This window comes from Streptomyces sp. NPDC015130, assembly GCF_043080005.1.
Lineage (GTDB): Bacteria > Actinomycetota > Actinomycetes > Streptomycetales > Streptomycetaceae > Streptomyces.
In genome coordinates this window covers 55855-170598 of sequence record NZ_JBIBVC010000011.1, presented here as the reverse complement: position 1 = coordinate 170598, position 114744 = coordinate 55855, and the positions used below count along the sequence as shown (strand labels likewise).

Genomic DNA, 114744 nt, shown 5'->3' with positions numbered 1-114744 from the left:
GGTCACAGGGGGAACTCCGATGCGGGGCGGGGGAAGACCATCCTCGCCGAGGGGGCGGTGCGCATGTCCGCGTGCTCGCGGAGGACGGCGTGGGCGGTGTCGGTGAAGAGCCGTACGGCGGGGCTGTCCTTGCCCTCGGGCCAGGCCGTCGAGGTGCGCCAGGTGACGGTGGTGCCGTGGAGGGGGCGCCAGACGGTTCCGGCCTCGTCGGGTGTGCGGGGGACGAGGGCGACGGCGCCGCCGGAGAGGACGAGGCCGCGGGTGAAGTCGGGGCCGGTGGCGGCGAGGACGGTGGCGGGGGTGCAGCCGTGGCGGGCGCAGGCGGTGAGGGTCTCGTCGTGGAGGGCGGGGGCCTCGGCGCGGGGGAAGAGGACGAGGTCGCGGCCGGTGAGGGCGGCGGCGGGGAGTTCGGGCCGGCCGGCGAGCGGGTCGTCGGCGGCGAGGAGGGCGCCGAGGGGCTGGTGGAGGGTGGGGCCGAAGGCGAGTCCGGGGGCGGGGCAGGGGTGGCGGACGATGCCGGCGTCGAGGGTGCCGGCGGCGAGTTCGGCGGTCTGCTCGGTGGTGGGGAGTTCGCGGAGGTCGAGGGTGGCGCCGGCTGAACGGTCGCGGAAGGCGGTGAGGAGGGCGGCGACGGCGGTGGCGCCGAGGCCGGGCGGGACGGCGGCGCGGAGGGTGCCGGCGGCGCCGCTGTGGACGCGGGCGACGGTGGCGGCGAGCCGGTCGGCGGCGGCGAGGAGCTCGTCGGTCTCGGCGAGGACGAGGCGGCCGGCGGGGGTGAGGGTGGCGCCGCGGGCGCCGCGGTCGAGGAGGCGGACGCCGAGTTCGCGTTCGAGGCGCTGGATGCGCTGGGAGAGGGAGGGCTGGGCCATGCGCAGGAGGGCCGCGGCGCGGCCGAAGTGCTGTTCCTCGGCGACGGTCCTGAAGTACCGCAGGTGCAGGAGCAGGTCCATGAGCAGGAAGGATAGTCATTCGGCTATTGCTTTCATCGTGATATGCGTCTTGGACCGGTCGTACGTGTGTCTGTTTCGCTGCCGGTATGACGACTCATCGGGCAAGGGCGGGACGGGGGCGGGTGCGGCGGCGGCGCCGGTGGCCCGCGGCGGTGGTGGCGGGTGCGCTGGTGGCGGGTGCCGCGGGGTGGGCGGTCGTGTACGGGCCGCTGAAGGGGGGCGGGGACGGGGCGCCGGAGGCGGCCGATCCGGAGGCGGTGCGGACGGCGCGGGCGTTCCTGAGCAGTTGGGCGGCGGGGGATCTACCGGCCGCGGCGCGGCTGACGGACTCGCCGGCGAAGGCGGAGGAGACCCTGCGGAACTTCACGGCGGGGCTGGAGATCTCGAAGCCGGTGCTGACGGCGGGCGCGGCCCGGGTGGACGGGGCGGCGGGCGCGGGTGCCCGTGTCGCGTACCGGGCGAAGATGCCGGTGGCGGAGCTGGGGACGTGGGTGTACGGCTCGGAGCTGGCGGTGGCGCGTACGGAGGCGGGGTGGCGGGTGCGGTGGGAGCTGCCGCTGATCCATCCGCAGCTCAGCGCCGCGCAGCGGTTCAAGCTGGTGGAGGAGGAGTCGGCGGAGCTCGCGGCGGTGGACCGGGACGGGAGGGCGATCTCGGCGGTGGAGCATCCGTCGCTGGTGTCGGTGCTGGGTCTCGGTGGCGGGAAGCCGCGGGGCGAGGTGCAGGTCGTGGACCGGATCACGGGTGAGCGGAAGGCGACGGCGGTGCGGTTCGGGCCGGATCCCGGGGAGGGTGGCGGTCCGCTGCGGACGACGATCGACGCGCGGACGCAGCGGGCGGCGGAGAAGGCGCTGGCCCGGCACGCGGAGGGGCGGAACGCGGGCCTGGTGGCGGTGCGGATCGACAGCGGCGAGGTGGTCGCGGTGGCGAACGGGCCGGCCGGCGGCTTCAACCGGGCCTTTCAGGGCACGTACGCGCCGGGGTCGACGTGGAAGGTGGTGACGAGTGCGGCGCTGCTGGCGAAGGGGGCGGTGACGCCGGAGTCGCGGGTGGACTGCCCGAAGTACCTGACGGTCGGGAAGCAGTTCCACAACGTGGAGACCTCGGAGATCCGGGGGGCGTCGTTCCGTGAGGACTTCATCCATTCGTGCAACACGGCGTTCGTGGCGCTGCGGGGGCGTCTCGCGAACGACGAGATGACCGTGTTCGCGAAGGAGTACTTCGGGATCGGGCCCGAGTGGAGGACCGGGGTCGGTTCGGTGGACGCGGAGGTGCCGGTGCCCGGGGGTGAGACGGAGAAGGCGGCGGCGCTGTTCGGGCAGGGCAGGCTGCGGACGAATCCGCTGGCGATGGCGTCGGTGACGGCGACGGCGGTGTCGGGGACGTTTCGCCAGCCGTTGCTGGTGCGGGGGACGGAGCAGCCGGCGGTGGAGACGAGGCCGCTGCCCGGTGCGGTGGTGAAGCAGCTGCGGTCGCTGATGCGGGACACGGTGACGGACGGTTCCGCGAGGGTGCTCGCGGGGGTTCCGGGTGAGGTGGGGGCGAAGACGGGGACGGCGGAGGTGACGGAGGACGGGAACAACAACGGCTGGCTCGTCGCGTACGACGGGGAGATCGCGGTGGCGTGTGTGGTGGAGGAGGCGGAGAGCGGTTCGGGGTCGGCGGGCCCGGTCCTGCGTGATCTGCTGGCGGAGCTGGCGGGGGGTCCGGCCGGGGCGGGGGGTTGATCCATTTGGGCGGTCCGGTGGCGGCGGGTAGACTGCCGTAGTTGCTCGGCGAGGGAGGCCGTACCCGTACGGATGTACAGGGTCACGACTGTCCGTTATCGACGCGCTCTTCGTAGCAGGCCATCGCCAGTCGTGGCCGGGTGACCACTTTGTTCGTCACCTTCTACGAGGAGTGCAACATGTCCGAGGTCAAGCTCGCCGCTTCCGTCCGTACCGAGTTCGGCAAGGGTGCTTCCCGCCAGCTCCGTCGTGACTCCCTGGTCCCCACGGTCCTCTACGGCCACGGCTCGGACCCGGTCCACATCTCCCTCCCGGCCCACGAGCTCGGCATGGCGCTGCGTACGCCGAACGTCCTGCTCTCCCTGGACATCGAGGGCAAGAACGAGCTGGCGATCCCGAAGGCCGTCCAGCGTGAGGCCATCAAGGGCTCGCTGGTCCACGTCGACCTGCTCCTCGTGAAGCGCGGCGAGAAGGTCACCGTCGAGGTCCCGGTCCAGGCCGAGGGTGAGCTCGCCGCCGGTGGCAACCTGCTGGAGCACGTGCTCAACACGCTCTCCGTCGAGGCCGAGGCCACCCACCTCCCCGAGGCCGTCTCGGTCTCCGTCGAGGGCCTGGAGGCCGGTGCCTCCGTCCTCGCCGGCGCCATCACCCTGCCGGCCGGCGTGACCCTGGTCACCGACGCCGACGCCGTCGTCCTGCAGGTCCTGGCCGCGCAGGCCGAGGAGCCGGCCGCCGAGGCCGAGGCCACCGAGGGTGCGGAGGCCTGAGCCGTAGGCTCTGCCTGACGTGACGGGGTGACGGGCCGTACGGCCCGTCACCCCGTTTCTCTTGCACGGATCTCTTGTACGGATCTCTTGTACGGAAGAACGAGGAGACCTGACGCGATGACGGACGACGCCAACGCCCCCTGGCTGATCGTCGGCCTCGGCAACCCGGGGCCGGAGTACGCGGCCAACCGCCACAACATCGGCTTCATGGTCGTGGACCTGCTGGCCGAGCGGATCCGCGGCTCGTTCAAGCGGGCGCAGAAGGCCCAGGCGCAGGTCGTGGAGGGCCGGATGGGGCCTCCGGGGCCTTCGAGCCGCCGGGTGATCCTCGCGAAGCCGATGTCGTACATGAACCTGTCGGGCGGTCCGGTGACGGCGCTGCGTGACTTCTACAAGGTGCCGACGGCGCACGTGGTGGCGATCCACGACGAGCTGGACATCGACTACGCGGTGCTGCGGCTGAAGATCGGCGGCGGCGACAACGGGCACAACGGTCTGAAGTCGATGACGAAGGCCATGGGTCCCGAGTACCACCGGGTGCGGTGCGGCATCGGGCGTCCGCCGGGCCGGATGCAGGTCGCGGACTTCGTCCTGAAGGACTTCTCCTCGACGGAGCGCAAGGACCTGGACTGGTTCGTGGACCGGGCGGCGGACTCGGTGGAGTGCCTGCTCGCGGAGGGCCTGGAGCGGGCCCAGTCCGCGTACAACTCCTAGGACTGGTCATCCGGACGTACGACTGTACGATCGCGGGTCATGACGCACGTCCGTAACGCCGCCATGGCCCTGGTCGCCCTGCTCCTCGTCGTCGGGGGTGCGTGGGCGTCGTGGGATTCCGCCCAGCACGTCCTGCTCGCCAAGGGCCGCGAGCACGGGACGCTGACGGTGACCGGCTGCACGGAGGAGAGGTGCAGCGGTACGTACGCCTCCGAGGATCCGTCGTCGCCCCGGCGGACGCTGACGATCGCGGCCTCGGTCGCGGCGGAGAAGGGCGTGACGATCCCGGTGGTGGTGAAGCCGGGCACGGACGAGGGCGTGCGGACGGGCTGGGGCGGCGGGCTGCACGCGTGGCTGCCGCTGGGCGGGGCGCTGCTGCTCGCGGCGCCGGTGATCGGCGGCGGCCTGCGGATGACGCGGACGGCGTGGTCGGTCGCGGGCGCGGGTGGAGTGCTGTTGGTGGCAGCGTTCCTGACGCTCTGACAGGCTCCGGCGGTTCCCGGCGCGATCGTTACGGACCTCTGGGTTAAGGGTGACCTAAAGCGGCGGATAGGCTGCCCCCGCCACCTCCCACGGGCAACCCTTTTCCCACAGATGGACGACTGCACATGCGACGTTCCCTGATTTCCGCCGGCGCGCTGGTCGCGGCCCTTGCCGGCTCCCTCGTACTCGCCCCGGTCGCTTCCGCGTCCGAGCAGCCGCCGCTGCCGCTGCACCAGGTCGAGGACCTCCCGATCACCGCCGGGGAGTTCGAGTCGAAGGGCGAGTGCCCGCCGGTTCCGTCCGACAAGGACGGCTGGCACTTCGTGCTCCCGGGCAGCGGCAAGGGCGACTCCGCCGTGTTCACCAAGCTGACCGTGAAGTTCGAGCCGGGCGGCGAGCAGGTCATCACGGTCTTCGGCCCGCCGAGCGACAAGCACGCCTACGCCGTGTCCGAGCCGGGCGCCAAGCTGGTCGCCGCCTCGGCCGAGGTCAGCGCCCCGGTCAAGCAGGGCTGGTTCAACCTGTCCCACACCTGCCCGGCCACCCCGGTCGAGACGACTCCGCCGGTGGAGACCACTCCCCCGGTCGAGACCACGCCTCCGGTCACGGAGACCCCCGGTACCGAGACCCCCGGCACGGAGACGCCCGGTACCGAGACCCCCGGTACCGAGACGCCCGGCACGGAGACCCCCGGCACCGAGACGCCGGCTCCGACCGAGTCGACGCCCGCCGGCTCCGAGTCCCCGGCGCCGTCCGGCAGCCCGTCCGTGACCGCCCCGGCCGGTGAGACCTCCGGTGCCGGTTCCACGGGCTCCACCGGTTCCACGGGTGAGGGCGACCTCGCCGAGACCGGCTCCAGTGCCCCGGTCGGCATCCTCGCCGCCGTCGCCGTGGCCCTCGCGGGCGCCGGCGCGTTCCTGGTGACCCGCCGTCGCAAGGCGCAGCAGCACTGACGTACCCCGTCATGACGGTGCCCCCGCCGGAGTCCGAGGATTCCGGCGGGGGCACCGTCGTGTGTGCGGTCCGGGTCAGCCGGTGTTGCGCAGGCCCGCCGCGACACCGTTCACGGTGAGGAGCAGGGCGCGGGCGAGCAGCGGGTCCGGGTCCTCGCCGCGCTCGGCGGCACCGCGCTGGCGGGCCAGGAGGGCGACCTGGAGGTAGGAGATCGGGTCCAGGTAGGCGTCGCGGATGGCGAAGGTCTGCTGGAGCACCGGGTTGGAGTCCAGGAGCTTCTCGCCGCCGGTGACCTTGAGGACCTCGGCGACGGTCAGCGCGTGCTCGGCCTCGATGGTGGCGAAGACGTGCTTGAGGTCGTCGGGGACCAGGGTGTCGACGTAGTGGCGGGCGATCCGCAGGTCGGTCTTCGCGAGCGTCATCTCGACGTTGGAGAGGAAGTTGCGGAAGAAGTGCCAGCGCTCGTACATCTCGCCGAGGACCGGGTCGAGACCGGCCTCGCGCAGGGCCTTGAGGCCGGAGCCGACGCCGAACCAGCCGGGGACGATCTGGCGGGACTGGGTCCAGCCGAACACCCAGGGGATGGCGCGGAGTCCGTCGAGGGAGACGCCCGAGCCGGGGCGGCGGGCGGGCCGTGAGCCCAGGTGCAGGTCGGCGAGCTGGTCGACGGGGGTGGAGGCGAGGAAGTACGCCGGCAGGCCGGGGTCCTCGACGAGCTCGCGGTACGCGGTGTGCGCGGCGTCCGAGACGGTGTCCATGGCCGCGTCCCAGCGGGCGAGGGCCTCGTCGGACTGGCGCGGGGAGGTGTGCAGGGCGGAGGCCTGCAGCGTGGCCGCGACGGTCAGTTCGAGGTTCTCGCGGGCGAGGGACGGGATCAGGTACTTGTCGGAGATGACCTCGCCCTGCTCGGTCACCTTGATCTCGCCCTCCAGGGTGCCCCAGGGCTGCGCGAGGATCGCGGTGTGCGAGGGGCCGCCGCCGCGGCCGACGGTGCCGCCGCGGCCGTGGAAGAGGCGCAGCCGCACGCCGTAGCGGTGGGCGACGTCGCGGAGCCTGCGCTGGGCGCGGTGGATCTCCCACTGGCTCGTGGTGATGCCGCCGAACTTGGAGGAGTCCGAGTAGCCGAGCATGACCTCCTGGACGTCGCCGCGGAGCGAGACCAGACGGCGGTAGGAGGGGTCGGCCAGCATGTCGTTGAGGATGACGTCGGCGGCCTTGAGCTCGTCGGTGGTCTCCAGGAGCGGCACGATGCCGATCTTGGCCCAGCCGGCGTGCAGGTCGATCAGGCCGGCCTCGCGGGCGAGGACGGCGGCGGCGAAGACGTCGTCGGCGCCCTGGCACATCGAGATGATGTACGACTCGATGACCTCGGGACCGAAGCGCTCGAAGGCCTGCTTGACGGTGTGGAAGACACCGAGGGTCTTCTCGCCGGCGGCGTCCAGCGGGGCCGGGGTCGGGGCGAGCGGGCGGCGCGAGCGCAGCTCCTTGGCGAGCAGCTTCTGCCGGTAGTCGCGGGGCATGTCCGCGTACCGCCAGGACTCCTCGCCGAGGCGGTCGAAGAGCTGGCCGAGGGCGTGGTGGTGGGCGTCGGCGTGCTCGCGGACGTCCATGGTGGCGAGCTGGAGGCCGAAGGCCGACAGGGTGCGGATGGTGCGGTCCATCCGGCCGTCGGCGAAGAGGCCGCCGCGGTGCTCGCGCAGCGAGGTCTGGATCAGGGTGAGGTCGTGGATCAGCTCGGCGGTGCCGAGGTAGTCGCGGCCGTCCTGGTGGGGGGTGCCGGAGGCGAGGCGCGCGCGGGTGTTGACGAGCTTCTGCCGGATGCAGGTGGCCTTGAGCCGGTACGGCTCCTCGGCGTTGAGGCGCTTGTAGCGGGGGCTGATCTCCGGGAGGAGCTCCAGGTCGCGCTGGAGGGAGTCCAGGAGTTCCTGGGTGGCTCCGGCGTAGCGGATGGAGTTGGAGAGGAGTCCGCGCAGGTGGTCGACGAGTTCGAGGGCGTCGGTGATGCCGTGCTCGTGCTGGAGGATCAGGACGTCCCAGGTCACCTGCGGGGTGACGTTCGGGTTGCCGTCGCGGTCGCCGCCGATCCAGGTGCCGAAGGTCAGCGGGCGCGTGCCGGCGGGCAGTTCGACGCCGACGCGGTCCAGCTCGGCGGCGAGGTCCTCCAGGACGTCACCGACGGCGCCGGCGTGCAGCTCGTCGAGGTAGTAGATGGCGTTGCGGGCCTCGTCGGCGGGCTCGGGGCGGACGACCCGGAGTTCGTCGGTCTGCCAGATGAGGTCGATGTTCTCGGCGAGCCGCAGGTCGAGGCGGCGCCGGTCGACCTCGACGACCGGGGTCTCCAGGAGGGCGGCGATCCGGCGCAGCTTGTTGAGGACGGAGCGGCGGGCGGCCTCGGTGGGGTGCGCGGTGAAGACCGGGCGCACGTTGAGGTTCTTGACCGTCTCGCGTACGTGCTCGGGGTCGCCGTCCTTGAGCATGTCGGCGGTGCGGGCGAGGAGGCCGCCCTCGGCGGCGCGCTTCTCGCGCATCTCGCGGCCCCGGTGGACCTGCTCGGTGACGTTGGCCAGGTGGAAGTAGGTGGAGAAGGCGCGCACCAGCTTGGCTGCGGTCTCCAGCTCGACGCCCCGGAGCAGCTCGGCGGCGGCTTCGCCGTCCTCGCGGGTGAGGCCGCGGACCTGCTCGACGAGGTCGAGGAGTTCGTGGCCTTCCTGGCGGACGAGGGTCTCGCCGAGGAGGTCGCCCAGTCGGCGGATGTCGGCGCGCAGCTCGGCGCTGGCGGTGGGGGTCTGGTCGGCACTGCTCACAGGTGCGGCTCCTTGCAGTGTTTGAGCACGTCTGGAGGGGTACTGGAGGCTTGCGGACCGCGCTGTCCGACGCACCCAGGATAGGTGTCCGCCGTGGCGGCGTGGCCAACGCCCCTCTCGTGCCCCCTTGCCGCGCGTCACGGCACTGCCATACTTACGACGCCGTAGGTTACGGAGGCGTAGCCACGGCTCAGGTTTCCGCTCTTTCACCCTCACCCTCACCCCCAGGGGACACCCATGACCATCAGCCCCGAGGTGACCTCGACGCCCGAGGCGCCCGAGGCGCCCGCCGGCGCCGCGGCCCTTCCTTTCGCCACGCTGGGCGGTGACCGCAAGGGCTCGACCGAGCAGGTCGCGCTCGCGCTGTTCATCACGGTGCCGTTCGTGGCGCTGCTCGCCGCGGTGCCGCTGGCCTGGGGCTGGGGGGTGAGCTGGCTGGATCTCGGTCTGATGGTGGCGATGTACTTCATCGGCTGCCACGGGATCACGGTCGGTTTCCACCGCTACTTCACGCACGGTTCCTTCAAGGCGAAGCGGCCGCTGCGGATCGCGCTCGCGGTCATGGGTTCGCTGGCCGTGGAGGGGCCGCTGGTGCGCTGGGTGGCGGACCACCGCAAGCACCACAAGTTCTCGGACGCCGAGGGCGACCCGCACTCGCCGTGGCGCTTCGGCGAGACGGTCCCGGCCCTGATGAAGGGCCTGTGGTGGGCGCACATCGGGTGGATGTTCGACGAGGAGCGGACCCCGCAGCACAAGTACGCCCCGGACCTGATCAAGGACCCCGCGCTCCGGGGGATCTCGCGGCACTTCCTCTCCTTCACGATCCTGTCGCTCGCGATCCCGCCGCTGGTGGGCGGTCTGGTGACGATGTCCTGGTGGGGCGCGTTCACGGCGTTCTTCTGGGGCTCCCTGGTCCGGGTGGCGCTGCTGCACCACGTGACCTGGTCGATCAACTCGATCTGCCACGCGGTGGGCAAGCGTCCCTTCAAGTCGCGTGACCGCTCGGGCAACGTGTGGTGGCTCGCGGTGCTGTCCTGCGGCGAGTCCTGGCACAACCTGCACCACGCGGACCCGACCTCGGCCCGGCACGGGGTGCTGCGCGGCCAGATCGACTCCTCCGCGCGGCTGATCCGCTGGTTCGAGCTGGCGGGCTGGGCCTCGGACGTGCGCTGGCCGGCGAAGGAGCGCATCGAAGCCCGGCGCCGGAGCACGTCGGCAGAAGCGGCATGATGGAAGGCGTGGCGATCGACGGCAGTTCCAGTGGTACCGGCAGCACGGACAGTGACGGCGCGGAGCGGAAGCCCCGGCGTGGCCGCCGGGTGAGGATGACGGGCGCGGAGCGCCGCGAGCAGCTCCTCGACATCGGGCGCACGCTGTTCGCCGAGAAGGGCTTCGAGGGCACGTCGGTGGAGGAGATCGCGGCCAAGGCCGGGGTCTCCAAGCCGGTGGTGTACGAGCACTTCGGCGGCAAGGAGGGGCTGTACGCGGTCGTCGTCGACCGGGAGATGCGGCAGCTCCTGGACGGGGTGACGGGTGCGCTGACCGCGGGCCACCCGCGCGAGCTCCTGGAGCAGGCGGCGTTCGCGCTGCTCGACTACATCGAGAACTACACGGACGGTTTCCGGATCCTGGTGCGGGATTCGCCGGTGGCGCAGTCGACGGGCACGTTCGCCTCGCTCATCAGCGACATCGCCACGCAGGTGGAGGACATCCTCGGGATGGAGTTCAAGAACCGCGGCTTCGACCCGAAGCTGGCCCCGCTGTACGCGCAGGCGCTGGTCGGCAGTGTGGCGCTGACGGGCCAGTGGTGGCTGGACGTCCGCAAGCCGGACAAGGCGGAGGTCGCGGCGCATCTGGTGAACCTGGCGTGGCACGGGCTGGACGGTCTGGAGCAGAAGCCGCGGTTGATAGGGCACCGCAAGAACTGAACCGGACCGGACGGTCGGGTTCGGTTGGTTTCCCTGAGTAAAGCTCTGGCGTAAGACGGCCCCCTGGGTAGACTCGTGTTCAACATCCGGGGGGATGCTCCGACCCTCGAACGAAGTCGTCTCCGCATGTCCTGCGACCTGCGCTGACGCCGTTCGACGCCGTACGGACCCCCCTGGCTGGTTCCCTCGAACCTCTGATTCCCTGGGGGGGATCTCCTTGTTCAACCTGCGCTCCCGGCGTGCCCGCCGCCTCACCGCCTGCACCGCGCTCGCCCTCTCCGCCGGCATGCTCCTCACGGGCACGGCCTCCGCCGAGACCCCGGCGCCGCGCCCGTCGGTCGAGAAGGCCGAGAAGGAGGGGCCCTCCTTCACGCCTCCGAAGCTGACGCTCCCGAAGCAGGACGGCGCCCGCGCGGGCGTCGCCGCGGCCGATGCCGTGCCGCTGTCCCTCTCCGACCTGGACGGGGACGGCGTCGACGACCTGATCTTCCGCGCCGTGGACGGCGAGCTGTACTCCAGCGCGTCGGCGGACCCCTTCGAGCTCTTCCGCCTCGACGACGTCGCGAAGGACATCGTCCCGATCGGCGACCAGGGCGGTGACACCACCGAGCCCGAGGTGCTGGTCCTCTCCGAGAACGGCACCCTGACGCTGTACCAGGACGCCGGTCCGACGGGCACCCCGTACGAGTTCGTCGTGGGCGGCGGCTGGCAGATCTACAACAAGGTCGTGTCGCCCGGCGACGTGGACGGGGACGGCCTCGCCGACGTGGTCGCCCGCACCCTGGACGGCCAGCTGTACCTGTACCTGGCCACCGGCGACCTGACGAAGCCGCTCGGCGCCCGGAAGCTGATCGGCGGAGGCTGGGGCGTCTACGACCAGCTCGTGGGCGGCAACGACGTCAACGGCGACGGCAGGGCCGACCTGTACGCCCGCGACACCGCCGGCAACCTGTACTTCTACACCGGCACGGGCAGCCTGACCTCTCCGTTCGCCGGCCGGAAGCTGATCGGCGGCGGCTGGGGGGCCTACAACCAGATCCTGCCCGGCGGCGACGGCGACCTGCTGGCCCAGGACAACAAGGGCACGCTCTTCTTCTACCTCGGCAACGGCGACGGCACCCTGGCCGCGCGCCAGCAGGTCAGCGAGGTCGGCGACATGGAGGGCATCGCGCAGTTCGCCGGCGCCGGCAACAACCCGTACACCGGCAAGGAGGGCGTCTACGCGGGCACCTCCGGCGGATCGCTCTACTGGTACTCCAACACCACCACGGGCAAGCTGGACGCGCGCGTGATGATCGACGAGGCGGGCGGCTGGACCGGGCTGAAGCACACGAACCTGTCCTCGATGAACGCGGACGGCGCCTCCGACCTCGGTCTCGTCTTCCCCGACGGCGAGCTCTGGATCGACTCCGCCCCCATCGGCTACGGCTGGAACGCGTACAACACCCTCGTCGCCCCCGGTGACCTCAGCGGCGACGGCAAGGGCGACCTGCTCGCCCGCGACGGCTCCGGCGTCCTGTGGATCTACCGCGGCAACGGCAAGGGCGACGCCCTCTCCGGCCGCGTCAAGGTCGGCAGCGGCTGGGGCGTGTACAACAAGATCCTCGGCGCGGGCGACTACACCGGTGACGGGCGGACCGACCTGCTGGCCCGTACCACCACCGGCGACCTGTACCTGTACCCGGGATCCGGCAACGCCACCACGCCGTTCAAGACGCGCGTGAAGATCGGCAGCGGCTGGGGCACGTACAAGCAGCTCGTCGCCCCCGGTGACCTCAACGCCGACGGCAAGGCCGACCTGCTCGGTGTGACCGCGGCCGGCGACCTGTACCGCTACCTCACCACCGGCCCGTCGAAGTTCTCGGCCCGCCTCGCGATCGGCCACGGCTTCCAGGCCTACAACACCATGTCGTAGACGGCACCGCCGTCAGTGACCGGCCCGCACCGGAATCCCGGTGCGGGCCTCCTCATCCCAGGGGGATTCTTGCGTTCTGCATTCTTCGGGCGTGCTCACCGTGTCACCACGTGCACCGCTCTCGCCCTGTCCGCCGGCATGATCCTCGCGTCGCCCGCCGTCGCCGAGTCCGGCCCCCGTCCCGTCGTGAAGCAGCACACCGGTGACACGACGACGCCGAAGCTCGACATGACGCAGCCGGCCGTGGAGTCGGGCACCGCCCGGGCCGCCGCCGCTGCGGCCGTCGTGACGCCCCGGTTCGACGTGACCGGCGACGGCAAGACCGATCTGATCCACCGCAAGTGGAACGGCTGGACGTACGTCGCGCCCTCCAACGGGGCGGAGGCCACCGTCTTCGAGACGGCCGAGATCCGGGTGAACTTCGACCTCGTCCCGCTCGGCGACCAGAACGGCACGGGCAAGCCCGAGGTGCTCTCGCTCGCCGAGGACGGCGTGCTCCGGCTGTACGCGGAGTCGACCGCGACCAAGGGCACGCTGACCTGGTCGGGCAAGGGCTGGACCATCTACAACAAGGTCTTCTCGCCCGGCGACATCAGCGGCGACGGCAAGGCCGACCTGCTCGCCCGCGCGTACAACGGCGACCTCTACTACTACCGGGCCACCGGCGTGACGACCGCGCCCTTCGCCGGCCGCGTGAAGCTCGGGCCCGGCTGGGGCGTCTACGACCAGCTCGTCGGCATCGGTGACAACAGCGGCGACGGCCGCGGCGACGTCGTGGCCCGGACCACGGACGGCAAGCTGTACTTCTACGGCAGCACCGGCAACCCGACGGCGCCGTTCAAGCCCCGCCGGGAGCTCGGCCAGGGCTGGAACACGTACAACCAGATCGTGGCCCCCGACGACCGCAACGGCGACGGCAAGGCCGACCTTCTGGCCCGGGACAAGGACGGCGTGCTCTGGGCCTACAGCGGCCTCGGCAACGGCTCGTACTCGACGCGGGTGAAGCTCACGGGCACCTGGAACAACGTCGACCAGTTCGCCCAGGGCGGCAGCCTTCCCACGGCCGGCAAGAACGGGTTCCTCGCCCGCGACAAGGCCGGGACGCTCTTCGAGTACCGCAACCAGAACAACGGCAAGCCCACCGCGCGCCAGCAGTTCGGCACCACCGGCGGCTGGGCCGGCGCGAACATCTCGTACGTCTCCGCGCTGGACTGGGGCACCCTCGCCGACGTCCTGGAGGTCTACCAGGGCCGCCTGTACAACAACGGCAACACCGACCTCGGCGGCGGCTGGCAGATCTACAACCTGCTCGCCGGCCCCGGCGACCTGACCGGCGACGGCAAGGGCGACCTGCTCGCCCGCGACCGCACCGGCGTCCTGTACCTGTACCCCGGCAACGGCCAGGGCACGAAGCTCGGCTCCCGCATCCGGGTCGGCGACGGCTGGAGCGCGTACAACCGCGTCCTCGGCGCGGGCGACTTCTCGGGCGACGGCCGGGCGGACCTGCTCGCCCGCGACGGCTCCGGCACCCTGTGGCTGTACAAGGGCACGGGCTCCGCGACCGCTCCGTTCGCCGGCCGCCAGAGCCTCGGCGGCGGCTGGAACACCTACAACAAGCTGGTGGCGCCGGGCGATCTCAGCGGCGACGGCAAGGCCGACCTGCTCGCGGTCAACGCGGCGGGCGACCTGTACCGGTACCTGGGCACGGGCACCCGCGCCACCCTCACCCCCCGGGTGAACATCGGCCACGGCTACCAGACGTACAGCGACCTGTACTAGGCCCGTACCGGCCTGTCGCGGCGGTGAGCCACGGGAGCCCCGCACCGGAACTCCGGTGCGGGGCTCCCGCACGCTAAGGCACTCACGCCGGCTTGCGTGCGACGGCGAACACCCGGCGGAACGGGAAGACCGTCCCGTGCGGGCCCGGCGGGTAGGCCTGGCGGAGCAGGGTGCGGTACTGCGCGAGGAAGGCGTCCACCGCCGCCTGGTCGTCTCCCAGGGCCGTGAGCACGGGCCGCAGCGCCGTGCCCATCACCCAGTCGAGGACGGGGTCCTCGCCCTGGAGGAGACGGCAGTAGGTGGTCTCCCAGACCTCGGTCTCGCAGCCGAGGTCGGTGAGTCGGGTGAGGTAGTCCGCCGCGTCGAGGATGTGGACGAAGCGGCGGCCCTGGTCGCCGAGGCGGGAGCGCCACTCGGGGGTGTCGCAGAGTTCGCCGATGAGGGCGTGGCTGGGCGAGACGAAGTTGCCGGGCACCTGGAAGGCGAGGGTGCCGCCGGGGCGGAGCCCGTCGATCCAGGCGGCGAAGGACTCGGGGTGGTTGGGGACCCACTGGAGGGCCGCGTTGGAGACGATCAGGTCGTAGGGTTCGGCCGGTGTCCAGTGCGCGGCGTCGGCGGGACGGAAATCGAGCCAGCCGCCGCCCCGGGTGGTGCCGGACCAGTCCTTCTCGGCCCGTTCCAGCATGTCGGGCGACAGGTCGAAGCCGGTGATGTGTGCGTCGGACCAGTGTTCGGCGAGGAGTGCGGTGACGTTCCCCGGGCCGCACCCGAGGTCGGCGATGCGGGCCGGCCGATCCTTGGCCGGAAGGCGTGGTATTCGGGCGAGCAGGTCCAGGAAAGGCCTGGTCCGGTGGCCGGAGTGACGGAGGTACTGCTGCGGATCCCAGATCGGTGCAGCAGATTCCACGGAATGCATGTTCGAAGCCCCCTTGCTGGAACGAGTTACCGAAACGGAACGGTGTTCCGGCCGGGTCTCTTCCCCACAGTTGGCTGAAATATATCTCGCAATCGAGATTCTTGATATTGAGAAACTCGAACCCAAGAGACTTTATGTCAACAGACCCTCTACACTGATCGTCATGGAGGACGAGGTCGACCGACTGGTCGCAGCATGGCGCCGCGAGCGCCCCGACCTCGACGTGGAACCGCTCGAGGTGCTCAGCCGCGTCTCGCGGCTCGCCCGGCACCTCGACCGCGCTCGTCGGCTCGCCTTCTCCGAGCACCAGCTGGAGCCCTGGGAGTTCGACGTCCTCACCTCGCTCCGCCGGGCCGGCGCGCCCTACCAGCTCTCCCCCGGTCAGCTCCTGACACAGACTCTGGTCACCTCGGGCACCATGACCAACCGCATCGACCGGCTCACCAAGAAGGGCCTGGTCGAGCGGCTCCCCGACCCCAGCGACCGGCGCGGGGTCCTCGTCCGGCTCACCCCCGAGGGCCGCGACCGCGCCGACGAGGCGCTCGCCGGGCTCCTCGCCCAGGAGCGCGCCATCCTGGCCCAGCTCTCCCGCGCCCAGCGCGGCGAACTGGCCGCGCTGCTACGCCGGCTGACCGCCCCGTTCGACAACATCCCCGGGTAGGGGCCCGTCCAGCGGTGCCGGGCCGACGCCCGCGCGGCGCGCCAGTGCCACCGCCGCCAGGGTCGAGTGGACGCCCAGCTTCCCCAGCACGTTCTGCATGTGCGTACGGACGGTGTGCGGGGAGAGGAAGAGCCGCTCGGCGACCGCCTTGCGGCCCAGGCCCGCGACCATGCAGCGCAGCACCTCCTGCTCGCGCGGGGTCAGCGCCTCCACGAGCCGCTCGCTGTCCGTGCGGTGCTTGCGGGCCGCCGTCAGCTCCCGCAGGACGCCCGTGAGCAGCGCGGGCGGCAGATGCGTCTCGTCCCGCAGCACCCCCCGGACCACGGCGAGCAGGCGCTGCAGCGAGCAATCCTTCGCGACCCAGCCGGAGGCCCCGGCCTGGAGGGCGAGCGCCGCCCGACGGGGGTCGTCCTTCTCGGCGAGGACGACGGTACGGACGGCGGGCTGGGCCCTGCGCACCCCCGCGACCAGCGCGATCCCGTCGACCACGGGCTCCGCCTGGTCCGGCGCCGTGCGTGCCGCGGCGGCCGCCGCGGTCGCGGGACCCGCGCCCAGCTCGGCGTCGACGAGCAGCACGTCGAACCTGCGCCCCTCGGCGACCCCGCGGTCCAGACAGCGCAGGGCGGCCGGGCCGCTGCCGGCGGCGGAGACGTCGACGTCGGGTTCCGCCGCGAGAGCGGCGGCCAGCGACTCGGCGAAGATGCGGTGGTCGTCCACCACCAGGACGCGGATACGTGCCACGGACACCCCCAAGTGTCGAGGAACGGACCGGCGCGGGCACGGCGCCGGAGGCGGGTTCCGTCGGTCGCGCGGCCGCCGCCGTGCGTTGACTGTTACCCCGCTCACGGCGCCGTACCCGGCTGGGCTCGACCCCTGAACAGCACCGGCCCCCACCGGCGCCGTCCCACACAGTAGGGGCAGGGCGTCACCGCGGGGGCCGTTTGGCGGAACTGTGCGAAGTCGTCTGTTTGTACGACGGGTTCAGAGGCGGCGCGCGCCCTCCGCGGGTACGGCCGGGAAGATCCCCGGGGCCGCGTACCCCGCCTCGGCGAAGGCCTTCCCGACGGCCGCGGCGACCGCCTCCGCCCGGTCGGTCCCGACGAGGACGACGGCCGAGCCGCCGAAGCCGCCGCCGGTCATCCGGGCGCCGAGCGCCCCGGCCGCGTTGGCCGCCTCGACCACGAGGTCCAGCTCGGGGCAGGAGACGCGGAGGTCGTCCCGGAGGGAGGCGTGCCCCTCGGTGAGGACCGGGCCGACGGCGCGGGTGTCCCCGGCGTCGAGGAGCGCGATCACCCGCTCCACCCGGGCGTTGTCGGTGACGACGTGCCGGACGTAGCGCAGAACCGTATCGTCGCTCAGGCGTGCGAGCGATTCGGGCAGATGCGCGGTGCTCACGTCACGCAGGGCGCGCACGCCGAGCGCCCGCGCACCCGCTTCGCAGCCGGCGCGCCGCTCCGCGTACGCGCCGTCCCCGAGCGCGTGTTTCACCCGGGTGTCGACGACGAGCAGCCGGAGCCCCTCGCGGGCCAGGTCGAAGGGGACCTGACGGTACGAGAGGTCGCGGGTGTCCAGGTGGAGGGCGTGCCCCTCCTCCGCGCAGGCGGAGGCCATCTGGTCCATGACGCCGCAGGGGACGCCGACGAAGGCGTTCTCCGCGCGCTGGGCGAGCCGCGCGAGCTCGGGCCGGGAGAGCCCGAGGCCGAAGAGGTCGTTCAGGGCGAGGGCCGTGACGACCTCCAGGGCCGCCGAGGAGGAGAGCCCGGCGCCCGTCGGCACGGTCGAGGCGAGGTGGACGTCCGCGCCCGTCACCGGGTGCCCGGCCTCCCGCAGCGCCCAGACGACGCCGGCCGGGTAGGCGGCCCAGCCGCCGCCGGAGAGCGGTTCGAGCTCCTCGACGTCCAGGTGGACGATCCCGCCGTCGACGTCGGCGGAGTGCAGGCGGAGGACTCCGTCGTCCCGGCGGGAGACGGCGGCGACGGCGGTGTGCGGCAGGGCGAGCGGCAGCACGAAGCCGTCGTTGAAGTCGGTGTACTCCCCGATGAGGTTGACCCGCCCGGGGGCGGCCCACACCCCGTCGGGGGCGGCGCCGTACAGCGCCTCGAAGTCGGCGGCGACGCTCACGCGCCCTCCCCGGGGGATCGGCGGGCGAAGGCCCAGGCGTCGGCGACGACGTCCGCCAGGTCCGGGCGGGACGGCGTCCAGCCGAGCCGTTCGCGGGCGGCGTCGGCGGAGGCGACCAGGGCGGCCGGGTCGCCGGGGCGGCGCTCGGCGGCGGTCTCCGGGATCGGGTGCCCGGTGACCTTCCGTACGGTCTCGACGACCTCGCGGACGGAGAAGCCGTTGCCGTTGCCGAGGTTGCAGATCAGGTGCTCGCCGGAGGGAACGGACTCCGCGGTCATGGCGTCGAGGGCCAGGAGGTGGGCCTCGGCGAGGTCGGCGACGTGGATGTAGTCGCGGACGCAGGTGCCGTCCGGGGTCGGGTAGTCGTCGCCGTACACGGAGATGGCCGCGCGCTCGCCGAGGGCGACCTGGAGGACGAGCGGGATCAGGTGGGACTCGGGGGCGTGGCGCTCGCCGAGCGGGCCGTACGCCCCGGCCACGTTGAAGTAGCGCAGCGAGACGGCGGCCAGGCCGTGCGCGGCGCACTCCCCGCCGATCATGTGGTCGACGGCCAGCTTGCTCGCGCCGTACGGACTGGTCGGGGCGGTCGGCGCGGTCTCGGTGATCGGTACCGACTCGGGCTCGCCGTAGGTCGCGGCGGTGGAGGAGAAGGCGAGGCGGCGCACCCCGGCCGTGCGCATGGCGGCGAGCAGGGCCATGGTGCCGCCGACGTTGTTGTCCCAGTACTTCTCGGGCCGGGCGACGGACTCGCCGACCTGGGAGAAGGCGGCGAAGTGCAGGACGCCTTCGTAGGACCCGTCCAGCCACTTCGCGGCGTCCTGGACGCGGCCCTCGATGAACTCGGCGCCCTCCGGGACGCCTTCGGCGAAGCCGGTGGAGAGGTCGTCGAGGACGGTGACCCGGTGGCCCCGCTCCAGGAGGTGGGCGGCGACCACGCTGCCCACGTACCCGGCCCCACCGGTCACCAGGTACTTCTTCGCTGTCGTGGTCACGCGCTCGCCACCTCTCGGATGCTTCGGGCCGCGTCCTCCGGCCGTACGTCGTTCATGAACGCGCCCATGCCGGACTCGGTGCCCGCGAGGAACTTCAGCTTGCCGGAGGCCCGTCGGACGGTGAAAAGCTCCAGGTGCAGTCCGAAGTCCTCGCGCCGGGCGTCCGTGAGCGGCGCCTGGTGCCAGGCGGCGATGTAGGGCGTCGGCGGCTCGTCCGGGCCGAAGAGCCGGTCGAAGCGCCTCAAGAGTTCCAGGTAGACCTGTGCGAACTCTGTGCGGGCGGCCTCGTCGAGGGCGAGCAGGTCGGGCACCCGGCGCCTGGGGTGCAGGTGGACCTCGTACGGCCAGTGGGCCGCGTACGGCACGAAGGCGGTCCAGTGCTCGGTCTCCAGGACGATCCGCTCGCCGTCGGCCCGCTCCCGGGCGACGACGTCGTCGAAGAGGTTCCGGCCGGTCGCCGCGCGGTGCTCGTCGAGGCGGCGGCGCATCTGGGCGGTGCGGGGCGTCACGTACGGGAAGGCGTAGATCTGGCCGTGCGAGTGGGGCAGGGTGACGCCGATCTCCTGGCCGCGGTTCTCGAAGCAGTAGACCTGTTCGACGCCGGGCAGCGCGGAGAGTTCGGCGGTCCGGTCGGTCCAGGCGTCGAGGACGAGGCGGGCCCGCTCCTCGGTGAGGTCGGCGAAGGAGGCGGTGTGGTCGTCGGTGAAGCAGACGACCTCGCAGCGGCCGACGCCGCCGGAGAGGGAGGGGAAGCGGTTCTCGAAGACCACCACTTCGTAGTCCGCGGCGGGGATCTCGCTCTCGCGTCCGTCCCGGCCGGGGCAGAGCGGGCAGGCGTCGGCCGGCGGCCGGTAGGTGCGGGCCTGCCGGTGCGAGGCGACGGCGACGGGGTCGCCGGTGAGCTCGTCGTGCCGGATCTCGGAGCGGGAGACGACGGGGGTGAGGGGGCGCGGGTCGACGGCGTCGCGGACGGCGTCGTCGCGCGAGTCGTAGTAGATCAGCTCGCGCCCGTCGGCGAGCGCGGTGACGGTCTTCTTCACGAGGGTGCCCTCCGGGCAGGATCAAACAGAACCACGCACAAAGAACCACATCCAAACATCGCCGTCAATGCCGAAGCCCGCCCGGACACCCGGACGACCACCTGTCGGACATCTGACCGAAGGGTTAAAGGCGGGCCCCCCGCTGGACCGGCATCTGATCGAAGGGTTACGGAAGGGTGCCCCGCTGGACCGGCACCGCCCGGTCGAGCAGCCCCGTGCGGGCCGCGAGCGCCGCCGCCTCCAGCCGCGAACCGACGCCCAGCTTCATCAGGACCCGCTGGACGTGCGTCCGCGCCGTGCTCGGCGCGATCCGCATCCCCGCCGCGATCAGCCGGGTGTCCTCGCCCTCCGCGACCCGGACGAGGACCTCCACCTCCCGCTGCGTCAGCAGCCGCAGCAGCCGCTGCCCCTCGTCGTCCGGCCGCACCGCCGGGTTGAGCAGCTCCGCGAACGCCGACTGGAGCAGCTGCGGCGCCACCGCCGTCTCCCCCGCCCGGGCCTTCACGAGCGCCCGCTCGACGCCCTCGATGCGCTCGTCGTGCCGGACGTACCCCGAGGCCCCGGCCGCGAACGCCGCCGCGATCCCGCGCGGCGAGGGCACGGGACCCAGCACCACCACGGCCACCTGCGGCCGCTCCCGCTTGATCCGGGCGACCACGTCGAAGGCGCCGGGCTCGGCCGGGGCCGCCGTCCCCAGCAGGCACACCTCCGGCGCCCGGGCCACCACGAGCTCCGCCGCCCCCGCCACCGGCGCCGCCGCCGCGAGCACCCGGTGCCCGCGCAGCTTCAGCGCCGAGGCCAGCGCCTCGGCGAGCAGTCGGTGGTCGTCGACCACCACGAGGCGTACGCCCATCCCGGTCATCCCCCATCCTCCGGGCCCGCCGACACCCGGCACGGCCCGCTCGACCTCGAATTCCTCACCAGCCCACGAGCCACGCAAACGGCCCGGCGCATCGGTGTGAACCGATGCGCCGGGCCGCGCGGCGAGTGCTCCGAGGTGTCAGCGGGTGCTGTACGACACCGCCAGAGGCTCCTTGTCTGCCGGTGATGCCGACGCCCGCGGCTTGGAGAGAATCATGGCGGACATGAACAGCCTTCCGTCGCGGTACAGGATCTCCGAGTAGTCCGGGGAGAAGGTGTTCTCGATGTCGTTGACCGTGGCGTCCGCCGGGTTCTCCAGGAGGAGGGTCTCCTTCATGGTGACGCCGTCGATCGAGACGATCCGACCGCCCTCGTTGTACGGCGGGGCCTTGTAGGCGATGAGGCTGCCGCCGTCCATGCGGAGCGGGACCAGCGTGTACTTGTCCCCCGCGTCCGCCTTCTCCGGCGCCGTCCGCCCCGTGGCCAGGTCGAAGGCGATGACCTCGTTGGTCTCGTCGCCGTACTCGCCGCTGGCGCCCTCGTGCTCCTCGGTCGGCACGTACAGGCGGTTGTTGCCGACGAGGACCTTCGTGCAGGACTCGACCTTCGTCGAGCGGCAGCGGCCCGCGTACTGGTCGGCGTCCGCCGTGATCTTCGCCTTCAGCTTGCCGGTCTTCTCGTCCAGGGAGAAGAAGTCCGAGATGCCGCTGCCGTCACCGGCGCTGTCGCCGACGTCGGCCGCGACGACCAGCGGCTTGGTGGAGACGACCGACGCGTACTTCACGCCCTCGGGCATCTTGTACTGCGAGAGCGGCGCGCCCGTCATCGGGTTGAGGTTCTGGATCAGCACGTACTGGGTGTCGTACGGACCGCACTTGCGGACCGCGACGAGACCCGCGCCGCCGCCGTACCCCAGGTCGAAGCAGTCCTGGTCGTTGGCCTGCGGCTTCCAGCGCGGGTTTCCGTTGGCGATGTCGAAGGCCGCGCCCCCGTCGTTGCCGCCGGCCGCGACCGTCTTCCCGCTGATCGTGACCTCGCCGAACCGGGCCTTCTGGTCGCCGGCGGACCCACCGGTGACCGAGGTCGACCAGAGCAGCTTGCCCGTGCCGAGGTCGACCACGCCGACCTCGGTGCACTGCTGGTAGTAGCGCGGCGCGACCCGCTTGGCGGCCTCGAAGAGGATCGCCAGCTTGTTGTCGGCCGTCAGATGGCGCGAGGTGCCGCAGATCTGACCGGTCAGCGGCAGGGTCCAGACCGGGGTGCCCTTGGCGAGGTCGTACGCGACGAGCGAGTTCACGCCCGTCTTCACGTACGCCTTGTCGGTGACCCAGGAGCCGGAGACGTCGGTGACGTCCGGGACCCCGGGCTTGGGCAGCTGGAAGGTCATCTTCGCCTGCGTCTGCGCCGGCGCCTTCTCGCTGCCGCCCCCACCCGTGCCCTGCGAGCCACCGCCGGAACCGCCCTGCGACGAGCCCTGCGAGGTGCCCGCGGAGGTCGACGGCTGGGCGTTCTTGCCCTCGTCGCCCTCGGAACCGGCGTACCAGATGCCGGCACCGACGATCAGGACGACGGCGACGGCCGCCGCGATCACGATCTGCATCTGTGCCGACAGCTTCTTGCCGCCGCCGGGCGCCACGGCCGGGACCGGGGCGGTCTGGAAACCGCCGTAGGGCTGTCCCCCTGGGCCCTGCGGCCCGGGAGGTGCCCCCAGCGGCGGGGCCGAATATCCGTACGGCGGCTGGACGGGCTGTTGTTGCGGAGCCGTCGGGTAGCCGTACGGGGACTGCTGGGGCTGCTGGGGCTGCTGCGGGTACCCGTAACCGGGGTCGGGCTGCTGCGGGTACCCGTAACCCGGCTCGGGCTGCTGCGGGTAGCCGTAACCCGGCTGCTGCGGCGGGGGCGTGGGCGCGCCGAAGCCGCCCTGGGGATCCGGGGGCTGGTTCGGCGGGGGCGGGGGTGGCTGCGTCATCGGTCCGAATCCCTACTTGCTGAACGCCATCATCGTCTTGACCTGCTTCTCTTCCTTGTCGTTCGACGCGGAGACACGTCCGCTCGCGACGACGAAGGTGCCGGCGCCGTAGGCGTAGCCGCCGTCGTAGAAGTTGTCCTCGATCTCGGCCGTCGACGCCGGGTGCTGGAGCAGGATCTTCGGCGCGCCGCCGCCGGGGGCGATCGTCGCGACCGCGCCGCCCTTGTCGTACGAGGGCTCGACGTACACCAGGACCTGGCCGGCGTCCATGCGGAGCGGGGTCATGGTCTGCTCGTTCGGCGCCTTGGAACGCCACTTGGGCTTGCCGGTCTTCAGGTCGAAGGCGACGACCTCGTTGGCCTTGCCGTACGAGGTCTCGGTGGCCATGTAGAAGTGGTTGGCGTCGGCGGCGACCCCGGTGCAGCCCTGGAGGTTCTTGCCGAAGATGACGAAGCTGCCGCCGCAGGACGGGGCGAACTTGTCCTTGCCGCCCTGGATCTGCGAGCGGAGCTTGCCCTTGGCGTCGAGCGCGAAGATGGTCCACTTCTTCTGCTCGCGCTGGGTGGCGGAGACGACCAGCGGGTCGACCGAGTAGACCTTGTCGACCTCCCAGTCCGCCTCCAGCTGGAAGGTGTACTTGGGCTTGCCGGTGGCCGGGTTGACCTCGGAGACCGCCTGGACCTTCTTCGTGGTGCTGCCCGAGGGGCAGTTCGACGCCGCGATCAGCTTGCTTCCGCCCGCGTACGCGAAGGGCTTGCAGCCGGAGTCCGGACCCTTGAAGAGCTGCTTGCCGTCGGTGAGGGAGAAGCCGTAGGCGGTGCTGGAGCCGGCCGCGGTGACCGTGTTGCCGCTGATGGCGAGGGTGTTGTCGGAGAAGGCGAAGAGACCGGTCGGCTTGGGGATCGACTTCTTCCAGCCCACCTTGCCGGTCTTCATGTTCACCTGCTGGAGCCCGAGGCACTTGGCGCCGTCCTTGGCGCTGTCGTTGTGCCCGAAGACCATGAAACCGCCGGAGGAGGGGGCAGACGGGGCCGCGCACAGCTCGAACGGCACGTCGACGTGCCACTTGAGGGAGCCGTCCTTCAGGCTGTAGCCGTCGATGCTCTTGTACATCGCCTTGACGACGACGTCGCCGACGATCCACGGACCGAGGACGTCGGCGCCGTTGCGGGGCAGGTCGACGTTGTTCTTCAGCAGCCAGTTGACCTTCGCCTCGCCGGGCTTGCGGCCGGCGTTGAGGTCGTCGTCGCCGCCGCGCCCGTCGCCCGAGCCGTCACCGGCGTCCACCGACTCGCTCGGGGTGGGTGCCGCGGAACCCGACGCGGAGGCCGAGGCGCTCGCGGTCGGCTGGGCGACCGGGTCCTTCTCGTCGTCCCCGCCGCCGACGACCGCCCAGGTCGTGACGGCGGCGACCAGGACGGCACCGGCGGCCACGGCCGCGACGACACCGGTCCGGCCCTTCAGGCCACCGCCGCCGGAGGACGGCGGGGTGGGGGCACCCGGGTAGCCGGGCTGCGCGGGGTAACCGCCGCCGTACGGGCCGGGCTGCTGGCCGTACGGACCCGGCTGCTGGCCGTACGCACCGGGCTGGCCGGGCTGCGGGTAGCCGTACGGGCCGGGCTGCTGCGGCTGCTGCCCGTACGGACCGGGCTGGGCCGGATACCCGTAACCGGGCTGCTGCGGCGGCTGGCCGTACGGACCGGGCGCGCCGGCCTGCGGGGCCTGCGGCGGCACCGGCGGAGCCTGCGGCGGGACGGGCGGGACGGGCGGCATGCCCTGGCCGGGGACCTGGTTCGGGTCCTGAGGGGCTCCGAAGCCCCCCGGCGGCTGGTTGCTGGGCGGCTGGGTCATCAGCGGTTCCCCCTTGACGTGAGCGACTTTTCTTTCTACCACTCACGCGACGGCGCAAAAGCGACCGGTCCGCCCCTTGTACCCAAGGGAGGACCGGCCTGTGATGCCCTTGTTATGCGGCTCGTTTGCGTTTGGTTATGCGTCCTCGGCCAGTTCGAGCCAGCGCATCTCCAACTCCTCGCGCTCCCCGACCAGTTCCCTGAGCTCCGCGTCGAGCTTCGCCACCAGCTCGAAATCGGTCGCGTTGTCGGCGATCTTCGCGTGCAGCTTCGCCTCCTTGTCGGAGACCTTGTCGAGCTGCCGCTCGACCTTCTGGAGCTCCTTCTTCGCGGCGCGCGCATCGGCAGCGGAGACGCCCGGCTTCTGCGGCGCGGACGCGGCGGCGGGCGTCGGGACGGCCGCCTCGATCATCTTCCGGCGGCGCTCCAGGTACTCGTCGATACCGCGCGGCAGCATCCGCAGGGTCTTGTCGCCGAGCAGCGCGAGCGTCTTGTCGGTGGTGCGCTCGATGAAGAAGCGGTCGTGGGAGATGACGACCATGGAGCCCGGCCAGCCGTCGAGGAGGTCCTCCAGCTGGGTCAGGGTCTCGATGTCGAGGTCGTTGGTGGGCTCGTCGAGGAAGAGGACGTTCGGCTCGTCCATCAGCAGGCGCAGCAGCTGGAGGCGGCGGCGCTCGCCACCGGAGAGGTCGCCGACCGGCGTCCACTGCTTCTCCTTGGAGAAGCCGAACTGCTCGCAGAGCTGGCCGGCCGTCATCTCGCGGCCCTTGCCGAGGTCGACGCGGTCGCGGACCTGCTGGACGGCCTCCAGGACCCGCAGGGTGCCGGGGAGCTCGGTGACGTCCTGCGAGAGGTAGGCGAGGCGGACGGTCTTGCCGACGGTGATGCTGCCCGCGGCGGGCTGGGTCTCGCCCTGGGTGACGGCCGCGTCGGCGAGCGCGCGCAGGAGGGAGGTCTTGCCCGCGCCGTTGACGCCGACGAGACCGATGCGGTCGCCGGGACCCAGCTGCCAGGTGAGGTGCTGCAGGAGCGTCTTGGGGCCGGCGGTGACGGTCACGTCCTCCAGGTCGAAGACCGTCTTGCCGAGGCGGGCGTTGGCGAACTTCATCAGCTCGCTGGTGTCGCGCGGCGGCGGCACGTCGGCGATCAGCTCGTTGGCCGCCTCGATGCGGTAGCGCGGCTTGGAGGTACGGGCGGGGGCACCGCGCCGCAGCCAGGCCAGCTCCTTGCGCATCAGGTTCTGCCGCTTCGTCTCCTCCGTGGCCGCGATGCGGTCCCGCTCGGCGCGGGCGAAGACGTAGTCGGAGTAGCCGCCCTCGTACTCGTGCACGTCACCGCGCTGCACGTCCCACATGCGGGTGCAGACCTGGTCGAGGAACCAGCGGTCGTGGGTGACGCAGACGAGCGCCGAACGGCGCTCCTGGAGGTGCTTGGCGAGCCACGAGATGCCCTCGACGTCGAGGTGGTTGGTGGGCTCGTCCAGGACGATCAGGTCCTGGTCCTCGATGAGGAGCCTGGCGAGCGCGATCCGCCGCCGCTCGCCGCCGGAGAGCGGGCCGATGACGGTGTCGAGGCCCTGCTCGAAGCCGGGCAGGTCGAGCCCGCCGAAGAGCCCGGTGAGCACGTCGCGGATCTTGGCGCTGCCGGCCCACTCGTGGTCGGCCATGACCCCGATGACCTCGTGCCGGATGGTGGCCTTCGGGTCGAGCGAGTCGTGCTGGGTGAGCACCCCGAGGCGCAGCCCGCCGCTGTGCGTGACGCGCCCGGTGTCGGCCTCCTCCAGCTTCGCGAGCATCCGGATGAGGGTGGTCTTCCCGTCGCCGTTGCGGCCGACGACCCCGATCCGGTCCCCTTCGGAGACACCGAGCGAGACCCCGTCGAGCAGGGCACGGGTGCCGTACACCTTGCTGACGTTCTCGACATTGACCAGGTTGACGGCCACGTTGACTCCTGTACGGGGTGATCGATCGACGTCCAGAGTAGACCGTGGTGCGACCGGTCACTCTTTGTGATGACGTGATCGGTCCGGCGACGCGGGCGGGCCCTACCGTCGCCGGCCCGTGGGCCGGTCCACGAGGAGCCATCCCGCCAGGGTCAGGGCGACCGCCGCCGGGGCTGTGACCGGGACGGCGATCAGGGTGGCGGAGTGGCCGGTGAGGAGGCCGGCGAAGCCGGTCGTCGAGAGGCCGAGGATCCCGAACAGGGCGAGGGTGACGCCCAGGGCCGCGAGCGGCCCGGCGCCGCCCTCGCGGCGGACGGGGCCGGGCGCCTCGAAGCGGCGGAAGACCGCCACCAGCAGGGCGGTGACGGCGGCCGCCGCCGCGATGCGGAGCGGGACCTGCGCCCACCAGGCGCCGGACGCCGGAGCGGGCAGGCCGACGCCCGACCCGAGCAGCGCCCCGTAGACACCGAGCATCGCCGTCAGGTGCCAGAGGAACGCGGTCATCGCGATCCCGTTGGCGGCGACCACCGTCCGCCACACCCCGGCCCGGGCGACGAGCCGCGCCCCCGGGCCCCGGAGCAGCTCGGCCGCGCCGACCAGCCACAGGCCGTGGCAGAGCAGGGCGAGCGTCGGCGGGGCCATGTTCGAGATTTTCTCGCCGGGCATGCCCACCATCGAGAGCGGATACGGGCCGAGGGCGACGAGCACGCCGGCGCCGACGAGGCCCGCGCCGGCGAGCAGGGCGGGGCGGCGGATCATGCCGTCGGCCCGGAGGAAGCCGAGCTGGTGGACGGCAAGCCAGACGAACGCGAAGTTCAGGAACTCGACGAAGGGCACGTCCGCCGCGAACCGCAGCACGTCCACGGCGACCGCCCCGCCCGCGAGCGCGGCGAACGCGCCCCAGCCCCAGCGCTCGTGCAGCCGCAGCAGCGGCGGGGTGAAGGCGACCATCGCGAGGTAGATCCCGATGAACCAGAGCGGCTGCGTGACCAGCCGCAGCGCGACGCCGGCGAGCCCGCCGTCCGCGCCGGCCAGCTGGAGGACGAGCGCGGCGGCGCCCCACACGCCGACGAAGACCATCGTCGGCCGCAGCAGGCGCTGGAGCCGGGCCCGCAGGAAGGAGGCGTACGCGGGGCGGGAGCGGTGGGCGAGGGCGTGCGAGAAGCCGCCGACGAAGAAGAACACCGGCATGACCTGGAAGACCCAGGTCACGAGCTGGAGCTCGGGCACGACGGCGAGCAGGTTCCCGACCTGCCCGTCGGCCCCGACCGCCGCCATCAGCCAGTGGCCGAGCACGACGACCGCGAGCGAGGCGACCCGGAGCAGGTCGATGTACCGGTCGCGGCTCGCGGGTGTCGCGGCGGCGAGGTCACGTGCGCTGAGGCGGCTGCTGCTTCCCATGCCCGTACGGTCCCGCGCGGGGGCGGGTGACCGACAGGGCGCGGATACTCAACCGCCGGGTGAGTACCCGGGCTTGCGGTCAGTCCGACAGGACCGTCGCGCCCCGCGCCGGGGACGTCGCCACCCGGGCCGTGCGGCAGGTGCCCGAGGCGGTCAGGGCGGCGGCGACCGTCTCGGCCGTCTCCGCGTCCTTCACCAGGAAGGCCGTCGTCGGGCCCGAGCCGGACACCAGGGCGGCGAGCGCTCCCGCGTCCGTGCCGGTGGTCAGGGTCTCCGCGAGCGAGGGGCGCAGGGAGAGCGCCGGCGCCTGGAGGTCGTTCGCGAGGGCGCCCGCGAGGGCGGTGGTGTCGCCGGTGCGCAGGGCTTCCAGGAGGACCGGGGAGGCCGTCGGCTCCGGGACGTCGACGCCCTCGGTGAGACGGTCGAACTCCCCGTACACCGCCGGGGTCGAGAGCCCGCCGTCGGCGACGGCGAACACCCAGTGGAAGGTCCCGCCGACCGGCAGCGCGGTGAGCCGCTCGCCGCGCCCGGTGCCGAGCGCCGCCTCGCCGACCAGGCTGAAGGGCACGTCGGAGCCGAGTTCGGCGCAGATCTCCAGGAGCGTCTCGCGCGGGGTGTCCAGGCCCCAGAGCGCGTCGCACGCGAGCAGGGCGCCCGCGCCGTCCGCGCTGCCTCCGGCCATGCCGCCGGCGACCGGGATGTCCTTGACGATGTGCAGGTGCACGTCCGGGGAGATGCCGTGCCGGGCCGCGAGCAGCTCGGCGGCGCGCGCGGCGAGGTTGGTGCGGTCCAGCGGGACCTTGTCGGCGTCCGGGCCCTCGCAGGTGATCGTCAGCCCGTCGGCGGGGGTGGCGGTCACCTCGTCGTACAGGGAGACGGCGAGGAAGACGTTGGCCAGGTCGTGGAAGCCGTCGGGGCGGGCGGCGCCGACGGCCAGCTGCACGTTGACCTTGGCGGGGACCCGTACGGTCACGGCGTCGCTCATACCTTCGCCTCCGCGATCCTCGCGAACTCCTCGACCGTCAGGGACTCGCCGCGGGCCTGCGGCGAGATCCCGGCCTTGACCAGGGCCTCCTCGGCCGCGGCGGGCGAGCCCGCCCAGGTCGCGAGGGCGGCGCGCAGGGTCTTGCGGCGCTGCGCGAAGGCGGCGTCGACGACCGCGAAGACCTCCTGGCGGGAGGCGCTGGTCGCGAGCGGCTCGGTGCGGCGGACCAGCGAGACGAGGCCGGAGTCGACGTTCGGCGCGGGCCAGAAGACGTTCCGGCCGATGGAGCCGGCGCGCTTCACCTCCGCGTACCAGTTCGCCTTGACCGACGGGACGCCGTAGACCTTGTTCCCGGGCTTGGCGGCGAGCCGGTCGGCGACCTCGGCCTGGACCATGACGAGGGTCCGCTCGATGGTCGGGAACCGCTCCAGCATGTGGAGCAGGACCGGCACGGCGACGTTGTACGGCAGGTTGGCGACGAGCGCGGTCGGCGCCGGGCCCGGCAGCTCCTGCACGTGCATCGCGTCGGAGTGGACGAGCGCGAAGCGGTCGGCGCGGGCCGGCATCCGGGCCTGGATGGTGGAGGGCAGCGCGGCGGCGAGCACGTCGTCGATCTCGACGGCCGTCACGCGGTCCGCGGCCTCCAGGAGGGCCAGGGTGAGGGAGCCGAGTCCGGGCCCCACCTCCACGACGACGTCGTCGGGCCGCACCTCGGCCGTGCGGACGATCCGCCGGACGGTGTTGGCGTCGATGACGAAGTTCTGGCCCTTCTGCTTCGTGGGGCGCACGCCGAGGGCGGCGGCCAGCTCACGGATGTCGGCGGGGCCGAGGAGGGCGTCGGGGCTTTCGGGGCCGGTGGTGGTGCTCACCGGTACAGCCTACGGGGCACGGGTGGGGCCGACCTACGCTCACCGGCGAGGGCCGCCCCGGTCCGCAGCCGAGGCCCGGTCCCGGCCGGCCCCGTCCACCGCCGAGGCCCGGTCCCGGCCGGCCGGTCGGTCACCCGTGCAGCCGCCTGCCGCAGTGGGGCCACGGGCTCGCGCCCCGCTGCACGTACAGCTTCTTCGCGCGGAAGGTCTGCTCGGCCGCGGGCGCGTTCTGGGCGACCCCGCTGCCGCCGAGGGAGCGCCAGGTGCCGGGGTCGAACTGGTAGAGCCCGCCGTACGTCCCCGAGGGGTCGACGGCGTTCGGGCGACCGCCGGACTCGCACGCGGCGAGGGCGCCCCAGTCGAGGCCGTCGGCCCCGGCGACGGAGGTCGGCAGGGCCTTGGTGCCGACGCGGACCTTGCGGCCGACGGGTTCGCGGACGATCTCCTCGGCGGTCCTGCGGGGCTTCTGCCGGACGCCGTTGACCGTGCGCAGGGTGTACGTGACGCGGCGGACGCCGGTGACGCCCTGCCGTTCGACAACCTCGTTGCCCACGAAGAGCTCCGGGTCGCGGATCCTCTCGACGGCGTACGGGATGGTCTCCTCCCGCACCTGGCGGGAGCCGGTGATGCGGAGCACGGTGACGGTCTGGCCGTCGCGGGGGTAGGCGTCGGCGGAGACCGAGGTGGTGTCCTGCCCGGAGAGGGTGATACCGGCCTCGGCGAGTGCCTCGCCGATGGTGGCGGAGTTGGTCCGGACGACCTGCTCGCGGCCGTCGGCCAGGAAGGTGACGGTCCGCTCGGTGCGGACGTCGAGGGCGAGGCCCTGGCGGGTGATCGGGGCGGCGCGGGAGACCGAGAGGTACGCGCCCTCGGCGCGGACCCCGAGCTGGCGCAGGGCCCCCTCGACGGTCCTGGCGGTGGTCCAGATCCGGTGGGTCCGCCCGTCGAGTGTGAGGGAGATCGGCCGCCCGTACCGGACGACGACCTCGTCGCCGTTGGCGAAGGCCTCGCCGGGGGCGGGGGCGACGATGTCGTGGGAGCCGACGGTCAGGCCCTCGTGGGCGAGGAGCTCGTCGACGTCGTCGGCGAAGGTGTGGAGGGTGCGCGGGACGCCGTCGACGGAGAGCCGGACGGCCTTGTCGTTGGCGACGAAGGCGCTGGTGCCGCCGGCGAGGAAGGCGACGACGAGGGCCTGCGGGACGAGCCGGCGCAGCCCGTCGCGGGAGGAGCCGGGGGTCTTGCGGCGGCGGGCGGCGCGCCGGGATCCGGCGCGGGGTCCCCCCTGGCCGGGGAGGCCGCCCGGGAGGGCGCCGGGACCGGCGGCCCCGGGGCCGGGGACGACGAGCGGCGCGGCTTGGGTCGGCTGCTCGTGGACGGGCAGGGTCGCCGCTCGCCGTCCGGCCCTGTGACTGCCCTGGGAAGTACTCACGAGGCCGGGACATTAGCCCCGGCCGTGGTCACTCTCCCGAACCTTCCGACTACGACACGTAACCGTTATGGATCAGTAATCGAAGGCGCGGGCCGTGTTGACGGCGATCGCCTCGGCGAGGTCGTTCTCCCCGATGCCCCGCACGGCCGCCATCGCCCGGAGGGTGACGGGGATGAGGTACGGGGCGTTGGGGCGGCCCCGGTAGGGCGCGGGGGTGAGGTAGGGCGCGTCGGTCTCGACGAGGACGAGCTCCAGCGGGGCGACGGCGAGCGCGTCCCGCAGCGGCTGGGCGTTCTTGAAGGTGACGTTGCCGGCGAAGGACATGTAGTAGCCCTTGGCGGCGCAGATCTCGGCCATGGCGGCGTCGCCGGAGTAGCAGTGGAAGACGGTCCGCTCGGGGGCGCCCTCCTCGTCGAGGACGCGGAGGACGTCGGCGTGGGCCTCGCGGTCGTGGATGACGAGCGCCTTGCCGTGCCGCTTGGCGATCTCGATGTGGGCGCGGAAGGAACGCTCCTGCGCGGCGATGCCCTCGGGACCCGTACGGAAGAAGTCGAGGCCGGTCTCGCCGACGCCGCGGACGTGCGGGAGGGCGGCGAGACGGTCGATCTCGGCGAGCGCCTCGTCGAGGGCGGCTTCCCCGCCGCCCGGGCGGGCGCCCTGCCGGGACCAGCCGTCGGGATCCCCCAGGACGATCCGGGGAGCCTCGTTCGGGTGCAGGGCGACGGCCGCGTGCACGTTCGCGTGGGCCGCGGCGGTCTCGGCGGCCCACTGCGAGCCCTTCACGTCGCAGCCGACCTGGACGACCGTGGTCACGCCGACGGCGGCGGCCTTGACCAGGGCCTCCTCGACGGTCCCGGACTGCATGTCCAGGTGGGTGTGCGAGTCCGCCACCTCCACGAGGAGCGGCTCGGGCAGCGGCGGCGGGGCGTCCTTGGCACTCATGGCCCCGATCGTACGAGGGCCACGAGTGCCGGCGCGGCGCGCGGGTCACCGGCGGGGGCCGCCCGCCGGTCGTCCGCCGGTCGTCCGCCCGGTCACTCCCGGGGCGGCTGCTTGCCGTGGCGGAAGGGGTGCAGGAGGTCGGAGAGGTGCCAGTGGTGGGGCACCGGCGGCTTCTCGGTGGTGTCCTCTGTCGCCTCGGTCAGTTCCTGCCCGATCGGCCCGGCCATCGAGACGGGCTTGGTGGCCTTCGCCCCGTGCTGGTGCCTCTCGGTCGCGGCGATCAGGTCGAGCACCGACGACACCTGCCCCGCGCGCATGATCCGGACGACGTGACCGCCGCAGTTCATGCAGGTGGGACTGGACAGCGGGGACGGAACCCGCTCCCCGTCGGCCTTGTAGACGATGAATTCCTGGCCGGCGGCGTCGACGTGGTGCTCGATGTCGTACGCCTGCTCCCAGCCGTATCCGCAGCGCATGCAGGCGAAGGCGTACGCCTCATGGGCGACGGATATGCCGGTGCCGGTGATCTCGCTCATGCCAGCTCCTCTCCACTGATCAGTGGACGCCTTTTCGGGCCGGAGCGCATCAGCAGGGGACGAACCATGGAAGGCTTTTGGCTCTTCCCTTGCCAAGCGCCCAAGGAAATGTCCCGGCGCCGGGTTCGGCTTTACCTTTCAGCGTAAATCCGCAAGGGACGCCATGACCGTCGGACCGGAGAGACGAGTTTCCCCATCCGACGGCAAAGTCACACCCGGTAGCGATACGGTCACTCGCGTGAAGATCGTGGTGCGGGTGAAGCTCCTGCCGGACGCCTGTCAGGCGTCGGCGTCGGGAGCTCGGCCGGTTCATCGCCTACAAGGCGCTGCGGGCCGGAGTGCCGCTGGTGCCCGTCGATCCGGCGTACACCAGCCGGCAATGCTACCTCCAAGCCCGGCCCTCGGGGCCGGGTCGAGTCGACATCAGTCCTTTACCGGCGGCCGGCCGGCCGCGGCGTTCTTTGCCGCCACGACCGCATCGAACACCTCGCGCTTGGGCAGCCCGGCCTCGGCCGCGACCGCCGCGATCGCCTCCTTGCGGCGCTCCCCCGCCTCCTCGCGCACCTGCACCCTGCGCACCAGCTCCTCGGCGTCGAGTTCCGCGGGTCCGGTCTCGGGGGCGCCCTCGACGACGACGGTGATCTCGCCCCGTACGCCCTCGGCGGCCCAGGCCGCCAGCTCGGCGAGCGGGCCGCGCTTGACCTCCTCGTACGTCTTGGTCAGCTCGCGGCAGACGGCAGCGCGGCGCTCGGCGCCGAAGACCTCGGCCATCGCGGCGAGCGTGTCGTCGAGCCGGTGGGGGGCCTCGAAGTAGACGAGGGTCCGCCGCTCGTCCGCGACCTCGCGCAGCCGCCCGAGGCGCTCGCCCGCCTTGCGCGGCAGGAAGCCCTCGAAGCAGAACCGGTCCACGGGCAGCCCGGAGAGGGCGAGCGCGGTGAGCACGGCGGACGGGCCGGGGACGGCCGTGACCTTGATGTCCTGCTCGACGGCGGCGGCGACGAGCCGGTAGCCGGGGTCCGAGACGGACGGCATGCCGGCGTCCGTCACGAGGAGCACGCGGGCGCCGCCGACGAGCGCCTCGACCAGCTCCGGCGTACGGGCGGACTCGTTGCCCTCGAAGTACGAGACGACACGCCCCGAGGTGTGGATGCCGAGGGCCCGGGTCAGGCCGCGCAGCCTCCGGGTGTCCTCGGCGGCCACGATGTCCGCGTTCTCCAGTTCGGTGGCGAGTCGGGGCGGAGCGTCCGCGATGTCACCGATGGGGGTCCCTGCGAGTACCAGCGTTCCTGTCACACGGGACATCCTCCCAGCCCGGACAGGCGACGCGCACAGGCGCGTTCCCTACGATGGCGCGGTGACCAGTACCGCACCCGAGGCCCTGGAGGGCCCGCACCCCATGGCGGCGCCCGTGGCAGAGCCCTCTTCGTGGCAGCAGAGGCTGCGGCGCTTCGGCTACGCGCCCCGCGCCGAGAAAGCCGCACCCATCGGGCTGCGGGAGCGGCTCGACCCGCCGTACGCCCGTCCCTCGGCGCGCCTCTGGTCGCTCTTCGGCATGGGCCCCGACCGGGCCGACCGGCTGTGGCGGCTCATGGCCTGGGGCGGTCCGCTGCTGGTCACGGCGGTCGCGGGGCTGCTGAGGTTCTGGAACCTGGGCAAGCCGCACGCGGTGATATTCGACGAGACGTACTACGCCAAGGACTCCTGGGCCCTGATCAACCAGGGGTACGAGGGTGCCTGGCCGAAGGACATCGACAAGACCATCCTGACGGACCCGGGCGCGGTGCTCGTGCCGACGGACCCCGGCTATGTCGTCCACCCTCCGATGGGCAAGTACGTCATCGGCCTCGGCGAGAAGCTCTTCGGCTTCGAGCCCTTCGGCTGGCGCTTCATGGTGGCGCTGCTGGGCACGCTGTCGGTCCTGATGCTGTGCCGGATCGGCCGCCGGCTCTTCCGCTCCACCTTCCTGGGCTGTCTGGCGGGCCTGCTGCTCGCCGTCGACGGCCTGCACTTCGTGATGAGCCGGACGGCGCTCCTCGACCAGGTGCTGATGTTCTTCGTGCTCGCCTCCTTCGGCTGCCTGGTCGTCGACCGCGACCGCAACAGGAAACGGCTCGCGGCGGCGCTCCCCGAGGACGAGGAGGGGGTGCTGCGGCCGGACGCGGAGATCGCGGAGACGCTCCGCATGGGGTGGCGGCCGTGGCGGATCGCGGCCGGTGTGATGCTGGGCCTCGCGGCGGCGACCAAGTGGAACGGCCTGTACGTCATGGTGGCGTTCGGCCTGATGACGGTCCTGTGGGACGTGGCGGGGCGCCGCACGGGCGGCGCGGTCCGTCCGTACCTCTCGGTGATCCGGAAGGACCTGGTGCCGGCGTTCGTTTCGGTGGTGCCGGTGGCGATCGCCACGTACCTGGTGACGTGGACGGGCTGGATCGCCTCCGACAAGGGCTACTTCCGCGGCTGGGCGGCCCAGCAGGACAAGCTCGACGGCGGCGGGGCCTGGGGGTGGATGCCGCAGTGGTGGCGCAGCCTCTGGCACTACGAGTCCGAGGTCTACAACTTCCACGTCGGCCTGACCTCGCCGCACACGTACGAGTCGAACCCCTGGTCCTGGATCGTCCTCGGCCGCCCCGTCTCGTACTTCTACGAGTCCCCGGCCCCCGGCACCAACGGCTGCCCGGTCACCGCCAAGGAGAAGTGCGCCCAGGAGGTCCTGGCCCTCGGCACGCCGCTCCTGTGGTGGGCGGCCTGCTTCGCCGTCCTGTACGTCCTGTGGCGCTGGGCCTTCCGCCGCGACTGGCGCGCGGGCGCGATCGCCTGCGCGATCGCGGCGGGCTGGGCCCCGTGGTTCCTCTACCAGGAACGCACGATCTTCCTTTTCTACGCGGTCGTCTTCGTGCCTTTCCTGTGTCTGGCGGTGGCCATGATGCTGGGCGCGATCATCGGCCCACGCGGCTCCACGGAAAGGCGCCGGACGTTCGGCGCGGTGACGGCGGGATGTCTGGTCCTGCTGATCGTCTGGAACTTCATCTATTTCTGGCCCATCTACACCGGCACCCCCATTCCGATAGACCAGTGGCGGGGCCGTATGTGGCTCGACACGTGGATCTAGGGCGTGTTGCGAAAGTAGCGCCGGCCGCCCGAAGGGCGGGCCCGACGGGCAGGCGGGACTTTCGCAACACGCCCTAGCGGCGTAGGAGCCGCAATTCACGGCGCAACGCGGAAGGGGCGCGGCCGGACCGGTCGCGCCCCTTGCGCGTTTCGGGTGCGCAGCGGCCCCCGGACTGCCCGATCGGCCGTTCGCCTCTGCCCCCGCCTCTGCCCCGCACGCCTCGAACGGCCGGCCCGCTCCCGGGTATCCAGGAAGCCCAGGCCGCGACCAGGAGTGAGGTAGCCGTGCGAGGTCCGACCGACGGCAGGACGAACAGCGACGGAAAGCCGGACCGGGCACCCGACGGCAGGACGGCCGCGCGGCGGGGGCAGGAGTCCTCCACACCGGGCCCGGACCGCCGGCCGCCGCTCGGCGCGGGCAACGCGGCCACCGTCCAGATGCTCCGGCAGGCCGGGCATCCCTGGGCCCAGGAGGAGCACCGGCACGGCGCCGGCTGCGGGCACGGGCAGCCGGCGGAGCCCCCGGTGCAGCGCTCCGCCGTCCACGACGTCCTGCGCGCCCCCGGGCGCGCCCTGGACGAGGCGACCCGCACCGACATGGAGGCCCGGCTGGGCGCGGACTTCTCGGACGTCCGCGTCCACGACGACTCCGCCGCCAGGGCCTCCGCCGCCGAGGTCGGCGCCCGCGCCTACACCTCCGGCAGCCATGTCGTCATCGGCGCCGGCGGAGCCGACCGGCACACCCTCGCCCACGAGCTGACCCACGTCATCCAGCAGCGCCAGGGCCCGGTGGCGGGGACGGACAACGGCTCGGGGCTCCGTGTGAGCGACCCGTCCGACCGCTTCGAGCGGGAGGCCGAGGCCAACGCGACGCGGGTGCTGGCGGGCCCCGCCACCGCGGCGCGGCAGCCGGCGACGGAGGCGCCCGCGGTGGCGGGTCCGTCCCCGGCGGTGCAGCGCGCGATCGGTCTTGAGGTGGAGGTCGACCGCCCGGTCGTCAAACCGGGCGGGGAGGACGTCAAGTACGGCGACAGCACGGGCATCGAGATGATGAGCCACCCCGGCCAGGGCATCAAACTGGTCTCGGACAGCCGCGGTGACTACACGAACGCCGAGTTCGTGGCTCTCCCCAGCGCGGTCCTCCCCGGCGAGGAGCAGAAGTTCCCGCGCACGACGGAAGACACGATCCGCCATCTTGAGGACGCCCACGGTCGTCTCTACACCCCCACCGCGGCCTCACCTCCGGCCCAGAAGCAGATGAACCGGATCTACCCCCAGAACCAGGGGTACGTGCTGACCGATGGTCTCAAGACGGCGAGGGTGGCGCCGGAGAAACCCCACACCGAACGGAAGGACCAGCCGGGGAAGGGGCAGGGGCTCTTCATCCACCAGACCGTGGGCCTGCCCCTGAACGGCATGACGGAGACCTTCGCGGCGGCCGTGCAGACCCCGGAGCCGAGGAGCGGCAGCGGCAGCAAGATCCGGGCCCTGAAGAAGAGCAAGGCCCACGAACACCTGGTGAGGTCCGTCCAGGTCGGGAACGAGCTCGGCGCGCGGTTCCTGGAGGCGGCGGCCGGCTCCGGCGGCCAGGAGACCGCGGTGGGCGCGCAGGAGGTCCGGGGCTTCGGTTCGCTGTGCTACACCCAGTTCGCCGCGCTGGCGGACAAGCTCCGCGCGGACGATCTGGCGACGCCGGGCCAGACGGCACCCGGCCAGGTGAAGAACAAGACCGCCGTCCTGTCCCGGGTCAGCCTCGGCACGGTCCAGCAGTCCATGCCGGGCTCCGCGAAGGCCTTCCTGGCCGGGGACGTGGCCGCGATCCGGCAAGGCATGTGGAGTCACTACTTCGCGGTGGCGCCGAGGACCAGCCCGGACCTCGCCCCTATGAGCGACCAGCACGTCGCCGAGCTGAACACGTACCTGCACGAGTCCCTGTCGGGCATCGCCGAGTTCCGGGACACGGATGACGGGCGCTCGGTGGGCCCGCAGGAGCGGGCCTTCGGCGGCATGACCGAGCTCACCTCGCTGGACTCCCCCGGCGGTGTGCCGATCGTCCCCCTGGAGTTCCGCAGCTTCGGGCCCGGCATGGCGGGCTTCGCCGACATGCGCCAGGACGTCGGCCTTCTGGCGGACTGGTCGAGGGAGGCGCACGCGACCTCGGCGAGGGAGCGCGGCGGAGAGCAGCCGCGTCCCTTCGCCCCCATCGCGGTGACGGCTCCCTGGACGGTCGCCGCTCCTCAGGCCGCCGCGCCGCAGGCGGCGCCGCAGCTGTCGCACGAGCAGCAGTTCGCGGCGTCCCTGGAGCGGTGCCGTCAGATCTACGACCAGCAGTCGGGGAATCCGGCCATCAAGACGCTCGCCCCCTTCCTGCAGGTCACGACCGTTCTGCAGCAAAGAACTACCGGCGACCAGGGTCCCGCCGCCGCCGCGAGTCTCGCCGCACTGTTCACGACCATGACCCACGCCGTGAACAACCAGCGGGCCACGGCCGAAGTGCAGCAGACCGGAGCCCTCTTCACTCAATGGGCGACGGCGGTCGGCATGCCACAGATGAGCCGGGCGATCACGGGCGCCGTCACGGCATTCGGAAAAGCCATGGGCGCGTAGCCACCCGACGGGCCGGAGGCGGCTCGGCGCCTCGTTGTGACGGATTGCCCGATAGTCGCTCGACACCCTGGAGAGACGCTGATTGACTGGACGGCCTTTCGGGGAGGGGACTTCAGTCATGCGCAGTGGAGCGAAGACCGCGATAGTCGGGGGCGTGTTCCTCGTGGTGGCGGGCGGGGTCGGGTACGGGGGGCTCAACCTCTACAACGGGATCACGGGCGGCAACACGACCCCGGAGGTCCGCGCCGGTGACGCGCCGCGGACCGGGCCCGTCACCCCCGACGAGGTGACGGCCACCGCGCGGGACTTCCTCGCGGCCTGGGCCGCCGGGGAGCCGGAGAAGGCCGGGCAGCTGACGAACGACCCGGTCTCGGCGGGGCCGGCCGTGGCGGCCTACCGTGACGGCGCGAGCGTCTCGGAGGCGACCATCACCCCGGGGACGCCGGTCGGGGCGAAGGTGCCGTTCACGGTGAAGGCCACGATCACGTACAAGGACGTGTCGAAGCCCTGGTCGTACGCCTCCGAACTGACCGTCGTCCGGGGGCAGGCCACGGGGCGGCCGCTGGTGAAGTGGGCGCCGTCCGTGCTCCACCCGAAGCTGCTCACCGCCGACGCCACGGTGCGTACGGGCGTCGCGAAGGCCGCGTCGGTGAAGGCCGTCGACCGCAACGGCGTCGTGCTGACGGCGGAGAAGTACCCCTCGCTCGCGCCGGTCCTGGCCGAACTGCGCAAGCGGTACGGGGCGAAGGCCGGCGGCTCGTCCGGCGTCGAGACGTGGATCGACTCGGGCAGCGCGTCCGGGACCGACATCCCCCTCCTCGTCCTGTCGAAGGGCAAGGAGGGAGTGCTGAAGACCACGATCGACGCGGGCGTGCAGGCGGCGGCCGAGAAGGCGGTCAAGGCGTACGGCAAGGCCTCGGTGGCGGCGGTCGAGCCGTCCACGGGCGCGATTCGGGCGGTGGCCAACAACCCGGCCACCGAGTTCAACACGGCCCTTGAGGGGCAGCAGGCGCCCGGCTCGACGATGAAGATCGTCACGGCGGCGATGATGCTGCAGAACGGTGTGGTGGCCGGGCCGGGCAGCAAGGTCGAGTGTCCCGCCGACGTGCTGTCCAGAGGCCAGACCTTCGAGAACCTCGACCGGTTCAGCATCCCGAACGCCACCCTCGCCGCGGCCTTCCGCCGCTCCTGCAACACCGCCTTCATCAAGGCGATCACCGTCCTCAGCGACAAGAACATCGCGGACACGGCCCTCGGCGACACCGCCCGCGACTCCTTCGGCATCGGCCAGAGCTGGCAGGTGGGCGTCAGGGCGGCGGACGGCAGCGTCCCCGAGTCCGCGGGGAACGAGACCTCGGCCTCGTACATCGGCCAGGGCAGGATCCAGATGAGCGCCCTGAACGTCGCCTCGCTCTCCGCGACCGTGAAGAACGGCGGCTTCCGCCAGCCGTACCTGGTGGCCCGGGAGCTCGACGACCGTGAGTTCGCCACGGCCGAGCCGCTCTCGCGCGGAGTCGCCTCCGCGCTGCGGAAGATGATGAACGAGACGGCGACGGCTTCGGACGGCACCGCGCTCGCCGCGATGTCGGGGCTCCCCTCCCCCAAGGGCGCGAAGACCGGCTCCGCCGAGGTCGACGGCCAGTCCACCTCCAACAGCTGGTTCACGGGCTACTCGGGCGACCTCGCGGCGGCGGCGGTCGTCGAGGGCGGCGGCCACGGCAGTGAGGCGGCCGGGCCGGTGGTCGCGCGGGTCCTGAAGGCCGGCTGACCGCCGGCGCCCGGAACTCGGTCGCATGGCCCGTACAACCACCGCTAGCGTGCGGTTCATGACCACTGACGTACACCCTCAGTTCGCCGCCGCTCTGCAGGAGTTGGGCCTCGACGTCGAGGTCCGCCGCTTCCCGGACGAGACCCGCACCGCGCAGCAGGCCGCCGAGGCCATCGGCTGCCGGGTCGCCGAGATCGTGAAGTCGCTGATCTTCGCCGCCGACGGGGTGCCCGTCCTCGTCCTGATGGACGGCGCCTCGCGGGTGGACGTCGAGCGGGTACGGGAGGAGCTGGGCGCCGAGAAGGTGACGCGGGCCGACGCGAAGGTGGTCCGGGAGACGACGGGGTACGCGATCGGGGGCGTTCCGCCCTTCGGGCACCGCACCCGGACCCGGGTCCTCGCGGACCGGGGCGTCCTCGACCACGCGGTGGTGTGGGCGGCGGCGGGCACCCCGCACACGGTCTTCGCCGTCGATCCGAAGACCCTGGTCGCCCAGGCCGGCGCCACCCTCGTGGACGTGCGCGAGTCCTCGGCGTGACGCCTCTCGTCACCCTCGCGGTCCTCGTGGCGGCCGTCACGCACGCGAGCTGGAACGCGATCGCCCACCACATCAAGGAGCAGCTGCTCTCCTTCACGCTGATATCCGGCGGCGGGGCGCTGCTCGGCCTGGTCACGGCCGTCTTCGTGCCGTTCCCGGCGGCCGGCGCCTGGCCGTACCTGATCGTCTCGGCGGTCCTCCACATCGGCTACTACGCCCTGCTCATGCGCTCGTTCACGCTGGGCGACTTCGGGCAGATGTACCCGATCGCCCGCGGTACGGCCCCGCTGGTGGTGACCGTCCTCGCGGCGGTGTTCCTCCACGAGGTGCCGGGCGGCTGGCAGTTGCTCGGGGTGGCCGTGGCCTGCGCGGGGCTGACGGGGCTGGCCCTGTGGGGCATCCGGGGGAAGGGCACCCGCCCGCAGTGGCCGGCGCTGGCCGCCGCGGGCGCGACGGGCCTGTCGATCGCGCTGTACACGGTCGTCGACGGCGTCGGCGTCCGCGCCTCCGGCACCCCGCTCGGCTACATCGCGTGGCTGATGCTCCTCCAGGGCCTCGTGATCCCCGCGTACGCCCTGTGGCGGCGCCGGTCGGCCCTCCTCCCCCAGCTCCGCCCGTACGCGGTCCGGGGCCTCCTCGGCGCGGCGCTCTCGGTCGCGGCGTACGCCCTCGTCCTGTGGGCCCAGACGAAGGCGCACCTGGCCCCGATCGCCGCGCTCCGCGAGTCCTCGATCATCGTGGGCGCGGCGATCGGCGCGGTCTTCTTCAAGGAACGCTTCGGCGGCCCGAGGGTCGCCGCGGCGGGCCTGATGGTGATCGGCATCGGCCTGATGCTCCAGGCGGGCTGACGCACCGGGCCGGGGGCCGTCGGCTCAGGCGCCTTCGCGGGAGGCGCGGAAGAAGTCGGTCCGGACGCGGCGGAAGCCGGTGTGGCCGGTCTCCTCGGCGTGGGCCAGGCACCACACGGCGGGCCCGCGCCCGTCGTCCGCCGCGCCCGAACCGTCGTGGCAGGTGGTGCACTCGGCCTCGGTGATCAGTCCGCTCCCGGAGCGGTCGGCCCGTAACGCCCAGAGCTTCGCCCGCCGCGCCCCACGGTGGTACGGCCCCGCGACCCGACCGGCCGCGATTCCCTCACGACGCATCCGACTCCCCCTCCACGGCAAGCTCCGCCCACCCCAGCTTTCCCGATCCGGGGCACTCGCAGACACGCCACTTGCCGGAGAGGGGCACCGGCCGGTGGGCCCGCGCCGGGTTCCCGGGCGCAGCCCGTCACCCCGACGGGTTCGCGACCCGGGGCGTCTCCGGGGCCGGTTCCGGCATCGGGGGTGCTTCGGGGGTCGGGTGCCCGGTGACCTCCGGGGGCCGGGCAGGCAGCACCGGCACGGGGTTCGACGGCCCGTCGGGGAGCAGCGCCAGGAGGCAGACCGCACCCACCGTCGCCGCGACGGCCAGGGCGGCGAGTACACGGCCGTACCACACGCGAAGGCCGCGGACACGGCCGTGCGGCGGCAGTTCCCGGCGCAGGTCGTGGTGGGTCACCTGGGCCGCTCGGGCCGTCAGGGCGGCCCTGAGGCGGTCCTCCGTCACGGAGTGACGGTCCTCGGTGTGCCGCGGGGTCATCGGGCCGCCTCCAGCTTCTTCTCCAGGGCGTCCAGGGCGCGGCTCGCCGTGGACTTCACGGTGCCGCGCGAGAGGCCGAGCGTCCGCGCGATCTGTTCCTCGGTCAGCTCCGACCAGTAGCGCAGGACCAGCACCTCACGCTGGCGGTCGGTGAGTCGTGCCAGCGCGTGGAGGACCGCGCGGTGCTCCTCCGCCAGCAGGAGGCCCTCGTCGACCGGTGCGCTCGCCGGCTGGTGCGGCGGCGTGTATCCGCGCGCGGTGCGGCGGCGGCGCAGGACCGAGCGGGCCGCGTTCACCACGGCCGTGTGCAGGTACGCCCCCGGGTCCTGGAGGCCATCCAGCGAGGTGCCGTACGCCCGGCACACGGCCGCGAACGCGTCCTGGACGACGTCCTCCGCCGTGTGCAGGTCGTCCACCAGGAACAGCGCGAGCCGCACCATGTCGAGCCGGCGGGCCGTGTACAGGTCGGTGAGCGTCGGCGGCCGTTCGTCGGTGTACCGCGACGTCCGTGCGCGCGGGCGGAGTTCCCGCGCCGCCGCGAGCCCCTCGGTGCCGGACACACGGGCGAGCAGGCGGGACCACCAGGGCGGCGGCGCGTGTATCGCGTACTGCATGGGTTCCGTTCGATCCGTCGCGGGTGGCGGGGGGGCGTGTGGTGGAGGGCGGCTGATGGAGCGGGGCGGGCCGGACCCCTTTGGGCAGGGGCCGGCCCGCCCCGTTCCTGCGCTACTTGCCCGCGCCCGGGGCGACCACGCGGGGCGCGTTCTCGGCCGAGGCCGCAGCCGGGACCGGGGCCGGGGTGGCGGCGGGCTTCGCGGCGGCCGCGTCGGCGGCGGGCTTCACGGCGGCCGGGGCCGGGCGGGGCGCGCCCGGCTCGTAGACCCCGGGGTGCGGCGCCGAGTCGGGCTTCGGCGCGGCCGGGACCGGCCTCTCGACCGCCGGAGCCGGCTGCGGCGCCGCCTCCTCGGGCGAGGCGACCCTCGGGGCCGGCTTGGGGGCCGGGCCGGCGACGGCCTGGGCCGCGAAGGCGCCGCCCAGGAGCAGTGCGGCGCCGGTGACGGCGCCCAGGATCCGGCGACGGCGGGACGTGTGGTTCATGGGTTCTCCCGGTGTGGAGGTGGAACAGGACGTGAAGGGCGCCTTCAACCCACCAGACGTGTGGCACCTCCCGAGGTTGCGCCCGCGGGACGGGAAGTTCCGCCGGGCCGCTCCTCAGTCCCCCAGGACCTCCGCGAAGTGGGTGTTCACCGCGAGCAGGCCGCCGTCGACCCGCAGGACCGTGCCCGTGATCCAGGACGCGTCCCGCGAGGCGAGGAAGGCGACGGCGGCGGCCACGTCCTCCGGCGTGCCGACGCGGCCCAGCGGGTAGACCCGGTCGGCCAGGGCGGCGAGTTCGGCCTCCCTGCCCGCCCAGGCGGGCGTCGCGATCGTCCCCGGGTCGATCTGGTTGACGCGTACGCCGCGCGGCGCCGCGTGGCCCGCCAGCGTCCGGGTCAGCGAGGCGAGACCCGCCTTGGCCGCGCTGTAGGCGTGGCTGCCGAAGCCCGCCTCGGCGTTGACCGAGCCGATCGTGACGATCGCCCCGCGTCCGCCCGCCGCCGCGAGGTGCGGCAGCGCCGCGCGGGAGCAGCGGACCGCGCCCATCAGGGTCACGTCGAGCTGGTCCGCCCAGCCGCCGTCCGGCTCGTCCTCGAAGAGGTCCGGGTCGGGGGCGACGGGGGCGAGGGCGTTGTTGACGAGGACGTCGAGGCCGCCGAAGGTCTTCACCGCGTACGCGACGGCCGCCTCCACCGAGTCCCGGTCGCCGACGTCGCAGCGCAGGGCCGCCGCCCCGGGCAGCCCGGCGGCGGTCCGCGCGGCCCCGGCCTCGTCGATGTCCGTGACGAGCACCCGCGCGCCCTCGGCCGCGAGCCGCCGCGCGGTGGCCGCGCCGATGCCGCGCGCCGCGCCCGTGACGAGTACCGCGTATTCCTCGAAGCGCCTCGTGTGCGTTTCCGTGTGTGTGTTTGCGTTCATGTCGTTCATGGGGGGATCACAGCACGAGGAGGGCCTGTTGTGAGGGGAGTCGAGACAATTCGGCCGTGACCGAAAGGCTTTGACATGCCCCCGTCGCAAATACCACGATCGGTTCCATCGATGACCACTTGGACACAGGGGGAACAATGCCTTCGTCGTACGCGTCCGGAGTAGAGGAAATATGCGAGTCGCTTTCCTCCCGGAGCTTTGACCTCCGCTCCGGGGAGAAGGTCAAGGAGCTTCTCCTCCAGCGGTCCGAGACCGCGCTCGACGACCTGGAGCCCTTCCGCGAGAGCTGGGACCGGATGCCGCTCGACGGCTACATGGCGGACGGTGGCCGCTACCGCCGCCGCCGGCACGCCACGCTCAGCGCGCCCCGGGCGAGCAACGACTTCCGCGTCGAGGCCCACCAGCCGCACTACCAGGGACTCGACTACAACACCCTCAACGGCGGCGTCGCCCGGCACTACGAGCCCTTCGAGGACGCGTCGCTGCACGGCGCCACGATGACCGGCCTGGTCACCCTCGGCTGCGACATCTTCGGCCGGCTCGCCCCGTACTCCGCCTGGCACATCGAGGCCCACCAGTTCCGCATCGAGATCGACGGCGACGAGGTCGGTCTGCCCACGCCCGAGGGCGTCCACCGCGACGGCGTCACCTTCGTCCTGATGGCGATGATCGGCCGCTCCAACGCCACCGGCGGCGAGAGCACCGTCTTCAACCTGGACAAGAACCCGGTGGAGAAGTTCTCCCTCACCGACCCCCTCGACCTGGCCCTCGTCAACGACGAGCGGGTCTACCACGGCGTCTCGCCGATCGAGCGGATCGACGCCTCCGCCCCCGCCTCGCGCGACGTGCTGGTCGTGACCTACCGTCACAAGCCCTGATGTCAGGAGCGGGTGGGAGGGGACGGGCTCCACAGGGGCCCCGGCCCTCCCGCCCGCCCACCTCTTGAGTGAGAACGTGAGCGAGAAGGCGGGAAGTCGGGAACATGGGTCAGCTCATCGCCGTGGCGGTCATCACCATTCTGGCTGTCATCAGCCCCGGCGCGGATTTCGCGATGACCGTCCGCAACAGTTATCTGTACGGGAGGACCGCCGGAGTTCTCGCGGCCGCCGGAATTGCACTCGGTGTTCTCGTCCACGTCACCTACACCATGCTGGGTGTGGGACTTCTGGTGTCCCGCACCCCGATGCTCTTCACGGCGATGAAACTCATCGGCGCCGCATATCTGGTGTACATCGGATACAAGACGTTCGTCACCAAGGCCCAGGTGGACATCGACCTTTCTGAGGACGGCGGCCTTTCGAAGGCCGGCGCGCTGCGCACCGGCTTTCTGACGAACGCGCTCAACCCGAAGACGATGCTGTTCGTGCTCAGCACGTACACCCAGGTCGTCAGCGCGGACACCCCCGTCTTCCAGCAGATCGGCTACGGACTCTTCATGTCCTTCGCCCACCTCGTCTGGTTCGCCCTCGCCGCGGTCCTCTTCTCCAACCAGGCCCTGCGGTCCCGGCTGCTGCAGCGGCAGACCGTGCTCAACAAGGTCATCGGGGCCGTCCTGGTCGGCCTGGGGATGCTGCTCGCGCTGACACCCGCCATGGCCTGACCGGCCTCCGGCCCCGCCCGCCGCGGGTCAGTCCGTCGAGACGCGCTCCACGCGCGGCTCCGCGATCGACCGGTAGTCCGCACTGGAGAGGGCGATCGAGCGGTCGAGGCGGGCGGCGTTGAAGTAGAACTCCGGGTGCGTCAGGAGGTCCGGGTCGACGAACAGCTCCAGGCGCTCGTCGAAGGAGAACGGCAGGATCGTGCCGCTCTCCGAGCCCGCGAGCTCCTCGGCGATCTCCGGGGACGCGAAGGAGACGTACGTGCCGCCGTACAGCGCCTTCACCGCGGCCAGGTCGATCCGCCGGTCACCGGGGACGACGACCAGCGCGAACCGCTTCTCCTTCTTGCCGATCTTCACCATCGCGATGATGCACTTGGCCGCCTGGGCGAGTTCGTGCCCCCGCAGCGCGCTGACCGCCTCGGTGGCGCCCTCGGGGGCGTGCTCGATGACCCGGTAGGCGGCGCCGCGCTCGTCGAGCAGGGCGACCAGCTTCTCGTACGTTTCCTGGGACATGCGTTCTCTCCTGTCACAACCTGTGTACATGTACGGCGAGTTGACCCTACTGTCCGGTCACCGGACCGCCGGTGCCCCGCGCGCGTGGTCCAGGTGCCTCAGCAGCACCGCGCCCGGGCGGTCCAGTTCGTAGAGCACCCGCACGCCCGCCCTGCGCCGCCGGACCACTCCCGCGGCCACCAGCGTCGTGAGGTGCTGGGAGACGGTGCTCGGGGCGAGGCCGAGGGAGGTCGCGAGGTCCGAGGTGGTCGTGGGCGCCACGAGGGCCCGCAGGACGCCGGCCCGGCTGCGGCCGATGAGGACCTCCAGCCGGTCGCCGCGCACGGGCGCGTCGGCCCGCCGCTCGGGCGGCGCCTCCCCGACGAGGACGGCGGACCCTTCGACCGGACAGGACAGCGCGGCCTCCGAGCCGTCCGGCGCCGAGGTGAAGAACGGCGTCCCCCGGCCGAACAGCAGCGGGACGAGGACGATCCGGGAGGCGCCCGACACGGCCATCGCGCCGGGAACCGCCACCCCGCCGGGCACCGCGACCCCGACCACCGCCTCCAGGACCGCCTCCGGGCCCCGGGTGGCGAGCGTGCGGGCGCGGCGCAGGACGTCCTCCTCCGTCGCCGCCCGCAGGCTCGCCGCGTACGGGGCGAGCGCGGCCTGCCAGTACCTCGGCAGGAAGGCGCGGAGCTCGGCGACGCGCGCCGCGGGGTCCGCGTACAGCGGGCGGACCTCGGCGGGCACGCCCTGCGGGAAGCGCTGTTCGAGCTCCGCGCGGACCCGGGACGGGCAGACCGCCGCCAGCGGCGCGAGCTCCTCGCCCAGGTCCGGTCCGTCCCCGGCCGGGACGGCGAGGAGGAACGGCGGAAGGGTCCCGCCGCCGGTCCGGAAGAGGTGGACGAGCCAGCCCGGGATGGTCACGTCGGAGCGGCTCAGCGAACGGCGGGCGGCCTTGGCCCAGTTGGCGTACGGCCAGGGCACGAGGCCCCGGTGCGCCGCGAGCAGCGCGATGCTGCCGTAGATCTCCCAGAGCCGGCTGCTCGCGATCCGCAGCGCCACGCGGTCGGTCGGCACCGCCGGCCGGCTCGCGTGGCGCGCCGTTCTCGGTGCTCGTGCCGTCCCTAAGGCTCTCGCTGGTCGCGACGGTCGCGACGGAATCCCGCTCACCCCTGCACCCCCGTGCCCGCCCATCGGTCAGTGGGCCGGCTCGACCACGGTACTGGCCGAGAACCCCCACATCCGCAGGTCAACGGCGCAGAATGTCAGGTCAGTTACGGCCGTTTCAGGCCTCGGCCGGTTCCGGTCGGGACGGGCTCCGGCCGGGCCGGCCCGGGTCCTGGCCGGCCGCGGCCCCCGGTCGGGGCGGGGCTCCGATCAGTCAGGACGCGTCCACGACCGAGCGCACCGCCCGGACCAGTGCCTGGGCGCGCGGGTCGGCCGTGACCGTCTTCCGCATGCCGTTGGTGACGTAGCCGAAGGCGATCCCCGACTCGGGATCGGCGAAGCCGAGGGAGCCGCCGCGGCCGGGATGGCCGAAAGACGACGGGCCGAGGAGCGGGGAGGCCGGTCCGTGCAGCATGTGGCCGAGCCCGAAGCGGGTGCCGACGAGCAGAACCCGGTCCTGACCCGCCGACTCCTCCGTACGGGCCAGGGTGAGCGTCGCCGGGGCGAAGAGGCGCTCGGCGCCGTCCACGGGGCCGAGGGTGGCCGCGTAGAAGCGGGCGAGCGCGCGGGCGGTGGCGACTCCCGCCGAGCCGGGCAGTTCGGCGGCCCGGTAGACGGGGTCGTTCTCGTCGGGCCGGGGCTCGATGACCCCGAAGGCGCGCCGGGTGAGGGAGTCCGGGTCCTGGTAGGCCTCGCTGACGGAGCGCTTGGGGCGGAGCTTGAGTGCGCCGCCGCCGGGCGGGTCGATCTCCTCGACGGGGCCGAGGCGGCCGACCCGGTGGGCCTCGGCGTCCGGCAGCCCGATCCACAGGTCGAGGCCGAGGGGGCCGGAGATCTCCTCGGCGACCCAGCGGCCGATGGTGCGGCCGGTGACCCGGTGGACGAGGCCGGAGAGCAGCCAGCTGAAGGTGTGGGCGTGGTAGCCGTGGGCGGTGCCGGGCTCCCAGGCGGGGGCCTGGGCGGCTGTCGCGGCGGTCGCCGTCGGGAGGTCGACGGCCTCGGCGAGGGTGAGCGGGCGGTCCAGGACGGGGACCCCGGCCCGGTGCGCGAGGAGCTGCCGTACGGTCACGCGGTCCTTGCCGGCCGCCTTGAACTCGGGCCAGTACGTGGCGACGGGGGCGTCCAGGTCGAGCAGGCCGCGCTGGTGCAGGAGCAGGGGGACGGCGGCGGCGACGCCCTTCGTCGCCGAGCGGACCACCTGGGCGGTCGACTCCGTCCACGGCGCCGTACCGTCCACGTCGCGGTCACCGGCCCACAGGTCGACGACCGGCACGCCGTCGCGGTGGACGGCGACGGCCGCCCCGCGCTCGCCGCGCTGCTCGAAATTGCGCAGGAACGCGTCCCTGACCGGCTCCCAGCCCGCCGCCACCGTGCCCTGGACGTCCACCCGACCCACTCTCCCTTTCGTACGACCGGCTCCCATGGTGCAACGCCTGCCGGAAGGGGTGGATTCCGGGGTCAGGTCACCGAGCTCGGGACGAAGCCGAACGGCAGCTCCAGCCGGTGCCGGGCCATCAGCCCGGTGTCCGCGAGGATCTCGCCGGTCCCCCCGTCGGCGGCGATGACGCCCTCGCTGAGGATGACCGCGCGCGGGCAGAGCTCCAGGGCGTACGGCAGGTCGTGGGTGACCATGAGGACGGTGACGTCCAGGGAGCGGAGGATGTCGGCGAGCTCTCGGCGCGAGGCCGGGTCCAGGTTCGAGGACGGCTCGTCGAGGACGAGGATCTCCGGCTCCATGGCGAGGACGGTGGCCACGGCGACCCGGCGGCGCTGTCCGAAGGAGAGGTGGTGCGGCGGCCGGTCCGCGTACTCGGCCATCCCGACCCGGTCGAGGGCCTTGCGCACGACGGCGTCCAGTTCGGCGCCGCGCAGGCCCGCCGCCGCCGGCCCGAAGGCCACGTCCTCGCGGACGGTGGGCATGAAGAGCTGGTCGTCGGGGTCCTGGAAGACGATGCCGACCTTGCGCCGGATCTCGGCGAGGTGCTTCTTCCCGACCGGGAGCCCGGCGACGGTGACCGTGCCCGCGCCGCCGGTGAGGATGCCGTTGAGGTGGAGGACGAGGGTGGTCTTGCCGGCGCCGTTGGGGCCGAGGAGGGCGACCCGCTCGCCGCGTCCGACGGTCAGGTCCACGCCGAAGAGGGCCTGGTGGCCGTCGGGGTACGCGTAGGCGAGGCCGGACACCTCAAGAGACGGGGCAGGGGTCATGAGGTGGTCCATCCGAGGAGGCAGATCAGGAGTGCGGTGGCGGGGAGCGCGGCGGCGTACGTCCACTGGGCGCGGGTCGCGGTGACCTCGTCGAGGACCGGCATCGTGCCCGTGTAGCCGCGGCTGACCATGGCGAGGTGGACGCGTTCGCCGCGCTCGTACGAGCGGATGAAGAGCGCGCCCGCCGACTTGGCGAGGACGCCCCAGTGGCGGACGCCCCGCGCCTCGAAGCCGCGCGAGCGGCGGGCGACGGACATGCGGCGCATCTCGTCGGTGATGACGTCGCCGTACCGGATCATGAACGAGGCGATCTGGACGAGCATGGGGGGCAGCTTCAGCCGCTGGAGGCCGAGGAGCAGGGCGCGCAGCTCCGTGGTGGAGGCGAGGAGGACGGAGGCGGCGACGCCGAGGGTGCCCTTGGCGAGGACGTTCCAGGCGCCCCACAGGCCGGGGACGCTCAGCGACACCCCGAGGACGGTCGTCTGCTCGCCGGGCACGACGAAGGGCATGAGGAACGCGAACGCGACGAACGGCACCTCGATGACCAGCCGCTTCAGCAGGAAGCCGGCCGGGACGCGGGCCTTCGCCGCCACGACCGCGAGGAGCAGGGCGTAGCCGGCGAAGGCCCAGACGGCCTCGCGCGGTGTGGAGACGACGACCACGACGAAGCCGAGGACGGCGGCGAGCTTGGTGTGCGGGGGCAGCTCGTGGACCGGCGAGTGCGCGTGCCGGTAGAGCTTGTGGGCGTGCCCGGTCCCCATGTCAGACCGGTCCCGTGCCGGACCGCACGCACGTCACGGAGCTCGTCACGTCAGACCGCCGCGGCTTCCTGGCTCGCACGGCGGCGGCGGACGACCCAGAAGGCGCCCGTGCCGACGGCGAGGGTCGCGCCGACGCCGATGACGCCGGCCAGGCCGCCGGAGAGGCGGGCGTTCTCGACGTCCTTGACGCCGTAGTCGGCGAGCGGCGAGCCGGCGGCGGCGTGCTCCTCGACCTTGGTGTCGATGCCCTTGTCGGCGGCGACCTTCTCCAGGCCGTCGGGGCTGGCGGAGGCGTAGAAGGAGACGAAGCCGGCGAGGACGAGCGCGGTGACGACACCGCCGATCCACAGCTTCTTCGGGGAGCCCGAGGGGGCGGGCGCGGTGGCCGGGGCGGCCGCGTCGACCAGCTCGCCGTCGACGCGGAGCTTGAGCGGCGCGGTCAGGCCGCGGGCGCCGAAGACCAGGTCGGGGCGGACCGCGATGACGGCGCCGACGGTCAGCATGGTGATGACGGCCTCGCCGATGCCGATGAGGAAGTGCACGCCGACCATGGCGGTCAGGACCTTGGAGATCGGTACGTCGGTGGTGCCGCCGATCGCGTACAGCAGGGTGAAGGCGGCGGCCGAGGCCGGTACGGAGACGAGCGCGGCGACGAAGGAGGCCACGGTCACCGAGCGGCGGGTGCGCGGCAGCACGAGGACGAGGCCGCGGAAGAGCGCGTAGGCGACGACGACCGTGACGACGCCCATGACGGTGATGTTCACGCCGAGGGCGGTGAGGCCGCCGTCGGCGAAGAGGATGCCCTGCATCAGCAGGACGACGGCGACGCACAGGACGCCGGTCCACGGCCCGACGAGTATCGCCGCGAGCGCGCCGCCGAGCAGGTGTCCGCTGGTCCCGGTGGCGACCGGGAAGTTCAGCATCTGCACGGCGAAGATGAAGGCCGCGACGAGTCCGGCGAGCGGCGCCGTCCGCTCGTCGAGCTCGCGGCGGGCTCCGCGCAGGCTCACGGCGACGGCGCCGGCGGCGACGACGCCGGCTGCCGCCGACACGGGGGCGTTGATGAATCCGTCAGGTACATGCACGCCCCGAATGATGAGCCTTCCTGCGAACCACTTGCAAGAGCGCATGGGTCACAGATCACAGCGTGGACGGCGCATGCCCCGAGCGCGCGCGGGGAAGGAGTGGCACATTGGCTGATAGCAGGACAAAACGTGAGGAGCGCGCGATGGCCGCCGTAGACGAGCAGCACGCAGCCGACGTTCACGCGGTCGACGACCACGCCAGGGGACGCATCATCAGCGACGCCCCGCTCTCCCGGCCCGTACCCGTGACCCTCCGCTTCGACGCGGACTTCACCCCCGCGACCGTCCGCTTCGTCTTTCCCGGCGAGGTCGAATGGTCCTTCCCGCGCACGCTCCTGGAGACCGGACTGCGCACCCCGGCCCGCCGCGGCGACGTCGGGGTGTGGCCCTGCGGCCGGGTGCAGACGGTCGTCGAGTTCCACAAGGACGACGGGGTCGACGTCGTCCAGTTCGACACCGCCGCCCTGCTCCGCTTCCTCCGGCACACGTACGCCGCCAGTACGTCGATGACGACACACTGACGGCGTACGGGGGTGGCGCCGGCTGTCAGACCTTCACGAGGTCCGGTCCGGGCTGCGGGTCCGCCTCGACCGCGTCGGCGAGGCCCTCGCCCTCCACGTCCACGGTCGGCAGGGCCCGGTCCAGCCACTTCGGCAGCCACCAGGCCTTGTGGCCGAGGAGCGCGAGCACGGCCGGGACGATCGCCATGCGGACCACAAAGGCGTCGAAGAGGACGGCGACGGCGAGACCGAAGCCGATCATCTTGACCATCTGGTCGTCCATGCCGATGAAGCCGGCGAAGACCGCGATCATGATGACCGCCGCGGCGACGACCACCCGGGCGCTGTGCCGGAAGCCGGACACGATGGCCTCGCCGGGCCGCTCGCCGTGGACGTACGCCTCCCGCATCCGGGTCACGAGGAAGACCTCGTAGTCCATCGCGAGACCGAAGACGACACCCACCATGAAGATCGGCATCATCGACATGATCGGGCCGGTCTGCTCGACCCCGAAGAGGCCGCCGAGCCAGCCCCACTGGAAGACCGCGACGACCGCGCCGAGGGCCGCGACGACCGACAGCAGGAAGCCGAGGGCCGCCTTGAGCGGCACCAGGATCGACCGGAAGACCACCGTCAGGAGCAGGAAGGCGAGGCCGACGACCAGTGCCAGGTAGGGCACGAGCGCGTCGTTCATCTTCTGCGAGAAGTCGATGTTCATCGCGGTGGCGCCGGTGACGAGGACGTCGTCGCCGGTGGCGTCCCGGATGTCGTGGACCAGCTCCTCGGTGGCACCCGAGGACGGGCGGTCCTTCGGGATCACCGTGATCATCGCGGCGTCGCCGGCCTTGTTCGGGGTCGCCGGGGTGACGGCGGCCCAGCCTTCGAGGCCCTTGATCGTGGAGACCGCCTTCTCGGCGGTGGCCTTGTCGCCGTCGACGACGACGAGCAGCGGGCCGTTGATGCCGGGGCCGAAGCCGTCCGACAGCGCGTCGTACGCCCGGCGCTCGGAGGTGGAGGTGGGCTTGGCGCCGTCGTCCGGCAGGCCCATCTCCAGGGAGGCGGCGGGCACGGCGATCGCGCCGAGGCCGAGGACGCCGACGAGCAGCACCATCAGGGGACGGCGGATGACGAACCGGGCCCAGCGGGTACCGCCGTTGGGCTTGTCGCTCTCCTTCGCGGTGCCCAGGCGCTGCTTGCGGCCGACGATCCTGTCGCCGGCGAAGCCGAGCATCGCGGGGATGAGGGTGAGGCCGACGAGGACGGCGATGACGACCGTGCCGGCGGCGGCGAAGCCCATCTTCGTCAGCATCGGGATGTTGACGACGGCCAGGCCGACCAGGGCGATGACGACGGTGAGTCCGGCGAAGACGACCGCCGAGCCCGCCGTGCCGACCGCGCGGCCCGCAGCGTCCTCCTTCTCGCGCCCGTCGGCGAGCTCCGTGCGGTAGCGGGAGACGATGAAGAGGGCGTAGTCGATGCCGACCGCGAGGCCGATCATCATCGCGAGGGTCGAGGTGGTGGAGCCCAGGTCGAGGACGTTGGCGAGGGCGGTGATCGAGGAGACGCCGATGCCGACGCCGACGAGGGCGGTGAGCAGCGGGAGTCCGGCGGCGACGAGCGAGCCGAAGGTGATGACGAGCACGATGCCGGCGATGACGATGCCGATGGCCTCGCTCGCGCCCTGCTCGGGCATGCTCTGCAGGGCGTCGCCGCCGACCTCGACGGTCAGGCCCTTGCCCTGCGCGCTGTGGCCGGCCTCGGTGAGGGCCTTCTTGGTCTCGTCGGTCAGCTCCATCCCGCTGACCTTGTAGGAGACGGAGACGTAGGCGGTGGAGCCGTCCTGCGAGACGGCCCGCACGGCGTACGGGTCGGTGACCGAGACGATCTGGTCCGAGCCGGACTTCAGCGCGGAGACGGTCTCCTCGACGACGGCCTTGTGGGCCGGGTCGGTCATCTTCTGGCCGTCGGGGGCCTTGAAGACGACACGGGCCGTGGCTCCCTCGGCGCCGGTGCCCGGGAAGCGCTCTTCGAGCAGGTCGAAGGCGCGCTGGGCCTCGGTGCCGGGGATCGAGAAGGAACTGGACGTGGGGGCGGGCGCGGTGGCGGCGCCGATACCGGCGACCGCCAGGAGCGCCACCCAGAGGAGGGCGACGAGCCGTCGGCGCCGGAAGGCGGAACGGCCCAGCTTGTAGAGGAACGTGGCCACGGGGGCGTACTCCCGGTGTGGGGTGGGACAGGGCATGGGGAGCCGGCCCGACGGCGTGAGCGGTTCGACGTCAGGTGGAGCAGGGGTCCAGCGGTACTGCGGGGAGGATCAGACGCCGAGTGAGGGGAGCACGACGGCGTCGAAGTACGCGCTGAGGAAGGCGCGGTCGACCGGCCGGTCCTCGATCAGCGGGCGGGCGATGAACGCACCGATCAGCATGTGCGGGACGAGCTTCAGCGCCGGGTTGTCGGCGGCGACCTCGCCCCTGCGGACCGCTCGTTGCAGCACTTCGTCGAGGCCGTTCATCTCGGGTTCGATGAGCAGCTCGCGCAGCGCGCGGTGCAGTTCGGGGTTGGTGTGGACGGCATGGGCGAGGCCCCGCATGAGCGCGGCGTCCTTGTCCATCTGGCAGTCGTCGGTGTGGGCGAGCATCTCCTCGATGTCGCCGCGCAGCGAGCCGGTGTCGATCTCGGAGAGATCGGCGGGCTTGTTGGCGCGGAGCGCCCGGGCGACCAGCTCCGGCTTGCTCCCCCACTGGCGGTAGAGGGTGGCCTTGCTGGAGTGGGTGCGGGCGGCGACGGCGTCCATGGTGAGGGCGTCGTAGCCGACCTCGCGAAGGAGGTCGAGCACGGCCGTGTACAGCTCGGACTCCCGCTCGGGAGTGAGTCTGCTGCGAGCCATGACCGGCTCCTCCGATCCGACGGTGCGAACGAAACGGTTTCGTACAGTACGAAGATACCCCCACCCTCAACGAAACGAAACCGTTTCGTACGTGTCCTGGCCCACACGGACGGCGGACAGACGTCCCGAGCACGTGCACACACGTACGAGTTGCCGCACCCCCTCCGCGCGGAAAGCATGTACAGGTGAGTGACGACGTCGCGTATCTCCGGTTTCCGCACCTCCACGACGACCTGCTGTGCTTCGCGGCCGAGGACGATCTCTGGATCGCCCCCCTCGCCCCCGAGGGCCACCGCGCCGGCCGGGCCTGGCGGCTGACCGTCGACCGCACCCGGGTCGGCCACCCGCGCTTCTCGCCGGACGGCCGCCACATCGCGTACACGAACTGGCGCAGCCTCGACCCGGAGATCCACCTCGTCCCCGTCGACGGCGGCGCCGCCCGGCGCCTCACCTACTGGGGCTCCACCGACACCCGGGTCTGCGGCTGGACGCCCCCCGACCCCGACCGGGACGGCCGCTCCGACATCCTGGCCGTCTCCTCGCACGGGCAGCCCTTCTCGTACTACTCCTGGGCCTACACCGTCCCCACCGACGGCTCCCCCGGCCTCCGCATGCCCTGGGGCCCGGTCTCCGACATCGCCGTCACCGACGACCCCGTCGTCTGCGGCCACCCCGACGCCACCGGCAGCGGCGGCGACCGCCGGACCCTTCTCCTCACCGGGAAGCCGCCGCACGAGCCGGCCTCCTGGAAGCGGTACCTCGGCGGCGCCACCGGACGCCTCTGGCTGCACGGCGAACGGCTGCTGCCCGACATCGGCGGCCACCTGGACTGCGCGATGGCCGTCGACGGCCGGATCGCCTTCCTCTCCGACCACGAGGGCATCGGCAACCTCTACTCCTGCCTGCCCGACGGCACCGGCCTGCGCCGCCACACCGACCACGACGCCTTCTACGCCCGGCACGCCTCCACCGACGGCCACCGGGTCGTCTACCAGTGCGCGGGCGAGCTGTGGATCGTCGAGGACCTCACGGCCGACTCACGCCCCCGGAAGCTGGAGGTCCGGCTCGGCGGGCAGCGCGTCGGCCGCCGCCACTACCAGGTACCCGCCGCCCACCACGTCGACGCGGTCTCCGTCGACGAGACCGGCCGGGCCAGCGCCGTCTCCGTCCGCGGCAGCCTGTACTGGCTCACGCACCGCGACGGTCCGGCCCGCACGATCATCGACACCCCGGGCGTCCGCGTCCGGCTCCCCGAGATGCTCGGCAGCGGCGGCCAGGTCGCGTACGTCACCGACGCCGAGGGCGAGGACGCGATCGAGATCGCCTACCTGCCGCGCGCCAGCGGCGACCGGCCGCCCCGCCGGCTCGCCTCGGGCCGGCTCGGCCGGGTCGAGGAGCTCATCTCCGACCCGGACGGCGAACGCCTCGCCATCGCCTCCCACGACGGACGGCTCCTCCTCCTCACCGTGTCCGAGGAAGCGGCCGCCGCGGGCGCCGAGGACCTCGGGGAGGGCGCCGGAGCAGGCGCCCAGGAACCCTCCGCGGCCGAAGGCTCCGAGGCCGAGGACTCCGGCGAGGGCTCCCCGGCCGGAGCGCCGGGCGAGGACCCCAAGGCCGCAGCGGCGGGCGAGGTCACCGAGCTGATCCGGTCCGTCAACGGGCCCGTCCGCGACCTCGCCTTCTCCCCCGACGGCGCCTGGCTCACCTGGTCCCACCCCGGCATCGGCCGCTCCCTGCGCTCCATCAAGATGGCCCGCATCTCCGGACCCGGCGCCCGGACCGTCGTCGACGTCACCAACGGCCGCTTCGAGGACGAGAACCCCGTCTTCACCCGGGACGGCCGCTACCTCGCCTTCCTCTCCTGGCGGGGCTTCGACCCGGTGTACGACGTCCACACCGGCGACCTGTCGTTCCCGCTGGGCTGCCGCCCCTACCTCGTACCGCTCTCCTCCGCGACGCCCTCCCCCTTCGCGCTGCTGCCCGACGGGCGCCCGGCGGCCGGCGGCCTCGACCCCGCCGACGACGACACCGACACCGGCGACGGCACGGTCACCGTCGAGATCGAGGGGCTCCCCGACCGCGTCACCCCGTTCCCGGTCACCGCCTCCAAGTACTCCGCCCTGCACCCCGTCAGCGGCGGCGGCCTGGTCTGGCTGCGCTGGCCCATCTCCGGCGCGCTCGGCGAGACCTTCGCCAACCCCGCCGACACCTCGGGCCGCCCCACCCTGGAGCACTTCACCATCACCAAGGCCCGCAAGACCGAACTCGCCAAGGACCTCGACTGGTTCGCGGTCAGCGGCGACGGCACCCGGCTCGTCGTCGCCGACGAGGGCGAGCTGCGGGCCGTGCCCGCCACCGAGTCCGGGGACGGGGACTCCACCGTCTACCTGGACCTGCGGCGCATCCTCCACGAGGTCGACCCGGGCGCCGAGTGGCGCCAGGCCTTCGACGAGGCGGGCCGGATCGTCCGCGCCTACTTCTGGGAGCCCGGCATGGGCGGCGTCGACTGGCCGGCCGTCCTCGACCAGTACCGGCCGCTCGTCGAACGGGTCTCCTCCCCCGACGAGTTCGCCGACCTGCTCCGCGAGGTCGTCGGCGAACTCGGCACCTCCCACGCCTACGTCACCCCCGCCCGCCGCAACGAGGGCCCGCCGCACTACCAGCGCCCCATGGGCCTGCTCGGCGCCAACCTCGTGCCCCGGGAGGCCGGCTGGACGGTCCGGCGCATCCTGCCCGGCGAGTCCTCCGACTCCAAGGCCCGCTCCCCGCTCGCCGGCACCGGCATCCGCGAGGGCGCCGTCCTCACCCACGTCGACGGCCGGCCCGTCGACCCGGTCGCCGGCCCGTACCCGCTGTTCTCCGGCACCGGCGGCACCACCGTCGAGCTGACCTTCACCCCCGCCGAGGGCGAGGGCCGCTCCCGCCGCGTCGCCGTCGTCCCGCTCGTCGACGAACGGCCGCTCCGCTACCAGGACTGGGTCGCCAAACGCCGGGCCGTGGTCCGGGAGCTCAGCGGCGGCCGCTGCGGCTACCTCCACATCCCCGACATGGGCGGCTCCGGCTGGGCGCAGTTCAACCGCGACCTGCGCATGGAGGTCTCCCGGCCCGCGCTCATCGTCGACGTCCGGGGCAACGCCGGCGGCAACATCAGCGAGCTCGTCATAGAGAAGCTCACCCGCAAGATCCTCGGCTGGGACCTCACCCGGAACGCCCAGCCCGTCAGTTACGCCTCCAACGCCCCGCGCGGCCCCGTCGTCGCCCTCGCCGACGAGGCCACCTCCTCCGACGGCGACATGATCACCGCCGCCTTCAAGCTCCTCGGCCTCGGGCCCGTCGTCGGCCAGCGCACCTGGGGCGGGGTCGTCGGCATGACCGGCCGCCACCGGCTCGGCGACGGCACGCAGATCACGGTCCCGATGAACGCGGCCTGGTTCCCCGAGTACGGCTGGTCCCTGGAGAACCACGGCGTCGAACCCGACCTCGCGGTCCTGCGCACCCCCCTCGACTGGGCCGAGGGCCGGCACGCCCAGCTCGACGACGCCGTCCACGTCGCCCTCGCGCTCCTCGACGAGACCCCGCCGGCCAGCCCCCCGGGCTACGAGGCGGTCCCCGACCGCTCCCGCCCGAAACTGCCGCCGAGGCCCGCGTGACCTCCGGAGGACGCCGCTCAGCGGGCTAGGGCGTGTTGCGAAAGTAGCGCCGACCGCCCGAAGGGCGGGCCCGACGGCGTCTGGTGCGTGCGATCGCAAGGCGGAGGGTCGCCCCGATACTGGATGTATCGGGGCGATCCCGACAACGCGGCGAGCGTGCGTGCCAGGCGCCGTCGGGCAGGCGAGACTTTCGCAACACGCCCTAGGCGACGGCCGCGGCGAGGTCCAGCTCGTAGGAGGTGCCCGGCTCGCCGTCCAGCGTCACGCTCCCGACCGCACCGAACCCGACCCGCCCGAGCACGGCCCTCGACCCCGCGTTGTCGAGGGTCGTGGCGGCGGTCAGCCGCGTCAGCCCGTACGCCTCCCGCGCCAGTCGGCACAGCTCGCGCACCCCGGCCGTCGCCACGCCCCGCCCGGTCGCCTTCTCGGCGACCCGGTAGCCGAGTTCGGCGGCCCCGTCGACGGCGTCCACGAGGTTGAAGCGGCCGAGGATCTCCCCGTCCTCCGCGACCAGCACGTGGAAGTGGATCGCGCCGGTCTCCTGCTCGTCGAGGAGCGCCCGGTGCCGGTCCTCGAACTCCGCGAAGTAGGCGTCCCCCCGGTCGGGCACGGAGGCGGCGAAGTAGGCCCTGTTGGCCCGCTCGAACGCGAGCAGGGCGGGCGCGTGGTCGGGGCGCAGTCGCTGCAGTTCAGGCATGAGGGGCACGGTATGCCCTCGCCCGGGAAAGAGCGCCCCAATATCCCGCCCCGCCCGCCCCGCCCGGGAACGCGTGAGGGCGCACCCGGCTTCCCGGGTGCGCCCTCGCGGACCGGACGTCAGGCGTCGTAGTCCTGGTCGAAGCGGTCCTGGGCCTCCTGCTGGGCCCGGCGCGTCTCCTCGTCGGAGCGTTCACGGCCCTGGGAGGCGCGCTCGGACGCCTCGTCCCTCGCCTTGCCCGCGGCCCGCTTGGCCTGTTCCTTGAGCTGCTCCGCCTTGTCCTTGAACTGGTCTTGCATGCCCATGAAGGTTCACTCCTAGAAGGGTGAGAGGGGGACGGGGCTTCGCGGCCCCTCGGGCCTCGACCAGCCTTGCACGGGCCACCTGCCCACGCATTTCGATCAGTCCGCCCCCTCTCACTCCCCGTCACCGGCGGGCCGCGGCTCCCGGGTCTCCCGCGCGCTCCTGCTCGTCGGCCGCGCCGCCCGCGCCCACGAGCCCCTTCGGGACGGAGGAGAGGCGGGGCTCGAAGCGCCGCATCTCCCGCTGCCCGACGGTCGCGATCATCCCGGGCAGATAGCCCCGGACCGACTGCATCCCGCGCAGCCACCACTGCGCGTACACGTGGGAGGAGCGCCGCTCGACGCCGGCGACGATCCGGTCGACGGCCGGGCCGAGGGGGTACGTGCGGTTCGCGGGCCACGGCAGCCGGGAGCGGAGCTCGCGCATCACGTCGTCCTGGTCGGCGCCCCGCACCATGTCGGTGTCGGTCCAGGACAGATAGCCGACGCCGACGCGTACGCCCTTGTGGGCGACCTCGGCGCGCAGGCTGTGCGCGAAGGCCTCGACGCCCGACTTGGAGGCGCAGTACGCCGTCATCATCGGGGCCGGGGTGAGCGCCGCGAGCGAGGCGATCTGGAGGAAGTACCCGCGCGACTCCATGAGGACGGGCAGGAAGGCCCGGCCGGTCACGGCGCCGCCGATGAGGTTGACCTCGATGACCCGCCGCCAGGCGTCGGGGTCGGACTCGGCGAACGGACCGCCCGCCGCGACGCCGGCGTTGGCGACGACGATGTCGACCTTCCCGAACCGCTCCTTGACCTCGGCCGCGACCTTCGCCATGGCCTCGTGGTCGGTGACGTCGGCGTGCCACCAGTCGGCCTCGGTGTGCAGCCGGCCGGCGACCTCCTTGAGCTGCTCGGGCTCCAGGCCGACGAGCGCGATCCTCGCGCCGCGCGCGGAGAGCTTGCGGGCGAGGAGTTCGCCGACGCCCCGTGCCCCTCCGGTGACGACCGCGACCTGTCCTTCCAGGCTCACCCTGCTCATGCCTGCTCCTTCTGCTTCTCCTGGTCCCCGGACTTCACGCCCAGGTACGTGAGGGTCAGTTCGCGGATCTGCGCGGTGACGGCCTCGGGGGCCTCCACCGGCGTCATGTGGCCCATGCCGGCCAGCTGGACCAGGCCCGTGCAGTGCGGCAGCGCGTCCGCCATCGCACGGGAGTGGACGGCCGGGGTGAGCCGGTCGGCGGTGCCGACGAGCACGGCCACCGGCAGCCGCAGCTCCCGCAGCCCGGCTTCCAGGTCGAGGCCGGCGAGGACCTGCGACCAGCCGTAGCGGGCGTCGCGCGGGCAGGCGTGCACGATCCGGGCGCAGGCCTCGACGCGGTCGGGTGCCGAGCCCGGTCCCATCGTCGCGTACCTGAGGACCTTCTTCGAGACGGCGTTGACCGGTCCGAGCGGCGCCTTCGCGCCGAGCACGGCCTTGGTCAGCCGGCTGCGCAGCCCGCCGGGCCGGAGCGGTACGACGGTGGCCTCGGCGGTCAGCCGGGAGGGCCCGGTGGAGCAGAGGAGCGCGGCGGCGGCGTGCTGCCGGAAGCGGGGGCGCTCCGCGGCGGCCATGAGCGTCATGCCGCCCATGGAGTGGCCGGCGAGTACGGCCCGCTCGCCGGGGCCGAGGGTGGCCGCGAGCACCGCCTCCAGGTCGTCGGCGAGCGCGGCCGTGGAGTAGCCGCCCGGGCCGGGCACGGGGGACCGGCCGTGGCCGCGCTGGTCGTAGGCGACGACCCGGTGGTCGGCGGCGAGGGCCCGTATCTGCTCGGCCCAGAAGGCGGTCGAGCAGGTCCAGCCGTGGGCGAGGACGACGGCGGGCGCGCCCTCGGGGCCGTACACCTCGACGTGGATCGGGGAGCCGTCGGCGGAGCGGGCGGTGAGCTCGCGGGGCATGGGCAGCGGGCTGAGGCGGGGGCTCACTGGGCGGCCTCCTTCTTGCGGGAGCCGGTGCGGCCCTTCGCCGCCGGGGCGGGCTCGGCGGCGCGGACCACCTCGTACTCGGCGAGGTCGACCTGCCGGGTCTCCTTGCGGAACTCGCCCGTCGTGCCCGGCCACAGCGTGGTGTTGCGGCCGTTGGCGTCGAGGTACCAGCTCTCGCAGCCGCCCGCCTTCCAGACGGTCCGTTCCATCCGGGCCTGCACCTTGCGGTTCCAGGCGCCGACGGCGGAGGGGCGGACGGCGAGGGCGGCGCGCCCGCCGCGCCCGGAGGAGGTGAGCAGGGTGAGCTGGCGCAGGTAGTCGGCCATGTAGTTCAGCTGGGACTCGATCATGAGGATCATCGAGGAGTTGCCGAGGCCGGTGTTGGGGCCGATGACGGTCATGAAGTTGGGGAAGCCGGCGGCGGTGGCGCCGCGCAGCGCCTCCATGCCGCCCTTCCAGGTCTCGGCGAGGGTCTTCCCCTCGGCGCCGACGACCCGCTCGGCGATCGGCATGTCGGTGACGTGGAAGCCGGTGCCGAAGACGATCGCGTCGACCTCGGTCTCGGTGCCGTCGGCGGCGACGACGGTCGAGCCGCGGACCTCGCGCAGGCCGGAGGCGACGACGTCGACGTTGGGCTGGGCGACCGCCGGGTAGTACGTGCTGGAGAGCAGGATGCGCTTGCAGCCGATGCGGTACGAGGGCGTCAGCTTGGCCCGCAGCACCGGGTCTTTGATCGACTTGGCGATGTTGGCCTTGGCCAGCTTCTCGACGAGCCCGAGTTCGTTCGGGTGCTTGGTGAAGGCGCCGACCTGGAGTTCGCGGATGCCCCAGAGCAGGCCGCGGCGGAGGGTGCCGGTGACCGGCACGGCGCGGTGCAGCCAGCGTTCGGGCCCGGTGATCGCCCGGTCCATGCGGCGCATGACCCACGGGGGCGTGCGCTGGAAGAGCGTCAGCCTGCCGACCTGGGGCTGGATCGCGGGGACGATCTGGATGGCGGAGGCGCCGGTGCCGATCATGGCGACGCGCTTGCCGGTGAGGTCGTAGTCGTGGTCCCAGCGGGCCGAGTGGAAGACCTTGCCGGGGAAGTCGGCGAGCCCGGGGATGTCGGGGATCTTGGGGTCGGAGAGCGGTCCGGTGGCGGAGACGACGACGTCGGCGCTGAAGGCGCCCCGGCTGGTCTCGATCTCCCAGCGCAGCGCCTGGGCGTCCCACTCCATCCGCAGCACCTCGTGGTTCAGGCGCAGGTGGGGGCGGATCCCGAAGGTGTCCGTGACGTGCTCCAGATAGGCGCGGATGTGGCGCTGTCCGGAGAAGGTCCGCGGCCAGTCGGGATTGGGCGCGAAGGAGAAGGAGTAGAGGTGCGAGGGCACGTCGCAGGCGCAGCCGGGGTAGCTGTTGTCGCGCCAGGTGCCGCCCACGGAGTCGGCCCGCTCCAGGACGACGAAGTCGGTGATGCCCTCGCGGCGCAGCCGGACGGCGGCGCCGAGGCCGCCGAATCCCGATCCGATCACCGCCACCCGTACGTGCTCGTGCTTCGCCATGCCGCCTCCCGCGCGCCGACAGATCACGCCAGCAATCACTGGCACAGTCGGGACTGTAGAGCAGCTCCATACCGAGCGGTAGGGGTACGACGAGGGAAAGTTACCGGCGGTACAACATAGGCTGACGGGTGTGGCAGAAGGATCAGGCGAACGATCAGTCGAAGGACCGGGACCCGGCGGCGTGCGCGAGTACCGCATGGAGGAGCTGGCGACGGCCGCCGGGATCACCGTGCGCACCCTCCGCTTCTACCGCGAGCGCGGACTGATCCCGCCGCCCCGCCGCGAGGGCCGCATCGCCTGGTACGACGAGCACCACCTCGCCCGGCTGCGCACGATCGCCGCCCTCCTGGAGCGCGGCCACACCCTCAACGGCATCGCCGACCTCACCAGCGCCTTCGAGAGCGGCAGGAACGTCCGCGAGGTCCTCGCCCTCGGCTCCCCCACCGAGGAGGAGCCCGTCCGCCTCACCCCCGAGGAGCTCGCCGACCACTTCGCCGGCGAGGTCACCCCAGAGAACCTCGCGGCCGCCCTCGACCTCGGCTACCTCGTCACGGACGGCGAGGAGATCATCCACATCAGCCGCCGCCTGCTCGACGTCTCCGCCGCCCTCGTCCGGGAGGGCATCCCGCTCGCCGAGGTCCTCAAGGCCGGCGCCCGCGTCCGCGAACACGCCGACGCCCTCGCGGACCTCTTCACCGACCTGCTCCGCGCCCACGCCTCCGAGAAGGACGTCCGGCGCCTCCGCCCACTCGCCAAGAGCGTCGTCGAGGCGGAACTCTCCCTCGCCCTCGACCGCCGCCTGCGCCCCGAGGACGGCTGACGCACGCCACCGCACGGAGCGCGACGGGCGCCCCTACAGTTCGTAGACGGCCGTCACGGGGGCGTGGTCGCTCCAGCGCTCCTCGTGGGTGGCGGCGCGCTCGACGTAGGCCTTGACGGCCTTGGCAGCGAGGCCGGGGGTGGCGATCTGGTAGTCGATGCGCCAGCCGCTGTCGTTGTCGAAGGCGCGGCCGCGGTAGGACCACCAGGAGTAGGGCCCCTCCTGCTCGGGGTGGAGGGCCCGCACGACGTCCACGTACCCGCCCTCGCCCTCGTCGAGCACCCTCCCGAGCCACTCCCGCTCCTCGGGCAGGAAGCCGGCGTTCTTCTTGTTGGCCTTCCAGTTCTTGAGGTCGGCCTCGCGGTGGGCGATGTTCCAGTCGCCGCAGACGACGACCTCGCGGCCGTCGGCGGCGGCCCGCTCCTTGAGCTCCTTGAGGTACGGCAGGAACGCGTCCATGAACCGGTACTTCTCGTCCTGGCGCTCGGTGCCGACCTCGCCGGAGGGCAGGTAGAGGCTGGCGACGGTCACGCCGGGCAGGTCCGCCTCGACGTACCGCCCGCTGTCGTCGAACTCGCTCACCCCGAAGCCGACGCGGACGGCGTCGGGCTCGCGGCGGGTGTAGAGGGAGACCCCGGCGCGGCCCTTGGCGGCGGCGGGCGCGTGGGCGGTGAACCAGCCCTCGGGCGCCCGGACCTCGGCGGGCAGCTGCGCCTCCTCGGCACGCACCTCCTGGAGGCACACGGCGTCGGCGGAGGTGCCGGCCAGCCACTCGACGAAGCCCTTCTTGGCGGCGGCGCGGAGACCATTGACATTGACGGACGTGACAGTGAGCATCCCGGGAGAATACCGACACCCTCACTCCGCATACATGTACGATCGAGCGCATGAACATCCAGCCCACGCCCTTCGACCACCCCGACGCCGTCAAGCTCAACGACGCGGTGCAGCTCGAATACGCCGCCCGCTACGGCGACGAGGGCGATGTCACACCGCTGGACGCCGCGATGTTCGTCCCGCCGCTCGGCCTGTACCTCCTCGCCTACGACACGGCGGGCCGCCCGGTCGCCACGGGCGGCTGGCGCACCCAGGACGAGAACGACGAGGGCTACGCGGACGGCGACGCCGAACTGAAGCGCATGTTCGTGGTCCCCGAGGCCCGCGGCCTGGGCCTGGCCCGCCGCGTCCTCGCCCTCCTGGAGGCCGACGCCCGCACGGCCGGCCGCACCCGCATGGTCCTGGAGACGGGCACGGCCCAGCCGGAGGCCATAGCCCTCTACGCCTCCAGCGGCTACGAACCCTGCACCAAGTTCGGCCACTACCGCGACTACCCCAACAGCCGCTGCTTCGCGAAGGCCCTCGTCTGAACCCTCACGGCCGGGTGAACCCTCACGGCCGGGCCAGGATCGCCCGCCGGATGTTCGGGCAGCGGATCAGCCCGTCCTGGGCCGTGGGGGGATTTGCCCACTCGGCCGACCAGCTACGCCCCACCGAGGTCGCGGCAGGCAGGTGCCAGGCGCCACAAAGAAAGGATCCCGCCCGATCTTGCGATCGGACGGGATCCTCAGTGTCTGTGGACCTGTGGGGATTTGAACCCCAGACCCCCTCGATGCGAACGAGGTGCGCTACCAGACTGCGCCACAGGCCCTTGCGACGTGTGAAACATTAGCATCCCTTCCGGCTCACGCAAAAATCCGTTCCGCCGCAGGTCACCGGGGGCCGTCGCGGGCCGATGCAGTCGCCATCGAGTTGCGGGGACCGTTGCCCCGCGTGTGACGACTCCGGCCGACACCTCGACGGCGGCGGCCCCGTTCGTCAGGCAGCCGGCCGGGGAGTGGCGCCGGCGGGCTGGTCCGCTCACCGGGAATCGGATCGCCGTCAACGGGGTTGGCGGGGGGACGAGCCGTTATTGGAGGGGTCATGCGAGCGATTCAGGTGTACGAAGTGGGCGGTCCCGAGGTGCTGCGGGAGGCCGAGGTGGACCAGCCGCGGCCGGGTCCGGGCGAGGCGGTCGTGGAGGTCGCCGCATCCGGGGTCAACTTCCTCGACGTCTACCACCGCGAAGGCCGGTACAGCCTCCCGCTGCCCTTCACCCCGGGCTCTGAGGGCGCCGGCACGGTCGTCGAGGTCGGACCCGGCGTCGCCGACGTCGCAGTGGGGGACCGGGTCGGTTGGGTGGAGATTCCCGGCACGTATGCCGAGCGGGCCGTCGTGGACTCCTCCCGGCTGGTGCCCCTGCCCGACGACATCGACTTCGAGACAGCCGCCGCCGTGCTCCTCCAGGGCATGACCGCGCACTATCTCGTCAAGGACGCCTACCCGGTTCAGGGGGGCGACACGGTGCTCGTGCACGCGGCTGCTGGCGGCATGGGGCTGCTTCTGACCCAGCTCATCACCCATCTCGGCGGCAGGGTGATCGGCACGACGTCGACCACGGCGAAGGCCGAGCTGGCGAAGCGCGCCGGGGCCGCCGAGGTGATCCTTTCCTCCGCAGTCGACGATCTCGCAGCCGAGGTGCGGCGGCTCAGCGGCGGTCAGGGACTGCCGGTCGTCTTCGACGGCGTCGGCGCGCACACCTTCGATGCGAGCCTCGCCAGCCTGCGAACCCGCGGCCATCTCGTGCTCTTCGGCGCGGCAAGTGGAGCCGTGCCGCCGTTCGATCCGATTCGGCTCGCCCACGGCGGTTCGCTGACCCTGATCCGGCCCAGCCTCGGGGACTTCATCGCCGATCGGTCCGAACTGCTCCGACGGGCCACCGATGTGTTCGAGTGGGTGCGCTCCAAGGCGCTTGAGATCACCGTGACGGGCCGCTACGCGTTGTCCGAGGCCGCCCGGGCCCACAGCGATCTGGAGGCTCGGCGTACCACCGGCAAGCTGCTCGTCGTACCCGACGCAGCCGCTGTCGGACGCCACGAGGAGACGCAGCGCTGATCGCGGGCGACGAGGTCGGGGATCTTCGCGGGGCCACTTCTGGGAGACGGTCCGGCCAGGTGACTCGCACGAAGATCCCGCCCGATCAGTAGATCGGACGGGATCTCGTCGACTGTCCCGAGCCAAGTCGAGACCAGCCGGTGCCGAGCAGCGTTCCCGGGGGACTCACGCGGTGCTGCGCAAGGCGACGGCATAGGCCGTCGCAGCCCCCGGCGGGGTCACTCGTTGGCCGCCCGGGGGCGGTCGTCCTCCGCGTACTGGTCGAAGAGGGGCGTGCGGCCGTCGTCGCGGCCGCGGCGGGGCGGGGTGGCACGGCGGCGGGGGGCCGGGGACGGCGCCGGGGCGGGATCGGCGGCCGTGGAGGAGCGGGCCGCGCTCCAGGTCTCCGGGTCCGTGATGTCGACGCCGCTCGACGCGCGCGGGGCGACCGGCGCCGTCACGTACGTGGGCAGCGGGACCGGGACCGGCTCCCAGCTGTCGCCGCGGGCCGGGCCGCGCTCGCGCTGCTGGTCCACCCACTCCGCGTGGTCCGTCTGCTCGACCAGGGCGCGGCGGCCCGCCTCCTGCGGGGACACGGACGGGCTCGCGACGGGGGCCTGGCCGGCCTCCGGCTCGGGCGTCGGGGCCGGACGCCGGCTCTCGCGCAGCCGGGCGGCCGCCGCTTCCGCGCGGCGCCGGTCCATCACGTACACGAAGCGGCGTCGTTCCTGGACCCGCAGGTGCACGATGTACGCGCTCAGGAGCAGCGCCGGGACCGCGGGCGCCCAGAGGAAGGCGACGCCGCCGACGGCCGCGACGACCGCGCCGAGCGTGAAGCCGGCGAAGAGGAGCGTCGTGGTGCGCCGGCGCCGGGCGAGGACCTTGCCCCGGCGGGCCCGCTCGGCCGCCGCACCGCCCGCGGCGGGGCGGGCCGGCGCGGGGGCGGGTTCCGGTGCGGGTTCCGGCTCGGGCTCGGGGAGTTCGAGGCGCGCCTCGGTTCTGGCCGCGGGCGCGGAAAAGGCCCGGACGTCGACCGAGCTCAGATGCTCGGTCGCCGCGTCCGGGTCCACGTCGGGCGTCGGTCCCTCCGCCGTACGGTCCCGCTCCCTGAGCTCCTTGGCGTACCGGCGCTCCATTCCCGCCCGTCCGGACAGCAGCCGGATGGCGGTGCTGAAGCGTTCCGTCGGACGGGCTTCGTTCAGCTCGTCCTGCCTGCGGAGCCACATCGGCACCAAGTAGGCGGCCCAGGCCCCGACGATGACTGCGTAGATGAGGCCGCTGCTGCTCACGCCTCACACGGTAGAGGGGTTCGCGGGAGGGCATCGGCCAATTGGCCCGGTGTGTCGCACGATCTGGCTGATATCACTGAACTTTTTTGTGATTGTTCAGATCGTTTGTGTGCCAACTCCCGAATAAATTCGAACACTTATTTCATTCTTGCCTGCCGCCATCGCCGCAGCAATCCCTCCGGCACCTCCTCCACCGTCAGTGCGAAGACCAGATGGTCCCGCCACGCGCCGTCGATGTGGAGATAGCGGGGCCGCAGCCCCTCCTCGCGGAAGCCGAGCTTCTCGACGACCCGGCGCGAAGGGCCGTTCTCCGGACGGATGCAGACCTCCATCCGGTGCAGCCCGACCGTGCGGAAGCAGTGGTCGACGGCGAGCGCGACCGCCGTCGGCATCACCCCGCGCCCGGCCACCTCGCTGTCCACCCAGTAGCCCACGTGCCCGGAGCACATCGACCCCCAGGTGATCCCGGCCACGGTCAGCTGCCCGACGAGCCGCCCCCGGTACTCGATGACGAACGGCAGCATCCGGCCCGCCTTCGCCTCCGACCGCAGATGGCGGACCATCTGACGGTACGTCGGCCGCTGCGCGACCGGACCGCTCGGCGCCGGGGGCGGAACCGTCGCCTCCCAGGGCCGCAGCCACTCGCGGTTGCGCCGGTTCACCTCCCGCCAGGCCGCCTGGTCGCTCATCTTTATCGGGCGGAGGACGACGTCCCCGTCCACGAGGACCACGGGCCAGGACGGGATCATGAGGTTCTCGGGTGGTCGCCGCCGCGGATCTGGTCGACGGCGTGCCGCAGCAGCGGCTCCAGGACGGCCAGACCGTCCTTCACCCCGCCCGGAGACCCCGGCAGGTTCACGATCAGCGTGCCGCCCGCGACGCCGGCGAGACCGCGCGAGAGCGCCGCCGTCGGCACCTTCTCCCGGCCGAACGCCCGGATCGCCTCCGGGATGCCCGGGATCTCGCGGTCCAGGACCTTGCGGGTGACCTCGGGGGTCTCGTCGGTGGGCGAGATGCCCGTGCCGCCGGTGGTGACGATCACGTCGTACCCGGCGGCGACCCCGGCGCGCAGCGCCGCCTCGACGGGCGCCCCGTCCGGGACGACCTGCGGGCCGTCCACCGTGAAGCCCATCGCGGTGAGGCCCGCGGCGATCAGCGGGCCGCCCTTGTCCTCGTAGACCCCGGCGGACGCCCGGTTGGAGGCGGTGACGACGAGCGCCGCGTACGGGGCGGGCAGAGCGCCGCCGATGCCGTCGCCGAGGACGGCCGGGGGCGGCTCGTTCCCCGGCGTCCGCCCGTGGCCCCCGGCCGCCCGGCCGCCGCCCGTCACGAGCCGCTCCGCGTCCAGTGGCCCGACTTGCCGCCCGTCTTCTCCTCCACCCGTACGTCGGAGATGACCGCGCCCTTGTCGACCGCCTTGATCATGTCGACGACCGTCAGGGCCGCCACCGAGACCGCCGTCAGGGCCTCCATCTCGACGCCCGTGCGGTCCGTGGTCTTCACGGTCGCCAGGATCTCGACCGCCTCGTCCGTGACCGCCAGGTCCAGGGTGACGCCCGAGACCGCGAGCGGATGGCAGAGCGGGATCAGGTCGGGGGTCTTCTTCGCCCCCATGATCCCGGCGATCCGGGCCGTCGCGAGCGCGTCACCCTTCGGCACGCCCTCGCCGCGCAGCAGCTCGATCACGCGCGGCGAGACGAGGACCCGCCCGCTGGCCCGCGCGGTGCGGGCCGTGACGTCCTTCGCGGAGACGTCGACCATGCGGGCCGCACCCGCCTCGTCGATGTGGGTGAGACCTTGCTGCGTGCTCATGGCCGTGACACTCCCGGTCGCTGTATGGGGACGACACCGTACCCCCACCCTCGCCCCCTCAGCCGAGGAGGACCACTTCCAGCTCGCTGCCCGGCTCGGCGCCGGCCGCCTCCTCCGGGACCACCAGCAGGCAGTCCGCGTGCGCGAGGGCCGCGACGAGGTGCGAGCCGGCACCGCCCACGGGAGTGACGGTGCCCGCCTCCGGGTCGTACGTGCCGCGGAGGAACTGGCGGCGGCCGGCCGGGGACGACAGCGCCTTGTCGGCGACGAGGACCGCCCGGACCGTCGGCCGGTGCAGGTCCTTCACGCCCATCAGGGCGCGGATCGCGGGCCGCACGAACAGCTCGAAGGAGACGTACGAGGACACGGGGTTGCCCGGCAGCGCCAGCAGGGGGATCTGCTCCTCGCCGATCGCGCCGAAGCCCTGCGGCTTGCCCGGCTGCATCGCCAGCTTCCGGAAGTCGACCTGCCCGTCCGCGGTCAGCGCCTCCTTCACCACGTCGTACGCGCCGACGCTCACCCCGCCCGTCGTCACGATCAGGTCCGCCCGGATGAGCTGGTCCTCGATCGTGGCCCGCAGCGTCTCGGCGTCGTCGGTGACGGCCCCCACCCGGTAGGCGAGGGCGCCCGCGTCCCGCGCGGCGGCGGCCAGCGCGAAGCTGTTGGAGTCGTGGATCTGGCCCTCGCCCAGCGGCTCACCGGGCTGGACCAGCTCGCTGCCGGTGGAGATGACGACCACCCGGGGGCGGGGGCGGACCCGCACCGTGCCCCGGCCGATCGCGGCGAGCAGCCCGATCTGCGGCGGCCCCAGGACCGTGCCCGCCGCGAGGGCGAGCTCCCCGGCCCGTACGTCGCTGCCGCGCGCGCGGACGTGCGCACCGGCCTCGGCCGCGCGGTGCACCCGCACCTCGCCGCCCGCGCCCTCCGGGGCGGCGCTCGCGGCGCGCATGCCGGTGGCCGCGCCCCCGCCCGTACCGCCGTCGGTCCACTCGACGGGGACGACGGCCTCGGCGCCGGGCGGCAGCGGGGCGCCCGTCATGATCCGGGCGGCCTGCCCGGGCCCGACGGTCGGGAGCCCGCCGTCACCGGCGGCGACGTCCCCGATGACCGTGAGGACGGCGGGGAACTCCTCGGTGGCACCGGCGACATCGGCGACCCGCACCGCGTACCCGTCCATGGAGCTGTTGTCGAAGGGCGGCAGCGCGATCGGAACCGTCACGTCCTCGACGAGGACGCAGCCCTGCGCGTCGAGCAGTTGGAGCTCGATGGGTTCGAGCGGGCCGACCGTCGCGAGGATGTCGGCGAGGTGCTCGTCCACCGACCACAGGCCGCGGGCCGGCCCCGCGCAGGGGTCCGCCGGGCCGTGCCCGGAGCCGTGCCCGTGGCCGAGGTCCGCGCCGTGACCGCCGTCGGAGCCGTCACCGTGCCCGTGCTCAGGGCCGTGACCGTGCTCGTCGCCGTGGCCGTGCTCGTCGCCCTGCTCGTCGTGCTCTTCGGACGGCGACGGTGCCGCGCTGCTGCTCAAGGTCCTACATCTCCTCGCTGACATACCTCCGGAGCCAGGCCCGGAAGTCCGGTCCCAGATCTTCACGCTCGCACGCGAGTCTGACAATGGCACGCAGATAGTCACCGCGGTCACCGGTGTCATAGCGGCGGCCCTTGAACACGACACCGTGCACCGGCCCGCCGATCTTCTCGTCGGCGGCGAGCTTCTGCAGGGCGTCCGTCAGCTGGATCTCCCCGCCCCGGCCCGGCTCGGTCTCCCGGAGCATCCCGAAGACGGCCGGATCCAGCACGTACCGGCCGATGATCGCGTAGTTGCTCGGAGCTTCCGCCGGCTCCGGCTTCTCGACGAGGTCGGTGACCCGCACGACGTCCGCGTCGCCGGTCGCCTCGACGGCCGCGCAGCCGTACAGGTGGATCTGCGAGGGCTCGACCTCCATCAGCGCGATGACGCTGCCGCCCTCGCGCTCCTGGACCTCCACCATCCGCGCGAGCAGCGGGTCGCGCGGGTCGATCAGGTCGTCGCCGAGGAGCACCGCGAAGGGCTGGTCGCCCACGTGCGGGGCCGCGCACAGCACCGCGTGGCCGAGGCCGCGCGGGGCGCCCTGGCGCACGTAGTGCATGGTGGCGAGGTCGCTGGACTCCTGGACCTTGGAGAGACGCTCCTCGTCTCCCTTCCGGATCAGAGCTTCCTCCAGCTCGTAGTTCCGGTCGAAGTGGTCCTCAAGGGGACGCTTGTTGCGGCCGGTGATCATCAGAACGTCCGAGAGACCGGCGGCGACAGCCTCCTCGACGACGTACTGGATCGCCGGTTTGTCGACGACCGGCAGCATCTCCTTCGGCGTCGCCTTGGTGGCCGGGAGGAAGCGGGTGCCGAGGCCCGCGGCCGGGATGACAGCCTTGCTGATCCGGCCGAGCCTGGGGAGCGACTGATTCATGGGTGCACCTTAGTCGTTCGGAATGAGAGAAAGATGTGGGTTCGATTAACTTCATGCACATAAAGACACTTACGAGACTTTCGTGAATTCCGATGAGGTACCCATGGCATCCGAGACATCCGAGTCGTCCGAAAAGACCCTGCTGCGCAGTCGACTTCTGGCCGCCCGCGCCGCCCTGAGCGCCGAGTCCCGCGCGGACGCCGCCGAGTCCCTCGCCCGCCACGGGGTGGAACTGGCCGAGCTCGCCGGGGCGTCCACCGTCGCCGCCTACGTCTCCGTGGGCCGCGAGCCGGGCACGCGCGCGCTGCTCGACGCCCTCCACGCGCGCGGGGTGCGGGTCCTGCTCCCCGTGCTCCTGCCCGACAACGACCTGGACTGGGCCTCGTACGAAGGTCCGGAGCATCCGGAGCGGCTCGCGAAGGCCGGCCGCGGCCTCCTCGAACCGGTCGGCCCCCGCCTCGGCCCCGAGGCCGTCTGCGCCGCCGACGCCGTCCTGCTGCCGGGCCTCGCGGTCGACGGGCGCGGGATGCGGCTCGGGCGGGGCGGTGGCTCGTACGACCGCGTCCTCGCCCGGCTCGCGCGGGCGGGCAAGGACCCCGCCCTCGTGGTGCTCCTGTACGCGGACGAGGTGGTCGCCCGGGTCCCGGAGGAACCGCACGACCACCCCGTGCACGCCGTGGTGACCCCGGCCGGGGTCACCCGCTTCCGTACCGTCTGATCCGGGGATCAGGGCCGGAGGACCAGCGTCTCCTTCGCCGCCGCGTCGACCGCCGCCTTGCCGTAGGCCCAGTCGTACAGCTCGCCCTTCGCCCAGGTGTCCGTCTGGTCGGTGTAGTTCGAGTGGAAGGCGTGGCCGGAGGCGCCGGTCAGGTTGACCCACCGGGACTTGTCCCAGTCGCCGACGTTGACCACCATCCGCATCGACGGCACCCAGATGACCTCGTAGCCGCCGGCCGCGTTCCAGCCGGTCGCGTCGACCGCCGCCTCGCCGCCGCCCAGGTTCCACGGGCCGCGGTTGAGGAGCTGCTGCACGGCGCCCGGACCGGCGGTGCCGAGGGTCTGGTTCTTCAGGGTCAGCTGGTGCAGCCGGCCCCAGCTCCAGGTGGAGATGTCCTTGCCGAGCTTGGCCGTCAGCTCCCAGCGGGCGTCCTTCATGGCCCGGGCGAGCAGCTGGTCACGGGTCTCGGTGGCCGGGTCCGTGCGGTTGCCCGGGGTCGTCCACCACTCGCTCTTCTCCTGCTTGAGGAGCGGGCGGACCACCTCGTACCAGCGGTCGCCGCCGTCCGGCTGCGCCGAGTCGGGGTCGCGCTCGCCGCACTCGCGGACGAGCTTGTTCTGCTCGTCGACCGGGCCGGTGGCCTCGGCCGGGAGCACGTTGATGCAGTCGCCCTCGGCGCGCAGCTCCTTGGGCAGCTTGTCGCCGAAGGCGAGCTTGAGGACGTTGCGCCAGACCGCGTTGAAGTAGGCGGCGGCTGCCGAGTCGGGCTCCTGGGTGTAGTCCCAGCCCTCCAGCAGCTTCTGCGCCTCGCGGACGTACGGGTCGGAGATGTCGACCTTCAGCAGCAGCGGGTTGAGCAGCGTCGCGATCTCGCTGCGGTTGTCCGTCTGCATGGTCCGCATGTCGTCCGGCGAGATCTTGCCGCCGTCCTTGGTCTTCGACTCGATGAGGTCGTTGATCCGCTGGCTGCGCGAGCCGTAGCCCCAGTCCTTGGTGAGCAGGTCGGGGTAGGTCTTCTGGTCGATCACGGCCTGGTTGGCGGTGACAATGTAGCCGCGCGCCGGGTCGAACTCGTACGGCAGCTTCTCGAAGGGGATGTAGCCCTTCCACCGGTACGTGGAGTCCCAGCCCGGCGCCGGGAGGGTGCCGTCACCCTTGGTGCGCTGCGGGATCTTGCCGGGGGACTGGTAGCCGATGTGGCCCTCGGTGTCGGCGTAGATCAGGTTCTGGGACGGGACCTCGAAGTTCTTGGCCGCGGCCCGGAAGGTGGTGAAGTCCTTGGCGCGGTCGAGCGCGAAGATCGCGTCCATCGACTTGCCGGGCTGGAGCGCCGTCCACTGGAGGGAGACGCCGTAGCCGGTGCCGCGGTCGGGGGCGGCGTTGCCGACGGGGGCCTTCTGGCCGACGGTCTCCAGCTCGGAGGAGCGGTCGGAGACGAGCGGGCCGCGCTCGGTGGAGCGGACCGTGATCTTCCGGTCCTCGCCGCCGGCGACCTTGATGACCTCTTCGCGGGTCGTGAACGGCTTGACCTTGCCGTCGACGAGGTAGCCGTCCGGGCCGATCTTCTCCAGGTAGAGGTCGGTGACGTCGGCGCCGAGGTTGGTGAGACCCCAGGCAATCTTGTCGTTGTGGCCGATGATCACGCCGGGCATGCCGGAGAAGGTGTAGCCGGAGACGTCGTAGCGGCAGGTCGCGGAGACCGAGCGGCAGTGCAGACCCATCTGGTACCAGAGGGACGGCAGCTGCGGCGAGAGGTGCGGGTCGTTGGCCAGGAGCGGCTTGCCCGAGGTCGTCTTCTCGCCGGCGACGACCCAGGAGTTCGAGCCGATGCCGTTGCCGTTGGGGCCGAGGAGCGCCGGGATGCCGTCGAGGACCTCGGAGAGCGCGCCGAGCTGGGCGTCCGCTCCGCTGCCGCCGGAGGAACCGGAACCGGAACCGCCGGGGCCGTTGCCCGGGGTCTCGCCGGTCGTGGTCCCGTCGCCCTCGCCGGCCTCGGCCGCCGGGTCGAACTTCCCGGTGGTCTCGTCGACGGCGCCCTTGTCGAGGATCGGCTGGTGGAGCTTGTACGGGTACTCCGGGTAGAGCTGCTTGATCTGGCTCGCGCCCATCCGGCTCGTCATCAGCGAGCGGTCGATCTCGTCCTGCATGTTGCCGCGCAGGTCCCAGGCCATGGCCTTGAGCCAGGCCACCGAGTCGACCGGGGTCCACGGCTCGATCGCGTAGTCGTTGGTGAAGGACAGGGCCGCGTACTCGACGGAGACGTCCTTCGGGGCCCGGTCCTTCAGGTAGGCGTTGACGCCCTCCGAGTAGGCCTTGAGGTACTTCTTCGTCTCGGCCGACAGGACGGTGTCGTACTCCTGCTGCGCGACCCGGCGCCAGCCGAGCGTGCGCAGGAAGGAGTCCGTCTCGATCTGGCTCTCGCCGAACATCTCGGAGAGGCGGCCCGCGGTCACGTGCCGGCGGACGTCCATCTCGTAGAAGCGGTCCTGCGCCTGGACGTAGCCCTGGGCGCGGAAGAGGTCCGTCTCGTTGTCCGCGTAGATCTGCGGGACGCCGTTCGCGTCCCGCTTGACCTCGACGTCGGCGGAGAGGCTGTCGAGCCGGATCTCGCCGGTGGTCTGCGGGAACGAGGCCCGGACGGTGCTGACACCCCAGTACCCGCCGAATCCGATGCCCGCGACCAGTGCGAGGACCAGGACGAGGAGGAGCAGACGGGCGCGCCGCCCTTTCTTCTTGGCGGTCTTCTTGCCGGGAGGCGCGGTCGTGTTGGAGGGCATCGCTGTCCTTCGAGGGGCAGGGTGGTCCTGGAGTACGGGTGCAACCTTAGGCGCAGCGTCCGGAGGGCCCGGACTCGGTGTCAGGAAGAGAACCGTACTGATGAGCGGACCGACGCAAAGAAGGCGTCAAGAAAACGTTAAAGATTAGGTAAGGTAACGAAGTGTCGGCCGCTGGAGGAACGATCCAGCTGCATGCGAGGGGAAGGATCGGCCACTGACTGTCCACCAGCTCAACGAACTCCTGCTCATCTGCTCCCTCGTGTTGCTGATCGCCGTCGCGGCCGTGCGGATCTCGTCCCGGAGCGGGCTCCCCAGCCTGCTGCTCTACCTCGGGATCGGTGTCGCGATAGGACAGGACGGCATCGGAAACGTCGCCTTCGACAACGCCGAGCTGACGCAGGTCATCGGCTACGCGGCCCTCGTCGTGATCCTCGCCGAGGGTGGCCTCGGCACGAAGTGGAAGGAGATCAGGCCGGCCCTGCCGGCCGCCGTCGTCCTCTCCACCGTCGGCGTCGCCGTCAGCGTCGGCATCACGGCCACGGCCGCCCACTACCTCGTCGGCCTGGAGTGGCGGCAGGCCCTGATCATCGGCGCCGTCGTCTCCTCCACCGACGCCGCCGCGGTCTTCTCCGTGCTGCGCAAGGTGCCGCTGCCGTCCCGCGTCACCGGTGTCCTGGAGGCCGAGTCCGGCTTCAACGACGCCCCCGTCGTCATCCTCGTCGTCGCCTTCTCCACCGCCGGACCCGTCGACTCCTGGTACGTCCTCGTCGGGACGATCGCCCTGGAGCTCGCCATCGGCGTCGCCGTCGGCCTGACCGTCGGCTTCCTCGGCGCGTACGGCCTGCGGCACGTCGCCCTGCCCGCCTCCGGCCTCTACCCGATCGCCGTCATGGCCATCGCGGTCGTGGCGTACGCGGCCGGCGCGCTGGCCCACGGCTCCGGCTTCCTCGCCGTCTACCTGGCCGCGATGGTCCTCGGCAACGCCAAGCTGCCGCACTCGCCCGCCAACCGCGGCTTCGCCGAGGGGCTCGGCTGGATCGCCCAGATCGGCATGTTCGTCCTGCTCGGCCTGCTCGTCACCCCGCACGAGCTCGTCCACGACTTCTGGCCCGCCGTCGTCATCGGCCTCGTCCTGACGATGGTCGCGCGGCCGATGGAGGTCCTGGTCAGCCTCGCGCCCTTCCGGATCCCGTGGCAGGAGCAGGCCCTCATGTCCTGGGCCGGCCTGCGCGGAGCCGTCCCCATCATCCTCGCCACCATCCCGATGGTGTCGCAGATCGAGGGCAGCGAGCGGATCTTCAACATCGTCTTCGTCCTCGTCGTCGTCTACACCCTGGTCCAGGGGCCGACGCTGCCCTGGCTGGCCAGGGCGCTGAAGCTGGGCGACTCCGCCGGGGCCGCCGACCTCGGCGTCGAGTCCGCGCCGCTGGAGCGGCTGCGCGGACACCTGCTCTCCGTCGCCATCCCCGAGGGATCGCGGATGCACGGCGTCGAGGTCGCGGAGCTGCGGCTGCCGGCCGGAGCGGCCGTCACCCTCGTCGTACGCGAGGAGAAGAGCTTTGTGCCGGGTCCCGCGACCGTGCTGCGCCGCGGCGACGAGCTGCTCGTCGTCGCCACCGACCCCGTGCGGGACGCCACGGAGCGACGCCTGCGGGCCGTCGGCCAGGGCGGCAAGCTCGCCGGCTGGCTCGGCACGGGCGGCGCCCAGGAGCTGTCCGCGAGCGCGAGCGGGACGGCGATGCGGTTCCATCTGCCCGGCGGACAGAAGAAGCCATAGACATCCGGCGACATCCGGCCGATACCGGACAAGCGCCGGTGAACGCAGGTAATCGCAGGCATTAATTCGGGTGTGGGAGCGTTTTCCCAGGCGGGAAGACGCTCTTCCCTGTACCATGAAGGCACACCTGATCGAACCAACTCTGCCTGACGCAGAGCTGGCGCGACCGTATGGCGGCCGTGGCGCCCCTCCGCAGTGGGGCCGGCCCGGTATCTACCGCAGTAACGCGCATGAGGACAGCTCTCGGCGACACCCGCACCACCGTGCCGGGGCGCGCTACCAGGCGGCAGAAAGGCCAGGACCGTGGCGTCCACGGTCATCTCGGACAAGCGGCCCGGCTACGGGCAGCTGCTGCGCACCCCCGGTGCGCTGTCCTTCCTGCTCCCCGGCTTCGCCGCCCGGCAGCCGTTCGCGATGCTGACCATCGGCATCGTCCTGCTCGTCCAGCACACCACCGGCTCCTTCGGCAGCGCCGGCGCGGTCGCCGCCGTCACCGGCGTCTCCATGGCGCTCTTCGCGCCGCAGAGCGGCAAGCTCGCCGACCGCTTCGGCCAGCGCGCCGTCCTGGTCCCCGGCGTCCTCGTCCACACCGCGTCCGTCTCCCTGCTGGTGGCGCTCGCCCTGAGCGGCGCCCCGCTGTGGGCGCTCTTCCTGGCCGCCGTGCCCGCCGGCGCGTCCGTGCCCCAGGTCGGACCGATGGTCCGGGCCCGCTGGGCGGCGAAGCTCGACGGAAGCCCGCTGATGCCGACCGCCGCGGCCTTCGAGTCCGTGACCGACGAGTTCACCTTCGTCGTCGGACCCGTCCTCGCGACCGCCCTGTGCACCGGCATCCACCCGGCCGCGGGCCTGATCGCCGAGGCCGCCCTCACCCTCGTCGGCGGCCTGTTCTTCGCCGCGCAGCGCGCCACCCAGCCCGCGTACGGGATCGCGGCGGCCGCTGCCTCCGAGCCCCACCGCTCGGCCCTCTCCGTCCCCGGCGTCCGCGTCCTGATCGTCGCCTTCCTCGGCATCGGCTCCGTCTTCGGCGGCATGCAGGTCTCCCTCACCGCCTTCACCGAGGAGATCGGCAACCCCGGCGCCAACGGCCTGCTGTACGGGATCTTCGCCGCCGGCAACATGCTCGCGGGCATCGCCATGGGCGCCGTCGCCTGGAAGTCCGGCCCCCGCCGCCGCATGATCCTCGGCTACGCCGGCCTCACGGTCGCGGCCTCGCTGCTCTGGACCGCGCACTCGGTGCTCCTCCTCGGCGCCCTGGGCCTGGTCGTCGGCCTGTGCATCGCACCCGCCCTGATCACCGGCTACACCATCGTCGAGACCCTGATCCCGGCCTCGGCCCGTACCGAGGCCTTCACCTGGCTCACCGGCGCCGTCGCGCTCGGCCAGGCCGCCGCCGTCACGATCGCCGGCCGCCTCGCGGACTCGCAGGGATCCAGCGCCGGGTTCCTGGTGCCGATGGCGGGTACGGCGCTGGCCCTGGCCACGCTCCTCGCCCTCCGGTCGCGGCTGAAGCCGCGCGAGACCAGCCGGGTCGCCGCACGTGGTATCGGTCACCGCGTGCCGGTGGCGGTGGACTGATCCCACGGAATACGTCAGTATGGATCGTCGTTAGCACTCGATGAGTGTGAGTGCCAGGAGGAAGTCAAGTGCCGACCTACCAGTACCAGTGCACCGAGTGCGGCGAAGGCCTCGAGGCGGTGCAGAAGTTCACCGATGACGCGCTGACCGAATGCCCCAGCTGCCAGGGACGCCTGAAGAAGGTGTTCTCGGCCGTCGGCATCGTCTTCAAGGGCTCCGGCTTCTACCGGAACGACAGCCGCGGCTCGTCGTCCAGCAGCTCGCCGGCCTCGTCGAAGTCCTCGACCCCGTCGTCTTCGTCCTCGTCGTCCTCGACGTCGGACGCGAAGCCGGCCGCGTCGAGCCCGACCGCCTCCGCGTCGTCCTCGGCTTCGTCGTCCTCGTCGTCGAGCGCCGGAAGCTCGACCTCGGCCGCCTGATCCGGTTCCTCACCGAGGGCCCCGTCGCCGTACGCGACGGGGCCCTCGGCGTTTCCCCGCACCGCCCGTAGGGTGATCGTCATGGCGACCCATGATGCGTACGCGGACATAGGCGTGATCGGCGGCTCCGGCTTCTACTCCTTCCTGGAGGACGTCACGGAGGTGTCCGTCGACACCCCCTACGGCAGCCCCAGCGACTCCCTCTTCCTCGGCGAGATCGCCGGCCGGCGGGTCGCCTTCCTCCCCCGCCACGGCCGCGGCCACACCGTCCCGCCGCACCGGATCAACTACCGCGCCAACCTCTGGGCCCTGCGCTCCGTGGGCGTGCGGCAGGTCCTCGGGCCCTGCGCCGTCGGCGGGCTCCGGGAGGAGTACGGGCCGGGCACCCTCGTCGTACCGGACCAGCTCGTCGACCGGACGAAGACCCGGGCGCAGACGTACTTCGACGGGGAGCCGCGGGCCGACGGGGCCGTCCCGAACGTCGTCCACGTGACCTTCGCCGACCCGTACTGCCCCGACGGGCGGCGGGTCGCGGTCAAGGCCGCCCGGGGACGGGGCTGGGAACCGGTGGACGGCGGCACGATGGTCGTGGTCGAGGGACCCCGCTTCTCCACCCGGGCCGAGTCGCGGTGGCACGCCGCCGCCGGCTGGACGGTCGTCGGCATGACGGGGCACCCCGAGGCGGTCCTCGCCCGCGAGCTGGGCCTCTGCTACACCTCGCTCGCACTGGTCACGGACCTCGACGCGGGCGCCGAGACCGGCGAGGGCGTCTCGCACACCGAGGTGATGCGGGTCTTCGGCGAGAACGTGGGGCGCCTGCGGGAGGTGCTGTTCGACGCGGTGGGCGCGCTGCCGGCGACGGTCGACCGGGACTGCCTGTGCACGCACGCGCACGACGGCTGGGAGCTGGGGATCGAGCTGCCGTAGGTGACTGTGCGGGGAGGGGGGCGGCGCCTGTGCCGGAGGGGCGGGCGCCTGCCCCGAGGGCGGGCCTGCGCTGAGGGGCGGCGCCTGTGCCGGGGTCGCGAAACACCCTCACGGGTGAGGGAGTTGTCCACAGGCGGCGGGTGGTCCACAGGCCGGAGCGGGGGTGCGGCGGGGCCGGGAGAGTGGGTGTGGCTCCACCCCCGACCACGACAGGCGGTACCCGCGATGACGACGACCCGGACGCCCCTTCTTCCCACCCCCACCCCCGCGCCCGTTCCCGCGCCCACCCCTTCCTTCTTCCCCTCTCCCCCGCCCGTTTCGCTCTCCTCCGTGCCGGGGCCGTGCGTCGTGCCGGCCTTCGAGCCGGTACGGGGCCGGGGAGCGCGGCGCGGGCCGTTCAGGGCGCTGCGGCGGGGGCGGCGCGCGCCGGTCGCACTGCTCGCCCTGACGGTCGCCGCGCTGACCGCGGCGGGCTCGGGGTCAGGCTGGGGGTCGGGATCGGGCGCCGCGTCCTCCGGGGCCGCCGTGACGCCTCGCGCGCGGCCGCCCGCCGCTCCCGTCGCGGTCCGGCTGGTGTCGGCGCCGGTGCGGATCGCCGACGCCGAGACCGTGCGGCTGCTGCGCACCGGCGACCGGGTCGACGTCATCGCCGCGCCCAACTCCCCGATGGGCGGGGGCGGTGAGGCCCGCGTGGTGGCGACGGGCGCCCGAGTGGCCGACGTTCCGCGCTCGGGCGAGACTCGTTCGGACGGAGGGGCACTCGTCGTCCTGTCCGTACCGCGGTCGACGGCGGCGGCGCTGGCCGGAGCCGGTGTCACCTCCCAACTGGCGGTGACGCTGTGCTGATTCGCACTGACTCGCTGTCAAGTCGCCGTTCCGTGTGTACGGATTGGACGCCTCTGCGCCGTTCACGGCGTAATGGCTCCGCACACAGCACACATGACGAGAACGAAAGGCACCTTGGTGGCCAAGAAGGAAAGCTTGCTCGGAGGCTTCAAGGCCTTCCTGATGCGTGGCAACGTGATCGACCTGGCGGTCGCGGTCGTGATCGGCGCCGCGTTCACCAACATCGTGAACTCGGTCGTCAAGGGCATCATCAACCCGGTCGTCGGCGCCTTCGGAACGAAGGACCTGGAGAGCTACTCGTCCTGCATCAAGGGCACCTGCGTGGTGGTCAACGGCGAGGTGCAGGGCGTCCAGCTCCAGTGGGGCCTGGTCCTCAGCGCGATGCTGAGCTTCCTGATCACCGCCGCCGTCGTCTACTTCCTGATGGTCCTGCCGATGGCCAAGATCCTCGCCAAGCGCGCGGCGCACGACAAGGCGAAGGAGGGCGTCGCGGAGACGATGGAGATCAGCGAGCTGGAGGTGCTCAAGGAGATCCGCGACCACCTGGTCGCCCAGCGCGGCCCCTCCACGGGGACGGGGACGGGCGCGGGCACGGGGTCCGGGTCGGGCTCCGGCGGCGGCGCCGGGACGCACCCCACCTCCTGACCGGCGGAGCGCGCCGGGATCAGAGGTGGTGCGGCGGCTTCTCGTCGAGGAAGCGCGCGAGGTCGGAGGCGCTGTCGCCGCCGGCCGGAGGCCGCTCTCCCCACCCGCGGTCCGTGTCGTCCGCGGACTGCTGGTCCAGCGGATCGTCGAAGACGAGTACCGGCTTCGGGTTGTTCTCGGGGCTGGGTCGGGAGCCGGGTCGCTTCGCGTCTCGCGGTCCGTGGGCGGGGGCGGTACTCATACCTTCAGGGTACGCCGGTCCCCCCGCCCCGTACCTCGCCTCGCACCGCTCTGATCAGCGGATCTCGGCTCGGCGAATCTCGGTTAGACGGATCTCGGTTCGACGGATCCCGGCTCAGCGGTCCTTCGGGTCGATGAGCCAGATGCCGAGCACGACCAGGAACGACAGGACGAGGAAGCCGGCGCCCCACCACGCGGTGCCGGTGTCGCCCGCCATCCACTCGTCCACCACGATCGTCAGCCCCCAGAGCTGGCCGATGACGACCGTGAGCGCCAGCGTGAGACGGGCGGAGAGCTTCGAGGAGCGCTCCGGCTCCTGCTCCGTGCCCGCTCCGGGGCCCGGGCCGGTGTGCCGGATCCGGGGGTCGCCGTAGCCGCTGGTGGGCCGGATCTGCGGGTAGCGCTCGTGCACGGGCCGGTTCAGGCGCGGCTGGGCGCTGCCAGGGGTGTACGCGGGGGGCCTGGGCGCCTCCGTCGCGGGCGCCCTCGTCGGAGCGGGCGCCCCGGCCGGCTCGGGTGCGCCGGGGTCCCTCGGGAACGGGGTCTCGCTCATGTCCGCTCACTCCTCTCGGCCGGCTTCCGGGCCGGGGCGGCCGGGCCTCCCGCGCCGAAGCCGGGGCAGCCGGGGCGGTCCTCGCCGTTCTGGCGGCAGAAGCCCTCGACGAGGCTCTCGCCCGAGCGGGCCGTGCCGATCGCCCAGACGCTGCCGTCGACCTGCTCGACGAGGATCACCTTGGGCAGGCCCCGCGGGGGCGGGCCGGCGGCGACCTCGCCCGTGCGGGCGTCGAAGATCCCCTCGTGGCAGGGGCAGTACAGCTCTCCCTCGCTGCCCCGCTCCTTGCGCCACAGCACGGCGCAGGCGAGGTGGGTGCAGACGGCGGAGTAGCCGGCGAGGGTGCCGTCGTCCATGCGGACGGCGATGGCCCGGTCCTCGTCGCCCGGGTAGCGGAAGGCGAGCGACTCCCCCGGTTCGATCCGGTCGGCGACCTTCTTGGGCTCGGGGGCGCCTTCGCTGTCGCCGTGGCGGTGCAGGATGCCGGAGGCGACGGCGACACCGCCGACGGCCAGGCCGCCGGAGACGGTGGCGACGATCCGCAGGTAGTCGCGGCGGGTGGTGAGGGAGTCGGCGGCGATCCGGTCGCGGAGCGCCTCCTGGGCCGCGTCGGCCCGGGGGCCCGGAGCGGGCGGCTGGGGGTCGGTGACGCTCAACGGACATCCCTTCCATTGATCTCGACGACGGGCAGCCCGCCCGGGACCGGCCACCGGACCTTGTCGGCGGGGACGACCATGGCGACGCCGGTGGTGACGGTGGTCGTGCCGAAGGTGAAGGAGTCGGCGACCTGGACGCCGGGACGTTCGGCCTGGAGCTCTTCGAGGGTTCCGTAGAAGAGGGCGCCGGTGGGGCAGACGGTGGCGCACATGGGGGCGAGGCCGTAGGCGGTGCGGTCGTAGCAGAGGTTGCACTTCATCTGGAGCTTCGCCTGGAGGTCGATCTTGGGGACGCCGAAGGGGCAGGCGTTGACGCAGTTGGCGCAGCCGATGCAGCGGGTGGTGTCGGCCTGCTGCACGACGCCGTCGGCGGTGACGAGGATCGCGTCGGCGGGGCAGACCTCGGCGCAGGGGGCGACGGGGTCCTCGCAGTGCATGCAGACGGTGGGGAGGGAGGCGACGGAGTGGCCCTCGTCGGGGTAGTCGAGGTGGATCATCGACTTGCCTCGGTGGGAGTCGCATTCGCGGCAGGCGGAGACGCAGGCCTGGCAGCCGATGCAGCGGCCCGGGTCGATGAAGATCGTGCGGCCCATCATGTGCGGGTCAGCTCCTCTCCGCGGTGCCGCGGCCCTGGGGGGAGGTCGGGGGCAGCGGGTCGAGCCGGGAGACCTGGGTCTCCGGGTAGGCCTGGTGTCCGGGGGCGGTGGGCGGTGCGGGGACCTCGTCGACGTGTTCGGCGGCCTCGATGCGGGCGGCGCAGACCTTGTACTCGGGGATCTTGGAGCGTGGGTCGAGGGCGTCGATGGTGAGGGCGTTGGCCGCGGTGGGAACGGGCCAGTGGTAGGGGACGAAGACGGTGTCGGGGCGGATGGCCTCGGTGACGAGGGCGGGGAAGACCTCGCTTCCGCGGCGGGTGACGACCCGGACGGGGTCGCCGTTGCGGAAGCCGTGGGAGGGGTGGACCTCGACCCAGGGTCGCGGGGTCTGTTCGACGAGGGCGCCGAGCCTGCGGGTCTGGTTCCCGGAGAGGAAGTGGGCGACGGTCCGGCCGGTGGTGAGCGAGAGGGGGTACTCCTCGCTGTACGGGTCCATGGGCGGGTGCCATTCGACGACCTGCATGTGGATCTTGCCGTCGGCGTGGTAGGTCCTCCCGTTCTCGAAGAGGCGGGGGGTGCCGGGGTGCTCCGTGGTGGGGCAGGGCCAGGCGATGCCGCCGGTCTCCTCCAGGCGTTCGTAGGTGATGCCGTAGTAGTCGTTGACCGTGCCGGCGGAGGCGATGCGGAGCTCCTCGAAGACGGCGCGGGAGTCCGCGAAGGCGAACTTGTCGCCGGCGCCGAGCCGCTTGGCGAGTTCGCACATGACCCAGGTGTCGGTGCGGACCCCGGCGGGGGGTTCCTGGGCCTTGTTGTGCTTGACGACCCGGGCCTCGGCGTTGGCCATGACGCCTTCGTCCTCGGCCCAGACGGTGACGGGGAAGACGACGTGGGCGTTGGCGGCGGTCTCGGAGAGGAAGAAGTCGAACTGGGCGTGGAATTCGAGGGTGTCGTAGCCGTCCTTGACGGTGGCGTAGTTCGGGAGGGAGACGAAGGGGTTGTTGCAGATACCGACGAGGCCGCGGATCTCGCGGCGTTGCATCTGCCAGACCATCTCCATCATGGAGGTGCCGGCGAGGGGGAGTTGGGCCTCGTCGATGCCCCAGATCTCGCAGATCTGGCGGCGGTGCTCGGGGTTGGTGATGGAGCGGCCGCCGGGGAGCAGGTCGGACTTCTGGCCGTGTTCGCGGCCGCCCTGACCGTTGCCCTGGCCGGTGATGGTGCCGTAGCCGGCGCCCGGCTTGCCGATGTTCCCGGTGGCGACGCAGAGGTTGATGATCGAGAGGCAGTTCTCGACGCCCTGGGAGTGGTGTTCGACGCCGCGGGCGTGCCAGGCCATGGCCTTGCCGGCGCCGGCGAACACGCGGGCGACCTGGACGATCTGCTCCTCGGGCACGCCGCAGATCGTGGCGGCGCGGGAGGGCGGGTATTCGGCGACGGTCTTCCTGACCTCGGCCCAGCCGCTGGTGTGGGCGGCGAGGTAGGCCTCGTCGGTGAGGCCCTCGGCGACGACGACGTGGAGGACGGCGTTGAAGAAGGCGGAGTCCGTGCCGGGCTTGAGGGCGACGTGGATGTCGGCGGTGCGGGCGATCGCCGTCTCACGGGGGTCGACGACGATCAGGGTGGCGCCCCGGTCGCGGGCTCCCCACAGGTACTGGGTCATGACCGGGAAGCACTCGCCGACGTTGGAGCCGGCGATGAGGAGGCAGTCGGTGAGGAGGATGTCGGAGAAGGGGTTGCCGGCGCGGTCGATGCCGAAGGCGAGCTTGTTGGCTCCGGCGGCGGAGACCATGCAGAGGCGGCCGTTGTAGTCCACGTGCTTGGTCCTGAGGGCGACGCGGGCGAACTTGCCGACGAGGTAGGTCTTCTCGGAGTAGAGGCTGGCGCCGCCGAGGAGTCCGAAGGCGTCGTTGCCGTACTCGCCCTGGATGCGGCGGATCTCGGCGACGGTGCGGTCGAGGGCCTCTTCCCAGCTGACCTCGCGGAACTCCTCGTCGCGGTTGCTGCGCATGAGGGGTGCCGTGAGCCGGTCGGGGTGGTTGACCTGCTGGTAGGCGTTGATGCCCTTGGGGCAGAGCCGCATGCGGTTGATGTCGTGGTTGCGGGGCTCGACGCCGAAGACCTTGCCGCCGCGGTCGACGCGGAGGTACATGCCGCACTGGACGCCGCAGAAGCAGCAGTGGGTGGGGACGAGGGTCTCGCCGTTCTGGTCGGCGTGCCAGCGGTCGGCCGGGATGCCGCCGGCGTCGCGGAAGCCGCGGGTTCCGGGCGGGGCGAGGGAGGGGTCGAGCGGCAGCGGCTGCCCGGAGGTGGTCGCGGGGTCGGTCGCGGTCACTTGAAGCCCTTCTTCACGTGGTCGAGGTAGGCGTTGCCGCGGAGGACGCGCTTGCAGCGGGGGCAGTACTCGGCCCACTCGTCGAAGCCCAGGTCGAGGTCGCGCATGGTGCCCTGCAGGTTCTCGACGTACGGGGCGGTGTCGATGGGCTCGTGGCAGCGGCGGCAGGCGAGGACGGACTCGTCCTCGCGGCGCGAGGTGTACTTGAAGAGCTGCATGCCGACGGCCGCGGGCCGCTGGACGATGTGGAAGAACTTCCCGAAGGGGATGTAGATGAGGGTGAAGACCACGGACACCATGTGGAGGACGGCGAGGAACTCGTAGCCGCCGCCGTGCAGGAAGATCGACGAGAAGGTCAGCAGGAGCCCCGTCACGGAGATGACGACCAGGCAGATGAGGGGCATCAGGTCGTAGGCGAAGCGCTGGCCGGTGATGGCGCCTCGGTCCTTCATGCGGCGCCAGAGGAAGTAGGAGGCGCCGGCGATGACGAGGACGGCCGCGATGTCGAGGCCGTGGAACATGAGCCAGCCGAGGACGCTGAGCGCGTCGAAGCCGATGACCTTGAAGCCCCAGATCCGCATCTCGTATCCGGGGCCGGAGCCGGTGGACGAGGTGAAGGTGAACCAGCCCCAGGTGAGGGGGAAGGTGATCGCGGCGGCCAGCAGGCAGCCCCAGAAGACGAGCTGGTGGGCGGCCCAGCGGGCGTGGGAGCGGGCGCCGAGGAACTTCTGGAAGCCGAGGTAGGTGGCGATCATCCTCGGCAGCGCGGTGGGCGCCCTGCGGAAGTTCGCGACGGAGAAGAAGGAGCCCCAGCCCTTGCGGAAGAGCCGGCGGGCGCCGGGGGCGGAGACCCAGACGGTGTACCGGTAGGCGACGCCGAAGGCGAGGAAGACCGTGGCGACGGCGTACGGCAGGAGGGCCGAGTCGAAGTCGCGGAGCAGCCGGCTGCCGAACACGATCGCGAGGATCAGGAGCACGGAGACGACGGTGCCCGCGAGGGTCGCGCGGCGGCGCACGGCGGCGGGGGTCTGCGGCGGGGGTCCGGAGGCCGGTGGCTCCCCCGGGGTGGCGCCGCCCGTGGCAAGGGCGCCGGGGGCCGGATCGTCCGGCCCGGGCGTCGGCTCGACTGTCTGTGGTGGCTCGGTCACGCCGTCACGGTAAGGCCGTACGGGGCCTTTTTCCTGTTTTGTGTGGGTATGGGGTGAAGGGCGTCGCTCAGACGGCGTGGAGTCCGTGGGAGAGGAAGACCTCGCGGGCCGCGGCGACCTGCTCGGGCGTCGGGGAAGGGGTGTCGTGCAGGGTGAACGGCTTGGCGAGTGCTTGCCACTTGGCTTCGCCGAGCTTGTGGAAGGGGAGGATGTCCACGCGGGAGACGTTGCCGAGACCGGCGGCGAAGGCGGCGACTCCCTCGACGTCGGCGGGGTCGTCGGTGAGCCCCGGGACCAGCACGAAGCGGACGTGGACCTCCTGGCCGAGGTCGGCGAGGCGGCGGGCGAAGTCCAGGGTCGGTCGCAGCGGCCGGCCCGTGACCCGACGGTAGGTGTCCGGGTCCCAGGACTTGATGTCGAGCAGGACCAGGTCGGTGTCGCGGAGCAGGGCGTCGGTGGCGCGGGCGCCGAGGAAGCCCGAGGTGTCGAGGGCTGTGTGGAGGCCGAGCTCGTGCTTCATCCGGTGCAGCAGCTCGCCGGTGAAGACGGGCTGGAGGAGCGGTTCGCCGCCGGAGACGGTGGCGCCGCCGCCGGAGGCGGAGATGAAGCGGACGTACTTGGCCGCCTCGGCGATCACGTCGTCGGCCCAGGTGCGCTTGCCGTTGCGCATCCGCCAGGTGTCGGGGTTGTGGCAGTAAAGACAGGTGAGGGGGCAGCCGGAGAGGAAGGTGACGAAGCGGGTGCCGGGGCCGTCGACCCCGGTGGACAGGTCCCAGGAGTGGACCGAGCCCTCGGAGGGCCGCTGGGTGGCCGCTGCGGCGGGGGTCACCGGGACGGCGGGGGTGACCGGGGCGGCCGGAGTGGCCCGGGTGGCGGGCCCGAGGGCGAGGCTGGTCATGGCAGGGCCTCCTTCGGAGGTGTCGCGCCCGGCCCGGGACCGGCGGTGAGGGCCACCGGCCCCGGGCGGGGGAAGGCTCAGAGCGAGCCGTGGAAGGTGCGGTTCAGCACGTCGAGCTGCTGCTCGCGGGTGAGCCGGACGAAGTTGACCGCGTATCCGGAGACCCGGATGGTCAGCTGCGGGTAGTTCTCCGGGTGCTCCATGGCGTCCTTCAGGACGTCGCGGTCGAGGACGTTGACGTTCATGTGGAAGCCGTCGCTCGCCATGTAGCCGTCGAGGACGCCCGCGAGGTTCCTGATCCGCTCCTCGGGGGTCCGGCCCAGGCCGTCGGGGGTGACGGTGTGGGTGAGCGAGATCCCGTCCTCGGCGTCCTCGTACGGGAGCTTGGCGACCGAGAGGGCCGAGGCCACGTAGCCGTGGGTGTCGCGGCCGTTCATCGGGTTGGCGCCCGGGGAGAAGGGCTCGCCGGCCCGGCGTCCGTCGGGGGTGTTGCCGGTCTTCTTTCCGTAGACGACGTTGGAGGTGATGGTCAGGACGGACTGGGTGTGTTCGGCGTTCCGGTACGTCGGGTGCTTGCGGACCTTCCGCATGAACTCCTCGACCAGCCGGACGGCGATCTCGTCGACCCGCTCGTCGTTGTTGCCGTACGCCGGGTACTCGCCGTCGATCACGTAGTCGGTCGCGAGACCGGTCTCGTCCCGGACCGGGGTGACCCTGGCGTACCTGATCGCGGCGAGGGAGTCGGCGGCGACGGAGAGGCCGGCGATGCCGCAGGCCATGGTGCGGCGCACGTCGCGGTCGTGGAGCGCCATCTCGACGCGCTCGTAGGCGTACTTGTCGTGCATGTAGTGGATGACGTTCAGGGCGTGGACGTAGACGCTCGCGAGCCATTCCATCTGCTCGTCGAACCTGGACATGACCTCGTCGTAGTCGAGGACGTCCGAGGTGAGGGAGCCGGTGTCCGGGCCGACCTGGGCGCCGGACCTCTCGTCACGGCCGCCGTTGATCGCGTAGAGGAGGGTCTTGGCGAGGTTCACGCGGGCGCCGAAGAACTGCATCTGCTTGCCGACGGGCATCGCGGAGACGCAGCAGGCGATGGCGGTGTCGTCACCGAAGCGCGGGCGCATCAGCTCGTCCGACTCGTACTGGACGGAGGAGGTGTCGATGGAGACCTTCGCGCAGAACTCCTTGAAGCCCTGCGGGAGCCGCGGGGACCAGAAGACCGTCATGTTCGGCTCGGGGGCCGGGCCGAGGTTGTAGAGCGTCTGGAGATAGCGGAAGGACGTCCTGGTGACCAGCGGGCGGCCGTCCTCGCCCATGCCGCCGATCGACTCGGTGACCCAGGTCGGGTCGCCGGAGAACAGCTCGTCGTACTCGGGGGTGCGCAGGAAGCGGACGATGCGGAGCTTGACGATGAAGTCGTCGACGAGCTCCTGGGCCTGCTCCTCGGTGAGGAGACCGGCCTCGATGTCGCGCTGGAGGTAGACGTCGAGGAAGGTGGACGTCCGGCCGAGGGACATCGCGGCGCCGTTCTGCTCCTTCACGGCGGCGAGGTAGGCGAAGTACAGCCACTGGATCGCCTCGCGGCCCGTGCCGGCGGGGCCCGAGACGTCGTGGCCGTACGAGGCGGCCATCGCCTTCAGTTCGCCGAGGGCGCGGATCTGCTCGGAGAGCTCCTCGCGGAGCCGGATGGTCTCCTCCAGGGAGCGGTGCCCGGCGGGGAGGGCGTCGAGCTCGCCCTTCTCCGCCTTCTTCACCTCGACCAGCCGGTCGACGCCGTAGAGCGCGACGCGGCGGTAGTCGCCGATGATCCGGCCGCGGCCGTAGGCGTCGGGGAGGCCGGTGACGACGCCGGCCTTGCGGGCGGCGCGGATCTCGGGGGTGTAGGCGTCGAAGACACCGGCGTTGTGGGTCTTGCGGTACTCGGTGAAGACCTTCTCCAGGTCCGGGGAGACCGGGTAGCCGTAGGTCTCCAGGGCGCCGGCGACCATGCGCCAGCCGCCGTACGGCATGATCGCGCGCTTCAGCGGGGCGTCGGTCTGGAGGCCGACGATCAGGTCCTTGTCGCGGTCGATCCAGCCGGGGGCGTGGGCGGTGATGGTGGAGGGGATGTCGTACGCGACGTCGTGGACGCCCTTGGCGCGCTCCTCGGGGAACTCGTCCGTGACGGTCTTCCACACGGCGGTGGTCCGCTCGGTGGGGCCGGCGAGGAAGGAGTCGTCGCCCTCGTACGGGGTGTAGTTCTGCTGGATGAAGTCGCGGACGTCGACGGCATCGCGCCAGAGTCCGCCCTTGAAGCCCTTCCAGGCCCGCTCGGTCACCGTTGCCTCAGCAGGGGTCGCCGTCACTGCCCGCACCGCCTTCTTCGATTCGTTCGATCGCGTCGTTGCTCCTCCATTCCACTCCTTTTGATCGATCATTTCGGGCGGCATTGGTCACCGCTCGACGGCCTTTGGTCCCGCCTCCGGAATGCCGGAAGGCCCCGCCGTGGCGGGACCTTCCGGGAGGGGCGGGACGCGGGCTCAGCTGGGCGCCTCGGCACCCTTGCGGGCGTAGAACCACCAGGTCACCACCGTGCAGCTGACGTAGAAGGCGACGAATCCCCACATTGCGCTGGTCACGGCCACCGAGGCGAAAAGGGCGGGAATGAAGAAGAATCCGTAGGCGGCGACGGCCGAGGTGAATCCGGTGACGGCAGCCGATTCCCTTTCCGCCTGCTTCAGCGCCTTCGCGTATTCCGGGGTGCCTTCGTCAAGGCCCTTGAGGTGGGTGCTGCGGAAGATGACCGGGATCTGCCGGAAGGTCGAGCCGTTGCCGATTCCGGAGAAGAAGAACGCGGCGAGGAAGCAGAGGAAGAAGCCGTGGAAGGAGCCGCTGTCACCGCCCGAGGGCAGGAAGGTGATCACTCCGACGATGGAGACGGCCATGCCCACGAAGGACAGGATCGTGACGCGCGCGCCGCCCCACTTGTCGGCGATCCAGCCGCCGCCCCAGCGGGCGAGGGCGCCGACGGCCGGGCCCATCCAGGCGTAGGTGGCGACGGACCAGTCCGGGAACGTGGTCTTGATCAGCATCGGCAGGGCGGCGGCGAAGCCGATGAAGGAGCCGAAGGTGCCGACGTACAGCCAGGTCATCAGCCAGTTGTGCTTGCGCTTGAAGATGATCTTCTGCTGGCTGAAGGGGGTCGAGGCCACCTTCAGGTCGTTCTGCCCGAACCAGGCGACGGCCGCCAGGACCAGCAGGACCGGGACCCAGAGGAAGGCGGCGTTCTGCAGGTGTACCGGCGTGCCGTCGGCCTTGTGCTGGGCCGAGCCGATCGCGATGGTCGACCAGGTGATGACGATCGGGGTCAGGAGCTGGACGACGGAGACGCCGAGGTTGCCGAGACCGCCGTTGATGCCGGTCGCACTGCCCTTCCTCGCCTTTGGGAAGAAGAAGCCGATGTTGGCGAGGGAGGAGGCGAAGTTCGCGCCGCCGATGCCGCAGAGGGCGGCGATCGCGACCATCACTCCGTACGGCGTCGTCGGGTCCTGGACCGCGATGCCGAGCCAGATCAGCGGCACGATCAGGACGACCGTCGACAGCGCGGTGAAGCGGCGCTGGCCGACCATCGGGCCGAGGAAGGTGTAGAGGATCCGGGCCGTGCCGCCGGTCAGACCGGGGATGGCCGTCAGCCAGAACAGCTGCGAGGTGGAGAAGCCGAAGCCGACGTCCTTCAGGTTGGTCGCGGTGACCGACCAGACCTGCCAGACCACGAAGGCCACGAGCAGCGCGGGAACCGCGATCCAGAGGTTGCGGGTCGCGACCTTCCTGCCGATCGACTTCCAGAAGAGCTCGTTCTCGGGCTCCCAGTCGGTGATCGGCTTCCCGGGGCGGTACTGCTCCGTGTCGTACGAGGCGGGCGACCGGCCGGCGGTTCTGCTGTCCTGGACTACGGAACTCATGGCGCTTCCCTGATGTTTCGGGGCTTTCCTTGCTCTTCCAGGCTGCGCCCGCGCACAGGGGGTGCGTGAGTGCCGATGGTCGCCGGACGGACGGGACTAGGTCGGCGCCTCGGACGGGCCTAGGTCCTGTCAGCGGAAGGCCGCAGGGCCGGGGCGGACGGCAGGGCTCCGCGAGCGGCCCACCGGGCTGTGCTGTGCTGGTACGCATGACACAACCGTTCCTCCCCCTCACCGCCCGCTCGCGCGAGGAGTCGCACCGGGCCGCCACGCCCCTGGAACTCTTCTTCGACCTCTGCTTCGTCGTCGCCGTCGCCCAGGCCGGGGCCGAGCTCGTCCACGCGGTCGCCGAGAACCACACCGGCGAGGGGATCCTCAACTACGCGATGGTCTTCTTCGCCATCTGGTGGGCGTGGATGAACTTCACCTGGTTCGCCTCGGCCTACGACAACGACGACGTCCTCTACCGCGTCGTCACGCTCGTCCAGATCGCGGGCGTCCTCGTCCTCGCCGCCGGCATCTCGCGCGCCTTCCAGGAGCACGACTTCCTCGTCGTCTACATCGGCTACGTCGTCATGCGGCTCGCGCTCGCCTTCCAGTGGATGCGCGCCGCCCACCACGCCACCGACCCCGCCGAGCGGGCGATGTGCCATCGGTACGCGGGCGGGGTCGTCGCCGTCCAGATCGGCTGGCTCGCGCTCGTCCTCGCCCCCGAGCCGGCCCGCGGCTGGGTCTTCCTCGTCATGGTGCTGGCGGAGCTGGCCGTGCCCGTGTACGCGGAGAAGGTCGCGCCCAGCACCTGGCACCCGCACCACATCGCCGAGCGGTACGGCCTGTTCACCATCATCGTGCTCGGCGAGACCGTCGCCGCCGCGACCGTCGCCGTGAAGTCCGGCGTCGCCGAGAACGACGCCCTGGGCGAGCTGCTGCCCATCGCCGTCGGCGGCCTGCTCCTCGTCTTCGCCGCCTGGTGGATCTACTTCGTCGTGCCCGCCCACGACCGGCTGACCTCCAGCCGCAACGGCTTCCTGTGGGGCTACGGCCACTACGTCATCTTCGCCTCGGCCGCGGCCGTCGGCGCGGGTCTGGAGATCGCCGTCGAACAGGCGGTGGGCGAGGCCCACATCTCCACGACCGCCGCGTCCGCCGCCGTGACGATCCCGTCGGCCGTCTTCCTGATGTCCGTCTGGCTGCTGCACGCCCGCTACTTCAAAGTCGGCATCGCCCAGCAGCTCGTCCTGCCCGTGGCCGCGCTCGCGATCCTGCTGTGCACGTTCGCGGGCCACTGGGCCGTCCTCGCCGCGGGGCTCGTCGCGGCGGCCACGGTCGCGATCGGCGTGACCCTGACCGCCCGGAACCCGGCGACCCGGGCGTCGGCCGCCTGAGACCTGGAGGCACCGCCCTCCGCCGCGCGACAATCCGGCCCATGATCTTCCGCCTTCTCGGCCCGCTCGCGGTGTCCGACCCCGCCGGCGCCACCGCACCCGCCGCCGGCGGCCCCAAGGTCCGCGCCCTGCTGGCCCGGCTCCTCCTCGACGCGGGCCGGACCGTGCCCGTGGACCGGCTCGTCGACGGGCTGTACGGGGACGAGCCGCCGGCCGGTGCGCAAGGCGCGCTCCAGGCGCAGGTCTCCCGGCTGCGCCGGGTCCTGCCGCCGGGGGTGGCGGTGGAGCACTCGCCCGCCGGGTACCGGCTGGCCCTCGGGACCCCGGCGGAGGACGTGGACGCGCTGCGGTTCGAGGCGCTGGCCGGGGCGGGCGCCCGGGCCCTTGCGGCGGGCGACCCCGTGCACGCCGGGGACCTGCTGCGGGAGGCGCTCGGGCTGTGGCGCGGACCGGCGCTCTCCGACGTACGGGACGCGCCCTTCGCCGCGGGTCAGGCCGCCCGGCTCGAAGGGCTGCGGCTCGACGCCCTGGAGGCCTGGGGAGCGGCGGAACTGGCCTCGGGTGCCTCGGGCGAGGGCCTCTTCTCTCTGGTACGGGAGTTGGCGGCGGCGGCCCGCGAGCACCCGCTGCGTGAACGGCTGCGCGGGCTCCAGATGCGGGCGCTGGGCGCGGCGGGGCGACAGGCCGAAGCACTGGCCGTGTACGAGGAGGTGCGGGCGGCACTCGCGGAGGAGCTGGGCGCCGACCCGTCACCGGAGCTGTCCGCCGTCCACCTGGGGCTGCTGCGGGGCGGGGAGGCGGGCCCCGGGCGGGCGGGCCCGGAGCGGGTGGCCGCCCCGGCGTTGCCCGCGCCGCTGACGGACTTCGTGGGGCGGGAAAGGGAGCGGGAGCGGCTGGTCTCGCTGGTGGCGGCCGCCCGTCTGGTGACCCTGGTGGGGCCGGGCGGCGCGGGCAAGACCCGGCTCGCCCTGGAGGTGGGCGCGGCCCTGCCGGGTGAGGTGCGCTTCGTGGAGCTGGGGGCGGTGGCCGGAGGCGGGCGGACCGGTGCCGGGGAGGTCGCCGAGGCGTTCGCGGCGGCGCTCGGGGTGCGGGGCGGCGGCGCGGAGCGGCTCGAAACGGCGCTGGCCGGGCGGTCCGTGCTGCTGATCGTGGACAACTGCGAGCACGTCGTCGACGAGACGGCCGTCCTCGTCCGCCGCCTGCTGGCCGCATGCCCCCGGCTGCGGGTGCTGACGACGAGCCGGGAGGCGCTCGGGATCACCGGTGAATCGTTGCTGCCGCTCGGGGCGCTGACGCCCGAGGCGGCCGAGGAGCTGTTCGTGCGGCGGGCCGCGGCCGTGCGGCCCGGATTCACGGGCCACGCGCGCGTGGCGGAGCTCTGCGCGGGGCTCGACGGGCTGCCGCTCGCGGTCGAGCTCGCGGCGGCCCGGCTGCGGTCCCTCTCCGTCGACGAGCTCGCCGACGGCCTCGGCGAGCGCCTCGAACGCTTCGAGCTGTTGTCGCGCGGGGACCGGACGGCGCCGGAGCGGCACCGCACCCTGCGGGCGGTGGTCGAGTGGAGCTGGTCGCTCCTCGCCCCCGGCGAGCGGGAACTGGCCGCCCGTCTCTCGGTGTTCCGCGGCGGCGCGACGGCGGAGGCGGTGGCCCGGGTGTGCGGCGCGGGGGCCGGCACGCTGGCCTCCCTCGTGGAGAAGTCGCTGGTGGAGACGCGGGACGGCCGCTACGGGATGCTGGAGACGATCCGCGTCTACGCCGCAGGACAGCTGTCGGAGGAGGACCCGGCGACCGCGGCCCACCACACGTACTACCGCGAGCTCGCGGAGGCCGCCGACCCCGAACTGCGCGGAGCCGCGCAGCTGGAGTGGCTGGCCCGGCTGGACGCCGAGGACGCGAACCTGCGGGCGGCGCTGCGGCGGGGCACGCCGGAGGACGCGCTGCGGCTGGTGGCCGCGCTCACCCCGTACTGGTGGCTGCGCGGGCTCCGGGGCCGGGTCGCGGCGCCGGTCGCGGAGCTCCTGGAGCGCGTGGTGCCGACGGCGGAGCTCGGCGAGGAGTACGCGCTGTGTGTGCTGGCGGCCGGGCTGCGCGAGGGCGAACACGTCGAGCGCGCCCAGCAGTTCCTGGCCTCGCGGACGGTCCCGCTCCGGCAGCCGTACACGGCGTTCCTGTGGTCGACGTCCGTGGGCCCGGTCGAGGGCCTGCCGATGGGCGACGACCCCTGGTCCCGATCGCTGGTCCTCGTGGGCCGGGCCTTCCTGACGACGGCGACCGGATCCGCTCCTGGGGACGACGCGCGCGCCACCGCCGAGGCGCTCCTGACGGAGGCCCTGGCCGGCTTCCGGGCGCTCGGCGACCGCTGGGGGACGGCCACCGCCCTGGAGGGCCTGGCGGCCCTCTCCCCCGAACCGCTGCCGATCCTCGCGGAGGCCTTGGCCCTGTTCGCCTCCCTGGGCGTCGCCGAGGACGTCGTGGACCTGCTCCACCGCCGCGCCGCCGTCCACGAGGCGGCGGACGACCCGGCCGCCGCCGCGGCCGACCGCGCTCGCGCGGCGGACACGGCCCGCAGGGCCGGCCTGAAGGGGGCACCCAAGACGACCGGGGCGACAGAGGAGGCCGGGGCGGCACGATGACCGGCCGCCCCGTCGAGGCACCGCGCTCACCGCGCTCGCCGGGGAGGTCGGCGCGCTCCTGGGAGGGTGAGCGCGCCCCCGTCAGCGGCGGTCAGCTCTCGGTCAGCGGCTCGTCAGCGACCGGCGCGAGTCTTCCTTCCGTGCCCCGGGGAAACGCCCCGGCGGCAGCGGAGACAAGCCCGAGGAGACCGCCATGCAGCAGCAGCCCGTCACCCGTACCGCCCTCGTCACCGGTTCGTCGCGCGGCATCGGGCGGGCCGTCGCCCGGCGCCTCGCGGCCGACGGGATGGTCGTCGCCGTGCACTACGGGCAGGACGCCGCCGCCGCGCAGGAGACCGTGGACCTGATCGTGCGGGACGGCGGCCGGGCCTTCTCCGTGGGCGCCGACCTGGCCACGCACGACGGGGTCCTCGCGCTCGTCGACGGCGTACGGTCCGGGCTCGCCGCCCACACCGGGGATGCCGTGCTCGACGTCCTTGTCAACAACGCCGCCGAGAGCCGCTCGGGCGGGCACCTCCGGGACGAGACGCCGGAGCTCTTCGACCGGCTCTTCGCGGTCAACGTCCGGGCGCCGTACTTCCTCGTGCAGGGGTTGCTGCCGGTGCTGCGGGACGGCGGCCGGATCGTCAACATCGGCTCGGCCGTCACCCGGATCGCCCTCGCCGACGAACTGGCGTACGCGATGACGAAGGGGGCGATGGAGACCCTCACCCGCACCCTCGCCAATGTGGTCGGGGAGCGCCGCATCACCGTCAACACGGTCGCGCCCGGCCCGACCCAGACGGCCGGACTCACCGCCGCCATGGCGGCGATGCCGGAGCTGGAGGGCATGCTGATCGGCGGCCAGGCGCTGCCGTGGGTCGGGCAGCCTGAGGACATCGCCGACCCGGTCGCCTTCCTCGCCTCCGAGGACGGCCGCTGGATCACCGGGACCGTGATCGACGCCTCGGGCGGCACCTACCTCGGCCCCAAGCGCTGAGCCAAGCCGCGTGGTAGGCAGGGGACATGACACATCCCCAGGAAGCGGGCGCCCGGGAAGCGGGAGCACTGGACGCCGTCACCGATGTGAGCGGGGTGCGCGTGGGGCACGCGCGCGTGGCCGGGGTCCGGGCGCTGAGCGGCACCACGGTCGTCCTGGCCCCGGAGGGCGGGGCCGTCGCCGCCGTGGACGTGCGGGGCGGCGGGCCGGGCACGCGGGAGACGGACGCGCTCGACCCCCGGAACGTGGTCCAGCGGATCGACGCGGTCGTCCTGACCGGCGGCAGCGCGTACGGGCTCGACGCGGCCTCCGGGGTCATGGCCTGGCTGGAGGAGCGGCACCGGGGCGTGCGGGTGGGTCCCGACCCGTCCCACGTGGTGCCGGTCGTCCCCGCCGCCTGCGTCTTCGACCTGGGGCGCGGCGGCGACTTCTCGGCCCGGCCGGACGCGGCGACGGGGCGGGCGGCGGTGCAGGCCGCCGACGCGAGCGGGGACCACGCGCGCGTGGAGACGGGCGCGGTCGGCGCGGGCACCGGGGCCGTCGTCGGCGGCCTGCGGGGCGGCGTCGGGACGGCGAGCACCGTCCTGGCGTCGGGCATCACGGTCGGCGCGCTGGTCGTGGTGAACGCGGTCGGTTCCGCCGTCGACCCGGCCACGGGCGTCCCGTACGGCAGCTGGTTCGAGGGCGGCACCCCCGGGTCCGGGCGGCCCGCCCTCCCGCCGGCCGCGGTGCACGAGGCGGCTCTGCGGCGCCTCGCGGAGGCGCGGGCGGCGAGCGCCCCTCCCCCGCTGAACACGACGCTCGCCGTCGTCGCCACGGACGCGGTGCTCACCCGCGCGCAGGCGCAGAAGGTCGCGGGGACGGCTCACGACGGCATCGCGCGCGCCGTGCGTCCGGTGCACCTGATGAACGACGGGGACACCGTCTTCGCGCTCGCCACCGGGCGGCACGATCTTCCGGAGGAGCCGGGTCCGCTCGCCCTGAACGAGATCCTGGCGGCCGGCGCCGACCTGGTGACCCGGGCGATCGTCCGGGCGCTGCTCGCGGCCCCCGGCGGACAGCGCGGCCCGGGCGGCGACTTCCCCTCGTACGGCGAGCTGTACGCGAACGGCTGACGACCGCCCTCCATCGACGTACTCCCGGTAACCGCAAGGGAGTTGACGGAGAAACCGGCGGGAACTTCCGGTGGACGCCCTTCGTTTTGCAGAACCCAGGACACGATGTCAGACCCAGGGACTACGTTTAGCAAGCACCAAGTGACATGCGGCGACGGCCTGGAGACCCTCTTGAACGATCCGCAGGATCCTCACGATCCGTACGAGACGACCGAGACGCACCTTGAGCGGCTCCTCGGCCGGGCGCTCAACTCCTTCGACCTGCCCGACTCCACCGTCGAGCGCCTCGGCACGGCGCTCGCCCACTCCAGCGCGCTGCACTCCTCGCACCACAGCGCGTCGCTGCACCGGACCACCTACCGCCATACGTATCTGCTCGCCGACGGGAGCGCGCTCAGCCTCTGGGAGCTCACGCACAACACCGGACGGGACGGCTCCGACCAGCACGAGCTGTACACCGAGGAGTCGGAGGCCCGGCTCGCGGCCTCCCGCCTGCCGGCCGGCCCGCTGCCCGGCTGGACGGTGGAGCGGTCCGACGGCACCGCCCTCGACGGTGACGACGACGAGGACATGGCGCTCCTGAGCGCCCTGCTCGCCCGCCCCATACCCGCCCAGCCCCGGATGTACGTACCGGACAACTCCGCCGACCACGCGCGCCGCGTCCTGCGCCGCGCGGAGAACGTGGACCGGCCGGGCGAGCGGACGGCCCGGCGGCTCCGCCTGGCCTTCGCCCACCACATCACCCAGGCCTTCGGACGGCAGTGCGCGGTAGAGGGGGGCCGGGACGCCGGGTTCACCCTCTACGAGCACCAGTTCCTGCTGCTCGACGGCAGCGAGGTCAGCCTCTGGGAGATCGAGCACACGGCGACCCCGGACGGCCGGCACATGTGCGAGGTGTACGAGTCCGAGCGCGCGGCCCGCGAGGCGATGGAGACCCGCGCCCGGGTCCGCTGACGCCCGCCGCCGCCCCCTGCGCCCGCTCCCGCTCCCGCTCCCGCCGTCAGGTGAGCGCGGGGGCGGGAGCGGGGGCGGTGTCCGGGACGTCGGTCTCGGTCCCGGCTCCGATCCCGGCCCCGGCTCCGGCCTCTTCCAGCCTCTCCAGGGCGAACCCCCTGTTGGCGCGGGTCTGTTCGCGGTACGAAGCGGGCAGGTCCGGCAGCGCGAGCAGCCGGTCGCGGGCGGCGAGCGAGCCGGCGTGGGCGGCGCGGTAGCGGCGCCTCGTCCGCAGCCGCGCCAGCAGCTCGTAGCAGACTCCCCCGTGACCTCACCTGACGGACACGGCGAAGGGCCCTGGTCCCGGGACGGTTCCCGGGGCCAGGGCCCTTCCTCACTCGGGGGCTCAGTGCGTCAGCACCGGCTCCTTGCCGACGGCATCCGGAGCGTCGTCGCCGTCCTCGTCGCCGTGCTCGCCGCCGCCCTCCAGGTGCTGCTTCGGCTTCGCCGGCAGGGCGAACATCACCAGGAAGATCCCGGCGAGCACGACCGCCGCCCAGCCGAGCGAGTTCTGGAAGGCGTCCGTGAAGGCCGCACTCACCTCGGTCGGGACCTGCGCCAGGTTCCGGTCGTCGATCACGCCGAAGAAGACGACCGACACGAGGCCGAGGCCCAGCGCGTTGCCCATCTGGCCCGTCGTGTTGATCAGGCCCGAGGCCGAGCCCGCGTGCTCCCTCGGCACCTCCGAGAGGACCGCGTCCGTCAGCGGCGCCACGATCAGGCCCATGCCCAGACCCATGACGACCAGCGGCGCGATCATCTGCCAGGGCTCGATCCCGCTCCCGTAGCGGCCCGCCACGAAGGAGTAGAGGAGGATGCCCGCGATCATCGTGAGCGCGCCCGCCTGGAGCACCTTGCGGCCGAAGCGCGGCACCAGCTTCTGGACCGACAGACCGGCGGCCGTGGAGACCGCGATCGAGAACGGCACGCCGGTGACGCCCGCCTTCAGCGGGGTCCAGCCGAGCCCGATCTGCATGTACATCGTCCAGACGAGGAAGAAGATGCCGAGCACGATGCCGAAGGTCAGCTGCACGGCGATGCCGGCGGCGAAGCTCTTCACCTTGAACAGCGGCAGCTCGACGAGCGGCGAGCCGTCCTTCCGCGTCTTGAACCGCTCGTAGGCGACGAACGCGCCGAAGACGAAGAGGCTGCCGACCATCATCGCGTGGCCCCACATCGGCCAGTCCAGCTCACGGCCGCGCGTCAGCGGGTAGATCAGCATCAGCAGCGCCGCCGTCACCAGGAGCATGCCGACGATGTCGAGCCGGAGCGCCTTCGGCGCCTTCGACTCGGAGATGAACTTCCGGCCCAGGATCAGGCCCGCGATGCCGACCGGCAAGTTGATCAGGAAGATCGGGCGCCATTCGAGACCGGCGATGTTCCACTGCGTGAGCAGCGCGCCGAGCAGCGGACCGGAGACGGCGCCGAGGCCGATGATGGCGCCGAACATCCCGAAGACCTTGCCGCGCTCGTGCGCCGGGAAGGTGACGTGGATGATCGAGAGGACCTGCGGGACCATCATCGCCGCCGCCGTGCCCTGGAGGAGGCGGGAGGCGACCAGCATCTCGGGGTTGGCGGCGAAGCCGCAGAGCGCCGAGGCGACCGTGAAGCCGGCGGTGCCGAGGAGGAAGAGCCGCTTGCGGCCGTAGATGTCACCGAGCCGGCCGCCGGTGATCAGGCCGGCCGCGAAGGCGAGCGCGTAACCGGCGGTGATCCACTGGATGGCCCCGAAGGAGGCGCCCAGGTCACGCTCGATGCTGGGGATCGCTATGTTGACGATCGTGGCGTCGACCAGATCCATGAAGGCGGCCGTCATCACGATGGCGAGGGCGATCCACCGCCTCTTGTCGCTCGTGTCCGTGGGGGCCGCATCCGTGACGGCTTCGTGTGAACTCATACGAGGAAGATAGAAGCCATCTAGGCCAAATGATGTCCTAGATGGCCTCCATCCTGGAAAACATGACGGACACCCCGGTACGACTCCTGAATCTCCTGTCGCTCCTGCAGACCCCGCGCGAGTGGCCCGGCAGCGAGCTCGCCGAACGGCTCTCGGTCTCCCCGCGCACCATCCGCAGGGACATCGACCGCCTCCGTGACCTCGGCTATCCGGTCGAGGCGACGCTCGGAGCGGTCGGCGGCTACCGCCTCGTCGCCGGCACGGCCATGCCGCCGCTCCTCCTCGACGACGAGGAGGCCGTCGCGATCGCGGTCGGCCTGCGGGCCGGCGCCGGGCACGCCATCGAGGGCGTCGAGGAGGCCTCCGTACGTGCCCTGGCGAAGCTGGAGCAGGTCCTGCCCGCGCGGCTCCGCCACCGGGTCTCGACCCTCCAGAACGCGACGCTGCCGCTGACCAGGGGCGACGGTGCCACGGTCGCGCCCGCCACGCTGACGGCCCTGGCGGGCACGGTCACGGGCCGGGAGAAGCTGCGCTTCGGCTACCGGGCGGGCGACGGCGCCGAGACGAAGCGGCTGGTCGAGCCGTACCGCCTGGTCTCGACCGGGCGCCGCTGGTACCTCGTCGCGTACGACCTGGGGCGCGAGGACTGGCGGACCTTCCGGGTCGACCGGGTGAGCGACCCGCTCGCGACGGGCGCCCGCTTCACCCCGCGCGAGCTGCCGGCGGGCGACGCGGCGCAGCTTCTGCTCCGCTCCATGTCCCGGGCCCAGACCGAGCTGGAGCTCGACGTCGCCTTCGAGGCGCCGGCGGACTTCGTGACGGCCCGGCTCCCGTCCCATCTGGTCCCGACGGCGACGGGTCCGACGACCTGCCGCCTCCGCACCCGCTCCACCGACTCCGTCGAGTGGCTGGCGCTCCGTCTGGCCCTGGTGGACGCCCCCTTCACGATCCACGGCCCGCCGGCCCTCCACGGCTACGTGGACGAGCTGGCGACCCGCCTGGCCGCGTCGACGCGACCGTAGACCGGCGACCGCGACCGCGACCGCCGGAGGCGACGAGGGGCGGGCGGCCCGCTTCCGCGGCCGTCCGCCCCCTCACCGTCCGAACCCGGACTCCCGGCGCCTACGCCACGGCGTCGAAGCCCGTGTCGTGGGCCATCTTCTTCAGCTCCAGCAGGGCGTGCTTCTCGATCTGGCGGATCCGCTCGCGCGTCAGGCCGTGCTGCTTGCCCACCTCCGTCAGGGTCCGCTCGCGCCCGTCCTCGATCCCGTACCGCATACGGATGATCGAGGCCGTGCGGTGGTCGAGCTTGGCGATCAGGTCGTCGAGCTCCTCGCTGCGCAGCAGCGTGAGCACCGACTGCTCGGGCGAGATCGCCGACGTGTCCTCCAGGAGGTCGCCGAACTGGGTCTCGCCCTCGTCGTCCACCGACATGTTCAGCGAGACCGGGTCGCGCGCCCAGTCCAGGACGTCGGTGACCCGCTCGGGCGTCGAGCCGAGCTCCGTCGCGATCTCGGCGGGCTCGGGCTCCCGGCCGTTCTCCCGGTTGAACTCGCGCTGCACGCGCCGGATGCGGCCCAGCTCCTCCACCAGGTGGACGGGGAGCCGGATCGTCCGGGACTGGTCGGCGATCGACCGGGTGATGGCCTGCCGGATCCACCAGGTCGCGTACGTGGAGAACTTGAAGCCCTTCGCGTAGTCGAACTTCTCGACCGCGCGCACCAGGCCCGCGTTCCCCTCCTGGATCAGGTCGAGCAGCGGCAGACCGCTGCGCGGGTAGCGCCGCGCGACGGCCACCACGAGCCGCAGGTTGGACTTGATGAAGAGGTCCTTGGCCCGCTCGCCCTCGGCGACCAGCGCTTCCAGCTCCTCGCGGGCCGCGCCGCCCGCCTCGCTCTCCATCTCCCCGTCCAGGATCTGCTGGGCGTACACGCCCGCCTCGATCGTCTGGGAGAGCTCGACCTCCTTGGCGGCGTCGAGCAGGGGTGTACGCGCGATCTCGTCGAGGTACATGCCGACCAGGTCGCGGTCGGCGATGTCCCCGCCCACGGCGCGAACGCTGCTGGCCCGGCTCGCCCCGCTCTTGGCGGAGGTCTGACGACGGGCGACGGCACGGGTTGCCATGCGTGCTCCCTTGCTGAGTAGGTCGCGACACCCTCTCGGGTGCCCTGCATCCGACGGAAACAACGACTGGAATCAGGACAGAATTCCCACCCGGCACATGGATTTTCGCGATCATGCAGTATCCTGCGCGGCCGCCGCCCCTTCGGGCATGCCGACGGAACCCACGGAGGTGCAGGTCAGACCGGGCACGGAGGGTGATGCGGCGCCGCTCGCGGGGCTCCGACCACGCTGTCGGTGAGATCGCGATCACATGCGGCGCCATCCCTTCAGACGCGGTCGCGGGCGCTCGGGTTGCGCGCGCCGAAGACTCGGGACGACTCGACCCCGACCACTCGACCACTCGACCACTCGACCACTCGACCACTCGACCACTCGACCACTCGACCACTCGACCACTCGACCGGAAGTCCTAGCCGGGTCCCGGACCCGCGGTCTAGGTCCCGAGCCCGTTACGCCCCGCGGTTCCCCGCCCTAGCGTCGGCGGCATGAGCGACGACACGCGCGGCGACCAGAGCGCCGACACGACCGGCACCCTCGACGAGGCCCTCGAACGCCTCCACGCCTCCGGCCCCGAACGCCACGGCTGGCTCTCCAACCACGCCCCGATGGCCGTCGAGGCGCTCGTCCGCAACGGCCAGGCCCGGACCGTGCACCGCTGGCTCGACCGCTACGCGCACAAGCTGGAGGAGCTGCCGCCCGCGCGGCGCCCCGTCACGGCGGACGACTGGCGTGAAGCGCTCGGCGACCCGTCCCGGATCACCGACTGGACGCGCTTCTTCGCGCGGGAGCTCGACGGGCCCGAGGCCCGCCCGTGGCGCGAGGTCCTCGCCGAGTGGTGGCCCCGGCTGCTCCCCGGGATCGCGGCCGGGGCGACGCACCCCGCGATCCGCACCGGTCACGCCGTACGGACGCTCCTGACCTCCCCGGAGACGGCACCCCGCCGCGCCGAGCTGGCGCACGCGCTCGGCTACTGGGCGGCCCGCCACCAGCCGCTGCCCCCGCTCGCCCCGCTGGCCGTGGCGCCGAGCGCGGCGGCCGCCCTGGACGCCGTACCGCCCGTCCCGGAGCAGGAGGGCGGGATCCGGCACCGGCTCGACCAGCTGACGGCGTTCCCTCGGTGGGGCGCGGCCCCGGACCCGGACACGGCGAAGGCGCTGCTCACGGAGCTGGTGGCGGCGGCGACCCGCCGGTACGCCACGCACGGCCACGGCGAGCCGGTCATGCTGGTCCACGCGGCGACGGCACCGAACGCGGTCCTCCGCGCGCTGCCCGCCCTCCCCCGCGAGCTGTGGGCGCCGAGCCTGGCGGCGGCCTGGACGGCGGCGGCCGCGGTGACGGCGGCGTACACCCCACACGAGGCCCACAACCCACACGAGGCCCACACCCCACGCGAGTCCGCCCCGTACGCGAGGACCGCCCTCACCGCCGAGGAGGTCTTCGAGCGGGCGGCGGCGCACGGCGACGACCACACGATCAAGTTCACCGACACGGCGCTCGACGTCGGCGACCCGCTCGCACTGGCCGCCGCGGCCCGCTCGATCGAGCTCAACCCGCCGGTGTTCTGAGGGGCCGGGACCTCAGCCGAACTGGACGGACCGCTTGGCGAGCCCCATCCAGAAGCCGTCGATCACGGACCGTTCGGCGTCGAGGTCGCCGGCCGCGTCCGCCGCGCCCATGGTGACGAAGAGGGGGGCGAAGTGCTCCGTACGCGGGTGGGCGAGGCGTCCGGCGGGGGACTTGTGCGCGAAGTCGAGGAGGGCGTCGACGTCCTGCGCCTCCAGGGCGCGGTGCCCCCAGTCGTCGAACTCGGCGGACCAGCCCGGCACGCCGCCGCCGGTGTGGCGGAGGGCGGCGAGGTTGTGGGTGAAGAAGCCGCTGCCGACGATCAGGACGCCCTCGTCGCGCAGCGGGGCGAGCCTGCGCCCGATGTCCATGAGCCGGCGCGGGTCGAGGGTGGGCATGGAGATCTGGAGCACGGGGATGTCTGCGCCCGGGAACATCTCGACGAGCGGCACGTAGGCGCCGTGGTCGAGCCCGCGGTCGGGGATGTCCTGGACGGGTGTGCCGGGCGCGCGGAGCAGCTTGCGGACGGCCTCGGCGAGCTGCGGGGCGCCGGGCGCCTCGTACCGGACGCGGTAGTAGTGCTCGGGGAAGCCCCAGAAGTCGTAGACGAGCGGGACGGTCTCGGTGGCGCCGAGGGCGAGCGGGGCCTCTTCCCAGTGCGCGGAGACCATCAGAATGGCCTTGGGGCGGGGGAGGCCTGCGGACCAGGCGGCGAGTTCGCCGGGCCAGACGGGGTCGTCGGCGAGCGGCGGAGCGCCGTGGGAGAGGTAGAGGGCGGGCATCCGTTCGAGCGTGGCGTCCATGCTGCGACCTCCGGCCTGTTCGGTCATCGAGTCCACCCGACCCACGGGACCGAGTCATTGAAAGTTCAAGCTCAATATCTGCAGAGTAAACGTATCTAGTTCAACTTTCAAGAACGAGTCGTACGATGGGACCCATGGGAGACATGACCGAACCGCGCTGGCTCACCGACGAGGAACAGCGCACCTGGCGCGCCTACCTGCACGCCACCACGCTCCTGGAGGATCACCTCGACCGCCAGTTGCAGCGCGACGCCGGGATGCCGCACGTCTACTACGGACTGCTCGTCCAGCTCTCCCAGGCGCCCCGCCGGCGGCTGCGGATGACCGAGCTCGCCAAGAGCGCCAAGATCACCCGCTCCCGTCTCTCGCACGCGATCGCCCGCCTGGAGAAGAACGGCTGGGTGGGGCGCGAGAACTGCCCCTCCGACAAGCGCGGCCAGTTCGCGCGGCTCACGGACGAGGGGATGGACGTCCTGCGCCGCACCGCGCCCGGCCATGTGGCGGCCGTGCGCCAGGCGATGTTCGACCGGCTCTCCGCCGACCAGATGACACAGCTCGGCGAGATCATGCGCGTGATGGCCGAGGGCCTCGAACCCTCGGGCCCGGACGCGGACCTGCCCTGGCTCCGCTGAGCACGGGGCTCGCGGAACCAGGGCAGGACGCGCCAGGAGCGGTACGGGGTCAGTGGGCGATGACCGGCACCTTCACCTCGTCGTCCGCGCCCGCACCCGAACCGGCGACGACGCCCATGTCCGGCTTGCCCGTGGTGATCAGGGTGAACGCGATCACGGCCGAGACGACCAGGATGCCGACGGCCCACCAGATGGCCGCGGTGTAGCCCTCGACCATGCCCTGGAGCTGGAGCAGCTTCTGGGCGGCCGGGGTGGTCGCGCCCGCCGCGTGGTCGGTCAGGTAGGCGGTGGTCGCCGAGGCGGCGATCGTGTTCAGCAGGGCCGTACCGATGGCGCCGCCGACCTGCTGCGAGGTGTTGACCATCGCGGAGGCCACACCGGCGTCCCGCGGGTCCACGCCGAGCGTCGCGAGCGACATGGCCGGCATGAACGCCGTGCCCATGCCCAGACCCAGCAGCAGCTGCGCGGGCAGGATCAGACCGGCGTACGAGGTGCCGACCTCCAGCTGCGTGAGCAGCAGCATGCCGAGACCGGCGGTCAGGAAGCCCGGGGCCATGAGCATGCGCGGCGGGACGCGGGTCATCAGCCGCGTACCGATCTGCGTGGAGCCGATGATCATGCCCGCGATCATCGGGAGGAACGCGAAGCCCGTCATGACCGGCGAGTAGCCCTTCACGACCTGGAGGTAGTAGGTCAGGAAGAGGAAGAGGCCGAACATCGAAATGACGGCGAGACCCAGCGAGAGGTAGACACCGCCGCGGTTGCGGTCGGTCAGGACGCGCAGAGGCAGCAGCGGGGACTTCACCTTCGCCTCGGTGAGGACGAAGGCGAGGAGCAGCACGGCGGAGCCGACGAACATGCCGACGGTGCCGGCGTCGCTCCAGCCCTCGGACTCGGCGCGGGTGAAGCCGTACACGAGGGCGACCAGGCCCAGGGTGGACAGGATCACGCCGGGGATGTCGAGCGTGGAGCGGTTGCGGCCGCCCGCGGGCTCACGGATGACCAGGTACGCGCCGACGGCGGCGACGATCGCGAACGGGATGTTGACGAAGAAGGTCCAACGCCAGTTCAGGTACTCGGTGAGGAAGCCGCCGAGGATCAGACCCACGGCGCCGCCACCACCGGCGATCGCGCCGTAGATGCCGAAGGCCTTGGCCCGCTCCTTGGCGTCGGTGAAGGTCACGGCGAGCAGCGAGAGCGCGGCGGGCGCGAGGAGCGCGCCGAAGGCGCCCTGGAGCGCGCGGGCACCGAGCATCATCGCCTCGCCGGTCGCGGCGCCGCCGAGGGCGGAGGCGGCGGCGAAGCCGATCAGGCCGACGACGAAGGTCCGCTTGCGGCCCCAGAGGTCGGCGATACGGCCGCCGAAGAGGAGGAGACCGCCGAAGGCGAGCGCGTAGGCCGTGATGACCCACTGCCGGTTGCCGTCCGAGATCCCGAGGTCCTGCTGGGCGGAGGGCAGCGCGATGTTCACGATCGTCGCGTCGAGCACGACCATCAGCTGGGCGAGGGCGATGAAGACGAGCGCTTTCCAGCGGCCGGGGTCGGCCACGGCCTGGCTCGCGGAGCTCGCGGGGATTTTGGACATGGGGGTAGCCACCTCTTGGCGCGTACAGGTGAAAAAGGGACGTGGAAGACGTGAAAGGGGGAGGTCAGGAGGGGAGGTCAGGAAGGCGGTTCGGAAAGCGGTTCAGGGCGGGGTTCAGGAAGGAGGTCCGGGACGGGAACGACGGGGGTCCGGGAGGGTCACGACCGCCCGCAGGAGTCGCGCCGCAGGTCCTCCAGCGTCGCGGCCGTACCCGGCAGCTCGGAGCGCGCGGGCGCCTCCAGGCCGTCGAGGAACAGCTGCAGATGGCGGTGGACGAACTGGTCGAAGTTCACGCAGGCCGTTCCGGGCAGCGGACGGGTCAGCTGCGAGACCGCCACCATCAGGTCCCCGACGCCGATGTCGGAGCGGAGCCGGCCGGCGCGCTGCGCCCGCTCGACGAGGCCCTCGACGGCCTCCTCCAGACGCTCGCGCTCGACGGTCAGATCGGGGTGGTCCTTGTCGAAGGCCCCGTCGAGCATCGGGCACAGGGCGCCGATGCGCTCGTCGGCGGCGGCGTGGGTGAAGCGGCGGAGGGCGGCGAAGGTGTCGGACTCCTCCTCGGCGGCACGCTCGGCGATCTCGGCGACGCGGGCCATGAGGGAGAGGACGACCTCGCGGACGAGATCGACGCGCTCGGGGAAGTTGCGGTAGAGCGTGGCGTTCCCGACGCCGGCGCGCCGCGCCACCTCGTCGTACGGCACCTGGGGGCCGAACTCGACGAACATCTCGCGGGCCGCCGTCACGATCCGCTCGCGGTTGCGCAGGGCGTCGGCGCGCGGGCGGGGTACGCGGCGGACGGGCGCGGTGTCCGGGGTGCTGGTCACGCCACAACCTCCTCAGCTTCTTCTTCCGATGCGGCCGAAACGATGCGGAGCGATCCCGAGCGATCCGGGAGCGATCCGGAAGCGATCCGGGGACAGACTCCCCACTTCGCAGAACACAGGTTTAAACGGGGACGGAGCCCCCGGTTATTTCCCGAGCCCCATGTGACCTGGGTCACGTACCACGCGCGGCGCGGAATGCCGCCGGAACACCCCGCGCCACGCCCGGCACCGACCCGATCGGTCCACCCGGCGCGCGCACCGGAGCCACTCGCCACAGGCTGATCGCACGGCACGGATCTCCGGTCTCCCCCGCAGGAGATCCGTGCCGCAGACCTGCCCCCACCGGAGAGGCGCCCGTATGCAGCACCCCCGCCGACGGATACGCAGGCCGGTCGCGCTGGCGGCGACCACGGCCCTCTCCCTCGCTCTGCTCGCCTCCGCGAGCACGACGCTCCCCGACCCCGCCCCGGCCTCGGCCGGCCCCGTGGCCGCCGCGCCGAGCGGCGCGCAGCTCGGCCCGTGCCGGATCGCGACCACGATGGGCGTGCAGATGTCGGAGGGGCTGCCCACCGCTCCCGGATACGTACGCTCCACGGGCCACGTCAGGGCACTCACCCTGATGGTCGACTTCCCCGACGCCGTCGGCGAGGGCACCGCGATGAGCCGGTTCCGCGAGTTCTTCCCGCAGACCTCCGACTGGTTCCACACCAGCTCGTACGGGCGCCTGAAGTACCAGGCCGAGGTCCCGATGACCGACTGGCTCCGGATGCCCCGCCCGTTCTCCGAGTACGGGATCGAGCGCGGCTCACCGTACGAGCCGGGGTACCGCTCCCTCGTCGAGGACATCGTGAAGGCCGCCGACGCGACGGTGGACTTCAGCGCCTACGACCTGGTCAACGTCCTCGCCACGCCGAACGCCGGGCCGTCCGCCCTCGACACCGTCCTCTCCGTGACCTTCTCCGGGAACGACGACGCCCCCTACGCCGACGGCGTGCCGCTCGCCAACACGTCCTTCGTCTACAGCCGCCAGGACGACGGCTCCGGCAGCTTCGCCGAGACCGGCTACCGGGTGCTGCCCCACGAGAACGGCCACGTCTTCGGCCTGCCCGACCTCTACACCTCGGACGGCGGCGGCACGGTCGGGCACTGGGACATCATGTCCGAGGACTGGGGAGCCAACAACGACCTGCTCGGCTGGCACAAGTGGAAGCTGGGCTGGCTCGACAACGACCAGATCAACTGCGCCTCCGGCCCCGGCTCCACCGACTACTCCCTCACCCCGCTCGCCGTCGCCGGCGGCCCCAAGCTCACCTTCGTCCCGCTCTCCGGCACCTCGGGGTACGCGGTCGAGGTGCGCAGCAAGGAGGGCAACGACGAGGCGGTCTGCGAGCAGGGCGTCCTCGTCTACCGGGTCGAGTCCGACGTGGACACGGGCCACGGCCCGGTGACCGTGTCCGACAGCGACCGCTCCAGCGGCGGCTGCACCCGGCGCCCGAACGTCCACGCGGAGCTCTCGGACGCCCCGTACCGCCCGGGCGAGACGTTCACGGACCGGGCGAACGGCATCCGGATCAGCGTCCTGGCCGAGGAGCCGGACGGCTCGTACCGCGTCCGCGTCACACGCGGCTGAAGAGCGTCCGCAGCTCCCGCTTGAGGATCTTCCCGGTCGGGTTCCGCGGCAGCTCCCCCTGCTGTACGAGGACCCGGGCGGGCACCTTGAAGGCGGCGAGGCGCGCGCCGACGTGGGCGCGCAGCGCCTCCACGTCGAACCCGGCACCGGCCCCCGGGCGCAGCCGGACGACGGCCACGACCTCCTCACCGAGGACCGGGTGCGGCATGCCGAGCACGGCGGCGTCGGCGACGTCCGGGTGCTCGTGCAGGACGCTCTCGACCTCGACGCAGTACACGTTCTCGCCGCCGCGGATCACCATGTCGGTGAGCCGGTCCACGATGCTGACGCGCCCCTGCTCGTCGACCCGCGCGAGGTCCCCCGTCCGGAACCACCCGTGGTCGGTGAACGCGGCCCGGGTCGCGGCCTCGTTCCCCCAGTACCCGCGGATGAGCGACTGCCCGCGCAGCCAGAGCTCCCCCACCCCGCTCCCGTCGGGCCGCTCGATCCGCACCTCGGTGGTGGGCGAGGGGCGCCCGACGCTGCCGGGATGCGCCCGGTACTCGGCCCCGATGTTCGACAGGACGCCGCCGCAGGTCTCGGTCAGCCCGTAGCCGTTGCGGGGCTCGACGCGCTCGCCGTACGAGGCGGTGATCCCGGCGACGATCCCGGGCGGGGCGGCGGCGCCGCCGGTGCTGAGCAGGACGAGGCTCTCCAGCGGGTCGCCGGTGGCGCGGGCGGCTTCGAGGAGCTGGAGCGCGGTGGTGGGCACCCCGGCGTAGTGGGTGACCCGGTGCCGGCGGATCAGTTCGAGGGCGGCCCCCGCGTCCCACTTCCGCATCATCACCAGCGTGCCGCCGGCCGCCATCACGGCGTAGAACGAGGTGAAGGCGGCGACGTGGAAGAAGGGGAAGGTGGTGAGCGAGACGGGCGCGGGCGCGGACCCGGGGATCTCCCCGCGGGCGAGGGCCGCGGCGGCGGCGAAGTACCGGGGGTTCATGGCGGCCCCGGCCTGCGCGAGGTGCGTGGCGACGGCACCCTTGGGCCGGCCGGTGGTGCCGGAGGTGTAGATGATCGTGCAGTCGTGCTCGGGAAGGACGTCGACGGGAGGCGGCCCGAGGAACGGATCGCTGTCGGGGACGTACGCGACGAACCCCTCCTCGGCCTCCCCGTCGAAGACGATCCCGGGCACCCCGTGCTCGCCGGCCCAGCCCCGCACCCGCGCGACGCGCTCCCCGTCGACGAGCAGCACGCCGGGCGCGCAGTCGTCGAGGGCGTACGTGAACTCGTCCTCGGTCCACCAAGCGTTGAGGGGCACGGCGACGAGCCCGGCGAGCTGTGCGGCCCAGAAGGCGATGTGCCACTCGGGCAGATTCCGCATCACGACGACGGCCCGGTCCCCGGGGCGCAGCCCGTACTCGCCGACGAACCGCCGGGCGAGCCCGCAGGCGGCGTCGAAGAACTCCCGGTAGGTCGTCTCCCCGGTCTCGGAGACGAGGAAGACCCGGTCCCCGTAGGCCCAGACGACCTCGACGAACTCCCGCAGCGTCCGCGGCCCGCCGACGTACACACCGCCCTGAACTGCGAAGGGAGCACCGTCGGCGGTCAGCCGCTCCGCCCCACCCGACACCACCACGCGACCTCCTGAGCACCTGCCCGCCCCAGCGCGGCGACGCTATGCGCCGCCGCTCCGAGGGTCAACCCGCGCCCCGGAGGGGTGGAGCGGCCACCCGGCGACCACCATCACGGCGCTCTGCGCAATGTGACGCCCGCCACATCCGGATGCCTACGGTAGGCGTCCGTTTACTCGGGGATTACTCTCCGAAGTCCATCATCCGGACGCGCAGCCACCACCGCCTGACCAGCGGGGCGGCGCGACGCCGGTGTGCACGCAGAGCTACGGGGGCTCGAGATGGCGGAATCAGGCATGCGCGTATTGGGGCTCTCCGAGCTGGAGGAGAGCATCTACCGCCACTTCCTGCGAAATCCTGACACCACCGACGGAGACATCCACCTGCTGCTACGGGCCGACCGCGAGGCCGTCGCCACCGCCCAGGACCGGCTGCGCGAGCTCGGCCTGCTGTACGGGACCGACCGGCAGACCGTGTGCCCGACCGACCCGGCGATCGTCGTGGACCGGCTCACCGAGCTGCGGCTGCGGGAACTCCACCAGGAGCTCCAGGAGGTCACCCGCTGCCGGCACCTCGTCGCCGAACTGCGGGACGAGCAGAGTCCGGCGCTGGCCTCGACGCAGTCCGTCGAACGCATGGAGAACGTCGCACAGATCCGCAGCCGGATCGACGACCTGGCCTTCTTCGCCCGCGAGGAGATCCTGTCCGTCGAGCCGTACACGGTGCTGACACCCGAGAACATCGCGCACGCCCGCCCGCTGGACCTGCGCTGTCTCAGCCGGGGCGTCCGGCTCCGCAGCGTGGTCCTCCAGGAGGCCCTCGCAGATCCGCTGACCGTCGGCTACCTGCGGGAGCTCACCGCGAAGGGCGCGCAGATCCGGGTGGCGGAGGACCTCTCGGAGCGCGTCCTCGTCTACGACCGCCGCACCGCGCTCGTCCCGATCGACCCCGAGGACACCTCCCGGGGCGCCCTCGTGGCCCAGGAGACCGGCCTCGTCTCCGGAATCCTCGCCCTCTTCGAGAAGATCTGGTGCCAGGCCACGGACCTGGCGACGATCACCGCGGACGACGAGGAGTGCACGGACGGGCTCGCCGAGACCGAGCGGGAGGTCCTGAAGTCCATGTGCCACGTCGGCAAGGACGAGATCGGCGCGCGTGACCTGGGCATGTCGGTACGGACCTACCGGCGTCACGTGGCCGACCTCCTCCGCGTCCTGGGCGCGTCCAGCCGCCCGCACGCGGCACTCCTGGCACGCGAGCGCGGCTGGATCTGACGCACCCGGGGCGCCGGTGGCGCGGACGGCCACGAGACGACGGCCGCCCGCAGCCACCCGAGACCGACCCGCGGCGGGCCCCGGCCCACACGGGACCAGGACCACACGGGACCAGGACCACACGGGACCAGGACCACGCGGGACCAGGACCACGCGGGACCAGGACCACGCGGGACCAGGACCACACGGGGTCCGGCCCGTCCGGGATCCGGCCCGGACGGGACCCGGCCCATCCTGGACCCGGCTCGTCCTGGACCCGGCCCGTCCTGGACCCGGCCCGTCCTGGACCCGGCCCATCCTGGACCCGGCTCGTCCTGGACCCGGCCCGCACGGGACCTGGCCCGTCCGGGACCTGGCCCGTCCGGGATCCGGCCCACACGGGATCCGGCCGCACGGGACCCGGCTCGTCCTGGACCCGGACCCGGCCCGCTCGCGCCGTTACGAGACGGCCGCGCCCTGGAGGTCCTGGACGGCCCGGCGTACCGCGGGCGAGACCGGGGCGGCGGCCTCGGACAGGGCCGTCAGGCGGTCCTTGAGCGCGCGGCGCCGGTCGGCCGGCAGGGCCGTGCCCAACTGGCCTCCCGCGTGCGCGAGTCCGGCGAGCAGCGCGGCCCGGCCCCCCGCGGAGGCAGCGCCGGCGGCCGGTGTCTCGGCCGCCGCGGCCACCGCGGCGCGGACCTCCCCGGCGGCCGTGAGGCCCGTCGAGGTGAGGGCGACGCGCTCCAGCGGGAAGACGCCGAAGACCCGGCCGGTGCTCCGCTCCAGCAGACCGTCCTTCTCCAGGCCCCGCAGCACCTCGTGGATCGACGCGCGGCCGTCCTTGCGGACCCAGTGCAGCCACTTCCTGCCGGGCTCCGCCGAGATCCGCCCCCACACCTCCCGGAGCGCGGCGTCCCGCGGCGCCTCGCCCACGGCACCGGCCGTGCCCGCCTCGTCCGTCAGGGCGCCGCCGTCGAGCAGTTCGGCGAGCAGCGCACCGCGCACCGCCGGCGCCAGCGACTGCCGGACGGGAAGCCTGCCGCCCTCCTCGTCGAAGGCGAGCAGGATCATGTCGCCTGCCAGAGTCGTCACAGCCGTTCCTCTCATCCGGGCGCCGCACCGGCGACAGCCGCCGGTTTCCTGGCGGTCTGCCCCGCCAGCATGCCGAGCGCCGCTTCCTCGCCGGGCGGGAAGCCCAGCCTGTTCATCACCATGTGCAGGTGATGGAGCACCTGATGGTCCCGTGAGCCGGGAGCACGCAGCAGGAGTTCGGCCATGGCGTCGGCGTGCGCGTCGATGCGCTCCCGCACACCGGGCGCGGGCGCGCCCTGGGCCCGTACCCCCGCCGAGACGGTGCCGA

General features: G+C 72.6%; 100 protein-coding genes, 1 tRNA gene and 2 pseudogenes (2 of these 103 cut by a window edge). 40 read left to right on the top strand and 63 right to left on the bottom strand.

Annotated features, from left to right (window positions below):
* Together ACF08F_RS23700 and ACF08F_RS23695 are read right to left on the bottom strand one after the other, a co-directional pair.
* Positions 1-6: the beginning of a serine hydrolase gene (locus ACF08F_RS23700; protein ID WP_392300526.1), read on the bottom strand. It extends 870 nt beyond the left edge of the window; 6 of the gene's 876 nt are visible here — the first part of the coding sequence; the start codon lies at positions 4-6; its stop codon lies off the left edge, out of view.
* Positions 3-950, bottom strand: coding sequence for a LysR family transcriptional regulator (locus ACF08F_RS23695; RefSeq protein WP_392300525.1), 948 nt, complete (start codon positions 948-950; stop codon positions 3-5). Before ACF08F_RS23695 ends, ACF08F_RS23700 begins: the two co-directional genes overlap by 4 nt.
* Positions 951-1036: 86 nt before the next feature.
* Here ACF08F_RS23695 and ACF08F_RS23690 point away from each other — a divergent pair, with 86 nt between their 5' ends.
* The 5 genes from ACF08F_RS23690 (at position 1037) to ACF08F_RS23670 (ending at position 5594) form a co-directional block, all read left to right on the top strand.
* Positions 1037-2677 (top strand): penicillin-binding transpeptidase domain-containing protein, encoded by a 1641-nt coding sequence (locus tag ACF08F_RS23690; RefSeq protein ID WP_392300524.1) that lies wholly within the window; start codon positions 1037-1039, stop codon positions 2675-2677.
* Between the two features lie 179 nt (positions 2678-2856).
* Positions 2857-3444 (top strand): 50S ribosomal protein L25/general stress protein Ctc, encoded by a 588-nt coding sequence (locus ACF08F_RS23685; RefSeq protein WP_392300623.1) that lies wholly within the window; start codon positions 2857-2859, stop codon positions 3442-3444.
* Between the two features lie 117 nt (positions 3445-3561).
* On the top strand, positions 3562-4158 hold the full coding sequence (gene pth / locus ACF08F_RS23680; protein WP_392300523.1) for an aminoacyl-tRNA hydrolase: 597 nt from the start codon (positions 3562-3564) through the stop codon (positions 4156-4158).
* Positions 4159-4197: 39 nt separating this feature from the next.
* Positions 4198-4641, top strand: coding sequence for a hypothetical protein (locus ACF08F_RS23675; protein WP_392300522.1), 444 nt, complete (start codon positions 4198-4200; stop codon positions 4639-4641).
* Between the two features lie 125 nt (positions 4642-4766).
* On the top strand, positions 4767-5594 hold the full coding sequence (locus ACF08F_RS23670) for an LPXTG cell wall anchor domain-containing protein (protein WP_392300521.1): 828 nt from the start codon (positions 4767-4769) through the stop codon (positions 5592-5594).
* Between the two features lie 75 nt (positions 5595-5669).
* Here the strand turns inward: ACF08F_RS23670 and ppc are convergent, their stop codons facing one another.
* Positions 5670-8399, bottom strand: coding sequence for a phosphoenolpyruvate carboxylase (gene ppc / locus ACF08F_RS23665; protein WP_392300520.1), 2730 nt, complete (start codon positions 8397-8399; stop codon positions 5670-5672).
* 237 nt (positions 8400-8636) lie between these two features.
* On the opposite strand from ppc, the gene ACF08F_RS23660 reads away from it, so the two are divergent.
* The 4 genes and pseudogenes from ACF08F_RS23660 (at position 8637) to ACF08F_RS23645 (ending at position 14021) form a co-directional block, all read left to right on the top strand.
* Entirely contained in the window at positions 8637-9629 is a 993-nt protein-coding gene (locus ACF08F_RS23660) for an acyl-CoA desaturase (RefSeq protein ID WP_392300519.1), read from the top strand.
* On the top strand, positions 9626-10327 hold the full coding sequence (locus ACF08F_RS23655) for a TetR/AcrR family transcriptional regulator (RefSeq protein ID WP_392300518.1): 702 nt from the start codon (positions 9626-9628) through the stop codon (positions 10325-10327). The genes ACF08F_RS23660 and ACF08F_RS23655 overlap by 4 nt, the downstream gene beginning before the upstream one ends.
* Positions 10328-10421: 94 nt before the next feature.
* Positions 10422-12071, top strand: a pseudogene (locus tag ACF08F_RS23650) (FG-GAP repeat domain-containing protein); the annotation flags it as partial.
* 240 nt (positions 12072-12311) lie between these two features.
* A complete protein-coding gene (locus ACF08F_RS23645) occupies positions 12312-14021 on the top strand; it encodes an FG-GAP repeat domain-containing protein (protein ID WP_392300517.1) in 1710 nt (569 codons plus the stop codon).
* A gap of 82 nt (positions 14022-14103) precedes the next feature.
* On the opposite strand, the gene ACF08F_RS23640 is transcribed toward ACF08F_RS23645, so the two are convergent.
* The gene (locus ACF08F_RS23640; protein WP_392300516.1) at positions 14104-14937 is read right to left on the bottom strand and encodes a trans-aconitate 2-methyltransferase; all 834 of its coding nucleotides are present in this window, start codon (positions 14935-14937) and stop codon (positions 14104-14106) included.
* A gap of 163 nt (positions 14938-15100) precedes the next feature.
* On the opposite strand from ACF08F_RS23640, the gene ACF08F_RS23635 reads away from it, so the two are divergent.
* Positions 15101-15598, top strand: coding sequence for a MarR family winged helix-turn-helix transcriptional regulator (locus ACF08F_RS23635; protein ID WP_017241145.1), 498 nt, complete (start codon positions 15101-15103; stop codon positions 15596-15598).
* Here the strand turns inward: ACF08F_RS23635 and ACF08F_RS23630 are convergent.
* From ACF08F_RS23630 to ACF08F_RS23565, 14 genes are all read right to left on the bottom strand, one after another.
* Positions 15557-16339: a LuxR C-terminal-related transcriptional regulator gene (locus ACF08F_RS23630; RefSeq protein ID WP_392300515.1), complete on the bottom strand. Its 783-nt coding sequence runs from the start codon at positions 16337-16339 to the stop codon at positions 15557-15559. The genes ACF08F_RS23635 and ACF08F_RS23630 overlap by 42 nt on opposite strands.
* A gap of 240 nt (positions 16340-16579) precedes the next feature.
* The gene (galK, locus tag ACF08F_RS23625; RefSeq protein WP_392300514.1) at positions 16580-17719 is read right to left on the bottom strand and encodes a galactokinase; all 1140 of its coding nucleotides are present in this window, start codon (positions 17717-17719) and stop codon (positions 16580-16582) included.
* Positions 17716-18711 carry a UDP-glucose 4-epimerase GalE gene (gene galE, locus ACF08F_RS23620; RefSeq protein ID WP_392300513.1) on the bottom strand — a complete coding sequence of 332 codons (996 nt, stop codon included), beginning with the start codon at positions 18709-18711 and terminating at the stop codon, positions 17716-17718. The genes galK and galE overlap by 4 nt, the downstream gene beginning before the upstream one ends.
* A complete protein-coding gene (gene galT, locus ACF08F_RS23615; RefSeq protein ID WP_392300512.1) occupies positions 18708-19751 on the bottom strand; it encodes a galactose-1-phosphate uridylyltransferase in 1044 nt (347 codons plus the stop codon). Before galT ends, galE begins: the two co-directional genes overlap by 4 nt.
* A gap of 166 nt (positions 19752-19917) precedes the next feature.
* On the bottom strand, positions 19918-20604 hold the full coding sequence (locus ACF08F_RS23610; protein ID WP_392300622.1) for a response regulator transcription factor: 687 nt from the start codon (positions 20602-20604) through the stop codon (positions 19918-19920).
* A 147-nt stretch (positions 20605-20751) separates the two neighbouring features.
* On the bottom strand, positions 20752-22581 hold the full coding sequence (locus ACF08F_RS23605) for a PQQ-binding-like beta-propeller repeat protein (RefSeq protein WP_392300511.1): 1830 nt from the start codon (positions 22579-22581) through the stop codon (positions 20752-20754).
* 12 nt (positions 22582-22593) lie between these two features.
* Complete coding sequence (locus tag ACF08F_RS23600; RefSeq protein ID WP_392300510.1) at positions 22594-24432, bottom strand: hypothetical protein; 1839 nt, start codon at positions 24430-24432, stop codon at positions 22594-22596.
* A 135-nt stretch (positions 24433-24567) separates the two neighbouring features.
* The gene (locus tag ACF08F_RS23595) at positions 24568-26373 is read right to left on the bottom strand and encodes an ABC-F family ATP-binding cassette domain-containing protein (protein WP_392300509.1); all 1806 of its coding nucleotides are present in this window, start codon (positions 26371-26373) and stop codon (positions 24568-24570) included.
* A gap of 102 nt (positions 26374-26475) precedes the next feature.
* A complete protein-coding gene (locus ACF08F_RS23590; protein ID WP_392300508.1) occupies positions 26476-27774 on the bottom strand; it encodes an acyltransferase in 1299 nt (432 codons plus the stop codon).
* A gap of 79 nt (positions 27775-27853) precedes the next feature.
* On the bottom strand, positions 27854-28759 hold the full coding sequence (locus ACF08F_RS23585; protein WP_392300507.1) for a 4-(cytidine 5'-diphospho)-2-C-methyl-D-erythritol kinase: 906 nt from the start codon (positions 28757-28759) through the stop codon (positions 27854-27856).
* Entirely contained in the window at positions 28756-29628 is an 873-nt protein-coding gene (rsmA, locus tag ACF08F_RS23580; protein WP_392300506.1) for a 16S rRNA (adenine(1518)-N(6)/adenine(1519)-N(6))-dimethyltransferase RsmA, read from the bottom strand. The genes ACF08F_RS23585 and rsmA overlap by 4 nt, the downstream gene beginning before the upstream one ends.
* A 130-nt stretch (positions 29629-29758) precedes the next feature.
* A complete protein-coding gene (locus ACF08F_RS23575) occupies positions 29759-31057 on the bottom strand; it encodes a ubiquitin-like domain-containing protein (RefSeq protein ID WP_392300505.1) in 1299 nt (432 codons plus the stop codon).
* 72 nt (positions 31058-31129) lie between these two features.
* Positions 31130-31999, bottom strand: a complete 870-nt coding sequence (locus ACF08F_RS23570) for a TatD family hydrolase (protein WP_392300504.1) — start codon at positions 31997-31999, stop codon at positions 31130-31132.
* Positions 32000-32091: 92 nt separating this feature from the next.
* Complete coding sequence (locus ACF08F_RS23565) at positions 32092-32535, bottom strand: hypothetical protein (RefSeq protein WP_392300503.1); 444 nt, start codon at positions 32533-32535, stop codon at positions 32092-32094.
* A 296-nt stretch (positions 32536-32831) separates the two neighbouring features.
* On the opposite strand from ACF08F_RS23565, the pseudogene ACF08F_RS23560 reads away from it, so the two are divergent.
* A pseudogene (locus ACF08F_RS23560) lies at positions 32832-32918 on the top strand (zinc ribbon domain-containing protein); the annotation flags it as partial.
* A gap of 40 nt (positions 32919-32958) precedes the next feature.
* Here the strand turns inward: ACF08F_RS23560 and rsmI are convergent.
* Positions 32959-33837 carry a 16S rRNA (cytidine(1402)-2'-O)-methyltransferase gene (gene rsmI / locus ACF08F_RS23555; RefSeq protein ID WP_196479095.1) on the bottom strand — a complete coding sequence of 293 codons (879 nt, stop codon included), beginning with the start codon at positions 33835-33837 and terminating at the stop codon, positions 32959-32961.
* A 52-nt stretch (positions 33838-33889) separates the two neighbouring features.
* On the opposite strand from rsmI, the gene ACF08F_RS23550 reads away from it, so the two are divergent.
* The 5 genes from ACF08F_RS23550 (at position 33890) to ACF08F_RS23530 (ending at position 41404) form a co-directional block, all read left to right on the top strand.
* Positions 33890-35644 (top strand): dolichyl-phosphate-mannose--protein mannosyltransferase, encoded by a 1755-nt coding sequence (locus ACF08F_RS23550; protein ID WP_392300502.1) that lies wholly within the window; start codon positions 33890-33892, stop codon positions 35642-35644.
* Between the two features lie 437 nt (positions 35645-36081).
* A complete protein-coding gene (locus ACF08F_RS23545; protein ID WP_392300621.1) occupies positions 36082-38250 on the top strand; it encodes a DUF4157 domain-containing protein in 2169 nt (722 codons plus the stop codon).
* A gap of 118 nt (positions 38251-38368) precedes the next feature.
* A complete protein-coding gene (locus ACF08F_RS23540; RefSeq protein WP_392300501.1) occupies positions 38369-40018 on the top strand; it encodes a penicillin-binding transpeptidase domain-containing protein in 1650 nt (549 codons plus the stop codon).
* 25 nt (positions 40019-40043) lie between these two features.
* Positions 40044-40556: a YbaK/EbsC family protein gene (locus tag ACF08F_RS23535; protein ID WP_392300500.1), complete on the top strand. Its 513-nt coding sequence runs from the start codon at positions 40044-40046 to the stop codon at positions 40554-40556.
* On the top strand, positions 40553-41404 hold the full coding sequence (locus ACF08F_RS23530; RefSeq protein WP_392300499.1) for an EamA family transporter: 852 nt from the start codon (positions 40553-40555) through the stop codon (positions 41402-41404). The genes ACF08F_RS23535 and ACF08F_RS23530 overlap by 4 nt, the downstream gene beginning before the upstream one ends.
* 24 nt (positions 41405-41428) lie before the next feature.
* On the opposite strand, the gene ACF08F_RS23525 is transcribed toward ACF08F_RS23530, so the two are convergent.
* The 5 genes from ACF08F_RS23525 to ACF08F_RS23505 form a co-directional block, all read right to left on the bottom strand.
* Positions 41429-41698, bottom strand: a complete 270-nt coding sequence (locus ACF08F_RS23525; RefSeq protein ID WP_392300498.1) for a hypothetical protein — start codon at positions 41696-41698, stop codon at positions 41429-41431.
* A gap of 127 nt (positions 41699-41825) precedes the next feature.
* Positions 41826-42143 carry a hypothetical protein gene (locus tag ACF08F_RS23520; RefSeq protein ID WP_392300497.1) on the bottom strand — a complete coding sequence of 106 codons (318 nt, stop codon included), beginning with the start codon at positions 42141-42143 and terminating at the stop codon, positions 41826-41828.
* 29 nt (positions 42144-42172) lie between these two features.
* Entirely contained in the window at positions 42173-42790 is a 618-nt protein-coding gene (locus ACF08F_RS23515) for an RNA polymerase sigma factor (RefSeq protein WP_392300496.1), read from the bottom strand.
* A 112-nt stretch (positions 42791-42902) separates the two neighbouring features.
* Positions 42903-43274 (bottom strand): hypothetical protein, encoded by a 372-nt coding sequence (locus tag ACF08F_RS23510; protein WP_392300495.1) that lies wholly within the window; start codon positions 43272-43274, stop codon positions 42903-42905.
* A 114-nt stretch (positions 43275-43388) separates the two neighbouring features.
* Positions 43389-44192: an SDR family NAD(P)-dependent oxidoreductase gene (locus tag ACF08F_RS23505; protein ID WP_392300494.1), complete on the bottom strand. Its 804-nt coding sequence runs from the start codon at positions 44190-44192 to the stop codon at positions 43389-43391.
* Between the two features lie 146 nt (positions 44193-44338).
* Here ACF08F_RS23505 and ACF08F_RS23500 point away from each other — a divergent pair, with 146 nt between their 5' ends.
* Both ACF08F_RS23500 and ACF08F_RS23495 read left to right on the top strand, forming a co-directional pair.
* Positions 44339-45079, top strand: a complete 741-nt coding sequence (locus ACF08F_RS23500; protein WP_392300493.1) for a 2OG-Fe dioxygenase family protein — start codon at positions 44339-44341, stop codon at positions 45077-45079.
* A 104-nt stretch (positions 45080-45183) separates the two neighbouring features.
* Positions 45184-45801 (top strand): LysE family translocator, encoded by a 618-nt coding sequence (locus tag ACF08F_RS23495; protein ID WP_189507995.1) that lies wholly within the window; start codon positions 45184-45186, stop codon positions 45799-45801.
* Between the two features lie 27 nt (positions 45802-45828).
* Here the strand turns inward: ACF08F_RS23495 and ACF08F_RS23490 are convergent, their stop codons facing one another.
* The 6 genes from ACF08F_RS23490 to ACF08F_RS23465 form a co-directional block, all read right to left on the bottom strand.
* The gene (locus ACF08F_RS23490) at positions 45829-46314 is read right to left on the bottom strand and encodes a YbaK/EbsC family protein (protein ID WP_392300492.1); all 486 of its coding nucleotides are present in this window, start codon (positions 46312-46314) and stop codon (positions 45829-45831) included.
* A gap of 57 nt (positions 46315-46371) precedes the next feature.
* Positions 46372-47376, bottom strand: coding sequence for a helix-turn-helix domain-containing protein (locus tag ACF08F_RS23485; protein ID WP_392300491.1), 1005 nt, complete (start codon positions 47374-47376; stop codon positions 46372-46374).
* Positions 47377-47680: 304 nt separating this feature from the next.
* Complete coding sequence (locus ACF08F_RS23480; protein ID WP_392300490.1) at positions 47681-48889, bottom strand: serine hydrolase domain-containing protein; 1209 nt, start codon at positions 48887-48889, stop codon at positions 47681-47683.
* Positions 48890-48924: 35 nt separating this feature from the next.
* Complete coding sequence (locus ACF08F_RS23475) at positions 48925-49671, bottom strand: energy-coupling factor ABC transporter ATP-binding protein (protein WP_392300489.1); 747 nt, start codon at positions 49669-49671, stop codon at positions 48925-48927.
* The gene (cbiQ, locus tag ACF08F_RS23470; protein ID WP_392300488.1) at positions 49668-50432 is read right to left on the bottom strand and encodes a cobalt ECF transporter T component CbiQ; all 765 of its coding nucleotides are present in this window, start codon (positions 50430-50432) and stop codon (positions 49668-49670) included. The genes ACF08F_RS23475 and cbiQ overlap by 4 nt, the downstream gene beginning before the upstream one ends.
* Positions 50433-50482: 50 nt before the next feature.
* Positions 50483-51517, bottom strand: a complete 1035-nt coding sequence (locus ACF08F_RS23465; RefSeq protein WP_392300487.1) for an energy-coupling factor ABC transporter permease — start codon at positions 51515-51517, stop codon at positions 50483-50485.
* Between the two features lie 143 nt (positions 51518-51660).
* Between ACF08F_RS23465 and ACF08F_RS23460 the strand changes: the two genes are divergently transcribed.
* A complete protein-coding gene (locus ACF08F_RS23460; protein ID WP_392300486.1) occupies positions 51661-52038 on the top strand; it encodes an SsgA family sporulation/cell division regulator in 378 nt (125 codons plus the stop codon).
* A 25-nt stretch (positions 52039-52063) separates the two neighbouring features.
* Here the strand turns inward: ACF08F_RS23460 and ACF08F_RS23455 are convergent, their stop codons facing one another.
* Positions 52064-54223, bottom strand: coding sequence for an MMPL family transporter (locus ACF08F_RS23455; RefSeq protein WP_392300485.1), 2160 nt, complete (start codon positions 54221-54223; stop codon positions 52064-52066).
* 108 nt (positions 54224-54331) lie between these two features.
* Positions 54332-54904, bottom strand: a complete 573-nt coding sequence (locus ACF08F_RS23450) for a TetR/AcrR family transcriptional regulator (protein ID WP_392300484.1) — start codon at positions 54902-54904, stop codon at positions 54332-54334.
* 185 nt (positions 54905-55089) lie between these two features.
* Here ACF08F_RS23450 and ACF08F_RS23445 point away from each other — a divergent pair, with 185 nt between their 5' ends.
* The gene (locus tag ACF08F_RS23445; RefSeq protein WP_392300483.1) at positions 55090-58554 is read left to right on the top strand and encodes a S41 family peptidase; all 3465 of its coding nucleotides are present in this window, start codon (positions 55090-55092) and stop codon (positions 58552-58554) included.
* 202 nt (positions 58555-58756) lie between these two features.
* On the opposite strand, the gene ACF08F_RS23440 is transcribed toward ACF08F_RS23445, so the two are convergent.
* The 5 genes from ACF08F_RS23440 to ACF08F_RS23420 form a co-directional block, all read right to left on the bottom strand.
* On the bottom strand, positions 58757-59251 hold the full coding sequence (locus ACF08F_RS23440) for a GNAT family N-acetyltransferase (RefSeq protein ID WP_392300482.1): 495 nt from the start codon (positions 59249-59251) through the stop codon (positions 58757-58759).
* 119 nt (positions 59252-59370) lie between these two features.
* Positions 59371-59556, bottom strand: coding sequence for a hypothetical protein (locus tag ACF08F_RS23435; RefSeq protein ID WP_392300481.1), 186 nt, complete (start codon positions 59554-59556; stop codon positions 59371-59373).
* A gap of 121 nt (positions 59557-59677) precedes the next feature.
* The gene (locus ACF08F_RS23430) at positions 59678-60577 is read right to left on the bottom strand and encodes an SDR family oxidoreductase (RefSeq protein WP_392300480.1); all 900 of its coding nucleotides are present in this window, start codon (positions 60575-60577) and stop codon (positions 59678-59680) included.
* Positions 60574-61473 (bottom strand): alpha/beta fold hydrolase, encoded by a 900-nt coding sequence (locus ACF08F_RS23425; protein ID WP_392300620.1) that lies wholly within the window; start codon positions 61471-61473, stop codon positions 60574-60576. Before ACF08F_RS23425 ends, ACF08F_RS23430 begins: the two co-directional genes overlap by 4 nt.
* A gap of 23 nt (positions 61474-61496) precedes the next feature.
* Entirely contained in the window at positions 61497-63041 is a 1545-nt protein-coding gene (locus tag ACF08F_RS23420; RefSeq protein WP_392300479.1) for a flavin-containing monooxygenase, read from the bottom strand.
* A 196-nt stretch (positions 63042-63237) separates the two neighbouring features.
* Here ACF08F_RS23420 and ACF08F_RS23415 point away from each other — a divergent pair, with 196 nt between their 5' ends.
* Positions 63238-63861, top strand: coding sequence for a MerR family transcriptional regulator (locus ACF08F_RS23415; RefSeq protein ID WP_392300619.1), 624 nt, complete (start codon positions 63238-63240; stop codon positions 63859-63861).
* Positions 63862-63894: 33 nt separating this feature from the next.
* Here ACF08F_RS23415 and ACF08F_RS23410 read toward each other — a convergent pair whose 3' ends face one another.
* Positions 63895-64698: an exodeoxyribonuclease III gene (locus tag ACF08F_RS23410; protein ID WP_392300478.1), complete on the bottom strand. Its 804-nt coding sequence runs from the start codon at positions 64696-64698 to the stop codon at positions 63895-63897.
* 50 nt (positions 64699-64748) lie between these two features.
* On the opposite strand from ACF08F_RS23410, the gene ACF08F_RS23405 reads away from it, so the two are divergent.
* Complete coding sequence (locus tag ACF08F_RS23405) at positions 64749-65228, top strand: GNAT family N-acetyltransferase (RefSeq protein WP_392300477.1); 480 nt, start codon at positions 64749-64751, stop codon at positions 65226-65228.
* 207 nt (positions 65229-65435) lie between these two features.
* On the opposite strand, the gene ACF08F_RS23400 is transcribed toward ACF08F_RS23405, so the two are convergent.
* A tRNA-Ala gene (locus ACF08F_RS23400) sits at positions 65436-65509 on the bottom strand.
* A gap of 272 nt (positions 65510-65781) precedes the next feature.
* On the opposite strand from ACF08F_RS23400, the gene ACF08F_RS23395 reads away from it, so the two are divergent.
* A complete protein-coding gene (locus tag ACF08F_RS23395; protein WP_392300476.1) occupies positions 65782-66792 on the top strand; it encodes a quinone oxidoreductase family protein in 1011 nt (336 codons plus the stop codon).
* 218 nt (positions 66793-67010) lie between these two features.
* Here the strand turns inward: ACF08F_RS23395 and glpR are convergent, their stop codons facing one another.
* The 6 genes from glpR to galU all read right to left on the bottom strand — a co-directional run bounded on the left by glpR (position 67011) and on the right by galU (position 72313).
* Positions 67011-68060: a gephyrin-like molybdotransferase receptor GlpR gene (gene glpR / locus ACF08F_RS23390; RefSeq protein ID WP_392300475.1), complete on the bottom strand. Its 1050-nt coding sequence runs from the start codon at positions 68058-68060 to the stop codon at positions 67011-67013.
* Positions 68061-68197: 137 nt separating this feature from the next.
* Positions 68198-68809 carry a GNAT family N-acetyltransferase gene (locus ACF08F_RS23385; protein WP_392300474.1) on the bottom strand — a complete coding sequence of 204 codons (612 nt, stop codon included), beginning with the start codon at positions 68807-68809 and terminating at the stop codon, positions 68198-68200.
* Positions 68806-69390 (bottom strand): molybdenum cofactor biosynthesis protein B, encoded by a 585-nt coding sequence (locus ACF08F_RS23380; RefSeq protein WP_392300473.1) that lies wholly within the window; start codon positions 69388-69390, stop codon positions 68806-68808. The genes ACF08F_RS23385 and ACF08F_RS23380 overlap by 4 nt, the downstream gene beginning before the upstream one ends.
* Positions 69387-69872, bottom strand: a complete 486-nt coding sequence (moaC, locus tag ACF08F_RS23375) for a cyclic pyranopterin monophosphate synthase MoaC (protein ID WP_055642986.1) — start codon at positions 69870-69872, stop codon at positions 69387-69389. Before moaC ends, ACF08F_RS23380 begins: the two co-directional genes overlap by 4 nt.
* 58 nt (positions 69873-69930) lie before the next feature.
* Positions 69931-71397 (bottom strand): gephyrin-like molybdotransferase Glp, encoded by a 1467-nt coding sequence (gene glp / locus ACF08F_RS23370; protein WP_392300472.1) that lies wholly within the window; start codon positions 71395-71397, stop codon positions 69931-69933.
* Positions 71398-71401: 4 nt separating this feature from the next.
* A complete protein-coding gene (gene galU, locus ACF08F_RS23365) occupies positions 71402-72313 on the bottom strand; it encodes a UTP--glucose-1-phosphate uridylyltransferase GalU (protein ID WP_392300471.1) in 912 nt (303 codons plus the stop codon).
* A gap of 103 nt (positions 72314-72416) precedes the next feature.
* Here galU and ACF08F_RS23360 point away from each other — a divergent pair, with 103 nt between their 5' ends.
* Positions 72417-73031 (top strand): 5-formyltetrahydrofolate cyclo-ligase, encoded by a 615-nt coding sequence (locus ACF08F_RS23360; protein WP_392300470.1) that lies wholly within the window; start codon positions 72417-72419, stop codon positions 73029-73031.
* 8 nt (positions 73032-73039) lie between these two features.
* Here ACF08F_RS23360 and ACF08F_RS23355 read toward each other — a convergent pair whose 3' ends face one another.
* A complete protein-coding gene (locus tag ACF08F_RS23355; RefSeq protein ID WP_392300469.1) occupies positions 73040-75808 on the bottom strand; it encodes a penicillin acylase family protein in 2769 nt (922 codons plus the stop codon).
* 259 nt (positions 75809-76067) lie between these two features.
* Here ACF08F_RS23355 and ACF08F_RS23350 point away from each other — a divergent pair, with 259 nt between their 5' ends.
* From ACF08F_RS23350 to mscL, 6 genes are all read left to right on the top strand, one after another.
* Positions 76068-77585, top strand: a complete 1518-nt coding sequence (locus ACF08F_RS23350) for a potassium/proton antiporter (RefSeq protein ID WP_392300468.1) — start codon at positions 76068-76070, stop codon at positions 77583-77585.
* Between the two features lie 303 nt (positions 77586-77888).
* Positions 77889-79160, top strand: coding sequence for an MFS transporter (locus tag ACF08F_RS23345; protein ID WP_392300467.1), 1272 nt, complete (start codon positions 77889-77891; stop codon positions 79158-79160).
* Positions 79161-79228: 68 nt separating this feature from the next.
* Positions 79229-79579: an FmdB family zinc ribbon protein gene (locus ACF08F_RS23340; RefSeq protein ID WP_392300466.1), complete on the top strand. Its 351-nt coding sequence runs from the start codon at positions 79229-79231 to the stop codon at positions 79577-79579.
* An 81-nt stretch (positions 79580-79660) separates the two neighbouring features.
* On the top strand, positions 79661-80506 hold the full coding sequence (locus ACF08F_RS23335; protein ID WP_392300465.1) for an S-methyl-5'-thioadenosine phosphorylase: 846 nt from the start codon (positions 79661-79663) through the stop codon (positions 80504-80506).
* A gap of 225 nt (positions 80507-80731) precedes the next feature.
* On the top strand, positions 80732-81352 hold the full coding sequence (locus ACF08F_RS23330) for a hypothetical protein (protein ID WP_392300464.1): 621 nt from the start codon (positions 80732-80734) through the stop codon (positions 81350-81352).
* 93 nt (positions 81353-81445) lie between these two features.
* A complete protein-coding gene (mscL, locus tag ACF08F_RS23325) occupies positions 81446-81997 on the top strand; it encodes a large conductance mechanosensitive channel protein MscL (protein ID WP_392300463.1) in 552 nt (183 codons plus the stop codon).
* 19 nt (positions 81998-82016) lie between these two features.
* Here mscL and ACF08F_RS23320 read toward each other — a convergent pair whose 3' ends face one another.
* The 9 genes from ACF08F_RS23320 to ACF08F_RS23280 form a co-directional block, all read right to left on the bottom strand.
* Entirely contained in the window at positions 82017-82238 is a 222-nt protein-coding gene (locus ACF08F_RS23320) for a hypothetical protein (protein ID WP_392300462.1), read from the bottom strand.
* Between the two features lie 114 nt (positions 82239-82352).
* Positions 82353-82790 carry a DUF6755 family protein gene (locus tag ACF08F_RS23315; protein WP_392300461.1) on the bottom strand — a complete coding sequence of 146 codons (438 nt, stop codon included), beginning with the start codon at positions 82788-82790 and terminating at the stop codon, positions 82353-82355.
* Positions 82787-83446, bottom strand: a complete 660-nt coding sequence (locus tag ACF08F_RS23310; protein ID WP_392300460.1) for a ubiquinol-cytochrome c reductase iron-sulfur subunit — start codon at positions 83444-83446, stop codon at positions 82787-82789. The genes ACF08F_RS23315 and ACF08F_RS23310 overlap by 4 nt, the downstream gene beginning before the upstream one ends.
* Positions 83443-84042 (bottom strand): 4Fe-4S dicluster domain-containing protein, encoded by a 600-nt coding sequence (locus ACF08F_RS23305; RefSeq protein ID WP_392300459.1) that lies wholly within the window; start codon positions 84040-84042, stop codon positions 83443-83445. Before ACF08F_RS23305 ends, ACF08F_RS23310 begins: the two co-directional genes overlap by 4 nt.
* Before the next feature lie 7 nt (positions 84043-84049).
* Positions 84050-86374 (bottom strand): molybdopterin oxidoreductase family protein, encoded by a 2325-nt coding sequence (locus ACF08F_RS23300; protein ID WP_392300458.1) that lies wholly within the window; start codon positions 86372-86374, stop codon positions 84050-84052.
* Positions 86371-87390 (bottom strand): MFS transporter, encoded by a 1020-nt coding sequence (locus ACF08F_RS23295; protein ID WP_392300618.1) that lies wholly within the window; start codon positions 87388-87390, stop codon positions 86371-86373. Before ACF08F_RS23295 ends, ACF08F_RS23300 begins: the two co-directional genes overlap by 4 nt.
* A gap of 199 nt (positions 87391-87589) precedes the next feature.
* Positions 87590-88420 carry a pyruvate formate-lyase-activating protein gene (pflA, locus tag ACF08F_RS23290; RefSeq protein ID WP_392300457.1) on the bottom strand — a complete coding sequence of 277 codons (831 nt, stop codon included), beginning with the start codon at positions 88418-88420 and terminating at the stop codon, positions 87590-87592.
* Between the two features lie 77 nt (positions 88421-88497).
* A complete protein-coding gene (pflB, locus tag ACF08F_RS23285) occupies positions 88498-90777 on the bottom strand; it encodes a formate C-acetyltransferase (protein WP_392300456.1) in 2280 nt (759 codons plus the stop codon).
* Between the two features lie 165 nt (positions 90778-90942).
* Entirely contained in the window at positions 90943-92364 is a 1422-nt protein-coding gene (locus tag ACF08F_RS23280) for a NarK family nitrate/nitrite MFS transporter (RefSeq protein ID WP_392300455.1), read from the bottom strand.
* A 206-nt stretch (positions 92365-92570) separates the two neighbouring features.
* On the opposite strand from ACF08F_RS23280, the gene ACF08F_RS23275 reads away from it, so the two are divergent.
* The 5 genes from ACF08F_RS23275 to ACF08F_RS23255 all read left to right on the top strand — a co-directional run bounded on the left by ACF08F_RS23275 (position 92571) and on the right by ACF08F_RS23255 (position 99424).
* Entirely contained in the window at positions 92571-93746 is a 1176-nt protein-coding gene (locus ACF08F_RS23275) for a low temperature requirement protein A (RefSeq protein ID WP_392300454.1), read from the top strand.
* Positions 93747-93787: 41 nt separating this feature from the next.
* The gene (locus tag ACF08F_RS23270) at positions 93788-96376 is read left to right on the top strand and encodes an ATP-binding protein (protein ID WP_392300453.1); all 2589 of its coding nucleotides are present in this window, start codon (positions 93788-93790) and stop codon (positions 96374-96376) included.
* Between the two features lie 193 nt (positions 96377-96569).
* A complete protein-coding gene (locus ACF08F_RS23265; RefSeq protein WP_392300452.1) occupies positions 96570-97355 on the top strand; it encodes an SDR family oxidoreductase in 786 nt (261 codons plus the stop codon).
* A gap of 26 nt (positions 97356-97381) precedes the next feature.
* Complete coding sequence (locus ACF08F_RS23260) at positions 97382-98470, top strand: P1 family peptidase (protein WP_392300451.1); 1089 nt, start codon at positions 97382-97384, stop codon at positions 98468-98470.
* Positions 98471-98575: 105 nt separating this feature from the next.
* Positions 98576-99424 (top strand): DUF6227 family protein, encoded by an 849-nt coding sequence (locus tag ACF08F_RS23255; RefSeq protein ID WP_392300450.1) that lies wholly within the window; start codon positions 98576-98578, stop codon positions 99422-99424.
* Between the two features lie 385 nt (positions 99425-99809).
* Here the strand turns inward: ACF08F_RS23255 and ACF08F_RS23250 are convergent, their stop codons facing one another.
* Entirely contained in the window at positions 99810-101360 is a 1551-nt protein-coding gene (locus ACF08F_RS23250; RefSeq protein ID WP_392300449.1) for an MFS transporter, read from the bottom strand.
* A gap of 62 nt (positions 101361-101422) precedes the next feature.
* On the opposite strand from ACF08F_RS23250, the gene ACF08F_RS23245 reads away from it, so the two are divergent.
* On the top strand, positions 101423-102382 hold the full coding sequence (locus tag ACF08F_RS23245) for a helix-turn-helix transcriptional regulator (RefSeq protein ID WP_392300448.1): 960 nt from the start codon (positions 101423-101425) through the stop codon (positions 102380-102382).
* A 100-nt stretch (positions 102383-102482) separates the two neighbouring features.
* Here ACF08F_RS23245 and ACF08F_RS23240 read toward each other — a convergent pair whose 3' ends face one another.
* Positions 102483-103484 (bottom strand): RNA polymerase sigma factor RpoD/SigA, encoded by a 1002-nt coding sequence (locus ACF08F_RS23240; RefSeq protein ID WP_392300447.1) that lies wholly within the window; start codon positions 103482-103484, stop codon positions 102483-102485.
* 485 nt (positions 103485-103969) lie between these two features.
* Between ACF08F_RS23240 and ACF08F_RS23235 the strand changes: the two genes are divergently transcribed.
* On the top strand, positions 103970-105049 hold the full coding sequence (locus ACF08F_RS23235; protein WP_392300446.1) for a questin oxidase family protein: 1080 nt from the start codon (positions 103970-103972) through the stop codon (positions 105047-105049).
* 12 nt (positions 105050-105061) lie between these two features.
* On the opposite strand, the gene ACF08F_RS23230 is transcribed toward ACF08F_RS23235, so the two are convergent.
* Positions 105062-105850, bottom strand: a complete 789-nt coding sequence (locus ACF08F_RS23230) for a dioxygenase (RefSeq protein WP_392300617.1) — start codon at positions 105848-105850, stop codon at positions 105062-105064.
* Positions 105851-105975: 125 nt separating this feature from the next.
* Between ACF08F_RS23230 and ACF08F_RS23225 the strand changes: the two genes are divergently transcribed.
* Positions 105976-106482 carry a MarR family winged helix-turn-helix transcriptional regulator gene (locus ACF08F_RS23225; RefSeq protein WP_392300445.1) on the top strand — a complete coding sequence of 169 codons (507 nt, stop codon included), beginning with the start codon at positions 105976-105978 and terminating at the stop codon, positions 106480-106482.
* 49 nt (positions 106483-106531) lie between these two features.
* Here the strand turns inward: ACF08F_RS23225 and ACF08F_RS23220 are convergent, their stop codons facing one another.
* The gene (locus ACF08F_RS23220; RefSeq protein WP_392300444.1) at positions 106532-108067 is read right to left on the bottom strand and encodes an MFS transporter; all 1536 of its coding nucleotides are present in this window, start codon (positions 108065-108067) and stop codon (positions 106532-106534) included.
* Between the two features lie 158 nt (positions 108068-108225).
* The gene (locus tag ACF08F_RS23215; protein WP_392300443.1) at positions 108226-108891 is read right to left on the bottom strand and encodes a TetR/AcrR family transcriptional regulator; all 666 of its coding nucleotides are present in this window, start codon (positions 108889-108891) and stop codon (positions 108226-108228) included.
* 358 nt (positions 108892-109249) lie between these two features.
* On the opposite strand from ACF08F_RS23215, the gene ACF08F_RS23210 reads away from it, so the two are divergent.
* The gene (locus ACF08F_RS23210; protein ID WP_392300442.1) at positions 109250-110521 is read left to right on the top strand and encodes a M6 family metalloprotease domain-containing protein; all 1272 of its coding nucleotides are present in this window, start codon (positions 109250-109252) and stop codon (positions 110519-110521) included.
* On the opposite strand, the gene ACF08F_RS23205 is transcribed toward ACF08F_RS23210, so the two are convergent.
* Positions 110508-112136, bottom strand: a complete 1629-nt coding sequence (locus tag ACF08F_RS23205) for a class I adenylate-forming enzyme family protein (RefSeq protein ID WP_392300441.1) — start codon at positions 112134-112136, stop codon at positions 110508-110510. The two genes, ACF08F_RS23210 and ACF08F_RS23205, sit on opposite strands and share 14 nt — an antisense overlap.
* A gap of 276 nt (positions 112137-112412) precedes the next feature.
* Between ACF08F_RS23205 and ACF08F_RS23200 the strand changes: the two genes are divergently transcribed.
* The gene (locus ACF08F_RS23200) at positions 112413-113405 is read left to right on the top strand and encodes a helix-turn-helix transcriptional regulator (RefSeq protein ID WP_392300440.1); all 993 of its coding nucleotides are present in this window, start codon (positions 112413-112415) and stop codon (positions 113403-113405) included.
* Between the two features lie 438 nt (positions 113406-113843).
* Here ACF08F_RS23200 and ACF08F_RS23195 read toward each other — a convergent pair whose 3' ends face one another.
* Together ACF08F_RS23195 and ACF08F_RS23190 are read right to left on the bottom strand one after the other, a co-directional pair.
* Positions 113844-114476 (bottom strand): GPP34 family phosphoprotein, encoded by a 633-nt coding sequence (locus ACF08F_RS23195; protein WP_392300439.1) that lies wholly within the window; start codon positions 114474-114476, stop codon positions 113844-113846.
* Positions 114477-114487: 11 nt separating this feature from the next.
* On the bottom strand, positions 114488-114744 hold the end of the coding sequence (locus ACF08F_RS23190) for a lantibiotic dehydratase C-terminal domain-containing protein (RefSeq protein ID WP_392300438.1). 619 nt of this gene lie beyond the right edge of the window; the window shows 257 of its 876 coding nt (coding positions 620-876); the start codon falls outside the window, past its right edge; it ends in the stop codon at positions 114488-114490.

Coding starts and splice junctions, on each gene's coding strand:
- ACF08F_RS23510 (WP_392300495.1), bottom strand. CDS start 43,274: ATGAACCACACGTCCCGCCGTCGCCGGATCCTGGGCGCCGTCACCGGC.
- mscL (WP_392300463.1), top strand. CDS start 81,446: ATGACGAGAACGAAAGGCACCTTGGTGGCCAAGAAGGAAAGCTTGCTC.
- ACF08F_RS23200 (WP_392300440.1), top strand. CDS start 112,413: ATGGCGGAATCAGGCATGCGCGTATTGGGGCTCTCCGAGCTGGAGGAG.
- ACF08F_RS23260 (WP_392300451.1), top strand. CDS start 97,382: ATGACACATCCCCAGGAAGCGGGCGCCCGGGAAGCGGGAGCACTGGAC.
- ACF08F_RS23435 (WP_392300481.1), bottom strand. CDS start 59,556: ATGGGCATGCAAGACCAGTTCAAGGACAAGGCGGAGCAGCTCAAGGAA.
- ACF08F_RS23590 (WP_392300508.1), bottom strand. CDS start 27,774: ATGGGAAGCAGCAGCCGCCTCAGCGCACGTGACCTCGCCGCCGCGACA.
- ACF08F_RS23675 (WP_392300522.1), top strand. CDS start 4,198: ATGACGCACGTCCGTAACGCCGCCATGGCCCTGGTCGCCCTGCTCCTC.
- ACF08F_RS23440 (WP_392300482.1), bottom strand. CDS start 59,251: ATGCCTGAACTGCAGCGACTGCGCCCCGACCACGCGCCCGCCCTGCTC.
- ACF08F_RS23240 (WP_392300447.1), bottom strand. CDS start 103,484: ATGGCAACCCGTGCCGTCGCCCGTCGTCAGACCTCCGCCAAGAGCGGG.
- ACF08F_RS23230 (WP_392300617.1), bottom strand. CDS start 105,850: ATGGACGCCACGCTCGAACGGATGCCCGCCCTCTACCTCTCCCACGGC.
- pflA (WP_392300457.1), bottom strand. CDS start 88,420: ATGACCAGCCTCGCCCTCGGGCCCGCCACCCGGGCCACTCCGGCCGCC.
- ACF08F_RS23385 (WP_392300474.1), bottom strand. CDS start 68,809: ATGATCCCGTCCTGGCCCGTGGTCCTCGTGGACGGGGACGTCGTCCTC.
- ACF08F_RS23505 (WP_392300494.1), bottom strand. CDS start 44,192: ATGAACGCAAACACACACACGGAAACGCACACGAGGCGCTTCGAGGAA.
- ACF08F_RS23335 (WP_392300465.1), top strand. CDS start 79,661: ATGGCGACCCATGATGCGTACGCGGACATAGGCGTGATCGGCGGCTCC.
- ACF08F_RS23525 (WP_392300498.1), bottom strand. CDS start 41,698: ATGCGTCGTGAGGGAATCGCGGCCGGTCGGGTCGCGGGGCCGTACCAC.
- ACF08F_RS23515 (WP_392300496.1), bottom strand. CDS start 42,790: ATGCAGTACGCGATACACGCGCCGCCGCCCTGGTGGTCCCGCCTGCTC.
- ACF08F_RS23500 (WP_392300493.1), top strand. CDS start 44,339: ATGCCTTCGTCGTACGCGTCCGGAGTAGAGGAAATATGCGAGTCGCTT.
- ACF08F_RS23695 (WP_392300525.1), bottom strand. CDS start 950: ATGGACCTGCTCCTGCACCTGCGGTACTTCAGGACCGTCGCCGAGGAA.
- ACF08F_RS23320 (WP_392300462.1), bottom strand. CDS start 82,238: ATGAGTACCGCCCCCGCCCACGGACCGCGAGACGCGAAGCGACCCGGC.
- ACF08F_RS23360 (WP_392300470.1), top strand. CDS start 72,417: ATGGCATCCGAGACATCCGAGTCGTCCGAAAAGACCCTGCTGCGCAGT.
- ACF08F_RS23220 (WP_392300444.1), bottom strand. CDS start 108,067: ATGTCCAAAATCCCCGCGAGCTCCGCGAGCCAGGCCGTGGCCGACCCC.
- ACF08F_RS23450 (WP_392300484.1), bottom strand. CDS start 54,904: ATGGCTCGCAGCAGACTCACTCCCGAGCGGGAGTCCGAGCTGTACACG.
- ACF08F_RS23430 (WP_392300480.1), bottom strand. CDS start 60,577: ATGAGCAGGGTGAGCCTGGAAGGACAGGTCGCGGTCGTCACCGGAGGG.
- ACF08F_RS23495 (WP_189507995.1), top strand. CDS start 45,184: ATGGGTCAGCTCATCGCCGTGGCGGTCATCACCATTCTGGCTGTCATC.
- ACF08F_RS23270 (WP_392300453.1), top strand. CDS start 93,788: ATGATCTTCCGCCTTCTCGGCCCGCTCGCGGTGTCCGACCCCGCCGGC.
- ACF08F_RS23415 (WP_392300619.1), top strand. CDS start 63,238: ATGGAGGAGCTGGCGACGGCCGCCGGGATCACCGTGCGCACCCTCCGC.
- ACF08F_RS23475 (WP_392300489.1), bottom strand. CDS start 49,671: ATGACCCCTGCCCCGTCTCTTGAGGTGTCCGGCCTCGCCTACGCGTAC.
- ACF08F_RS23355 (WP_392300469.1), bottom strand. CDS start 75,808: ATGCCCTCCAACACGACCGCGCCTCCCGGCAAGAAGACCGCCAAGAAG.
- ACF08F_RS23570 (WP_392300504.1), bottom strand. CDS start 31,999: ATGAGTGCCAAGGACGCCCCGCCGCCGCTGCCCGAGCCGCTCCTCGTG.
- ACF08F_RS23330 (WP_392300464.1), top strand. CDS start 80,732: ATGACGACGACCCGGACGCCCCTTCTTCCCACCCCCACCCCCGCGCCC.
- ACF08F_RS23250 (WP_392300449.1), bottom strand. CDS start 101,360: ATGAGTTCACACGAAGCCGTCACGGATGCGGCCCCCACGGACACGAGC.
- ACF08F_RS23280 (WP_392300455.1), bottom strand. CDS start 92,364: ATGAGTTCCGTAGTCCAGGACAGCAGAACCGCCGGCCGGTCGCCCGCC.
- ACF08F_RS23605 (WP_392300511.1), bottom strand. CDS start 22,581: ATGACGCAGCCACCCCCGCCCCCGCCGAACCAGCCCCCGGATCCCCAG.
- ACF08F_RS23425 (WP_392300620.1), bottom strand. CDS start 61,473: ATGCCCCGCGAGCTCACCGCCCGCTCCGCCGACGGCTCCCCGATCCAC.
- ACF08F_RS23255 (WP_392300450.1), top strand. CDS start 98,576: ATGTCAGACCCAGGGACTACGTTTAGCAAGCACCAAGTGACATGCGGC.
- ACF08F_RS23600 (WP_392300510.1), bottom strand. CDS start 24,432: ATGACCCAGCCGCCCAGCAACCAGCCGCCGGGGGGCTTCGGAGCCCCT.
- ACF08F_RS23490 (WP_392300492.1), bottom strand. CDS start 46,314: ATGTCCCAGGAAACGTACGAGAAGCTGGTCGCCCTGCTCGACGAGCGC.
- ACF08F_RS23225 (WP_392300445.1), top strand. CDS start 105,976: ATGGGACCCATGGGAGACATGACCGAACCGCGCTGGCTCACCGACGAG.
- ACF08F_RS23245 (WP_392300448.1), top strand. CDS start 101,423: ATGACGGACACCCCGGTACGACTCCTGAATCTCCTGTCGCTCCTGCAG.
- ACF08F_RS23420 (WP_392300479.1), bottom strand. CDS start 63,041: ATGGCGAAGCACGAGCACGTACGGGTGGCGGTGATCGGATCGGGATTC.
- ACF08F_RS23655 (WP_392300518.1), top strand. CDS start 9,626: ATGATGGAAGGCGTGGCGATCGACGGCAGTTCCAGTGGTACCGGCAGC.
- pth (WP_392300523.1), top strand. CDS start 3,562: ATGACGGACGACGCCAACGCCCCCTGGCTGATCGTCGGCCTCGGCAAC.
- ACF08F_RS23670 (WP_392300521.1), top strand. CDS start 4,767: ATGCGACGTTCCCTGATTTCCGCCGGCGCGCTGGTCGCGGCCCTTGCC.
- ACF08F_RS23305 (WP_392300459.1), bottom strand. CDS start 84,042: ATGATGGGCCGCACGATCTTCATCGACCCGGGCCGCTGCATCGGCTGC.
- moaC (WP_055642986.1), bottom strand. CDS start 69,872: ATGAGCACGCAGCAAGGTCTCACCCACATCGACGAGGCGGGTGCGGCC.
- ACF08F_RS23235 (WP_392300446.1), top strand. CDS start 103,970: ATGAGCGACGACACGCGCGGCGACCAGAGCGCCGACACGACCGGCACC.
- ACF08F_RS23210 (WP_392300442.1), top strand. CDS start 109,250: ATGCAGCACCCCCGCCGACGGATACGCAGGCCGGTCGCGCTGGCGGCG.
- ACF08F_RS23480 (WP_392300490.1), bottom strand. CDS start 48,889: ATGGGAGCCGGTCGTACGAAAGGGAGAGTGGGTCGGGTGGACGTCCAG.
- ACF08F_RS23660 (WP_392300519.1), top strand. CDS start 8,637: ATGACCATCAGCCCCGAGGTGACCTCGACGCCCGAGGCGCCCGAGGCG.
- ACF08F_RS23315 (WP_392300461.1), bottom strand. CDS start 82,790: ATGAGCGAGACCCCGTTCCCGAGGGACCCCGGCGCACCCGAGCCGGCC.
- ACF08F_RS23265 (WP_392300452.1), top strand. CDS start 96,570: ATGCAGCAGCAGCCCGTCACCCGTACCGCCCTCGTCACCGGTTCGTCG.
- ACF08F_RS23640 (WP_392300516.1), bottom strand. CDS start 14,937: ATGCATTCCGTGGAATCTGCTGCACCGATCTGGGATCCGCAGCAGTAC.
- ACF08F_RS23690 (WP_392300524.1), top strand. CDS start 1,037: ATGACGACTCATCGGGCAAGGGCGGGACGGGGGCGGGTGCGGCGGCGG.
- galU (WP_392300471.1), bottom strand. CDS start 72,313: ATGAATCAGTCGCTCCCCAGGCTCGGCCGGATCAGCAAGGCTGTCATC.
- ACF08F_RS23535 (WP_392300500.1), top strand. CDS start 40,044: ATGGCCCGTACAACCACCGCTAGCGTGCGGTTCATGACCACTGACGTA.
- ACF08F_RS23275 (WP_392300454.1), top strand. CDS start 92,571: ATGACACAACCGTTCCTCCCCCTCACCGCCCGCTCGCGCGAGGAGTCG.
- ACF08F_RS23410 (WP_392300478.1), bottom strand. CDS start 64,698: ATGCTCACTGTCACGTCCGTCAATGTCAATGGTCTCCGCGCCGCCGCC.
- ACF08F_RS23585 (WP_392300507.1), bottom strand. CDS start 28,759: ATGAGCGACGCCGTGACCGTACGGGTCCCCGCCAAGGTCAACGTGCAG.
- ACF08F_RS23540 (WP_392300501.1), top strand. CDS start 38,369: ATGCGCAGTGGAGCGAAGACCGCGATAGTCGGGGGCGTGTTCCTCGTG.
- cbiQ (WP_392300488.1), bottom strand. CDS start 50,432: ATGGGGACCGGGCACGCCCACAAGCTCTACCGGCACGCGCACTCGCCG.
- ACF08F_RS23685 (WP_392300623.1), top strand. CDS start 2,857: ATGTCCGAGGTCAAGCTCGCCGCTTCCGTCCGTACCGAGTTCGGCAAG.
- ACF08F_RS23460 (WP_392300486.1), top strand. CDS start 51,661: ATGGCCGCCGTAGACGAGCAGCACGCAGCCGACGTTCACGCGGTCGAC.
- rsmI (WP_196479095.1), bottom strand. CDS start 33,837: ATGTCCCGTGTGACAGGAACGCTGGTACTCGCAGGGACCCCCATCGGT.
- ACF08F_RS23635 (WP_017241145.1), top strand. CDS start 15,101: ATGGAGGACGAGGTCGACCGACTGGTCGCAGCATGGCGCCGCGAGCGC.
- ACF08F_RS23405 (WP_392300477.1), top strand. CDS start 64,749: ATGAACATCCAGCCCACGCCCTTCGACCACCCCGACGCCGTCAAGCTC.
- ACF08F_RS23610 (WP_392300622.1), bottom strand. CDS start 20,604: ATGGGCGTACGCCTCGTGGTGGTCGACGACCACCGACTGCTCGCCGAG.
- ACF08F_RS23395 (WP_392300476.1), top strand. CDS start 65,782: ATGCGAGCGATTCAGGTGTACGAAGTGGGCGGTCCCGAGGTGCTGCGG.
- ACF08F_RS23545 (WP_392300621.1), top strand. CDS start 36,082: ATGCTCCGGCAGGCCGGGCATCCCTGGGCCCAGGAGGAGCACCGGCAC.
- ACF08F_RS23565 (WP_392300503.1), bottom strand. CDS start 32,535: ATGAGCGAGATCACCGGCACCGGCATATCCGTCGCCCATGAGGCGTAC.